Here is a 115,343-nt window from a genome sequence, read left to right on the forward strand (position 1 = left end):
CATCCCCTCCAATCTCCCCATTTAATTGCGGCTAATACAAAAAGAAGCTTAACCGTAATATGTATCATATTTGTTTCCCTCTTTGTAATACATTATTAGGTATGAAACGAAGCTTTACTTGCCACTTGTCATAAAAATATAGAATAAGAAAAGGAAGACAATAACGAATGATAGTTAAGAAATGATTCCACTTATTATAGATAAGCCATCCATTAAAATAAGAAATCAAACCGAATGATACTGATAATATTGCTAAAACACTAAAAGATAGTTTTTTGTACTTTACTGGTATCCTTGGAATAATGAGTCCAACTATGTTAGCTATTACAAGACAAGAACCTAAATCCGTAATTCTGTCATCTACCCAAAAGTCTTGCGCAAGTCCAGGTCTCCAATTATGCATATTGAGTAATACGTCAGGAATGGCTCCAGGTATAACAAGGGTAAAGTAGGCGAAGCATGTAATTGATATATAATATGGAACTTTATAGGGTCTATCGATAAGTTTGTTCGCATATCTCGAAAAAAATGAAAATCCAATTAGGTAAGCCAATACTGAATAATAAAGCTTCCAATTTAGGTATATGAGATACTCAAGTTTAAGATATATCCACTCCAAAAAAGTGTAAACTATCGTGAAAAAAATACTTGTTTTAAAAGGATGACTTTTAACACAATAACAAAATACAATCGCTGTTAAAGGTAAAATTACAGAATCAGCACAAAGTATCCCCAGAAAATTGTCTTTATCAGGATTAGATAAGATATTAGTTGGAAATTTATAAAGATTAAAAATTAAATTAATAAAAATTTCTATTATATCTACAGTTATCAATGCAATAGTGAATATTGTCCAAAACGAATTCCAACTCACTTTTTTTGTTTTTAATAACCACCCCACAATAACTACCATGATGAAAATTTGAATAAAATATAGCATACTATCTCCTTAAATAAATAAGTCTAAATGATTTTCCTTATTTTATCCTAGAACGGAGTGAAGTATTTACAACAGGGATAGCTTTATCCAATTAATCATTTATTAATTAAAATACTTGCTAGTTGAATACTCATAATGTAAACATTATCATGTTCAACTAAACTGTCATATAGTTCAATAAGAAAGTGCATTACCACTTCTTGTAGTAATGCAACCTTTTACTTTAATCAGAAAATCTTCTCTGTGAGACCCATTGTTTCGCTTTATCTGCTAATTCATTTACAAACTGCTGCTTTCCATCTTGATATTTGTGATGCTCGTTAGGAAACTGTTTTGCTAAGTTTATTTTTAGTTCTCCATACTTTTTAGCTTCCGCAGGGTTTTTTATTAAGTATTCTTTAAAATCTATATGAGTTTTTATGTGTTCACTTCCGACTTGAAAGATATGTAGATGATGTGTTCTATAATCCTTTCCTTTTGGAAAATATCTTCTTCCAGCAATCCCATTCTCACCTTTCGGTTCATATCCCAATTCCAACATTTCATTGTTGTATAAATCAACTTTTTCAATATTCTTTACAACAATTAAAATATCTATTATCGGCTTTGCGTAACCTATTGTTGGTATAGAGGTACTTCCAATATGAAAAATATCAACTATTTCATCTCTAAATACTTCTTTCAATATTTTCTCTTCTTGACTGTATGATTTTGCCCATTCTTCGGTCCAAGCAAGTATTTTGGTTTTTCTCAAAAGAATCCCCCATTTTTACATTATTCATTAAACATTACAATTACCTTATTTGCTTTTCCTGTTCAAATCCTGCCTCGTTAGTCGAATAAGTATAAGAAAAAGCGACCCTTCCTAATTGAAGTATCGCTACCCTTTACTTTAAGTACAACATTTCACAATCATATTTAATAATGGCTCTGTTAAATAATTATGTTGATTTTTTGTCCAACCAGGTTGCATGTTTGACTGTGTTAATAAGTTTATTTGCTGATGATTCAACTAAAACAAATTTTCTATTTATGTTGGGCAAGCTAATCATGTGAAAAAACACTATATTTAGGAGTAATATAAAAATAATGTACGTCAGATAACATACAAATATTTTTTATCTGTTTTCTTTTAATCAGAGGCAGTTTTTAATCACAGAAAGGTGAGATACATATGAGTTCTTCAATAAATGCACTGGTATTCGATGTTTATGGAACATTATTTGATGTTTATTCAGTAAAAGAAAAGTGTGATGAACTTTTTGATGGGAAAGGGGAAGAAATCAGTATTTTATGGCGGCAAAAGCAACTCGAATATTCTTTTTTGCGTCAATTGATGGGGCAATATGAACCATTCATCGACATAACAAGGGATTCTTTAAAGTATGCAATCAATAAACTAAATCTGGAATACAACCAAGAAAAAGAACTGGTACTTCTAGAAGAGTATAAAAATCTGTCCCATTATCCCGAAGTGGAGACTGTGTTAAAAGAAATGAAGCCTAAAAAACTGGCTGTTTTTTCAAATGGTTCACGTGATATGCTAGAACCTCTTATACAAAATTCTGGTTTATCCAGTCTGTTTGATGAAATTATTAGTGTAGATGACATAAAACAGTATAAACCAACACCTGCCTCATACAGTTACTGTTTGAAAGTATTAGGACTTGAACGGGAAGAGATTTTGTTTATGTCTTCTAACGGTTGGGATATTTCAGGAGCTAAAAATTTCGGGTTCAAAACGGCATGGATTAATCGTAACAAGCTGCCAATTGAGGAATTAAATCAAAAACCTCATACTATTTATAAGGATTTAAATGGAATAATGGAATGGAAATGATCCAAACTCTTTTCCTAAACAAATTTGAGTGAAATGATAACCCCAGTATCTCTTACGGGGTTTTTATCGACTGAAGAATATGATATAACATAACAAAATCTAGTCTATTTTCCTTAACCATCCTTATTGGGTGGTTTTGTATTAAATGCTTGCTTCAAAGCGAATATAATTTCGACCTGTTCTTCAGCTAAACTGCCCGTTAGCACAATAAATAAGAGGTTGCCGCGGCAACCCTCATTATTAACCTCTTGCACCCATTAGTTTAAGTACAATTCTTCACAATCTCTATTTTCAGACCACGTACTATCTTTGAAACCAAAATGGATTTATTGTCGCTGCCAGGACCCCTTCACACCAGTTTAAATAAGTGAAACAAATGCTTTTGTCTTACTGATGGGTAAAACTATTAATGTAAGTACCGAAATTTACGCCCCAAAAGGTAGTATAAAAGGTTGCCGTTACTAAGAAAAACCCTTTTGGTTGAAGTAGTCATCAGATAAAAAAATCTTACGAGTTAAATAAATAAATAAATGCCTCTAAAGGAGGAGTCATCCATTTATCTTTATGCTAAGCAATTTGAGTAAAAAGTGAAGATGTGGAATCCTTCCATGGTATATCCTTCATTCTCCCCTCCTTAATATCTTTTTTCACTACCATCTCTGGTAATAGTGCTATTCCTAGTCCTGCTATTACACATTGTTTGATTGCCTCGATACTACTAAATTCTATTTTATCCAGTGGGTATACTCCTGCCGATTTAAGGGAGTCTTCGAACATCAATCTGTAAGAACATCCCATTTCTGTAAGCAAAAGAGTCTTATCCTTAAGGTCATCTATCGAGAGCACTGGTTTGGGGTGATTTGGTGCGATGACCATTTTGAACTCCTCTTTGATAAGTTGTTCCACTCTTAATGATCCCTCAGGCTTACTTATATCCATAATAAAGGCAACATCTACTAAACCCTCCATAAGATGATTTCTCGCCATTTCGTCAGAATGTGCAGGCTTAAAGATGAGTTTAACTTTGGGAAATGTAGCCTTGAATTCTTTAAGAATTGGAGGTAAACGATAGGTACACTGGCTCTCTTGGGCACCAATTATTAAGGTGCCGGTTGGTTCTTCTTCTCCGTTCACAGCCGTGATCGCTTCTTCGTTTAGTCTTATCATCTTTTCAGCATATAGTTTAAACTTGTGTCCAGCCTCTGTTAAAATCAATCGTTTTCCTAGACGCTCAAATAAGGGTTTACCAATTTCATCTTCGAGAGCTTTAATTTGGGCAGTTACACTTGATTGTGCAAAATTTAAAATTTTTGCAGTCTGGGTAAAGTTCAAATTTTCTGCGGCATTTTTAAAAGTTATCAATTGTTTAATATCCATATTTCCCGCCTCTTTATAATCGTTTTTTTCGATTGAATCAATCAAAATAATCATCTGTATCTATTTTTAAATTAAATATAAGATATAAGTAATAAAGAAACAACTAGAAAACCGCTTAATATAGCTGGAAGGAGAAATGATGAATGAAAATAGCAGTCATATATGGGGGGACCCGTCCCAATGGCAATACGGAGATGCTGACAGAACACGTAATTCAAGGTATGGTTACAGAAAAGATTTACTTAAGAGATTATAATATCAAGCCAATTATAGACATGCGTCATTCAAAAGATGGCTTTCAGGACAGAAATGATAATTATAATTCCATAATCGAACGGATTCTTCTAATGACATTCTCGTATTCTCTACTCCGATTTATTGGTATAGCATGTCAGGAACAATGAAAAACTTTATCGACCGATGGTCACAAACCTTAAGTGACCCAAAATATCCAGATTTCAAGAATGAAATGGATTCTAAAAAAGCATTTGTTATTGCTTGTTGGAGGAGACGATCCTCACATTAAAGGGCTGCCTATGATTCAGCAATTTAATTACATATTTGATTTTATAGGAATTGAATTTGCGGGATATATTCTTGGAAATGGAAACAAACCTGAAGAAGTAATTCAAGACAAAGATGCACTTTTCGCAGCTACTCAATTTTGAAATAAATTAACTGAAAAGAAATGGAAATAAACAACAAAATGGGTTTGCATTGTAATTCGAATGCAGACCTAATTTTTTTGATTGCTCAAACTATAGTGTTAGGTGTTCTTTTATTCTTGTTCAACTAACCTTCAACGTTAGTCAAATAGAAAAAAGGATTGCCGAAGCAACCCCCTACTCTTTAAATCAATCACCCGTCAGTTCAACATGAAACCTAAAAAGCTGGTGGCGTCACCGAAAAAAGTATGACAGCATTTTTATTAAAATTGTTTTCCCACTTATGCTTCATATAGCCTGGTATTTTGACACTATCACCTGTTTCTAATATGTATTCTTCATTATCTAAAAACACTTTAATATTCCCCTCTAATACAAAAGCAACTTCTTCTCCTCGGTGTGCCAATAGTTTCTCAGACGATGATGTGTTAGGAGGAACATTCATAATAGCAGTTGCCAGTGTTCCAGTAAAATCTGGTGACAATAACTCATAAGATAGGTTTTCAACAACCATTTTTTTTCGCTCATTTGACCTAACAACTAAATCTTCGGTTTTTGTTTCTTCAAGTAAAAAACTAAAAGTAGGAACCTCAAGGGCTTTAGCTAAAACCTTTAGAGTTTGGATTGAAGGATTTGCCAAACCACGTTCAATTTGACTTAACATTGAAGGGGTTATTTCAGCTAATTTTGCTAATTCTCTACTGCTCAAACCTTTGGCTGTTCGGTATTTCTCAACTTTTTTACCAATATTTATGTTTTCCATCACAAAACTCCTTAAAGATAAAATTAAAAATAATTTAATTTTATTAAATATAAATAAACAATTAATCAATCTTATATGTTAAACTCTATTTAACAATTGTTAAATTATATTTTATCATATGGTATTTTACAAGTCAGTAAGGAGTGGAGAAAGTGAATGATTTCTTTACATTTTTAGTCCTTTCATTATTTATTGTAATTAGCCCAGGTATCGATACAGCACTAATTACAAAAAGGACCATTTCAGATGGAAGAAAAGATGGATATAAAATGGCTCTAGGTTTGTCAACTGGTTCTTTAGTTCATACATTTGCTGCTGCTTTTGGGATTTCAGCTATCTTGATGCAATCTGCTGTTGCTTTTGAAATCGTTAAATATGTTGGTGCTATCTACTTGATATACCTCGGATTATCTTCTTTTATCACAAGGTCAAAGAAGGAATTTACTAATTTTGAAAATCTAAATAATTCTGTAATGAAAAAGTCAGCATTTAAACAAGGACTCTTCTCTAATGTACTAAATCCCAAGGTTGCAATGTTTTTCTTAACATTTTTACCCCAATTTGTGAAAACAGGAGAAAACGCAACTCAACAACTTATTATGATGGGCGTGATTTATACAGTGCTATCCATCGCTTGGTTTTTTGTTTATGTCTTATTAATTAACTATTTGCGTGTATGGCTTATGTCTCCGAAAGTGCAAAGGATAATGGATAAAGCAACAGGTCTTGTCTTAATTGGGTTTGGATTAAAGTTAGCCTTAGATAAGCAACATTAAGATAATAAAAAAACATTGGGATTATAGCCCAATGTTTTTTTGTCTTGTTGAAACTGCCACATTAGTGAAAATGTTAAGCCTCTTCAGTTGAAGTATTGGAAGCATCAGAATGTATTTTGACACTGATTTTGAAATAGAAGATTTTTTAATTGAAATAGTAGCCCTTGAGGAATATAACATACCTCTGAACGATACGCCTCTACGATTTAACTTATTTCAGATCAACATCTTCTTGTCCAAATGACTTAAACACTTTCCAAGTCTTTAGTACATAATTTGTGTTTCCGTCAATTCTTTTTTTTTTTGAGGTGAATTTCAGCATTAGCAATTGTAATCCCCCGTTAGTGGAATATGAAAAGTATTACTTCTTTATTTGAAGCAATTCTTATCATTATGGAAAATCATCTAAAAATTAGATTGTTTATTAATTCAATCAATATAGTTTAAGTTATTATCTTGGCACCATTTAATCGCAATTTCTTTAAAACGCTCATCACGATATGAATACCAATGATCCTCAATTTCAAAATCTATTATTTGGTCTTTAAATCTTCTAAAGGCACCTTTTCCCTTAATTGATCTTAATAATATATCCTGCTTTCTCTGGTCACTGATGGTTAGGCAAAAGTCCTCCATAATTTCATATTCATTGACTTCATATTTTGTTGGTAACTCTATGTAATTCTCAAAATTTTCAACAACATCATTTGCGACCATTAAATTTTCTTGTTGCCAATCAGGTAAATGATCGAACGATTCTACATTTTCAGCAGCTCTTAAGTCATCTGAAGTTACTACAATTATTTCACCAGTTTTACTATTTAGTAATGTCTGAGACTCTTCAAACTGTATTTCCATTTCTTCTATAATAGCTTGAAGCTTTACTTGAATACTCATAGTTATTGAATCTCCTCTATAATTTTTTACTATTGCACCCTTTAGTTTAATAAAGCAAAATTGATTATTTGTTTATCTTATAACCTTCATATACAGTTTCCCAATTAAGAGGTCTAGCCATTCTGTTTTCAATTTGCCCTAATGGTTTAAAACCATATTGTGCATATAACGAATGGGCATCTTTTGTAGCAAGCTGAAAACTCGTTCCTTTTAATTTAGGGTGTTCTGTGATTACAGTCATTAACCATTTGCTAAGTCCACGTCCTCTATATTCAGGAAGTATAAAAACATCACCTAACCAAGAAAACCTTACAATATCTGACACAATGCGTGCAAAACCAACCTGTTTAGCAGAACCATCATTAGGATTACCTTCATAGATACCATAACAAAGAATTGAATTTTCAATTGATGATATTACTAATTCCTTCGTAATACCGTTAACCCAATATGAATCCTTACTAAGAAAATTATGTATTAATTCTATATCCAAAAAACATTTATTGGTGCTTATAATAAATCCAACATTGTTTGTCAGAAGTGTTTCTTCAATCTCTTCCAATTTTAATCCCCCTCCATTTCAGATTGTGAATATGTATTTTTATACCACTAGGTGATAATTCATTCAATCATTTCAGCTATTGTTATTCAACTATTCTGCGTTTTAGTGAAAAAGCGACTGTTCTTACTGAACAATCGCACCATTTAGCTCAATAACAATTTTAGTTTTTATTTAAATAATTTACGACAATTTCAATTCGCTCCTGGACTGTATAATCTCCTTCAATCCTCAATACTGGACAATTTAAGTCTGTCATCCAATGTTCGTGCAATGTTTTACTTCTAACTTCCATCCCTGCCTCATCATATAAGGAAGCCCACTCTAAAAAGGCCTTTGATTGCTCGTATTTACTACCACCAGCTAATATATCATTACCATATCTTTGAAACTCTCTTTGTTGTAACCTTTCAAGTCTTATATTTTTAGGTATCCATAAAAATATAACCAAGTCAAAATAGGATTTAAAGCTGTCACCCCAACCGCATAAAGCTCCCGAAAGAATCAAATTATTATACATTAACAAATCTTCCCTTAGTAATTTCCTTTTTTCATTTACTTCTCTTTGCTCTGAGAATTTTTTTATCCAGAAATAGTCATCCGTATCAAGATGGATATAAGGAAGTACATTTGATAACGATGTACCAAGTGTCGATGTTCCTGAGCCAGAAGCACCGAAAATATGTATTTTTTTATTCATTTCTCTCCTCCAATAAGGAACTCATTCTAGATATATTGTTCTTTTAGGCTTCTTTATAGGGTAAAGAATTCCACTTAATAATATAAATTCCTTCTTCAACAAAAATGTCAATTAGTCGAATAAGAAAAACAAAAAAATGCTGCCGAAGCAACATCCTTTTTTGAACTCAAGCACCTGATAGTTTAAGTACATTTTTTCACAATGAAAGGTTATCAGATAAATGTTCTGCCATCGTGAAGTATTAATTCCTTGGTTCCTTCAGTGTTTGTAGTATCTACTGATTTTTCAACTATTTCTTAGAGGGTATTTCCATTGCAAACTAATGTTCTTGTGTTCTTCAATTAGTGGAACTAATGAATAATCTCCTTTAATGTCTGACTACTCCAATAGACATCAAAATCTTGGTGAGTATTTTCCTCAATAATAAAAACATTTTTCTTAATAACCGTAAGAATAAAAGCTTTTTAATTGGTGAACTGATCCAAGCCCTATATAATAAATTCTATATTCCCATAAAAAGTTCCTGTATCATATAAATCTATCTTCATTTTCTGTTTGAAAATCCCAATGCTAGTTACAAGGTTAGTGGAAGTGAAAAAAGAGATTACAAGGGCTGTAAAAAGAACCAATGAAGAAGTAGCGTAACTATTCAAAATCATCTACAATATAGTCAGGCACCTATTGTAGACACATCGCTGAAAAAATATTCGTATTAAGAGAGGCGGTAAATGAAATGGAAACAACTAAAAAAATTACAGTAGAAACAACAGTCCACGCACCAGTAGAAAAGGTATGGAAATATTGGACAGAGCCAACTCATATCAAAAAATGGAACAATGCTTCAGATGATTGGCACACACCAGTTGCTGAGAATGATTTGAGAGCAGGTGGGAAATTCCTTTCAAGAATGGAAGCCAAAGATGGCAGTTTTGGTTTCGATTTTGGTGGAATTTATGATGAAGTGAAATTACATGAAGTTATTGCTTATACAATGGGTGATGGAAGAAAAGTTAAAATTACTTTTAAAGGTCAAGAAAACGAAACCGAAGTAATAGAAACTTTTGATGCTGAAACTACGAATCCAATTGAGTTACAACAACAAGGATGGCAGGCAATTCTAGATAATTTCAAAAAATATGCAGAGCAAACAACCATATAATAAGGCACAAAAATAAATAAATGGCGTGTGTCTGTGGCTATGATTATTCAATAACCACGGATACTGCCATTTTTTATGATTGTCGTAAGAAGTCGTGATGTCAGGCACCCTTCAAGATAGAGGGAATCTGACATATTTCTGAACGCCAAAACCTAATATAATATTATTTTGTTCGGCAATTACAAGATATACTTCTTTCTTTTCATACTGCTGTAAATAGCCAATAAATAAGTCCTGATTATTCCTAATATTAAACAGTCCATCTAAATCGTTTTCATTCGCCAATCTTATATTAAAATCCATTTGGTATCCCTACCTACCTTTAAAATTACTCTCATAATCATTTCTTTCCTTCTCTATCTAACCCGACAAGTTAGCACAATAAGGAAACAAAGCTGCAATCCGCTCAATTACTACATTCAACACTAGCACCTGTTACTTGAAGAAGATTGATACAATAATAAAGCCAATTATGATTACAAGAATAAGAATTCCTGTACCTTTCCAACCTAAGCTGCCAACTAAATCAGAAAGGTTTCCTCTGTTTGCTCTATTAAAAGCATCGTTCATGTTACCCGTTGGATTGCTTCTCAATTCTTCTTGTCTTAATCTCTCTCTTATTTGTTCAGGTGTTTCTTTGTTATCCTGCATTTAAACACCCCCTGTAAATTAAACAATCAATCATTTTAAACTTTACCACAAAAATCCATATCTTTGTCGAACTATTCTACCCCGTTAGCGGAACAAGAAAAGCCTTACTCCTTGTTGAAGTAAAGCACCCGTTTTCTGAATTGACACACATATTAGATATTGCTAATATGATAATAACAAAACATATTAGTTTTTTCTAATGTGTTGGGAGGTATATATATGCAAAATATTGATATCGATATGAAAGTTAAACTAATTCATGGATTTTCTAATAAAACAAGGATTCAAATTATCGAAAGTATAAAAAATCAGGAAAAAACGGTATCTCAAATTGTAGAAGAAATTAAAGGAAATCAGTCGAATATTTCACAGCACCTTGCGTGTTTAAAAGGTTGCGGAATTATCGTGGGTAGGAATGAAGGGAAATACTGCTATTACAGTTTGCGTAATCAACATATACGAGATTTATTAACAATGTTCGATGTTGTTCTTGAAGATGTTCAAAATGATGTTGCATGTTGTGAGCGTCATATAGAGATTAGGGGTGATTAAATTGGCTGACGAATGTTGTGGCTCAAATAAAATGACTGAAAATGAAGGAGAAAATTGTTGCAGCTCTTCTGATAAATCAAATGCAAAACAAGAGAATTCAAGTTGTTGTTCAAATAACAACAATTCAGTAAATAGCTTTAAATCAATACCAATTTTAATTCAAGAAAAGACTAGTTGTTGTAGCAGTAATTCATCGAAGGAAACAGTTAATGAACATGAAAAAACAAGCTGTTGTAGTAGTAATGAACAACATACATTAGAGAAAACAGAGACACTCACGAATCCTCTTCCTTCTGGAGAGAAAATGGCATACAGAGTTCACGGAATGGATTGTCCTGCTTGTGCAAAAACCATTGAAAAAGGTTTAAGCACATTAAAGGATATAGCTGAGGTAAACGTTAATTACAGCACAGCGAAAATGCAGGTAGCTGCAAGTAACTCTGATGCCTTTATTCCGATTGAGAGTGAAATTGAAAAACTTGGATATTCTATTGAACCTTTAAATCAAAAAGGTAATATAAAAACGTTTAATATTGAAGGAATGGACTGTGGTAGTTGTGCTAAGAGCATAGAAAACCACTTAAATACTCTTCCATCTGTTAAAAATGTCAGCGTTAATTTCTCAACCGGAAAAATGAAAATTGAACATTCGGGTAGTGTCGAAGATATTATGACTGAGGTTTCTAAAATCGGTTATAAAGCTTTATTACAATCAAATAAGAAATCGATACAGACGGTCAAAAATAAAAACGAAAATGGTTTAGTCATCCTATCTGGTGTACTAATAGCACTAGGATTTATTGGTTCATTTAATGGGATTTCTACATTGATGTCCGTAATACTCTACGCAATTGCAATGGTGATAAGTGGGTATAAGCCAGTTAAGAGTGCATTCTATGCACTAAAAAGTCGTTCACTGGATATGAATGTTCTAATGTCTGCTGCGGCTATTGGAGCTGCTCTAATCGGTGAATGGCTTGAAGGTGCTACCGTTGTTTGGTTATTTGCAATCGGTAACTACCTTCAAACAAAATCAATTGAAAGAACAAGGAATTCAATACGTAATCTAATGGATTTAGCTCCTCCAGAAGCTTGGGTCCAAGTTGGTTCAGAGATAATTAAAAAACCAGTCGAAGAAATAACAGTTGGTAACATTATCATTGTTAAACCGGGTGATAAAATCCCATTAGATGGCGTAATCATTCAAGGAGAATCAAGTGTCAATCAAGCTCCTATTACAGGAGAATCCATTCCTGTAGATAAGGAAATTGGTGATAAAGTATACGCAGGGACTATAAATGAACATGGTTCCCTTGAGATTAAGGTCACAAAGCTAGTTGAAGATACGACCATATCAAAAATTATTCACTTAGTTGAAGAAGCACAAGAACAAAAAGCACCAACAGAAGCATTTGTAGATAAATTCGCAAGTATCTATACACCTGTTGTGTTTATTCTAGCATTGGCAATTATGGTGTTGCCTCCAATATTTGGATTTGGTACTTGGGGAGATTGGTTTTATAAAGGGCTCGAACTACTTGTTGTAGCTTGTCCTTGTGCTTTAGTCATTTCTACTCCTGTTGCGATAGTATCAGCTATAGGGAACGCTGCTAAGAATGGCGTGTTAATTAAAGGTGGAACATTCTTAGAAAAAACAGGTGCCATCACTGCTATTGCATTTGATAAAACAGGAACTTTGACTGAAGGAAAACCCAAAGTATCAGAAATCAAGTCGTTAACGGTATCAGAAGAAGAATTGCTTTCAATAGCTTTTACATTAGAAGATTACTCAACACATCCTATTGCCAAATCAATTGTTGGTTACGCCAACGAAATAGGAATTCAACCTAAAAATGGTGAGATGTTCAAGAGTATCGTTGGAAAAGGCGTACAAGCAACAATTGAAGGAAATATTTTTTATGCTGGTAATCTAAAACTATTCGAAGAAATGAATGTATCTTTAGAGGATGTAAAAAAACATGTTCAAGATATACAAAACAAAGGGAAAACTGTCGTTATAATAGGGACACAAATTCAAATTATCGGGATTATTGCGGTTTCTGATACAATACGAGAAACTTCAGCATCAGCTTTAAAAGAATTAAAACTAAGTGGAGTTAATCAAACTGTCATGTTGACTGGAGATAATAAAGGAACTGCAAATACGATTGCTTCAGAAGCAAATGTTAATCGTTATTTCGCAGAATTATTGCCTGAGGATAAAGTAGATGCCATTAAGAAATTACAAAATGAAGGTCATAAGGTGGCTATGGTTGGAGACGGGATTAATGATGCTCCAGCACTTGCAACAGCAGATTTAGGTATTGCTATGGGTGGTGCAGGAACTGACACTGCAATGGAGACAGCAGATATTGTTTTAATGGCTGATAATCTTGATAAACTTCCTCATACAATGAAGTTAAGCAGAAAAGCTTTAACTATTATTAAACAAAATATTTGGTTCTCCATCATTATTAAAGTCATTGCATTAGTCTTAATCTTTCCTGGTTTGCTTACACTTTGGATGGCTGTATTAAGTGATACAGGTGCTGCATTAATCGTTATTCTAAATGCAATAAGATTGTTAAAATTTAAAGAATAGTTATTAATGAGATGTTTCAAGATAAGAAACATCTCATTTTTTACAAAAAGAATTTTTATTCAACTAACCTACTTCAATAATTGAATAGTGTTGAAATATTTAAATTTTCAGGAAAAGTAGACTCCCCTTAATCCGCCAAGAAGATTCCGAACTAATACATTTAGTTACAATTTTCATCTATTCCTTCAATATCATATTGTATTTCATATAATCTTTTTACCAATTGCATGTCTTGGCGAGATTGTATATATACACATCCAATCTCCTAACAATTCACTGTTTAGTTTTTTGTATAATTATCTTTATAGTTGTTTCTTACATTTTACAATTATAAAATTTATTGGAGGTTTACCTTTTATGTTCTTATTGGGCTCATCAATTTCTGAAAACTCTATCAGTCCATATTTTCCAAATTCTTGTTTTATCGAGTCAGAATCATAAAAAAACATTTTTACGCCTTCCATTATCTCAAAATAGTCTTTATCCAATTGTTTTCCCTTTCCAAACATTGGGGCTTTCTTTGAAACAGTTGTAAAAATCATATATCCATTTGGCTTTAACTGATTATAGCAATCTTTAATAAACTTATCTCTCTCACGTTTATTCAATAAGTGAATAAGTGCATAGCAAAATATACCGTCATAGAGTCTGTTATCAAAAGGCATGTCAGTTACTGAACCATGAAAAATACTAATATCAAGCCTGTTTTGCCTCGCCAAATCAATCGCTGTTTTTGAAATCTCAATACCTGTTACATTTATTCCATTGTCAATAAAAACCTTTGCATTTCTGCCATATCCAATACCTGGTACCAGTATATCTTTAATATTCCTTTCAAGAAAAAAATCCTTTGTTAAGATTGCGGAGTCTGTAGGATCAAATCCCCACATCGTTTGTTTTTCTGTAAAACTTGATTCCCAGAATTCCATTATATATCTATCTCCTTTAATTAAAGATACAATGACTCTTTAATAACTATAATTAATTTTCATCTTTTTGTAAATAGTAATTCCTTTACAATTAATGTAATGTATTCTCATTTTTTCATATCATTCTTGTTTAGCTAAACTGTTTCTTTAGTTCAATAAAAAGAGCATTACCTCTTCTTTAGTAATGCCCCCGTAAGTTCAACAAGAAACTAATCATCTAAAAGGTTTAAGTCCAAAGAAATGCATACATATTTCTGTATTAGTAAAAAATACTTAAGAGGTGAGAAAAAATGGAATATGATAATTTAAAACTTACATCTTCCGAAATAGGAACACTATGGGGGGAATATGTAAACGGAACAATGGCCGAGATAGTAAATAGGTATATGATTTCTATTTTAGAAGACGAATCAATAAAAAAAGTTTTTGAAATAGCCATTAAGACATGGGAAAAGCAAAAGAAGCAGCTTGTTTCCTTCATTGAGAAAGATGGATTTCCAGTTCCCATTGGATTTACTGAGTCCGACCTTAATAAAAGTGCAGAGAGATTGTTTTCTGACACATTCTGCTTAAATTATTTACATATTATGACTATCCATGGTTTGTTGGGTCATACAACTGCTTTTAGTGTTTCTGTCAGAAAGGACATGCGGGAATTTTACAATTCATGTGATAATGATGCAAAAAGTATGTACAATTTAACCATTGAGTTATTGCTTAAAAAAGGAAAATTCCAAAGAGACCCCTATTTCTATCCTAACGAGAGCCCTGAATTTATTTCTACCAAAGATTTTACTGATGGATTCTTCGGAAAAGGGAGACTTTTATCTGCTTCAGAAATAATCAGTATTTCTCTTAACATTAAAAAGGGCATTATGGCAAAAGCTCTTTCAATCGGATTCAGTCAAGTCACAGAATCGAAAGATGTAAGAAAGTTTTTTGAGGAATTAGAAAAAACCGCAGATGAAAACCTACAAGCCCTTTCAAAAATTATGCAAAAGGATAATTTGCCAGTTCCAATGTCGTTGGAATCAGAGGTTACAACGTCAAAAGACTCTCCTTTTTCAGATAAATTAATGTTGTATCATATGGGATTCTTGGCTCAAACTGCACAAGTATATTACGGGACAGGTCTAGCAGGAGCCATGCGAACAGACCTGGCTGTAGCTTATGAAAAAGCAATTCTAAAAACATTAGGAATAACCAAAAACTGGTTTGATATTATGGTGAAAAACAAGTGGTTAGAACAACCACCACTTGCTCCCAATAGAAAAGAACTTGCACAAGATAAATAGGATATACCCCTCATTAGTGAGGGGTGTATTTTTAATTAGCTTCTTATATTTAATGGATAATTCCAACATAAAGTAGTTATTCCTTCTTCAAACAACCTGACCCTTACTTGAAGAATCGCACCTGTTAATACAATAAGAAAAATCAGTTCCCCAACACTAATCCCAATACGTTAATTCAAAAAAATCGCTGTCTTTACGTCGCGTGAGCTTAATTAACTCCTACTTCATTACTCCTTCTTTCTAACAAGATAGTGTCACGCCATACACCACCCATTTTACCAATTCGTTCTCGCCGTCCTACTTCACGAAAACCCAATTTGTAATGCAATTTGAGGCTTGAGACATTTTCAGGGAAAACTCCAGATTGTAACGTCCAAAATCCCTTCTGTTCACTTATTTCAATTAAGGACTTTAAAAGTAAACTACCAATTCCTTTCCCCTTGTTAGTTTGACTAACGTAAACACTTACTTCTGCAACCCCTGAATAGACACATCGACTTGAAACAGGGCTTAAAGCAGCCCAACCTAAAACTTTCCCATTTGAACTTGCAACAATTCGACAATCTAATATATGACCGTTATCCCATTCTTCCCAAGAAGGAGCTTCTTTTTGAAATGTTGCATTTCCAGTAGCAATTCCTTCAAGATAGATTTCTCTTACCTGGTCCCAATCATTTGGGAGCATCTTATCAATATGTATTTTACTTTCCATTCGCTCACCTACCTCCCCATTGTAATGTAAAGCAAGTTCAGGCATATTACTTGGACTAAAATATTGAAGTTCATCCGTTTCATTATCTATTGGACTTAGTTCACCACTTTGAATAATGCAATCAAACATAAAGACGTTATACTCCACTTGATGACCATTAGGATATTGGTAACGAAAGTCTTTCCTACCAAATACGCCTAATAACTTCTTTGGTACAACATATAATTCTGTCTCTTCCCATACTTCATGAACAACTGCTTCGGCAGGTGCTTCTCCAAGTTCAATTGCACCAGCATTAGTAAGGAAGTATACTTTATTTTTCAAATATAACTAATGTTTTTTCAGGTATTTCAATTTGGTCAATATCAAAGTTATTCATTTGAAGGGTTATCTCACCCTCTCGCTCTTCTGCTTCTTCTCCTACCCAACAACTATACAGTTCAAAGAAATCACCTTTTTCAAGGTAACTGTCCATAATTTTACATAGTTCTATTAGCTTCTTTTTCGATTCGGCACAAATTTCTGGAGTGGTATATTCAGAAATCTTAATACCCCAATGACTTGATACTTCATAAACATAAGGAGTAGTAAACTGATATTTTTTTACATTTAACAGGTCATGCTTATCCGCAAAACAACTGCCGATATAAAAAGAATCGTCTGAATAATCATCATCATTAATCGATATTTCTATATTACAGCCAATGTAGGAAGCTAAACTCATTTCCACTCACTCCTTGTTATTCGTTCTCACCTATTCTGCTCTTTGCTTTGATAAGAAAAAGGTCAATCCCACTTATTGATGGATTGCACCCGTTAGTGAAATAACAAGATACCTATTTCTCGAAATTTAATTTCTCCTGCCTTTCTGCAAACCAAAGAAGTGCTTGCTGTTCCATTTCTTTCACAAATGTCTTTTTTGCTGGGCTATACTCACTTGTATCATGGAAATTTTCGGCTAATTCTTCTTTAAATCTAGTGTACCTTGCTACTTCTTCAGGATTAGACCGCAGATAATCTCTAAATATTAGATGTCGTTCAATTTGTTGGTTATCAAATTGATAAAAATGTATATGATGAGTTCTGTTTTCTCCGCCTTTTCGAAATAACCTTCTACCTGTAATACCCCATTCTCCAGCAACATCATATCCAAGGTTAGCCATCTTTTCATTGAATTTATCTACCTTCTCGATATCTTTTACAATACACATCATATCGATTACAGGCTTTGCCTTCATACCGCGAACTGCTGTACTTCCAAAATGTTCAAATTTTATGATATCATTCTCAAATATTGTTTTTAGAAATTGAGCCTCATTTTGAAACATTTGACCCCAGTTTTCACTAAATTCAGTAAGCCGCACTTTCATTTTGGATACCCCCTTTGCGAAACTTATTATGGTGAATTATTCTATAATACATTTCAACTCCCTGTTACTTAAAAATAAAAAAGTTAGGTGATAAAATGCACCTCTTACATAAATAAAAAAGTAAGTTCTTATTATATTAAACTGCCACTTTAGCTGAGTTACTTGTATTTTAACTTCACCATAAGACGGAGAAAGCTTAACAATAAAATCTTCCTCTCCATTGGAGGACAGGTATGTTGCTTCATTATAATAAAATAGCAAGTCTTTTGAAGAGGTATCTAATAACGTTGGTTCACATTCAATAAAGAAAGAAAGTCGTTTTCTTCTGGAAATGTAGGCATTTTCCCATCTCCTTTTATATCACTATTTTAACAGTTTCCTGTTCAACTCCCTACCTTTAGTTGAACAAGCAAAAAAAGCTGCCGAAGCAGCTACAGTTGTTCAATTCTAGCACCCGATAGTCAAATAAGAGTTATTACCTATTTGTCTTTAAGTATAATTATTTTCTTATATAAAATATATGTCCCACCTAAGGATAGAAGGGGGATTAATGTGACTTTACTCCAAGAAATCATAGGATAATAAGGATCAGTTGTTGAGTGATTTGGATAATAAATAGACCTCCATTCACTTGGTTCAGAATAAAAATGGGAAAGTACAACCCAAATAAAAAAGAATAGTGATGTTAAAATCCAATAAATGGATATGCGTTTCGTATTTAACCCTCCTTTAAATATTAGATGGTTAATTTTAATTAAAGTTTCCTCTAGTCGTCTCTGTGTGTTGGTTTTTCATATTTCGTTCTTCAACAATCCTGCACCGTTAGTTCAATAATAAAAAGAGTTGTCGATCCAAACATTGATCTTCAACCTGCACCCGTTAACTTAAGTACACTCTTTCACAAAGTCACATATTTTTGGTTGTACCTGGGAACAAGAAAAAGTGTTGCAGTAACAACTCTAAAAACTCATTGTTTAAGAAATATTCAACAATTTTAGTTAACTTGGATATTAACGTTGATGTCTTTTTGATTTTTTCCTTTGATACAAATAAATTGTTTGAAGTAATAAAATGATAATAAAAGCTAAATCAAAATAATCTGCATAATCCTTATATAAAAATCTGCCAATAACTATAATACCAAGTATTAATAAAAAATAAGGGTAAAGATTAGGTATCCTCCGCAAGATTAACACCATCCCAAAATCCTTAAAATATCTTACAATGGAACTCTGACTTTATGTTTGCTAATTATTTTTTTCTTCCCAAACTTTCATTAAATTATTGTGAAATTCCTTTGGCTTTTCGATTAAAATCCAATCAATTGAATGTGCAGGCGTTGGCAGTAACTTCTTACGACGCATTCTTATTTTTTCGTGATTTGTATAGTGAGGGTAAACTACAGTAGCCTTTGAAAAGCTGGTGGTACTACTTTTGAAAAATTGAATGTCTTCAATTTCATCCCAATAAACCTTATTTCCTTTTAAGTCGATTACAATTCCTTCATCATCCCAATAAAATCCTTTACCTTCAATTCTTTTTCTCCAAAGATAAATTGAAGAACCTATCGTGAAAGTTGAAAAAATAATCATCAAAATTGACACAATGGGGGCAGCCCTTAAAGCCATAATGGACAGTATAAACAATAATATTCCTGCAACCATAAAAACCAATATTAATAGCAGAGATATTCTGTACAATCTTACTTGTCCCACAAAATAACAACACCTTTTTAAATTTGATTTATAGATATTTTATCAGTTGTTCCTCTTCAATTAAACTGCCATTTAGTGCAATAAAAAAAGCTCTACTCCTTGTTGAAGTAAAGCTACCCTAAAGTTTAAGTACATTATTTCACAAACTTAATATTATTGTTTATTTATGATTCAAGAGATTCTTCAATTCTATCTAGCCATTCATTTACTAATGTGTTAAAAATTTTGGGTTGTTCAATTTGTAAATTTAATTACTTTTAAGAAGTAAAAGAAGCCAAGAATTACTGGATTGATAAGTCCATACCGGTATTTAAACGTATTTAACGAACGTAAACTGGATTAATGATCCTTCACATAATTTGTTCCCCTCTGGTAAATATTATATATGTTGTTAATCAAAGAAGGAGGAAGCTATATTATGGACTCAAAAAAGGCACAAGAAATATCGTCTTCATCGGTAATGGCCAATGTAACTTATAATGGAAAACAAATCTACATAGAACATGTGGATCAACAAAAAGGGATGGCCACAATTCATCCCCTTGATGAACCTAGTAAAAAGGAAACTGTTTCTGTAACCAATTTAATTGAACAATAAAATACTACAATAAAGAATAGAAGGATAACCTAGTAATGTTGTCCTTCTATTCTTTATTAGAAAAGACTTCTACATTAAATGATCATACTTTTATCAGATGTTAGTTTCCTCTATCTGTTGCACATGGTGGCTTTTCAAACCAGCCTTTCTCAATCATAATTTTTGCTGCATCTTGAACAAAACCCGAATTTTTAATTAAGGCATCAGCAAAGATTAGTGCCATATCATGTCTTCCATTTACGGCCATTGCATTTCCAAATGTTCTAATTTTCATTGTAAACATTTCCATCTTATGAAATAGCAGTAACTTATCAGAAAAAGGTGAAAAAGTAGATGATGATACTAAATCATCAAGAAAAGATGGTGTAGGCAAATTTACCTTATGTAGCTTCTTTAAGTAATCATCAGTATTTTTTGTTATAATCTTTTTTCCTTTTTCAAACAATTTTCGAATCTCTTCATCCTTTACTACTTGAGCAAATGCATTTATTAGTGCCCTACTCGTTGCATTATTTTCTAAAATATCGTAAAGATGTGTAATTTCTAATGCATGCAATGGTCGTACATGTCCAAAGAATCCGTTTAAAAAATCCTGATGAACAAATTCTACGTTTTCAGGAGTTGGAATTAACGGTGGTTTATTGATAAGTCCTTTATTCATTAATATTTCATTGATTTGTTCCATTAAATCCATAGTAGAATCCATACAATATCTAAAGAACTCTTTTACGTCCTTCCTATATACAAGAGGTATAGCTATATTATAAATACTCATTCCTGCTTTAGATGTATACTTTAAGTAATGAACATAGAATTCATCTTGAAATAATCGAGGAGCGTCTATATTTACGTCCTTTTCTGTTAATCCTTTTGGAATAGGGAAATTTTCTTTTGTGAAAATTCCTTCAATTGTGTTTATAATTTCTACACATAAATTTAATGCATTTTCTAATAAACTTTTAATTTCCTCGTCCTCAACGTTTTGAAGATAATAACTTAAAATGCATTTTCCCATACTGTTTCCCATATAGGTTGCCCAAAGTTTACCCATTTCTACTGATGTTAGTTTTTCTGTAGAGTTTGTTTTTTTTGAACCTAATTTTATTGGTTTAATCGTTTGCATGTTATCATCCTTTATTTCATTTTTTGCTTAGTTTCTTCCTCATTCGAAGTTATATTCTGAATTTAAATTTTATGATTTACACCACCCCGCGTGAAGGCTTTCGTCAGCCGAACTGATACGGTAAATTCTTACGACTTTTACTGAGCTTTTAACACAACTATTATTCTTACTATATTAAGTGCTATTCGACGCAGATAGATCCCTACAAGACGTTACTCTTTCATTTGACACTTCGATATAATCCTTCAATTCATGAGGGAATTGTCTAACTTTTATCTGAGTAATGTGACCAATCCCAAGTTAGGTTAGAAACGTTTCACACCATTAAATGGCTCTTTTCATGAAGAAAGACGCTTTCCTTATTTCAGAAAAGCGCCTGTTTGCGAAAAACTTTTTTGTTTATCATCTTTTGACTGAATATAAACAAAAACTATTTTGTTGAGCAGATTTTATAAAGATAGAATACATAATCAGTAGGTACACTTGAGTAACCCTGTTGACGTATCATCACCGTAAGATTTCCGCGATGATACGTTCCTTGGTTGATTATATGCTGAACCAATTTGGAAAGATGAGTATCTAAAAGTCCGATTTTAGGATGTTCAGGGAAAATCTCTTTATCCAAATCACTTTCATTGTTAAGAAATTCTTGATACTACTGTGACAAATGATGAAACAACATTTCCATTTCCTCAAAACCCTTATTCTTTGTTTTCTCTTGTGCCTAAGCGATGGAAGCTTGAATCTCATCCAGACTTTTTTTATGCATGCAGCAGATTTGATTATTTTACTGTTCTTTTCTTGAAAGATGAGATTCAAATAAATCTATAATTTCCAAAAATCTTTCAGCTTCTCTAAACGTATGATCTGCCAGAAGTGGATGAATATTGCTCTTAATACGACAAGCCTCTATTAAATCTCTTGCTGTTTTCTTAAAATCCCTTAACGAAGCTACTGAAACTCTGTTTTGATCCAAGAACTGATCCAGAATTGGTACAGTTTCAGATTGTGGGCGCATAGAATCCAAATCAACTGCCTGAAAAACCAATTGATCAAAATCATGGCTAAATTCTCTCGCCTGTTCCACTAACTTTCTTTCAGAAGGATCTAAAAGGTGTCCGATAAATTTGGCATGATCAGCCATAATCCGAAGAAAAAATAGATTTTCTTGAATAATTGTGTCAGGTTGGGGTGCAAGTTTTCCTTCATTGAGGTCTTTTAATCTGTTAGCAAAATAAGCTGCTTCTCTGCTGATATGGTCAACTAATAAAGGAAAGTTATTTGTACGGATTTCACAGCGTAAAGTTAAACCTAATACTTTTCTCTTATAACTCCAGATAGCAACAGCTGCTTGATAAACTTCAGTGTTAAAAGCTTGTATTTGGCGTATATCCGAGTTTACATTAAATCTTGCCAACTTTTCCTCTATTCGTTCGAAAAGAGTAATGAACTGTTTGGCTTCTGCAATCAATTGCGTCTGTTCATGAGTAAATCCTAAGCTTAAAAATAAAGCATGTTCCTTCATGATCCTAGACCAAAAACGAATTTCGTCCAATGATCGCATGACAATTGGATTAGCCATAATACCCACTCCTTATTACACTCTTTCCTCCCATATATATGCCAAATTATTTACAGTAATTCATACTATTATTGAACTAACCTGCTTCGTTACAGGAATAAGAAAAAGCGTCTCCACCTTATTGTAGAAACGCAGCCTATAGCTATCCAGTTAAACAAGATTTTTAGAAAATCCTACACTTTTATCCTTATACCCCATAATTAGATAAAATTGATGTGCCCCTTCTTATTAAAGAAAAGCCCCCGATTTTGGAATAAGAATATCAAATTTCTCTTTTAAGTTCGGTAGGAGTTTTTATTGAATTTTTTCCGAATAAATGCGATAAAAAATAATAATATCGGTATGATAATTTGTAATGGTATATGTTGATAAGGTTGAATAAATTTTAAACCCACTCCCCGTGCTTCCACATAATTATTTGAATATAAGAATGATAAGGGAACAATAATAGTACTGATTGCAAGCAGTATTGAACGTTGATCCTTTATATTAAATAATTGTGTGATACCAACAGAAGCTCCATACATCCACCCTCCAACCTTAAAAAACACACCTGCCACCATCATTAAAATAACCAATGCATCGAATCGTTCAAGAAAATCAGCGATAGAAACCAATCGTGTTGAAGACATAAGAGGATAAGGGTCCCTACTATAAATTTCTGGTCCTAAAACTGCAATGTTGATCATTGTATTAATGATTAACAAAATACCGCCAATCAAAATGACAGCCATGCCTACCTTTCTGGCATGGTGTTTTTTATTTAGAATTGGCAAAAACATTGTAATTATGATTGTTTCGCCAAATGGAAACGTAATAGCAACCGGAAAAACTTCCTTTAATACCGGTTTTACACCGTTACCTAATATAGGGGTAAGGTTAGATATGCTGAAGTCTTTAACAGTAAATAAAAGGATCCAAATCACGATAAGTGAGATAATATAAACCGGAAACACTGTTTCTCCCATACGGGCAAATACTTCCATACCTCCCCTAAGACAATAAATCATTAATATCATAAAGCTTACGGTTACAACCGGCATAGGGGTTTCAGTTAAAATGGTTGTGTAAATTAAATCACTGAAATCCCTGCATGCAGTTGAAGCAAGAAAAATAAAATAAAGGAGATAATACAAAATGATTGGGTATGCAAGATACTTCCCAATGATTTTTGGGATCATTTGAATTAATGTGTCACCTGGGTAATAATCAGATAATTTTACATAGATTAACATTAAAATTAATCCAAATAACATACCTAATAAAATTGTTATCCAGGCGTCCTGTTTTGCAGGTTGGCCTCCTCCAAAAATTAATTTATTTCCTATTTCAAATCCAATTATGACATAGAAAAGTTGAAGGGCACTTATTCTTTGCTGATTCATTTTACCTCCTAATAACAAGCTAATATTCTTCTTATAACAAGGAAAAGTCCATTTTTTAATTATTTCCCAATTTAAATATGTTATGTGAGTTATCATACCTTTCTAAGAATTTACGATTTTTATGCCAATCAATTGATTCATCTAATTTATAAGGATATTTTTGTAATGAATTTAGAATGTTCAACTTGATATTTAATAACTCTTATTCCATTAACTGGCCCTATTGTTGAACATAAGTTTAAGACCATTCTTCAATTAAACTGCTTCGTTACTTAAATAAGAAAAGCGATCCTCCATTATTGAAGCATCGCACCCATTACTTTAAGTGTAATACTTCACAATCTTTTAATTAGAACCATCTATAGAGCATCGTCCGAAGTAAGATCAAACTACTTAGTTGACTAATGCTACTTTATAACTTCCGACGAAGAAGGCACTTGAATTCAAATGCCTTCTTTTATTTATGGATTAGATAACTTTGTTTTGATGCATCCCTACCACCATTTTAAACGAACTTCTTTTTCAACTATCCTACCCGTTAGTCGAATAAAAAAAGGCTGCATTTTTAGCAGCCAGATCTTTAATGAAAGCATCCGTTAGCTGAAAAGAAGAACAGCTAATACATTTAATTTGGAGAATTAAGGTTCACCTTTCTATCTTTAACTGTTACCCTCTTTCTGTATTTTAATAATTTTTAAAACTAACCCTCTAGAGAAAACTCCCATTAAGAAAAAACCGAAAAACGAATAAACATGGCTCCATTTAAGTGATTTATAAAGGTTCAGCATTTCTGCAAGAGGTTCCCAGACGAAAGCAAAAATGAAAGACAAAATTAGAAGAACTATAGAAAAGGATTTCCAGCTTGAAAAATATTGATAAACTAACATATAAAGTATTGGGAGTAACGTATAATCTATCGGTACTAAAGGAGTACAAAGTGGAAGTAGGGTATCGGGATAAACCCACATTGAAAAATTCCAACCCAGGACATCAAGAAGAGTTGAAATAGAGATGATAAAAAATCCATATAATAAAATTTCTAAAATACGGCTTTTATCAACTATTTTCCACCAAAAAAACCACGGAACAATTGTCAAAGCAAGTAGAATCCACCATTTTAATGAAAGTACAAAATTATGTATCCAATAATCCATCATCATTTTATTTAACTCAATGGTATGTTGTTGTATTTCAATAGGTGTTGGAATTTTCTGCAAATATTGCACCTCCTATTTACTGCAGTTAGTTTTAACCCAAATTTTTGTCATTAAACATACTTTCATCGTACGAATTTCTACCTTCGTTTATATAAATATTCTATAGCTATTAGTGTAATCCTTCTTCAACTAAACTGCCCCGTTAGCTTAAGTGAATTACTTCACAAACTCTAAAAAAGGAAAAGCTTTATGTTAAAAGCTCCCCTTACACTTTTTTACTGAATCACAAACTCTCGATCTAGAATATTCACTTACCAGTTCATTTCTGACACTAATGGTTCAAAAAACTTACCGGATATATCTTGTTTAGAATACAAAAGCCAAGTATATATTCGTTTGGCTGCATCTTCTGGACTCATATCTGCATCATAAGCTCCGGAGGATGTCTGTAACTTACCCGGATGAATAGCTGTAACTGAAATAGGTATATCCTCTAACTCTTGGTCTAAACAAAGCGTAAGCATATTTTGTGCTGCTTTTGCAATCCGATATGAATACGAAAACTTACCTTTTGCAAATTCACCACCTGCCATCTTAGATAAAGAACCTAATCGTGATGAAAGATTAATAATACGAGGATTTGTAGATTTACGTAAATAAGTTAATGTTGCTTGTACAGTCCTAACTACTCCTAAGCAATGGACATTGTATAAATCCATCAACTCTTTTGTGCTTACTTTCTCAATTTCATATGTTTTTCCTGGTATACCAGCATTATTAATAATAATATCAAGATGATTAACATACGTTTTTATTTGAGATGTTATTTCTGCAATACTCTCATCTTTACTTAAATCTGCTAATATTGGGTGACATCTGTTAGGGAAGTTTTTGTTTAGGAAATCTAGTGATTCTTTCCTTTTAACAACTGGAAATACGATATGACCCTTTTCGAAAAATACCCGTACTAATTCTAAACCTAATCCTCGATTTCCTCCTGTGATCAATACATTCATTAAAATTCACCCTCCACTACAATTATCTATTTTTAATGGGCTATAATAAATAAATATATAAAGACTTTTGCTTTTGAATTACTTTTTCATACTTAAACTAAACTGCCCTTTAGTGCAATAGTACAATAAGAAAGTGCATTACTCCTTCTTGAAGTAATGCACCCGTTACTTTAAGTACTATACTTCACAATCTGCTTCGTTAATAAAACCAAAAAAGGCGATACCTTTAAAGAATCGCACTCATTTAGACTAGTTAAAATATATACTTGATTAAACGAATCATCATTCTTGGTATAAACATTAAGATGTTCCAAACTAATTCAAATAAGATTGAATCTCGAATTTCAATAAGTATGTCTTTAAAGGTGCCACCCTGACCATTCTTTTTTTTTGATTTTCATCCTCTATCTCCTAATAACTCAATATTTACTATTATGACCCGATTTTCTAAAAAACTATTTCGATTATCCTTTCTGTTAGTACAACAAGAGCTGTCAAAATAACAGTTCTGATCTTCAGTATGCACCCGTTAGTTCAGTAAGGAAATGATTTCAATACTCAACAATATTGAGCCATTGACCATCAGGACCAATAGTTATGTGAGGGATTTGATTCGATTCAAATATCTTGTAAATATCAATGTTTTTCTTGTTTATGTTACTTAAATGTTGAGATACATCGAACTCTGAAAAAACTAAATAATCCATTGTTGTAGACCGTAAATAAAACTCGTAAATATATTGTTTTGTACTATCCTTTACATACCCTAAAAAACTTATGGTTCTTGGGAAAATACGTATTAAAGGGAATGGAATCTTATTTACTAATAAAAAATCATTCGAAAGTTCATTTAATAGTTCCTCTTCATATTCAGGAATAATAGCATAAATATAACATTCCTGCTTATAAATGCCATTGATAATCTCAACAAACTCCTGTTCATCAATTTCCTCATCAAGCAATATTTCCCTTACCTTTGGAACGCTTTCCAATCAAATCACCCCTTTGTTACAATTATTCAATTAAATTGGAGGTGATTCTTTCTTAAACTAAACTGAACCGTTAGTTAAATAACAAATTCAATTTCTAAAAAGAATTGAACCTAGCTACGATAGACTTCTCCTTTACTAGTCTAATTGAGTGTTTATTTATTTTATAAATCATAACAATTAAATAAATGACATAAAACTGGATGTACGATCTGGTCTTGCTTTATATTTTTTATTTAATGTTAGGGAGTATTTTACTTGCTATAAATTGCGAATCATTTCCTTTATTTCATCACGTTTTTGAATGGTTGTATCGTTTTCATTTGGGAAAATCGCTATAGCACCACCGTCATTTTCAATATCAACTAGTAAATCGTCTAAAAAATTCGAAAGTGGTATGTTGAAAGCTTCGTATGACTCATTTAGATTGGCAGCCTCCATTTCAGCAAAGCTTCGACTTGGCCAAACAGGGAGTAAAAAGGGATAGTCTCCATCATCATCTTCTAATAGTAATAAGTCGCCATTTTCGTCCCGTAGTAACCACACCTGTTCATCCGTTGCAACCATACCATAAAAATATGCAAGTCGCTTTTCAGCAGGACGGTTTAAAATAAATCGTTTAATTAATTTCATATATGTCATTCCTTTACGATAATTATTAAAAAATATACTAAGTAAAATGAAAGTTGTTATATTTTCAAGGAGAATTATACCATTTCTTCTTCAACTAAACTGCCTTCTTTACTTCAATAAGAAAGTGCATTAGCCATTCATGCAGTAATAATTCGTCGCTGCACCACAGAGAATGAAAATATGTTGAATTGTCTATACTGATTCTTAATCTAGTCAACCCAATCCATAGATTATTAATTTTAAGCTATCTCCATCTTTTTTAACGATTGAGATGGGTTTTCTTTTGTATTGTCATTTTTCGGAGTTATAGAAGTAAAGTTTATTTTCAGGATAGTTGAATATTGTTCATCATAATTTTAACATAAATATCCAATATACCTGCTATTTAATCAAATGACATATCACTTTTAACAAAACAACTAGCAAGCGTTTTAAAATACCAATTAGTAAGGTGACAACAACTATAGGCAACGTATGAATTAGTATGATAATAGATATGCTATTTACATCGATGTACATTGTATCTATTTAATAAAAATAAACCCCTTATATCTGTTTGTTTTGTATCGTAGCCAGTACAAATACTATACTACCTTCATAGAATATATTATCTACTAGAAGAAGGAGGGATATTTTATATGAATGACAATGATTATAACCATAGTGATAAAAACAAGAAGAAGTGCAATTGTAAGTCCATCTTAAAAAAACTTCTACTACAAAGTATCAAAAACTCATTAGATTCGTACTCTAACTCAAACTCCAACCCAAACTCTGATAGTCAATCAAGTTCACACAAACAAAGCCAAAAGAAAAAGAAATGTTGCTGCTGTTAATGTTTCCACGCTAATGAAGATCCTTTAACATGTGACAGATCATGACGATTACCTCTGGTAGAATGATAGAGTATATTTCCGGAGCTGAAAACTCTCAGGTTCAGCTCTAGTGTTTTTTTATACCAATATGTATAAATTACATGTAGTTTTGAAAAATATTATGTAAAACGAAAAGTATTAATCCATCTTGAATTAAAGGAATCCGTAAGTTGAATAGATGTGTTGAACTCTTTTGTGTAGTCAATCGAAAAAGGCAGGTTCTTGAGGATTATTCTTATGTTTAAATGCTAACTCAATTTGTGATTTCGTATTACGTTCAATTGATAGTCTTGGTAGTTCATTTTCGGCAAAAAAGGCAACTTCACTTGTTTCTATTCCTCCCTTTGGTTCTCCGCCAATTATTTCACAAAGGATAAATATTTTATAAACGTGATTAGGGGAAGGAGGATGCGGGTGACATTTCTTATCGAGTACACCCAACAACTTGATTGGTTTCACATCAAATCCTGATTCTTCCTTTACTTCTTTAACTGCTACTTCACTGGGGGTTAATCCTATGTCAGCCCAACCACCAGGTAAAGCCCAATTACCATCAGTTTTTTCTTTTACCATTAATATTTTATTGTCCCTAAAGATAACAGACCTAATATCTACTTTAGGTGTTGCATAACCAGTTTCATTGGCAAACAAACCTCTTATTACTGATTTATCCATATCAGTGTGTTGTGACAATATTTCAATGCTTATATTCCTTATTTCTTCAAATCTTTCTAAGTCATAAACATCTTTTGAATAAGTTAATCCTGCCTGTGCAATAGATTGAAGTTGTTTTGCCCATTCAAGCCATTTCGTTTCCATATATCATCACCACCACCAGTACATAATAACTAATATTACCAAACAATTCTAAAAACCAATAGTACAATCTGCAACTAATCTTCCACTGTAATTTTCTAGACGTCTAGAACTTTATTTACACCAAAACTCATGAATACATCTCCTTTATTGTTCTCACAAATTAAAGTTTATTTATTACTATTACTGTATTCTATTTCCACTACTTTTTTCATTCATCCTATGTTTTGCATCTTATTAAAAAAGCGTATCTGCTTATTTGTGCTCTCTATTTTTTAAAAGAATAAGAAGGTTTTTCTTTGTTATTCTCCTTTTTCGGAGTTACAGAAGTTTATTTTAATGGCAGTTGGTGCACAAATAAATCAACACTCTCTTTCTTTATCATTAATTGATTTAAATAAACTTGAAAACATGTAAGTCCTTAGAACCTAAGTTTTTGTTCTAATACACACTTCTGACGCAAGTGATGACGGAAATGCATGTTTACTAGATCGTACCACTCTCTCGCGTTAAGCCAGCCAAAGCCCTCATGTTTAACTTTGTAATTTGTATTTATAGTATCTACTTTAGATTCCCATAGTATCAACCTCTGAAGTACCTGATCTAGTCTACCTATAAGGATTTCTTTACTATCCGAATTGCTTGGTGGGGTATTTAATTCGTCCGGTAACTTGATTTTTATTGGCGGGAATCCTCCAATACTATATAATTGCTCACCAAACTCCGTTTTCCCAAGCTTTTGCTCTACCTCTGCTGCTGCACAAGTTTCCACATTGTCAAGGTACTCATGAGCAACGAGGATCAAATGATCGTACATTTGACCGATAGACCAAACTCCTTCATCTGTTATAAATCTTAGTTGCTCCAAAGAATAGTTTTGCAGATAGCTTTTGTATGTTTCAATCACTTTTAAATTACACAATTCCATCACTCCCTTATCACTTTAATACATATTAATGTCTCTTGATGTGTAAGCATTGTTTCTAATCTATTAGTTCTCTATTAATAGTTAAATCCCTTTCCTTTATAACCTGTCTATCCCTCCTAATTGTCTGGTATCCATCTGGTTATCAACCATTAGAATATTTACATTTCTTTTTCTTTGAATTACGTATAAATTCCTTCTTTTTCAGCTAACCTTGCTTCGTTATAAAGAAAAATGTTCTAATAAGAGAAACTATTTATTTAATAAAGACGTTAGCCCATTTTGCTCCTTCTCTTATCTTTAGAGTACACTCTGATAAAGAACTACCCCTAAAAATATCCACCCATAAAATTCATCATAAAAAAGAAGCCTCTCTCAAAGGCTAACGGGTTCTGTTTCCTATCACAAAACGTTAATTTACAGTTGAAAAATATAAAGTATAATGTATATCAAAATGCACCGCAATCTGTGGTGTTTTTTGTTTTCAAAAATAAAATAACCCAGATCGATATGATATGAACTGAGCTATTCTCTGTATTTAAATTTGTTGCTTCTTCAACTAACGCACCCGTTAGTTGAAGAAGGACTAAAGAATAATTCATTTACTACATATTATTTCTCTTGTAGCAAATATTAAACTTATAACTAATTATAAGGACAATTTGATTATGACTGGTAAGATAGAAGCTATTCTGTGGAGTATAGCTCTCCCAGGCTTTGCTCAATTTTTAAACAAAAAATTTGTTAAAGGTATTGTTTTTATTTTTTTGGAGTTCCTCGTTAATGTTAATAGTCATTTTAACATAGTGATTTTGTATAGCTTTCAAGGAAATACTGGAGAAGCTATCGAATCAACAAATTTTCAATGGCTAATGTTCTATCCCTGTCTATATATGTTTGCTATGTGGGATGCATATAAAGATGCAGAAGGAGAAACTCCTCCTTATTCATATCTTCCTTTTGTATTTGGTACTTATTTTGTAACAATTGGGCTTATGTACTCTTCTTCACTAAAATTCGGACAAATATTACTTGGACCTGTTTGGCTTCCAATTTTGTTTTTAATCCCAGGTTTATTGTTTGGAAATTTTATAAAGTGTATGTTAATGCGAATTAAGGGTCTAAGAAAGTAGTTATTGTTTGTAGAAAATACAATAAATGGAGGCTTATAATATGACTCAAAAAAAGTCTTTAAGTTCAAGTGAATTAGGAACATTGTGGATGACCTATCAACAAAAAACAATGACACAGAGAATACTTGAATATTTTATAGAACAAGCGGATGACAATCGAGCTAAAGAGATTATGCAAGATACTCATACGAAAATTATTAACTATCTTGAAACTATAAAAAACATCTTCAAAAATGAAGGTGCTGTTATTCCTGTGGGATACATAGAGAAAGATGTTAATATTGGTGTGCCTAAGCTGTATGACAATATGTTTGATATTATGTTTCTTCGTCTACTCAAAGAAATAAGTATGGGATTACATACTCTCCATTTAAATATGGCATATCGCAAAGATATAGTTCTTCTTTATAAGGAATTAACATCATTTACCCAAAGTGTTTACGATGAATGTGTGGACTATTTGCAAGAGAAAGATGTTTTACCACGACCTCCTGCTGTAACTATGCCAAAGACTGTGGAGTTTGCAAAAGGAACCAATTATATGAGTGGCTTTAACTTGTTTTCTGAAAAGCGAGCATTGAATACAGTTGAAATAGCACATTTATACCAATCAATTGAAGCAAATATTATTGGAATGCAAATGATTACGGGGTTTGCACAAGTAGCAAATGAACCTGAAGTAAAAAAATACTTCATAAAAGGAAAAGAATTGGCGAAAAAAATTGTAACTGACAATACGCAATTATTACTTCAGAGTGATATTCAACCACCTTCAACGTGGGGCGCAAATGCAACAGACTCAAAGGTAGCTCCTTTTTCAGATAAATTAATGATGTACTGTACGAGTCTGTTTTGTAGTTTTGGTTTAGGAAGCAGTGCTATAGGAACAGCATTTAGTTTACGAAGTGACCTCCCATTAAAATTAATTAGTGAAGCAAAAGACATATTAACTTATGGGCAGGATGGTGGAAAAATTATGGCGAAAAATGGTTGGCTCGAAGAGCCACCTCAAATGCAGGATAGGAACAATTTAACTAAATAATAAAGCTGAAATCACTGAAATAATACAAGAACTCCTAACTATTCAGGAGTTCTTATGTATTATTGAACCTAGAAAAAAACGTTTGTATATATTTAAATAATCTTAATCTTTGCTTTCTTCTACTCCTTCTTCAACTAGTCGAGTAGAAGAGAACCTCTCCACCTTACGGTGAATGTGTTCTCCCCCCTCACAGAACCGTGCTTGCGCTACTCACGCACACGGCTCCTCCTAGTTACCATTCACAAATTATAGCTAACTTTTTAATATTTAATATTGCTATTTCTGCTATCCTTACTAGTCCTGTTTCCATTTATAGTTCCTACCTCTGTGTGTAGGTCTACCTCTGAGTGTAGTAAATGTGTCCCTAGCAAGGGAGGTAACTGGTAGCTAGCCTTTCCTCCATCGGCATTACCCAACTTCATTGGTACTACGCTGCTATCCGACTCCCTACCTGGCATTTGGTTTCCTTACTTTTTATCGCTTGTACACCATACTCTTCTAAACTAGAAAAGACCGATAGGGTCTCCCGAGTTGCCGTATCATATCAATGTGTTACGTGCCAAGGTCTCTGACCCCAGAGAGGTTTCATTCTTCTTGCCATTACGAAGAATGAAATGTTGCTTTCTGTCGCAGTTAAAACATCAGCCCTCTCGATTTACTAACATTATGGGGCTCAATCCCTTCAACCATTTGGCTTTCGGCCCGCAACCTAACTGTCTACGCTTAAAGACTAAAGTTACCTTTAGCCCTCCAAGACTCGCTACGAGTGAATGGCTAGTTCTTGCTCGACGGGAATCCCACCCGCTATATGATACGACCTAGGCTCGGCCGCACAACTGCCCGTTACTTGAAGAAGGAAAAAGCCACTTTGATGGCAGCTGATCTGTAACTCTTGCACCCGTTACTTGAATAAGAACTATTTTACATAAGACAAATATTGTGCATCAAGAAGTATGTAGTTTCAACAAAAAAATCCAGTTTTAATCTCTGGATTTTGGACTTGTTATGAATAATTGGTATCCATAGATTATAAATGCATAACAAATAGAAGTATAAAAAATGTGTTTTGGCTTAAAATTGACTAATTTGTAAATCTTTAATTTTTGAAACACCCAATTGGCAGGAAAAGCAAGAAAGGAATCCATCAAAATATTAGTCAAAGCATAGAGCCAAAATTTCCCGAAAGTGAAACGAAAAATCCAAATCGTACCTACAAAAAATGGTCCAAATATAAAACTTAATTCAGTAAAAGCTTTATTTAGCAATCCACCTTTTACTGTCCACCATTTAAATGGGTAAGATAAAATACTTTCAACTAATACCAATAATGAAGCAAAACTTGCAACAGGCGTATACTTTTTAAACTCATTTTTTGGAATAAAGAAAACGGTTAACCAAGGAATCAAAAAAAGTCCAATTCTAATTATTGCAGCTAACATTTGTCTTACTCCTTACTCGTTTTTTTTATCTTGCTATAAACTGGTAAAGAATATGTATTTGCTTCTTTATTCTTCGAAAATATTGTGCCTATTCAAGTAAACTGCCCGTTACTTGAATAAGAAAAAAGCTTTACTGCTTGTTTAAGTAAAGCACCCGTTAGTTCAACAAAACCTATCCTTAAATCCACTCTTTTCCATGTTCACGAATGAATTTAATATCGTTTTGGTAATGTTCAAGATGTCCTTCATCTATCATTTTTTGAAAAGCAATATCGACTTCGTTGGTTTTTCTTTTAATTGTTTTACATAACCCTTCTAATCGTAGCAAAACCATTTCCAAATAATCTTCTTCTATTCCTTCACCGTAAGATTCAAAAAACAATCTTACTCTTTGTTTTATACGGTTGGCGTGTTGTAATGAATTATAATAAACTTTCTCACCTGTTTCAGAAAGATAAAATCTACTTAAAGGGACGCAAGTATAAAGAGTATAAGCTATGTCCCAAAGTCTTGGACCAGGTCCAGTAACATTAAAATCAATAATACCTGAATCAAACTCTTGAGTAAAGGAACCTATAACTCGCGTAAGATAATATTTTCCTGGATTTTGACTTATCCAATATTCTTCATTTAGATATGTAAAACTGTATTCTTCTCCGATTGCTATGCCTTCTTGGAACTCAATAAACTCTTTTAAAGTCATCTTCCCACCACCTGTATCGTTTTTAAAAAATTATACTTTTTCTTCAACTATCCTGCCCTTTAGTTCAATAAGAAAGAGCATTTCCCCTTCTTAATTAATGCACCTGTTAGCTTAATAGCGTCTAAAGGTATCCAATCCAATTATGTCCATCTGCAAATTGTGTTTTTAAAGATGACTTAAGCCACTCTCTTTCCTCCAAAACTAAATGTGGTAGTATATTTTGAAAGTCTTTAAAGTCCTTTTCTCTGATTTCTGAAGAGCCTGCTTTATAAAGGAGTTGGACTTCTGGTTTTATATACGGTATGCCATCGTTTGTCCTTAGAAAAAGCTTGTTTTTGGCTCCTTTAATTGATTTTTCTCTTCTGTATATCCATTCATTATTTTCACTATTAACTATCATAATTTGAAATGACCAAGGTGCATCTGTATTTCTACTAACCCAAACATCATTTATAGACGTTAAAAACTCTCCAGCTTCCCAAGGTATCAGCTTTCCATTTTGTGCTTTGTATAACACCCAGTTTTCCTTTAGAGATTGGTATAAAACTTGTTGTTCATACCTATAAATAACCACGTCTATATCACTATGTTCTCTAGTTTGTTTTCCAAGATGTAAATCTAACGCCCAACCTCCAGCAATACACCACGAAATTGGGATTTCAGCGAATATATTATTTATTTCAGTAACCGAAATTGGCATCCAATTATCTAAATCTGTTCTCACACATATTCCCCCTACTTTCCTATTCCGCTTAGTTCACTATACTGCCCCTTTAGCACATTAAGGCGAGTTTAAAATTTAAACCGAAGGCTCAGTTTTGGTCCCTTGATGAAAAACCATTTTCCATACACCCTCATTTAGCTTCCATATAGAACTACGTAAGGAATTTTGGTTACTAATTTCATTGAAAATTCGGTATGTGGCTAACACAATATCAGCCGATAAAGGGTGAACCTCAAAATCACTCAATTTCATTTTAACAATTCCTATTCCGTCATCAGTAATATCTTCATCCTTATACAAAACCTTACCTGAACTTCCAAATTCAAAGAAATCATCAGACAATAATTTTTTTAGCTCAGCTCTTGATGAACGTACTTCTGGATTTAATAGATTCTCCTCTAACTGTCTTATATGGTCTTTTAGATTATTATCTGTTTTCATTTGGAATGTCTCCTTTACAACGATTAGTAAACTAATTCAACAAAAAAGAGCACTAATCCTCTTTAGATTATGCTCCAATTGTTATTAAGCTAATGCACCCGTTAGTTTAACAAGAAAAGAATACATTCCATAGTAACCCGTCTTTTTGTAACAAAAGAAAAAGAACCACTCCTTCATATTAGGAATAGTTCCCTTCAATTTATTTTTACTTAACAATAAGAACCGGGCATTTAACTCTTTTAACTACTTTATGACTTACACTTCCTAGTACCATTTCTTGTAAAGAATTTAGACCTCGACTACCTATAATCACTAAATCAAAATTTTCTTTGTTTGCATAGACTACTATTGCTGGACCTGATTCTCCGTGTAACAATTTAAGATTATAAGACAAATTACTTGATTTCAGCTGTTCTTCAATAGGTAAGAGTTTCTTTCGTCGTGACAGTTCTAATTCTTCTTTTCCTTGAGAATGAAGAACTTCATCCTTTGATTTTGAATAATCAACGACATAAACTATTTCAATAGTACAATCATTGACCAAAGCAGCAATCTTAATTGCTTCTTTCGTTGCTCGTAAAGAATGTTCCGAGCCATCTACTGCTAATAAAATGTTTTTGTACATTATTTCCACTCCTGATAAAGATTAATGTCCAGATACTTTTGGGTTTGGTTGATTATATACAGCTAGTTTTTCAACTAGTCTTTTACTAGCAGAATTTAACCCTTTTATGTTAACTGTATTATGATTTTCACGGTATTTTAAAACTACTTTATCAATAGCTCCAACGGCTGAGTCGTCCCAAATATGTGCCTCAGAAAAATCAATAATGATATTTTTGCCTTTAACGGTAAAATCAAATGATTCTACAAACCCTTCAACAGATGCAAAAAATAATTGGCCTTCTGCATCAAAAGTTATATTTGTATGATTATTTTGTTCTTTTACTTTTATAGTTGAGATTTTAGCAACAAAGAAAATAGCACTTAAGATAACCCCTGCTATAACTCCTTTTGATAAGTCGTGTGTTGCAACAACGATAACAACTGTTACTAACATTACTAATGCATCTGTCTTTGGAGCCTTAGCTAAATATTGGAACGATGACCAATCGAAAGTTCCAATAGAAACCATAATCATAATACCTACGAGAACAGGCATTGGTATTTGTACAACTAAATCCCCTAAAACAATAATTAAAAAAATTAGAAATAGACCTGCAATTAAAGTAGAGAGTCTTCCTCGACCACCTGATTTCACATTAATTACAGATTGCCCAATCATTGCACAACCTGCCATACCACCAAAGAAACCTGCAACAATATTGGCAACACCTTGTCCCCTAGATTCTTTATTTTTATTACTTTCAGTTCCTGTCATATCATCTACGATTGATGCAGTTAATAGAGATTCCAATAAACCTACAATCGCTAATGAAAGCGAATAAGGAAAGATAATTTTAAATGTTTCGAATGAAAATGGTACAACTGGAATCAAAAAGCTTGGTAAAGATTGTGTTATAGAACCTAAATCTCCGACTGTTCGTAAGTCTGCCCCCGTAAATATTGCAACAGCCGTTAAAACAACAATTGCTATTAATGGTGCTGGGATTGATTTAATAAATCTAGGTACAACATAAACAATGACCAACGTAATTCCAACAAAAAAGTAAGTTAAAGAGGAAATACCGAGAAAATGTGGTACCTGAGCCATAAAAATAAGAATCGCTAATGCATTAACAAATCCAATCATTACAGCTCTTGGAATAAACTTCATTAACTTTGCTATTTTAAAAACACCAAAAAGTACTTGTATAACACCGGTTAAAATAGTAGCTGCTAAAAGATAATTCAGTCCGTGTTCTTTTACTAAAGGAACCATTAATAAAGCCATAGCACCGGTTGCAGCTGAGATCATCCCTGGGCGACCACCTACAAATGCAATAATTACTGCAATACAAAAAGAAGCATATAATCCAACCATTGGGTCTACACCAGCAATGATGGAAAAGGCAATTGCTTCTGGAATTAAAGCTAGAGCTACTACAATACCAGCAAGCACATCTCCTCGAATATTGGAGAACCATTCTTGTTTTATTTTTTCAACCACTTTGTACACCTCAATCCTTTATTTTTAACTTGTGCTTTACAAGTCAATTCGATTTCAATAAAAGTAGTCTAACACCATTTATCCCAAAATGGAACCATTTTGGAACTTTTTATTTTAGTGAAAATTATGGTATGATGATGTTAATATGCAACAGTAAGGGAGAGTCTAAATGTTAATTGGGTATGTTAGACCGAATGAAGATGACCTTAATTGTGAAAATCAACTAAAAAAATTAAAAGAAATTAATTGTGAAACAATTATCTCTGAAGCACACTCATCAGCTAAAAATAGAACACAACTTAACAACATAATGAACAATCTCAACAAAGGCGATAAAGTAGTTGTAACAAAGCTATTCACTTTTGCTGACTCTACACGTCATCTTGTGGATCTATTAGAAATATTAGAAGCTAATAAAGCTTATCTTCAATCTCTTTATGAGGGTATTGATACAAGTAATAAATCTGGATATCAGTTCAATGAAATAGTTAAACACCTTGTAGAATTCCAGTCTGATATGATAAGTGAAAAAACAAAAAAGGGATTGTCTGAAGCAAAACAGAAAGGGATCACTACGGGTCGCCCTAGAAAACCTGATGAAAATGTACAACGTGCTATTATTATGTATCAAAGTAAAAATTATAGTCTAGCTGAAATTAAAGAACAAACAGGAATCAGTAAATCCACTTTATATAGATATTTAGAACATTAATCACGTTTTTCTAAAAAAGCATCTAAAATAATCTTATAAAAAAACAGGATCCATCTAGGACCCTGTTTTTATTTTAACAAAACTTGTAAAATAGCATCTCTTCTTGTCAAAGAAACAAACCCGTTTGTTGAAGAATTGTAAATAAATAGGTAATTTTGGGACATCGCTGCTATTCTTGTAGAAATAAACTGCTCCTTTAGCTCAATAAGAAAAGGCTGCTTTTTGTGCAGCCAGATTTTTAACGAAAGCACCGTTAGCTTAATAAGGAGTGAAATGCTTCATCGTTTAAAGAAGTTGTCCGTGTAAGATACGGGATAAGATAAAAACAATTCCCCCAACAATCAGTAACTTTATATATTTTGATTTACTTTTCTTTTCTTTACTTTTCTTATTTTTCGTGTCTATAATCCACATATTTATGACGCTAATAAACATCAGTAAAACACCTAAAAATGCCAGTAAATAAAATAAAAACCCCTGCATCAAATCACCTCTACTGCTAGATTACCCAAACTCATCTATTCAACTAAACTGCCCTTTAGTACAATAAGAAAGTGCATTCCCTCTTCTTGAAGTAATGCACCGTTAGCTTAATAATTATATTGTCTTTTTTGATAGTAATTACCGATAAAATAGCTATAAATTATCCCGATAAAAAAGGAATTACTGATCCTCCTGCTTCGAACCTTGTTGAAGTTTCTTCGTAAAAACTATACATGAACAATTTAATATTAAACAAATATCCAATAAATAAAAGTAAACTGCTTACAATGATAAATGATATTAAACCTACAAATAATGTTTTTATCAAAACTACACCTTCACTCTCATCATTAGAATTTTGGGACTATAAAAGTCTCCAATTTTTACATATTTTTCATTATCTGAGAAAAGAATAAGAACACTTAACAATTACGTATATATTGGAGGATGAACCTTGGAGACGAATAACCCAATTCGATTAACTGCTCCAGAAATTGCGAGCCTTTGGACTCAATACATTTTTGATACAATGTCCATTTGTTTTTTTCGTTATGCACTTGAGCATATCGAAGATCACGATATCAAATCGATCTACCAAACTGCCTTTGGATTATCAAAAAAGCATGTTCAAGAAATTACAGAATTCATGTTAAAAGAAAATTACCCGATTCCACATGGGTTTACAGAAAAAGAAGACTTAAACATTAACGCACCTCGTCTTTTTCAAGACCCTTTCTACCTAAATTATCTGTATATCATGACTTTGCAAGGGTTAACTGGATACTCTTTGTCAGTTAGTACATCTATTCGATCTGACTTACGGAAGTATTACATAACCTGCATGACCGAAACGATGATGCTTTTCGATCAATCCATTGATGTAATGCTTACGAAAGGACTTTTCACACGACCTCCTATTATTTCACCACCCGATTCTATCGATTTTGTTAAACACCAAAGTTTTTTAACTGGATGGTTGGGAGAACGTCGACCGCTGAATGTTATGGAAATTGGAGATATTACTTTCAACATGGTTAAAATGCATTTACATGCTGCTTTAAAGGTGGGATTTACCCAAGTAGTTCAATCAAAAGAGGTTCGTCAATATATTAAGAGAGGACTAGACATTTCCAATAAACATATAGAAATATTTGAATCGGTATTTCATGAAGAGAAATTAAATTCACCTATTTCTTGGCAATCGATGATTACTAACTCTACTTCTCCGCCATTTTCAGATAAATATATAATGTACCAAATTCAATTATCTACACAATTATCCATTGCATATTATGGTTCTGCTTTGAGTGTCAATTCAAGGAGAGATCTAGGTGCTCATTACATTCGACTAACTATAGAACTTATACATTTTGCAGAAGACGGTGCAAACCTGATGATAAAAAATGGATGGTTAGAGCAGCCTCCAACAGCGAGTGACCGCGATTCGCTTGCAAAGGAAAAGGGCGATAAATAAATAATATTTCAGAAATTTATGTTAATAATTAATTCAATAGAGTTATAACTATCATACTAAGGGAGTTGAAGGAGCAAATTCAAAGTTAAACAACTTTATTAGTTTTTAAAAGACTTTATGTAAATGAAACAACTATTGTCATTGAACAGATTGCTAGAATAACAAAGAGGCTGACTCAAAAGGTCGTTTAATAACGACTTATTCGAGTTAGCCTCTTTTTTTGCCGATAATTAGCTTATGTTAACTGGCAATGTATATTGAATCTATCTTATTACACTAAAGCACCCTTTAGTTTAAGTGTACCACTTCACAAAGTTTTTTACAGTACGTTTAGTTAGTTAAAATTCTATAAATATCTAGTTGATTTTTAATATATAATCAGTTATTCTGATTATATGTTGAGCTGATTAATATTTGGAGGTGTCATAAATTATTGGAAAAATGGAATCAATCTTATGGTTTTTTATTTGGAAAAATCCTTCAGCAAATGGAAGCTAAATTTGCTGAAGAACTTGTCCCTTATGACATTAATGCTAGACAATATGGGGTTCTCTTATTTATTGAAGGAAATCCTTACTCTTCACAAAAAGATATTTCTGACAATCTGCAAATCGATCGAACAACAATGGTAAGTCATATCGACCACTTAGAAGACTTAGGGTTTGTGGAGAGAACAAGGAATCCTAATGATAGAAGGTCCTATAGCCTTTTAATTACAACCAAAGGAAAAGATGTATTGGATTCACGTTGGGAATCTTTAATCCATACGGAATTAGAAGTCTTATTCCCTTTAAGCGACCAAGAAAGACACTTATTGAAGGAGTTTCTTGTTAAAATTTGGAGTACACTATAAAACTGGAGGTAACAAATTATGAATGCACTTGATTATTTTAATGCACGTCTAGAAGCAACAATTAGCCCTATGGATTATTTAAAATTGGCACAAGTCGATCCAGATAAGCACTTTTTAATTGATGTAAGAAATGGTCCTAATCACGTAAGAAATTTAACAATTAAGGATGCCCATGTCATTCCCCAACAAGAGCTACATAATCGTTTACATGAAATACCGAAAGATAAGGAAATTATTGTTTACTGTTGGGATGTCTGGTGTAACACAGCTGCCAAAGTAGCAAAATTCTTGTTAGAACGTGGCTATAAAGTGAAAGAGTTAACCGGGGGTATTGCGGCATGGAAAGAAATGAACTTTCCTTGTTCGGATTTGTCTCAAAATGTTAACATGTCTGATAACTGTGGGTGTTGACTCTGGTGCAATTGAATAGGTATTGGATTGGCGTTGCTTCACGAGACCATGTTGAGAGTGGAGTTCAAGATGGGTTTGCACAACTTTGTCATGGCAAACCAGAACCTTTAAAAAATATGAGTAACGGAGATTGGATTATTTATTATTCTCCCAAGGTCAACTATAAAGAAAATACGCCACACCAGAAATTTACCGCTATCGGAAGAGTTATCGATGATATTATCTTTCAGGTTGACTCTGGAAATAATTTCTTTCCTTTCCGAAGAAATATAGACTTTATTTCTTGTAACGAAACACCTATTCAACCATTAATTCCTCAACTATCTTTTATTAAAAGTGCAAAATATTGGGGCTATTCTTTTCGATTTGGGCATTTGGAGATAAATGAAAAAGATTTCACACTAATTGCAGAAAGAATGATTAATGAAAGAGGAGGTTAGAATATTCTAACCTTTTTCTGCTATATTCACAAATACCATATATCTTATTAAGCTAACCTGCTCCTTTAATTGAAGAAAAAGCGATACCTCTATATAGAGGAGTAACTTCAGTAAAACAAATAAGAAAACCAAAATACACCTTCAAATTAGTGTTTCTAAATATCAACAACCATATTTAAAATTCCTTTTACCCATTCGGAATTTTCTTCTACTCCATATTTTTCACAAAGATTCTTATGTGTTTTAATAAATTCAGGGACAATACTTTTCATTACTTTTAGTATGTCATTTGGTTCTCTACTACTATGCCATTGTGCTAAAAGTAATAATTGCTTGGCATTTAGTTTACTTCTTTTCCCTTCTAGTTTTGCCCAATCTCCATGTGAATTAGGTTGTATTCCTATTTCCATATACCAAGCTGTAGTCATAGACAATCTTAAATTATCTACACAGTGTAGAGCATAGTAAATTTCGTTTCTCATTACCCTTCGATAGGCTTCATGAATATGAGCAAAAAATTTGGTTCTCCAAATCTCTACTTCTTCAACAGTAGGAATGTAGGATAAAGCCATTGATTCGTTCAATATTTCTTTTATCAATCCTGTAGAATCATGTACTATTTTAATATTTTGATACCATACTGACGGTTTAATATCATTGAGTTTATAATAAAAGCTATCCACTTTTATAAAAGTAGAATAATGAGCAATACTATGAGTTGCCCAAGGGAAATCTTCAAAAAATAGAACATTACCCCAATTTTTCGCTCTCTGCTTCTTGTTTATTCTATATTCCTCAAACACTTCATCCTTAACTACAATACGAAGGTCTATATCCGAATATAAGTCAGTGTTTTGATTTCCGATTGAACCACCATAAAATACAGCTAATACGTTTCTATCATTTTTCAAATCTAATTCAATTGCTGCTATTAAGTCTTTACGATGTTTTGGAATATCCAAGTCTCTTGCTTTGTATTTAGCTTCTAATCCCACACATAACAAACCAGCTCCTTATTTTGGAAGTATTTCTATAATTCGTTGAGTGGGTTTATAATTCCTTCTTGAACTAAACTGCCACGATAGTTGAAGAATAAAAACATATTAATTAACCTTTTTTCCTTCCAATGTAAAGTAAGTGAGAGGATATTCCAAGGATATAAGGGAATAGCGATGATTCAATTACCTTTTATTTCATTACGTCCTATCTTATGCAGAAGGTATCCTGTTGTAATTGTTAAAAACATTATGATAAAAGCACTTGCAATATGATTGAGTCCATAATACTGCTCAAAACCATCCAAAATACCAGAATAAATCCCTGCCATAATTCCGGTTAAAATAAGTTTATCTATCCTTACGTAAAATTTCTTCTCCTTTCTAATCTCTTAAATAAAGGTAACTATTAATAATAACTGTATATTAACATAAAGCCATAATTATATGGATTATTTTTCCTCCACCTTATTAAACTAACCTGCCACTTTAGTTGAAAAACGATAAAGATAATGGCTGCCGCAGCAACCTCTATCCTAAACTCAAGCAACCGAAAGTTGAAGAAGGTAAACAATCAATCTTTTATTCTTAACTGTGTCTTAAGTTCTTTAAATGGTGTAGCATTCGATTCTTGATAATTCTTCAAATGTTGGGTTAAAACAGACCAATTACTTTCAAGATATGGATGTATTTGAGTGGTGTCAGCAATACTATACAGTTCAATTAAGAAGTAAATAGTTTCCCATATTAAAAAGTCATCGTCTAATTCCAACAATAGATCTATAACACTTGGAATGTAGTTATAGGCTTCTTCAGAAGACATACCTTTGGTTATTGATTCGAAAGAATTACTAAAATACCACTCGTCCTTATCTAATTTATCTTCCCATTCGTCATATATCTCCAATAACCTTTTATCCGTTTTAATCACGTCCCAAAGTGCAATTTAGCTACACATATATTATCATTTCTTGTTCTACTATTCTGCCCCGTTAGTAGAACAAGAAAAGGGGCTACCACAGCAACCCAATCTTCAACTCTAGCACCCGTTAGTTCAACAAGAAATTCATTGCTTAAGTAGTAAATTCTTGTGCTTTTTTGTTAGTTTCATCAAATCAAATTTGTTAGCCTTTATTAGTTCTTTAAGGTTATTATTTTCTATCCAGGCAATATTGTATAAAGCTTCGTCTATAATTCCTTGATTTAATGCGTCTTCAAGTTCATCTGTATCTTTTTGTATTACATCTCCTGTTGGTAGCACAACAATATCAAGAAATAAGTCATCCATCCAAGGAACATTATTTTCAATTCCATTTTGTTTGCAAATGTCGATGTACCACTGAACAACCTCTCCTTTGGGGTTGAACATAGTTGTTACTGAATAGCGTTGTTCACTCGGAAAATGTTGTAACCAAATATAGTTATCATCAACTATACAAAACCTCTTCTCACCATACTGGACATACAAAGGTTCCAAAACTGAGTTAATTTTTATTAAAGAGATATATCCTTTAAAACCCTCTGTATCAAGAAATAATTGTCTATACTCTTTTTTTATAACACGTTTCCAATCTGGACGGTCCCCATATTTCCTTTTTAACATCTACAATCCCTCAAATCCTAAATTTAAATTACTATTAATTAGAATATTATAAAGATTCGATTAAATCACTAAATAAATTACTCTGTTCAACTATCCACCCAATTAGCACAATAAGAAAGTAGCGATTATTCTGCTTGAACAATCTACCGTTAGTCAAATATGTAATTACTTGAACTCTGGCATAAATCGTAATTATATTTTTAAAACAATGTTTTGGTATTTTATTGTTATCCCTCCACATACCTTTTTATGGGAGGTGTTTTAAAGAAAGCGAGGAGCCTATTTGCAACCATCGGAATCTCTTTAGTTACATTTGCCGTTTTAGCTTTTAACGATGAATCACAGGTCTTTCACAATATTATTTGTTCGTTTTCAGGTCTTTTAATTTTAAGTTTGAGTCACAGATTTTTAAAATAAAAAGTGGAAAATCAAAACCTTAGACTAATGATGCAGTTATTAAAATTAGTTTACATACAAGAACTGCTTATGTCGCTTTTCAAATGGAAAAAAGGCTTACTTCTAATTGAAGTAAAGCACCAGAAAGTTGAATAACTTAATCTTTATTTCCTTTGTTTTTTTTTGTCAATAATATATAAAACTAAGGCTATAAATAAAGAGATGAAAAAATAGCGTAAATCAATTTTCACACATCCGATACATTCCGTTAAGTAATCATAAATAGCGAATAAAAGAAGAAATATTGATACTGCAAAGAAAAGTTTAGAAGCACTTTTGTTTCTTGTTTTCATAAAAAATCTCCCAACTGAAATTCACTTCATATGATAAATCATTCCACAACATAACCCCGTGTTATTCAACTATCCTGCCATTTAGTTCAATAAGAAAGTGCATTACCCCTTCTTGAAGTAATGCACCCTTTAGTTTAACATGCATGCTATTCTAGTTTACAAACCTCTTGTAATAAACCAATAAAATAACAAGCAAGATAGGATTAATAATTGCTGAATATCCTAAATTCCACCATCCGTAATGAAAATATCCCCAAGGTTCGGGCAATAGGGTGATGGATTCATAGGTTAACAAACATACTTCCCAATAGATAAAATAACGTATTTGTATAATTAAGGAACTTTTAAAAGGATACCAATTCAAAAACATCATATTTACAGGTGGAAGTAACATAGTATTGGCTGGTAATGCTGCCCAATCCACATTTTTTGTAAAATACCAGTATGCATGATATTTCAAATCTATGTAAGCATCAAAAGACATTTGAAATGCAGTTGTAAATGACCAGATATGGACAATTTGTTTTGCCGAAATCCATTTCCATTTAACCTCTCGAAACCATCTCCACTTTTCAAGTTCTTTCTGATGTTCATGCTCAGAATATTTAAACAAGACATAAAGGAAGAATGCAACTCCTGGGATGAAAAATAATAATCCGACTATAAGGGCACTCATTTTAACCATTTCCTTTTTATTTTGTTTCTTTCTATAATTTCCCCTAGGTATTGGTTATATCCTCACTTCACTAAATCTGCCCCTTTAGCACATAAGAAAAGCGATGCCTAATTAGACTATCGCACCCGTTAGTTGAAGAAGCAAGATTAGTATACAAACCATTCACCCTTAGCAATTTTTTCTACTCTACCTCCTACATTAACGCTGATTTTCCCGTTATCATCACCTGCTTTTAAAAACAATAAAGAAGGTCTTTTGATTTCGTACCCTTGTTCTACTCTTATGTTTATTTTACTTGTTCCAAAATATCGGTATTTAACTAAGTAAGCAGCCAAACATCCATTTGAACTACCAGTAGCTGCATCTTCTGGAATGCCATAATAATCTGCAAAGTCTCGAACATTTAAATCATTGTTCGAATTATACGTATCTGGAGAAAAAATTATAATTGCTTTTGCATCAGTATGTTCAATTAACTCAAAATATTTTTCTCTATTTATCTTTACTTTTTTTACTGCTTCTAATGATTTTAATGGGACAACAATCACTGGAAGTCCAGTTGAAACTTCTTGAATAGGAAATCTATCGTCTATGTATTCTTTATCTATATTTAAAACACAAGAAACCCTATTTTTATCTAAAACCCAACCAAAAGTTGGTTCATTTTGTTTCATCCATAGAATTTCTTCTTGATTATTGAACGAAACGAGAATTTGTCCAGCTTTTAAATTTAAAATAAGTTTCTCCAAGGGTTTTTCTAATATTTCATTTTGAATGATATATGCAGTTCCTAAAGTCGGATGTCCAGCAAAAGGAACTTCTTCATTAGGTGTAAAAATTCGAACGTCATAACCATCATCAGTTTTTTTATCTGATAAGATAAAAGTAGTCTCAGAAAAATTAATTTCCTTGGCTATTTGTTGCATTTCATTATCAGAAATGTTTTCAGTATTTTTAAAAACAGCAAGTTGATTTCCTGTATATCTCCCTTGTGAAAAAACATCAACAATAGAATAATTAATTTTCCCCATAAGTCTCTCCCCGTTTATGTTTGTATTATTTTGAATAATACCCATTCATTCGCATTTTCTTGTTCAACTAACCTGCTCAGTTAATTCCATAAGTAAAGCGATCCTTCCTTTTTGAAGCATCGCACCCGATAGTTGTATAACTATTTATTTTCAAAAGAAAAAGAAATACAGTGCTAATAAATATATACAAATGTATACCCAAGAACCCATTATCCAGAAAAAATTAAAACATCCTTTATTTTTTCTATTTAGTATTACATTTAAAATAGCCAATATTACCACTAAAATATATAAAGGTGCTACCGCTAATTTTGAGATAAGTTCTGGAAAGGGCATTTCCATTAATTTGTCTTCCACATTATCTCCCCCTAACTTAAGTCTAATATTAGCATAATTATCTAATTCCTTGTTCAACTAAACTGCCGAAGCAGGTGGTGATCTTTAACAATTGCAGTTTTTGTGTTTCTAATATAAAAAAAGACAGAAAATGAACAATATTTCCTGCCTTAATCATCAGTTTATTTATTGTTTATTTAAAGATCTTCTGTATTGGTACTGTTTCCAATGAAATCTTATATAGCAACCAACACAAAAACCTAAAATTGCAATAAATGCGGCTGCAGCAACCATAATGGTGAAGACATAACCAAAAGTCGTCCAATTCATTAGAAAACTTATTAATCCCCCTGCTAGACAAATGACCGCAATTATCTGATTGAATTGTTGCTGATCCCATTCCTCAGGAATATATTGTGAAGGGTGCTTTCTAAAAAACAGCTTTGCTAAACGCATTACAGGATTAAATCCAAAAAATAAGCCCATTAAACCTGCTAAGATAGGAATAGCAAGGATCCATTCTTGCTTAGTTATCCAGGTAAACAATACAGACACCACTATAAACCACTGATTTGTTCGTACAAGCGGACGAGGAACTGAACGTACTTGACTTCCCATCAAATCCAACCTTCCTTATCGTTATTATATAATTTACTTTGATTTTTCTCCTTTTTTCTATTTTATTATAAAAAAAGATAAAATGATTGAACTCAAACTGGTTTCTTCATTTTTAAAACCTCCAACAAGGAAAAATTTAACCTTATTTTAGCATTACTTCTTCCTCTAAGTCGCCATGTTAGTGCAACAAAAGGATTGCCGCAGTAACCCTCTCCTTAAACTTACGCCCCGTTAGTAAAAATTGCTTATGGATGATTAGTTTTTGTTCGTGCATATTTATAAAAATAATGACATACCTGTGGCAGCCGAATCTCTTTCTACAAAGCCAAGTTTCTTATAAAAGTTTTGTTTTCCTTTTGCACAAGATAATTGAATCCACTTAATACCTAGTTCCTTACATTTTTTTAGTAAAGCATTCATCACTTTCTTTCCAATACCTTTACCCCTTTTCCGGTTCCATAATGTGGATTTGCATCTGCATGTAATGATGAAACACCTAGCTGCATTCTCATTCCATCTGACGAGGACGTCGTGCCGTCTCCCCATTAAGAAACAATTGTAATTTGTGATGAAAATTTACTAAAATGGCTTGGGCTTTATTCATTGCGTCTTCATACATGCGCCATTGAGAAACATTGGCTAGTTGCTTATATGTAAGTCCGGGTGTGGCTTCAGCCATCTTACTCAATCCAATATTCATTCCCATACCTAAAAGAGCAGCCATAATAATGATTGTTTCTTCTTTATCTGGTTTTCGGTTGTTAGAAGCATGAGTAAATTGCTCATGAAATCCTGTTATATGGGCAACATCCATAAGTAGATCGGTTAATTTAATTCTTGGTAGCATTTGATAAAGGCTTGCACTAAACTTTTTTGCTTCTTCTGGAACAACTTTTTCTAAGCGTGCAAGTGACAGCTTTCCTTTTTCAAGAGAAACCCCATCTAACTTGTTGGAATTGGCATCTAACCACTTTAACCTTTCGTTAAGGCTGCTGGTTCTCTCCGTCATATAATCTTCGAATGATAAACTAACTGATAATCTCGTATTCTCCTTCGTTTGGTTCCATCTATCTTCTGAAAACAAATATTCCTCAAAATCTCTATATTGTCTGCTGCCAACAATGGAAACATCTCCTGCCCGAACATGCTCCCGAAGTTCTGTTAAAACAGCCATTTCATAGTAATGACGATTGATTGTTGTACCATCTTCCTCGTACAAATGCTTTTTCCAACGTTTTGAAATAAAATCCACAGGCGAGTCATCAGGCACTTTTCGCTTTCCGGATTCGTTCATTCCTCGGATAATATCAACAGCTTGTAAAAGTGGCTCATTTGCCTTTGTAGAATGAAATTCCAATACCCTTAATAGCGTTGGCGAATATTTTCTAAGTGAATAAAATAGTTTTTGCAGTAAGTCTAAATAATCATAGTCAGCTGGGCGTGCAAGTTCTTGGGCTTCTTCCACGGAAGAAACAAAAGAGTTCCATTCAATAACAGATTCCAAAACCTCAAAAACGTCTAATTTCTCTTCTTTAGCTTTGATTAATGCTTGTCCGATGTTCTTAAAGTGTATGACTTTTTCATTCAGCTTTTTTCCGTTTTGTTTCTGAATTTCCTCTTGAGCCTTACGACCTTTTGATAACAGACTTAGTATTTGTCTGTCATGAATTTCAAACGCTTTATCTGTTAACTCCTGAGTAAGTTGTAATAAATAGACGGTTAATATTGAATATCGTTTATTTTCTTGAAAGTCACGGAATGCATAAGGCTCATATCGTGAACCTAAGCGAGATAGCTGTAACAGGCGATTGCGATGCAAATGACTAATTTGTACCGTTTCTATTTCCATCCTTCGTATGTATTCGAGTCGTTCTATTACTTTTAGAAATGTTTCGGGTGAAGGATGACCCGGTGGCTCTTTTAACCAACCCAATATCGTTTTATTGGATTCGGATGGATGTTGTGAGGTAATAATCTCTTCAAGTTTTTCTTTTTGCTCAATTGTTAGAGATTGATTAACCGTGTTGAATAACTTCTTTTCAGCCATTGCCCTTGCTTCCCACACCATTCTTTCAAGTGTAGTGATAGCAGGCAGTATGATTTTGTTTTTTCTTAGAAAATCTATACATTCATGTAGTAGATGAATGGCATCACCATTTTCCAAAGCTAATTGATGAAGGTGCTTAAATGTCATTCGATATTCTTTTAGAGTAAAAGTTACAAAGTCGTATTCATTTCGAATTTCTTTCAAATGATCCCAAAGTGTATTTTCTCTTTGAGGATAAAGACTAAGCGAAGATGGAGTAGAACCGATTTGTTTCGATATATAATGTATGACTGAATCTGGGATGCTTTTGATATGAGTGTATGGCCAACCGGGATACCGAAGAATGGCCAATTGAACGGCGAACCCTAAACGGTTTTCTTCTCTCCTTCGCTTATTTATAATTTCTAAATCTCGTTTGGAAAAAGTGTAGTAGCTTCCTAGCACCCACTCATCTTCAGAAATTTGTATAAAGGCTTGTCGCTGTTCCGGTGTAAGTAATTCTCTACCTCTCGCCATTTTCATACAGTATCATCTCATTTCTGTGATTATTCAGTTAATTAGTTCATATATATATCAATAGAGTGTACTCTATTGATACAAGTGTAGGAGACTGATAAAATCAAAGTTAAGAGCGTCTCATAAGACTTGTCTCAAAAATGAGGTGATATTTTGCGAAAAATTGGTTATATACGTGTCAGTTCAACTAGCCAGAATCCTTCAAGGCAATTTCAGCAACTGAACGAAATCGGAATGGATATTATTTTTGAAGAAAAAGTTTCCGGAGCAACAAAAGATCGTGAGCAACTTCAAAAAATGTTAGAGGATATACAAGAAGGTGACATCATTTATGTTACAGACTTAACTAGGATTACTCGTAGTACACAAGATTTATTTGAACTAATCGATAACATACGGAGTAAAAATGCAAATTTAAAATCCTTAAAAGATACATGGCTAGATTTATCAGAAGATAATCCCTACAGCCAATTCTTAATTACAGTTATGGCGGGTGTAAACCAATTAGAACGTGATCTTATCCGTATGCGGCAGCGTGAAGGGATTGAACTGGCTAAGAAAGAAGGAAAGTTTAAAGGTCGGTTAAAGAAGTACCATAAAAATCATGCAGGAATGAATTATGCAGTAAAGCTTTATAAAGAGGGAGATATGACTGTAAATCAAATTTGTGAAATCACAAATGTGTCTAGGGCCTCATTGTATAGAAAGCTATCTGAAAGGAACAGTTAATGAGTTATACCAAAAATCGGAAATGTATAATAGAAAATAAATTTCATATAGAGGTGGAATTATATGCCTAAAATTGACAATATGTTAGCAATTCTATGGATGCTTCGTTCAGGTGAAAAAATTACTGCAAAACAAATTTCAGAAAAGTTAGAAATTAATATAAGGACTGTGTATCGTTATATTGATACAATTTCAACAAGTGGCGTACCTATAATTTCAGAACCAGGACATAACGGTGGATACACTTTATTGAACAATTTTATTGAGGCTCCTCTTTTTTTTGATTTTGAGGAGCAAACTTCACTATTTCACGCTGCTGTTTTTGCAGAAGAAGCCGGATATTATGGAGGTGAAGCACTAAATAGGGCCATTTCAAAACTAAGTAAATACTCAAATCAAGAGCAGGAAACAAAGATAAACCAACATTTAACTAGTCTTGAAGTAATAAGTCGATTAAGTTCTCTCTCTATGGAATCTTTTTTGAAGGAGTTGGAGCAGGCCTTAGCTGACGGGTACTCAGTAAAAATTCTTTACCATAAAAGTGGCGAAAAGCAATTAAATTATAGATTGGTCGATCCGTACAGAATTATCTATTGGAATAATAAGTGGTATGTGATTGGATTTTGTCATCTTAGGAATGATATCCGTAGTTTTAGAGTAGATCGAATTGAAAGTCTAAAGCTAACCGAAAATAAGTTTAACCGGCCAGAAAATTTTTCAGCACGTGACTTTTTTATAAAAAATCTTCTTCCAACTATAGAAGATAAGGAAGGGATTATTTCTTTGGTTATTAATGGGGATAAAAGTGTATTGGCTGATATTTGCCAACATTGGTTTTTAGGACATTATTTACAAGAACGGACTTCAAATCAAGCAGTTTTTCTTCTTGAAAAAGATATGATACATACATATGTACCTTATTTACTTTTACCGTACAATAAATCTATTAAAGTTATTGAGCCAATAAGTCTTAAGAAAAGACTTATTGAAGTTCTGTCGGAATTAATAAAATTTCATCAAGTATGATAACTTCCCTGACGTTAACTGTCAGGGAAGTTATATTATAATAGCTATATCAATTGTGATTGGAGTGTTATTGGATGCAAACAAAAAAAGTTTTTCTATATGTATTTAATACAATGTCGGACTGGGAATATGGATATTTAATTGCTGAACTAAACTCAGGAAGATATTTCAAAAAAGATTTAGTACGTTTAAAAGTAATTACAGTAGGAGCTAATAAAGAAATGATTACTACTATGGGAGGACTGAGCATAAAACCAGATATTTCCCTTGATGAATGTACTCTTGAGAGTAAAGATCTTTTAATTTTACCAGGAGGGACTACTTGGAATGAAGAAATTCATCAACCTATCTTGGAAAGAATTGGCCAAGCTTTAAAGCTTGGCACTATTGTTGCTGCAATTTGTGGTGCAACTGAGGCCCTTGCGAATATGGGATACTTAGATACTAGAAAGCATACAAGTAATAATTTAGAATACACTAAAATGGTATGTCCTAACTATAAAGGAGAAAAGTTTTATGAGGTGGGATCTGCGGTATCTGATGCGAATTTAGTTACTGCATCAGGAATAGCTCCTCTGGAATTTGCGATGGAAGTACTGAAAAAATTAGATGTATTTGCACCAGATACATTACATTCATGGTATAACCTAAATAAGACTCATAAACCTGAATACTTCTTCCAGTTAATGAATTCAATAAATAGCTGAGCTAAAAAATCAACTTAGCAGTTTTATATTAGTTCAAATAAAAATAATGAAGTAACTGAAAAGCTCACTTTCTCTATTTTGTTTTGCAGAGAAGTTGGGCTTTTTAATTTGGAATTTCCTTATCGTTGTAAATCCGCATTTTCCTGACGCTACCCCATAAATATCTTGTAGCTATTCAAATCATTAATAAATCCCTTAATTTCTTTATTCCAATAGATATTGGGAGCATAATAATCCAGAATTTTTTTAAATATTGGTAACTTCCCCAGTTCTTCGTTTCATAAAAAATAGCATCGTGGAACTATTTTTCAACTTCAAACATACATAACTCATTATCATCACTATCAAATAGTTGAACATCTAATCCCATTATTTCCACCCCGCATTCCAAAGTTAAAAAGAAAAAGAACGCTATCTGTTTTTCTTTAATTTATTCATTTTACCCTCTTCATCTAAACTGTTTCCTTAGTGCAATAACTTTAAAAAAATGCTGAAAAATATCCCTAAAAGCCATTTATATTTACTGCTTTATCATTCACCATTTTTTCCAAATGACCAAAAGCTTTCTTTTCGCCAATTCCAACATTAAACGTTTATCATATTTGTCCATATAATGGAGCCTGAAATTCGTTATAACTTCTTTCTCATTCCAAGGGTATGTTTTGTGATGTCCAGAGTCCAATCGGTCGGTATACCTTGAGGAGCAAGGACCTTAAAATCAATTTTCTTCTTCAACTCTGGAATAGTGATTGTATTGTGATTATATTTAATAGCTTTTATCTTCTTTTTCTATATACAAATCCAAAAAAGTCCCATATGAGTATTCGTAACTCCAAATCCTTATATATCCTATTCTTTCCAATCTCTTCAATCAGTATATACAATTATGAATAATTGTTATCCTGATGCACCGACTGAATGAGGGTTATTTTTTCCTTTGACCGATTAATGATTAGAAGTACGACCATTAATAGAAATGCGGTACCAACCAGTACACTTGGAATGATGAAGATACGAGGTTGGTAGCCAGAAATTAGAAATGGCAGCAAATAGCCAATCAAAGCAGCGGTCTGGGATAAGAAAACGTATAAACTTGATCCAAATCCAATGCGTGTATTAAACATACGCTGTACATACCCCATTGCAACCCCATACAAAACAGAAACGAAAAAGGAATATAGGGGCTGTACGAGAAAAAATGCCCAAAGTGGCGGATTTATAGAGTACACTAAATAGGTCGTTAGAGCACATAAACTGCTGATAATGATGACAATTTTACTACCGAATTTGTTTGCCCAATAACCTGCAACCGTCATAAACATTAATTCAAAAACGGCCTGAACACTCCACAAGTAGGACATTAACTGAGGTTCTTCGAACAATTGAACAACAACGAGAGGCAAATAAAGCCCCCTTAATGCGTCGGCACATGCAAGCAAAAGTAGAGCAAAGAGCATAACAAGAGAGAAAGCTTCACTTTTATCACTTGATAAGGATGCTGGTGCCTCATGCTCTTTGTAAAGTAAAAGAACAACAAACAATGTAGCGTATCCTAAAAAATTCCCCCAAAGAACACTTTTGAAATCACCGAATATAAATAAATTCGCTCCTATTAGCAATCCAGTAAAAAAACCTACACTTAACATAGCACGAAGCCAGATTTGAGCCATTTCATAAATTTCAGGAGCAAGGGTCTTAAAATGATTACGAGCCATTGCAAAAAACTGGCCCATTATTAGTCCAGAAGGTGCAACAGCAAAAACCATACCAATAAGCGTTACCATATAGGTTGACGCATTTATATAAATAAGTAGTCCTGTCATACAAAGAATGCAGGCAAAAATGGGTAGAGGTTTCTTCCGCTTGATTTTGTCACTGATAATACCTATCGCAATGGTTGTAATCATGTTTAGCAATAACGAAATTGAAAAAATTGAAGCGATCTCGAATTTGGATAAACCTATTCCATTACGCATGTAGACTGCGTTCATCGGGGCCAATATTCCCGTCCCGATGCCATACAAAAACATACCTACTAGGAGAATCGACGCACCTTTGATTTTTAGAAATTGTTTAAAATCAGTTATTAATACCATATTATTTAGCACCTCCTTATTAAATTTGGAATACCGTGTATATTAATTTCAATGTTAAGATGGGAAATACCTTTAAGAATATTCATCGAAAAAAAATGACTAGGAAACTGATTTCCTAATCATTCATAACCCTCCCCCTCCCCAAGTCTTCTTAAATATTGTCATTTTTTAATCTTCAAGAAACTTATTTTCATGGTAGTTTAATTACAAAATATTGCATTTTTATATTTAGTTTAACATAAATACCCAATAACCTTTCATTCTTAAAAACCAGTCCATACTTTTTTGTATGTTAATTTTCATATACATTTTTATTTACAATTTTCAGTGAAAAAACGTATAGAAATCACTATATACCAACAAAAAACGCCTATCAAATTATCGTACAATTCGATAGGCACTTTACCCCACATTTTCTTTGTTTGTGATAGGGAGCGGAATCCGTTACTCTATGGCTCATTCTCTTCTCACAAAACTCATTTTTGAACTCTTATCAAATGTCCCTCTTCAAAATAACTCTACACCTAAGCTCATTTAAAAAACGGAACATCCCGGATCGTCTTCTTCTTTCCGTATCCAAACGCACCGAAGCGTTTACATGTGTTGGCTGCGGCTGCGGCAGCCAGCGCCATCGCTTGTTTAGGATCAGGATTTAGTAAATACTCTTTCAGGAAAATTGCGACAAATGTATCTCCAGCACCTAATGTATCGAGTACTTCTGTCTCAACAATTGCTTGTTCATATAAATTGTGAGTATCAGAAAATAAGGCACCTTCTTCTCCTCTCGTGTCGAGAACATTACGTGTACCCAAGTTGTGAGCCTTTGTGATTAGTTCCTCACATTCCTTTCCCGATAAATCACCGCCTGAGAAAATGGCAAATGTTATATACGGGCATACTTGAGCTAAATAATCACAAGGTTGTGTTCCAGACTTTAGATCCATTTTCGAATTCCCTCTTTTATTAGTTACTTCTAGATATTCACCTAAGTTCTACATTCTCCTTCAATTCTTAGGTAAAAACAGAAAAAAAAAGAAGGGACCATTTAGATTCCACCTTTCTATTAGTTTTTATTTTTTGTCCAGCTAATAAATGCCCAAATTCAGACTTTCTTAGCCCGGAGATATAAACATCTTGGTACTGATAATTTATGACCTTTAGCCATGCCTGGCTGTGTTTTCCAATCTCATATGGTGAATCCTTAAGTTTTAACACTAAGCCTTCTAACCCTTGTTTTTGTACTGAATCAAAATTCATAGCTCCGTGTCCCTCTGATTGTTTCCTAACATTACTTTTTCACCAATCGTACAAAATAATGTATGCAGAGCTTCCGGGTCCTCACGTATATCATAATGAAATTTTCATCAGTTTCATTATTAATATGCTTGTATTCCGAATTTAAGCAACTTCTTAGGTAATACATCATCCAAGTTTTTTATATCGTCATCATTTAACTCTATTAAATTAAATCCATATTTCTGGTAAACTCTTATCTTTTCTTGTTTTCTCTCTTTATATTTTTTGTCATTTTCTAAACCCCAAAACTCAATATAAACTTTTCCAACCGGTAAGTAAAAGTCACAGTATACATCTTCTTCCACTGGAAGTTTTCTCTCAAAGGCATGCACTATTTCAGACATATACAGCCAATTGTCAATTAACATCTCAGCTCTTGAACGTACATAATGTCCATCTGCAGTTCTGTGCTTTGCTTCAAACTTTTCTCTAAACCCAATAGTAGATTGATTATTCTCAGTTTTCTCTTCAATAGAATAGTCACCCTGTATCTCTTTCATTGAATTGATGATACTTCTTTTAGATAAAATACTTGGATTCCAGCAAACATATGGAACTCCTGTCTTATCATACTCAAATTGCTCTCCACCCATTAGTTTACCAAGTGGAGTAACTAACCAACCCTTTACGCCTTTTTGGACTAACCCAAGTTCAGATAAAATTGGATTAGTTCTAAACTTTGAAATTCCAAAGTGATTCCCTAAAGCAGTTGACGTGAGTAGTTTTGCATTATTATCTCCCGATTTAAAAATGAGATCGTTTTTGAAATCTTCACACCAAGCAATATAAGTCCCAAATCTTGGATGAGATTTTACAATACCACCCTTTTCTTTACCCTTATCTGTTAGAATCCAGTTGTCCTCTTCTCTTGTTACTAATCCACTCTCTGACAACATTTTAAAAACTTCCTTTGTAGGTCGTTGTATTTCCTTAGAGAGTGCTGTTGTTGATAAATATACCTTTGTCATTTCAAGCTCCCCATATATAAAATTCTTGCTATTTATACTATCGGTAATATTTCCAATTTACTTAAGTTTTGTTAATTAGATCTAATAAATAAAAAATTAAAAGATAATAGTCTTTTCCATAATTATTTAAAGCAGGTGTAATTAAATTCGAATTACGATTCTAGTACTTTGGTACCCATATTGAATCAAAACCATTTTTAATTGAAAAATCATACAGCATAATAATCTTCTTTGACTTATAATTTTTCATAAGAGTAATAATCGTAGCATCCTCGTTTTCATCGCTTAACTTATGATTTCTTTCAATGATGTCTTCAAGATAGCCTCTAGTAGGTAACCTATCACTTTTAGAACTGTTACATTTATTACAAGATAAAACAAGATTCCATATATTATCTGATTGAACAAACGACCAAGGAATAAAATGATCCACGTGAGTTTCTCTTTCGTTATCGGATAATTTCTTACTACAATAGAAGCATTCCGCTTTAAAATATGTTAATAGAATTTTTTCAAAAGGTTTTAATGAGGATCTTTTTGCAATGCTTTCTACTTTTCCTAAAAGATAATTAATACTTGGTACTTCATTTAGTTGTTCAATCATTGCTGCCATATGGTAATTTGTAAGGTTAACAATTAACCTTTGATAGTTCAACATAAAACTATGTACAACAGGGTTAAGTTTTACTATCTCTTTTTTATGGTCAAATGCATAGAAGCTCCCTCTTGTATCTCCATAGAGTGCACCGTAGACATTTTCTTTCATTGTTGTTTTAACTTTACTAACTAGCCTTATTTGTAATGTGTCATCGACTTTATCAAATACCATTTTTCATTTGTTCATCTTTAATGATTGAAACTACTTTAGCTGTTTTCCCTCTGTTTTGATTTAACAAGTTATGATGTACAATTAAATTCCAATAGATCTTAGTAAATGAGTAAGCAAGTTGATCGTAAGTTAACTAAAAATCTTCATTAATTTGATACATATTTTCTATCAAAGCTTTAATGAGTGCATACTTATAAGTAGAGGATTTAACAGACTTGCTGGATAAAACGATAGTGTATATTCTCCAAATATCTTCATCCGTTAAATATGTCTCTTTTAACTCACCTATTTTTAATTTATGACTCAACTACTTTCCTCCTGATTATTAATCTTCAGCATCAATCAAGAAAATCTTCTCCTGAAATCCTCCACGCTTTATGTATTTATCCTGACGAATGTCATCGACACTTTCAAAATTAGAACCGTGAACAACGGCAAGACTATGTATGATTTCCAATATATCAGCTAGTTCCTCTAAAGCTTGACCGTCTGTATCTGCTTCTATATATTCGTTAATTTCTTCTTTTAATTTTGTTCTCAACTCTTTAATATACCCAACTCCATTTAATTGCTTTGTTCGGAATTCTTTCCCTGAAGACTTTATGATCTCAGGAATTTTATCTCTTACAAGTTTGTTATAAACTGGCATAGACCCCTTCCTTTCTGGTGGTACAACTTCTTGATTCCAAAACTATTCAATAAATTATAAAGTTAAAAGATTTTTTCTAACCATTCCTTAAAAAGCTCGTTAGTTTCCCCCGGCGAAAAAGAATAAGCCCCCATTCGATATCTTTCATGATACCCAACATCATAGAAATTCTTATCACTGGTCATATAACATTCGATCGGAGTCAAAATATAAACTTCTTTTACGACCGTCATATCACCATCTCTTGCTAAAATCCCATCCCTGTATTTATGCATCTCTCCAAGTGCCATTGGGATATTAGCAGGAATACGGTACTTAGGGTCCATGACAAACAGCTGACCATGGTAATCAATGACGATATCAGGAATCATTCTTTGCGTGTATGAGTAGTATGGATTTGTATTAAATTGAATAATCTTTTGGTAGATTAACTTACCACCATTATTAAGCTTTATCACACTTTCTTTGTTTTCAGCTAACCGTAAAAAATAATAACCGTCCCTTTTTGTGAACAACTCTGCTGTATCATTTAGTTGTCCAAGTTCACGTAGGGTCCGAATGATCTGAATGAAGCACCACATTTCATACAACAAATATGTGTCTTTTAAACCTAATTTTTGTTCAATATCAAAGGTGATGTTTTTAAACTGATGAAGTGACAGAAACCATTGATACCATAGCCTGTATACTGGGTGCTTCCGAAACACTTGAGTAATTTTCACAGGACCTGAAAGAGGTCTTAGTCCTTGTAGGAATTCTGCTTTTTTCCATAGACTGATCCAGTCAAGATATTGTGTAGCCTTCTTTTGAATATCAACATCGTTTATAAGTGTGTAAGTTTTTAATAAAGATCCTAATTCATTAAGCTGTAAGAGAATAACACGATTTTCATATACATTAAATGTTTCTTCTACTTTTGTTGTTTGGATGTGACTTGGTAGCTTTTTTGGGGTTCCTCCAAAGCTTTCACCGTAACGTTCCATCCATGCGATGCTTCTTGGTGTAACAGACTTCACACGTTCGCGTCTCATTAATACTTCTTCTTTGTGCAGATTTCTTAACGGATGTGCTAAGATCTTTTGAAAGGTATTTCTTAGTTTGTATATAGATGATTCGATATACATCCACTGTAACATGGAGCATTCTCTTGTATATCCACTCGCAGATATGTTCGTATCTAATCCAGATTGTTGAAAACAAATACTTGCTTCTTTTAATAACTCATCTAAAAGTAATTGGTATTGCTGCTCGGTTAGCTTACGATGATCGGTATAAACATAGTTTTCAATCTTTTCTTCGGCTTCTTTAGTGGTAATCGTAAATGAAGTAATCCCACTTTGAAAGGGAGTTTCAAAGACACCTTCCCAACCGTCTTGAGATTTGGTCATTGGTAATGAAAGGTGCTGCATTCTAAATTGAAATGATTCTTTTGATCGTGTTCTCCATCTATAAATTTTTGCTTCTTCTAGATAGATCTTATTTAGTGACACCCAGTTTTTTTGATTATCATCCCATACTGTAATTTTAACGCCAGAATTGAGTGGAGCCATATCGCTCTAAATCCTCTCTCATGCGCTTTATATGTTTATAGACTTGAGATTTCTCGCCAAATTGTTGGGAAAATAAGTTTGCTAGTACTTCCAACAATTCTGAAATTCGTTCATCTCCTCTAATTTTTGGGATTACCTTTTCAGCTACCACACCATCTAGTGCTACTAAAGGCTCCATTCGTAAATCCTCTGGCAACATACTATTCTTATATAATTTCCGGATCATTTCATTCATTGTTCGATAACCGAAGTGTAGGTCGTATGTTGTAAGATTTCTATGTATCGTTAATAATAAATCCCATTCATTTTGAACAGTTTTCTTGAATTTTTCTTCTAAACGGTCCCAGAAACTTGAAAAATCAACATCTGAAAGAGTCATAACAAATGAGCGATCAAGTACTTTATCAGATATACTATGCGTTGTTTCATCGACATTAATCGTACCAATTACATAGAAGTTGTGCGGGATTTCAATCGTTTTTGGCACATCCTTAAGATCATCGATATTATGTAGTTGGATCGGATTTCTTGATTCAACCGCACTTAAATAGTCGCTTAAATAATACTCCACACGAGCCAGGTTCATCTCATCTAGGACAATGAAATGAGGCTTGTCTTTTTCTTCATTCGCCTGCAGCAACATATCTAAAAACTCTGTTTTCATATATCGTTTTTCAAATGAACTGTAGTATCCAAATAGTGATGTAGCATCCATCCAATCTGGTCGGACTGGAACTACTTTTAGGTAGGGGTTTTCCTCGCTATAATCAAGCCCGTACACCGCATTGGCAAATACGCGGCATAGTTGTGTTTTCCCTGTTCCAGAAATACCGCTTAAAATGACAAAATGCTTATCATCAAGACTTGTTAAGTTTAAGTAGAAATCTCTAATAATATCAAGTGAAAACGTGAACCCACTTTGTTCGACTAGATCTAGGATGTTGGAGAAGTCGAAGGAACTAGAGTAGTCTTCTACTTCGCTTTCTATATCCTCATCTTCTTCAGGAATCTCAATAGATTTGACGCCTTTTGGGAAAGTTAGAGAGCCTCTGACATCTGCAAAGATTGCCGCTGCTGTTATTAGTCTTTCCTTAATTTTTGTCATTGGCTCTGTAAAGGATTTAGTCGTTTCTTCAAATGTCCCAACATAAAAAGCATTCGATTCATTTAATCTGAAATCATGGTTTTTTAATTCCTCAATCGTTTGTTCTTGATATTGCTGATTTTCATTATGTCTTCCTCGTTCACGATAGGATTTTCTAATATACCAATTGTAGCTTTCTCTAGAAAATAATTTTCGTGTTTGAGAGAAAATGAATCCGCGATTATTAATAATTATGCCGATTGATTCATGCGGATCTCTGGTATAAAAGCCGATATGTCCTTCCGTAATTAACTGATCCTGATCATAAATATAGAATATCTGCTTGTATTCATTTGTTTTCACTTTCTTAACTTCTTCCTCTACCTTCACTTCATAAGTTTTCGAGAAAAGATTAATGTGAAAGGGTTGAACATCCTTTTGAATATCCTTAATTAACATTAGCGATTGACTATGTTCGATAGCTTCTTTTTCTAACAGGCTGCGAATTGGCGATAACTTTTGGTACGTATCCCACAGCTGCTCAATAAGCTGCTCTTCTTCAATTTCTCCTTCTAAAGGAAGGATCTTACCGAAGTAGATGGTTGGCTTCCTTCTATTTCTTATATAATTCGATATTGTATCTATAAACTCATTTTTATCTACAAAGTTCTTTTTCTCTTCAATCGTAAATATTTTCAGATCATCATGTAGTTCAACTACCATTCTCTCAAGTTCGTGAACCTGTGTTCTTTTTGACAAAACCCAAAATGGGTAAAAATCAGAGCTCATCATCATACGGATTTCTCGTGATGCTAAATGGAACTCAAGTTTCAGGATAAATAATGGACTTTCATATAACTTTTCATCGATAAATTCTACAAAGCCCTTGTTACCGTAATTCTGTTTTTTTTCTGCGTATTTAGGATTCTTTGAATCTGCAATCGTTGTTTTAATAGTTTGTTCATGTGTATGTATTTTTAACTGAAGTAAATAAGAATCACGTTTACTGTATTTTGCGATAAATGAGTCCATGATTTTTCTTGCTAATGGCTGGACTTCATCAAGGATTCTTTGGTTCCTTAATGTTGTATCTTCTATGTTCATTATATCAACTAAATTGTTTGCTTGGATCATGAGTGTCACTTCCTTACGTTTGTGTAAATAGCCCTATTACTATATTAATACAAATCACTACCAATTTTAACAATTCGATAATTTTTGTTTAGTAAACCACTCTCCAAGCTTCAAGGGTATGGGTTATTTACTGCTCTAAAAAATCATGAAAATTCTACAATTTAGACTAATAACAGAAGATTAAAACAAATTACTTTACTCTGTATTACTTTTAGAAGATGTTGTGTAAAATGAATTCAAATCCTACCGCTTTTCAACCTTTTCCAGCAAACAAAAACAACACTCACAAACGTTGATTTAACAACATTCGTGAGTGTTTTAAAGTTTTTAAAATGAACTCGTTTTGTTCTTAAGATACCGGTGGTCGGGGTCTAACGATCTATGGGTGTAAGAATTTCCGAGTCGTTTTGTCATCTTTCTTGATATGCAATAACCCAACGATTAACTGTATCACGGTGTAAATTCAAACCGTCCGCAATTTCTCAACTTATTTCTTTCCATCTAAAACCTGACGTACTGCTTCTAGCTTAACTTCGACACTTGTATGATTTTGCCATTCTTGTTGTTCCCCTAAAATGTAGATATGTCGTGTTTTCATCTGTACTATATGTTCATTATAAGGGAATCAATCGCTGTAACTACTCGAAATTTGTCATATTCGCCAAGTGACAGACACTCTTTTTAATGTTTATGTATTCTAGCAACAAGATTAATTACAATTCTACTAGCTGATCTAACGTTCTACCCTATAAGGTACATTTTACATTTAGTCCTTAACCCTTCTTTTTATCTTTTATAAAGAAATATGCACTACCTGATCTGTATACTCTATCAGATTTAATCTCTTATTATTAGGTTGATTCATGTTTACTCTATCCGTGAACAACATCCCTCTTACCTTTATTTCATCATTTTGATCCATGTAGTTACTATTTCTATCCTTAATAAATGTTACATAATCTACAAGTTCACGGAGCCCGGTGACGGCATATTCCAATCGAGTAGTATGCTTTACTTCTCCTATAACGACGTTTTTTAATACATTCGTATCTTTTTCATAAATTTCAACAATAATATCCGGTCTACCACTCCAATAGATCGAGGTATCGATACACTGACTAAACAGGTCCTTTGCTAGTTTTTCTGCTTTAGACATCGAGTTTAATTTACGGTTGATAAACGGGTGTTCATGTAGACTCACTTCGTTAGTAAAGACATTAAATTTGATTTGGTTTGATCCTGTTGAATCATGAAACACTTTGTAAATATACTTTTCATCGTTCCAATTAGCAACGAGATTATTTCGCCCGTCCATTATTTGCAGCTGAGCATTATTCGTATTATGTTCGATTAATTGGACTACCCAGTATAATTCAAACAACACGTCTTCTTCCTGCGGAAACACAAACGTTTCTCGTAGGAGCTGCTGTACCTCTTTTTGGTCTATTTCACCTGCGAGTACTTTTCGATATTGCTGTAGTATGGAAGCAGCTTTTCGATAGAGTGGATTACGATGCTTTAATGTGTCTAGAATCATACGGTCTGTTACCTTTTTTTGTTCAGTTTGTACACGTGACAAGTATATATTTTTCGTAAGCATGTGATGGACAGTATGCTTTAGTTCGTTCCATTCTTGAAACCAGGTATACTTCTTGTAATAGTCACTGTCTATGTTTTTAAATAAGATCATGTACAAGGTTTGTATTACCTCTAACAAGACTAGATTTTCTTTAACTGCATATTCCCGGTTTTTTTCGTTAACAGAGAAGATCGTGCTGTCCTTTGCATTTCTTGTTAGACGACTATTGATCGTCTTTGGCCAGTTGATCTGTCCTTTTATATACCCATGATACGTATCCTGTCTAACTGTTGTTGATGTTTTAAACCTTCTTATTAACATGGGCAGTTCTTTGACAAATAGTATTACTTCTTCCTTTAATAAGAAATGAATCTGTAATAGCTGCTCTAATTGGGATATTTGCAGGTCTGTTTTTTTTATAAATGAATTGAGCTCCACTTTTCCAGACTTTAAATATATAACAAGGAAATCACTGATTTCCTCAATTAGTTCTTCTGCACTCCGTTTCATAGGCTACCCCTTCATATGAAAGAAATCTTCAGCAAACTGTGTTATCTGATCGACTTTAACTTCTTGCAACTGACTTACCTGTTCGATAAACTCAAGAATATCTTTATCCAATAACCCCTCGAATTGTGGTAAAACATACAAGATAATTGCGGATGTAAAGTCACCATCTATCGCAGTATATTTCGCGATATCCTCAACAATCGCTGGACCTATTTGTCGATAGTTATTAATTTGCTGCCAAGTAAAAGCTAATGCTTTAGAATAGTTATAGTTGCTAATATTCCATGTAACAAGGAACTCATTAACAAGAGCCTCATCAATTAGCTTAGGAACACCGACCGGTATAAATGCAAACCGTCTCATAAAGGCATAGCTCATTTCGTAAAGAGAAGCCTTATCTAATGTGTTCATTGTCCCGATTAAACGCCAGTCTTTCGGTATAATATATTCATAATCATTTGGGATAACGGTCGTCTCACTACCCTGTGGGCGTAACAATAGTGCTTGACCACTTTCTGATTGAAAATTTAACGTAATAAGATCACCGGTCAATGCAGAAAACAGTGAACCAAAAGCTTTATCAATATCAGCTCGATTCATTTCATCAATAATTAACCATTTGTTAATTGGTTTATTGGTATTGGCATCCTTAAAGCAATCGAGGAACAGTCCTGGCTTGAAGGATAATGTCCCATCAATCCTCGGTTTATATCCTCCAATTGTTTCGTATGTTGACCAATCAGAAGTAGCCGTAGACATCTTATAATCTGCTTCAAACATGCGACAAATCTGTTTCGCTAATTTAGACTTACCTGTTCCCGGAGGACCCGTAAGAATAACGTTTTTGCCATTTCGCAAAGCCGTTTTTATTTGTTTAAGAAGTAATTCTTTATCTTCAAAGTATAAGTTATCGAGGTCCAATGTCTTATCAAATGATAAACTTGGGATTGCCACCTTATTACTTACTATTTGAGATGGTTCTAAGGCTAAAATCGTCTCAAACTCTGCCTTTGTTATTTCAAATAAACTTCCCTGGGCACCATTTTTAATCGGCGAACAATGTTGTAGTTCCTCCACTTGGGAAATTGTTTCCCAGCTAATTGGTGTTATATCTTCAACATAACGAAAAGAAACACCCTGGGTTGGGGCCTCAAACCCTTCCTCTTCTACTATATGTAACCCTTCTACCACTTCTCCTTGAGCAACAACTTCTTTTCTTGGGGTAGATTCATAAAAGATTATTTTATCTCCTGGTTTAGCATTTTCAAAAGCTGAAAAAATTCTTCTTTTGTTCCCTTTTTCATTAAAAGCAGTATAATTAACAGCTCCTCCATCTTTTATATTTTCGACACTCCAAATCGTTGGATTTGCTGTTAACCAGAAATATCTCACTCCATCTACTTCTGGAAGAGTTGGTGGAGTACTAATTTCCTTTGTTAATACTTCAAGTCTTTGTTCTGGTATAAAAATGGCTTGTTCCAGAACTTCTATATTAGACTTTCTATAAGGAGATTTAGAATATCCTTCAAATCGCTCGTTAACCATTGACAATGATTTATCGAATGCTGCTTGCAAGTATGGACTCGTTTTATATTCCTCAGCTGGAATAGAAGTAAGTGCAACTGGGCTTTCACCATCTTTAGTAACAAACAGCTGTCGATAATAATTCTTATCTCTAATATCATCCTCAGCTAGCGCAAGTCTTACCATTAATTCACCATCTTCTTGATAAAAACCAAGAATCAACCAGTTACAAAAATCAATGTGCATTTTTTTCGAAGGTAATGTGACTGCAACTCGAGGATTACCTGGGTCTGTAACTCCTAGTTTTGCTAATGTCATTTGAGCAAAGTCAAATGCCCACTCTGCTTCTTCAAAGTTATTGAAGATTGCAGAAAATTTGCTAGAAAATTTGCTAATTTCCACTTCATTTCCCTCCACGAAAATTGGAAACACTTCTCTAAACTTCGTTTTCATACGTTCATACTTAAAGTCATTAATATTCGTTAAAGTGATAATGCTTTCTTTTCCTCTATTTGGGTGTTCAGAACCATAGAGTAGACCGAATCGTATACCCTTTTCATCAATAGAAACAAATAGTTGTGCCGCTACCTTATGCGATTTTTTATTGGTAGGATAAACGGCTAACCAGCTTTCAGAATCACCAAAGTTTTGCTTCCAATTAAAGCCATTAATTACTTTGTTTTCTTCCAACTCGACTGATGCGACATCATCTATATTCCTGATTGCTTGATGAATAGTTGAAAGTTCATGGTGCACTTTTTCTTTAATAGAATCATAATAAATTTGAAACAAGATAGTAAAATTAGTCCAGGCTTGTAATATATTCTTCTCATTTTCATCGTTCACTTCTCGTTTGATTTTCTCCATTTCGGCTGTATATAGCTGATTTTTCTCAAGAATTTGATCAAGAAGTCTAAACCTAATTTTATTTACTTTTGTTGCTCTACGATATATTTCTCTACTTTTTAATAGATCTTCTCGATTAAGCTGCTTTATTGTGTCAAGAAATTCTTGATCATTTTTGGAGAAGCGATCAAGTTTTTTTGCTATCGTATGGATATACTCTACTGCACTTTCTACCTTCGGCTGGTCATATTGAGTGAGACAAAAGAAAAAGTCTTGCACGTCCATCATTGAAATGGAAAAACCCTTCCCTGATAGGTAACTATATGTAACTTCACAGATATCATAGTAAAATTGATAGTTATCACTAACATTGCTTAACTTTTTGTTTATCCCAAACACTTTTTTAATGTCTTTAAACACCTCTTCTTTATACAACGGGTACCTTCTATAGTCGTATGCTGCTAGAAGATATCCGAATAAAGGTGCACCAAGGCTTATGTCATTTTTATATTCTTTACCTTTGTTGCGAAATTGTTCAATTCTATTAGAAATGCTTTCATCGCTGTTGTAATAAAGGTTATTCAACAGGGTTGCAACTAGCGTTGGCTCCGATTTAGCAAATTTATATAGGTCATCAGTATTACTCCAGTAAACAAAACTACCTTCTGGAGGGTTACTGCTTTTTAATTTCCCAATCACTTCTATTATATTTTCTTCACTTATCTTTATAGTTGATACATAAGAATTTAATTCTGATAAAATCTCTAACTTATACCCTTCATCATATGTATCCGACTTTTTAAATTCAAAATAACGCTGAAACGAAATATCTATGTATTCATCCTTCAGCAAATGATTCTCAATATTAGTTCGATCCATATTCATTCACCTCTTAACATCAATCGTAGACGACAAGATTCTCTCCTTAATCTCATCGATTATATTTGCGGCGTAACTTCTTTTTCCCCATTGTTTTAACTATTTATAAACACCATTGACACTTTTAAATTTGTTTATTTCAGGTTACAAACTGTAGAAAGAATGATAGTATGAATATTCTTCCTCTTATATGGTCAGGTATTCGGATTGAATTTTTATTTATTGAAAGCATCATTACCTACTCTTTGTCATTTGAAGATCGATCTCAATATAATCCCCCTTCATTTGCTCACCTAATTCGTAGGCAGCAATCGTATGCTCGGGAGCATGTCCAGATGCACCACGGTGGGCAACATTTAAAACTTTTGTTTCAGGTGATGGAAAGCTTGATTTTTCAGCTGCATCCGCACCAGGTAAAGAAGCCTGAAGGGTAAATCCTAATGTCAAACTAGTAATGCTGTCTTTCTTAAACTATTCTTCAATTCTATTTCACTCCTTTATGTAAGTCCATTACTCACATTACAGGAGAAATGTAAATCTTAGATTGATAGATCGTATAAAATAGATTTACCAAATAGAATCAGGAAATAGAAATCCTATTTTATTAAAATACCTTTCACATAGTAAATAACGAAATGATAGGTTTATCTACTTAAGTAATTTCTATTAACATCATTCAAAAGTCTCGTTTTGAATGGATTAGTTATCCACTCTTAAAATATGCCAAGCTATAGTTGCTTTTTCAAAAACTGTTTTTGGCTCGATATCTAATTCTTTTAATACATCATTTATTTTATCTTTAACTTGATATTGAATTCTTGTAAATCCTTTTGCCTTTATATTTAGTTTATTCGCAATTTTCCTTAAATCGGTTGTATTAGAAATAGTCGTCATAATATCAATAAAAATTAACACCATTAACCTATTAACATACAATATCGGTTTAGCTCCACTTTCAAAATGAAATCTTTCTAAATGCTCATGTAAACCTACTTCATCTAGTTTATTTAAAGCAGTGTGATTAAGGTTTGATTCTTTTCTAATCATAAATAACTGTTTAAGTTTTTTTTGCGTTATCGGGTCATTAATAAATATCCTTAAATTTGGCTGTGCAACCTTAGCCATTCCTTGTCCAGACACACAATCAGCACCATTACCAACTATAAAATCCCATATAAAATCAATTGGTTCATTCTCTTGCCATCTTTCAATCTTATCATGGAATGAAATAATATGTTCTAATCCAACTACGTTAAAGTTTGATTTGTCTTTTTCTTGTTTTATAGATTTTTGAAGATCTTCATAAGCAAGTAAAACTAATTTATTTATATCCATATCAATACTCCTTTGTTTATATTTGACAATTTTAACTATTAAATATAATAAAAATGTAAGACTTTTTAAATAGTTTTCCGGAACATTTTATCCAATTTGTCTGTACTTAGCTTAACCTTTTGATCTTGGATAGCATAATGTACCTCCACTTTGTAAATAATGTGGTAAATAAATTTATTAACTAATGTTATTGCAGCCTCAATTCATATACCTTATTTAAAACTATGATATTTCTATTATGTAAAATTTACGTTGCTCGTCCAAGCTTTCCCATCTAAAATCATGTCTTTTCGACAGCGATACATATTCAGCGTTTTTATTAATCCCTGTCGGTTTGAACACATCTCCATACAAAGCAAACTCATTTCTAAAATGTTTATAAATGCCTTCTGTAAGTTTTCCATCATAAAATAACTTATCTGATACGAACACAACAGCTGCTGTTTTCGTGAATCCTCTTTCTTTAACTTCTTCCATGAACTTCACATCTTTTACAAAGGAGTACATTTGTTCAGGATACTGGCCATTGGTTGGAAATTTAAGTTCGATCGCATAATACATCTTCAAAGCGATCGTAAATGGAACGAACTAAAGTCCGTTCTTCTTCTATCGTAGCTAATTTTTCACGTTTTCCTTTATAAGGCATTCGCAATGCATCTACATATTGCTGAATGATCAGTTTAGCGTAAAAACTTAGATCAGGGTTCTCCAGGCATGGCATGAGAACAATATCTACTAATTGTTGATAATCGATACCGATCCATTTTGAACTGCCAAATGTTGCTTCATTTGATTCTTTCATTTGGCTTTTTGGCACTAAAGCGACTAGGAGAAATGTTTCGTCTTTAAATTTCTCCTCGAACTTTCTTAAGTATTTATTGCATTGATTCACGTCAACTCTTGCATACACCTTTTGCTCAACAGCCAAAATTAATCTTTTTTCCTCTTGAAAGTCTTTGTCATTGACGACATTTACTTTAAAAAAGACATCTAGTCTTCCTTTGTCATCATTTTTTTCTGTTTCATCGATCGTTTCCTGTTCAGTAATATCCAGTTTGTTAATATCCTTTTCAGCTATTACCTCAGGATTTTTGAATTGGTTTACATTCAGCATGGCGATATCGGTTATATCGTCAATATTTCCTTCAGCTGATTCGGCAACGGCCATTAAAAACCTCTGAAAAGGATAATACCCCAGCATATGTCTTTCCGTTGGGTCCAAAAGCCACGATAAAAACCTTGAATGCCATGTTTCTAAATGGGTAGCCCCAACAACATGGAAAACATTTGGACGATCGATCAGGAATTTCAATGCAACAAAGTCTTTATCCATTGTTAATTCATAAAGCATTCTTTTTAGTGATTTCATTATTTGTTCCCTCCATTTTTTCGGTTATTAAGAGATATGTAGTTTACATAATACTTTTCTTGTTAACTTTAAATATAGTATTAGAAGGTTAGTCTATTAAACCAATTATCCTTGACTCCAATAAGTAATCATTGGTTTATCCTTATACATCAATTCTTAAGTAGCGGAATCCACTGTCCTGTGTTGGAAACTTCGAATAGTTCTTCCACCTTAATTCGTATGTACCTTTTAATTCAATTTCGTTTTCCCGGCCTGATTTTGTCCCATTTGATGCCTCTTCTTTCCACTGAAGAATTCCAGCAACTTTTCTTCCATCGTATAACTGAAAATCCTTGTCTACAGAGTCATGTTTTATTGGCTTTTCCCAGTAACGATGATCATTGGTTAATAGAATCGAAAATCCAGTTCGATGGTTTTTGTCTATACATAGGGGTTCCAAACTCTTAACGTCTTTTAGAAAGTCATATCTACCTTGATCTTGAGCTCCGTGATTTTTCAAATCAAATTGGGAACCGTCAATATGAACAGATAGTTTTTTAGTTTTATGTTTTAGTTGGATTAAAATCTCTTTGTCCCCGTCTTCAATCCAAAGATCTACTTTTGTCCCATTTATTATACTGTTTGCTTCACACTTCATATCCATGCTTCGCATGATCTGTAAAAGTGATTCTTGAAAGTCTTTTTCCGATCTGAAAAGTGGTCTTTTTCTAGATAGTGTTTCTAATATGTATTCAATATTAAACAATATTTTCTACCTCCTAGTTGGTCCTATTGTTGATCGAAATTTCAAATGTGCATTTGTAAGTTACCTTATTATAAACAACAGGCTATACCATTTTTGACACACCCTACTCTTTATACGCTGCAGCCATTTTCTCAATTTCTTGATTTATTTCTTCCACTAATTGTGGTGGTGATAATACTTTCACATAGCTTCCCCAGCCAAGAATCCAGCCTTTTAATCCGATGCTTTGTTTTGCTTTTGCCTTTAAAATGAATGTGCTGTTATCAGCTTTTCGGATATCGGCATCGATTCCAAATTTATCGATAACACCATTTAAGACCGCTTGATTCAAAGTGAATTGTAAGGTAATCCATTGATCTTCTCCACCGAACATGTGAAAAGAATTATGGACATATGTGCTAATGTCTTGCTGTTTTTTAACAAAGCGATTTTCGGTAATGATGACGTTCCGCATTCGATCCAGTCGGTAATTTCGAGGGTTACTTTCAGCACTTTGATCGATATCTTCACCGATTAAATAATAAAAATCCGACTCCCAAATTAATGCAAAGGGTTTAATATGATAGTTTTTAGCGTTATGACGCAGTAGAAATTGTTTATGTATATCAAAGTCACCATATTGAAACGTAATCATTTTGTTTTCAGAAATGGCTTCATGAATTTTATCAATATGTAGTTTAATTAATTGGTAGTCCTGGTTAATGGATTGCTGGTACACAATCGGGTCTGGGAGTGTTTTGGACATATGCTTACTTGTTAATTTCTTCACATTCTTTACTATATTCTTTTTCTCTTCTTCTGTAATAAAACGTGCTGATAAAATCGGGTCAATAAGCAATCGAAGTTGGTAGCTTTCAAATAAGCGCTCTTGATGACTATAAAATATTTCACCATATTTTTCGACGTTTTCGATGATGTCAAAGCCGGTTGCTCGCAATGTTTGGATATATCTTTTTACTGTTTTCCCATCAGCTGTGCATTCTGGTATTTCTATTTTTAGCTTTTCAACTAATTCTTTAATGGATAATTGGTTGTTTTCGTCTGTATCACGAAGAAAGATTTCTTTTAAGGCTAGTAATCTCCTGCCTGTTTTTGCTTCACTCACACACTATCACTCCATAAATTTACTAATTATTTTCGATAAGGAAATCCTTACATGCTGATTAAATGTTCCATACAAATTATTCAAATGTGTACCTGCAGACAACAGGTACACACTTTTTATAACGCTGATTTCAGCTGCTCATTAATAAAGAAAAGTTCAATATGTTTCACTTTTTCACCTGTCATCTCTTCCCAGGCATTTTTATAAAATAAGAGCTGATCACGGTAGTAGTTCCGCAACTGAGTGAAGTCTGCTTGTTCGACTGGATTGTCTGTTTTGTAGTCAACGATGACCCATTCTCCATTTATCTTATAGATAAGGTCAATGACTCCTTTGACTTTATAAGGATGCTTTTCTGCATGTGGTAATTGAATAAGCTTGTATAACGGGTTTTCACATTCCACTTGAAGCAAGAAAGGAACCTCTGCCAGTACATTTTCAGCGATTTGTAAGTCAGCCCAGATTGGAGAGCGTTTAAAAACGTCTATGATTTGTTGTATTTCCTCTCCTTTTTCAGCTGGTACTTTATACGTTTGTAATAAAGAGGATATATAATTTGTTACGTCATGACCTTTGACTACTTTTTCAAGAACATGATGGACAATGGTTCCCCAGTCCTTCCCTCCTCCAGCCACTCTTTCGATTGAAACAACGTTTGAATAGTCTTTGTCTTTCGTTGGTGACCAATAGTCAAATGTTTTTTGTTTACGATGTTCAAGCCATCTTGACATGGCCACTGTTTTCGCTTGGTATTCTTGTAACGTAATTTCTGTTATTTCGTCTTTTTGATTTTCGACCATCTCTTCATGACTCACAAATTCCTCAATATTGCTTATTTCAAATAATGTATGCCAAGGATTTTTCTTGTCATTTTTAGCACTTGAACTAATAATTATTGCTTTTTCAGCACGTGTTGCTGCCACATAAAGAATGCGAAGCTCTTCTTCAACTAAATAGAGCAGTTCCTCTTGTTTTAAGGTATCCCAATTGTTTGGTAAAGCAAGCTCCTTTGTTTGAAAGCCATTGCGAATAGTAAACGAAAAATAACCTTTCGATACATCATCTTCGCGTTTAATATGTTGCGATAAAAACGATTCTGGTGAAACGAGTTTTGCCGGATGTGCTAAAAACACGATCGGAGCTTCCAACCCTTTTGCTTTATGGACATTCATGACTCTTACACTATCAGCATCTTCTTCGATATTAAGTACTGTTGTTTTTTTATGAATGCTTTCAATTAGAAGCTGACATACTTGTTTATATGTTGATGTCCCTGCTGATTCATGATGACGAATATGTTCAATCACTTGAACTAAACTTCTGTACGCACGTTTATTTCGACCATTTTCAATTAACAATGGATAAAATCCAGCATCTTCAATTATTTTTTCGATAGCTATTGTTGGTGAAAAAGTACGAACCCATTTTTGATAAGTTGATAACTTGGCTAAGGCACCTGTAAACTTTTCCTTTATTGTTTCTGATAAGGGTTCAGGTACCTCACTATAAATAGAGAAAACTCCACCAGCTTTTTTCCATTGATATAATTCATTGTCACTAAATCCAAAGAAGATTCCACGTAAAGTTGCGACAAGAGCAACTTTATCCGTTGGATCAATGAAGGTTTGTAGTAAGATACTGAGTTCTTGAAACTCTCTAGTTTCTCCAATGATGACCTCACCACTAATGCTTACGGATATTCCTTTGTCTTCGAGTGTTTGTGCATATGTCGCAATTCCGTCATTGTATCGTGTTAACACCATGAAATCTCTAGGGTTATATCCTTGTTGAAGTAATGACGCGATTGCTTGGGTGATGTTACGAGCATCTTCTTCAATGACTTCATCTTTCTTCGAGAATTCAGCTGAAACTGTTAACGATTTAATACCTGATAGCCCTTTGCCCTCATCTTCGTGAAACGAATTCAACGGGCGGTATCCTGCTTGATAAACGGTTTCTTGTTCAGGTAAGTGCTGAACAAATACACCGTTCAATTTATTCGTTACAGAGTCTACCGTTCGAAAATTCATCGTTAATTGCAATATTTCACCGTTATGTTCTTCTATTAACTGCTTCACTCGATTGTATGTATCAATATCGGCACGACGGAAACGATAAATCGCCTGCTTAGGATCGCCCACGACGAACAATGACCCTTTTTTAGGTGTACATTTTGTCCATACTTTTTCCTCTAACTCTGTACTTGTTAAATAAAACATCATTTCCGCTTGAATGGGATCTGTGTCTTGAAATTCATCTACTAAAAGATGGGTATATTTTTCTTGAAAATAACCCCTTACTTCTGCGTTTTCTTTTAATAGTTTTGTTGTATGTATTAACAAATCTTGAAAATTTAATAAAGATCTTTCCTTTTTCAAGTTAGTATAAACGTTGATAGCCTCTTGTAAAAACGATACTACTTTGGGATGACAATACTCTTTCCATTGTTGTAAAAGAGGTGAAATAGTTGTTTCTACAAAATCTGTTAGTTTTTCTTTATAAAATTTCGCATCTTCTTTCGAATGCCAACGATTAAGTGTTACATTTAGCTTTTTATTAAATAGTTCAAATTGTGAAATGATGTCACGATCTTTTGAAGAATCAATAAAACGCTGCTTTTGTAAGGCGAGTATGATGATTTTCTGTAATGTATCATAGCCATTAGACGGTTCTTCTTCAGGTACTGATCGGATCGCCTCTTTTACTAAATTCATTAACGAAAGATAAGCAGAATGTAAATCAGGTTTTTCTGTTTCTTCTGACACCCAATCCACATCTGTATACTGTCTCATTTGATAGAGACTCTCGTATAAGTCATCCACTTTTATACCAAGTTCGTTTATTTCAGCCAGTAACGGAGATTGGTCTGTTTGAGCTTTTTGAAGAAATAACTGCCAAGCCTCTTCTAGTAAATGTAAATCATCAGTATCTTCCAGCTCTTTGAATGAAAGGTCTAAGGAAGCTTCGATTGGTCGTTCGCGTAATAGCTTTGCACAGAAGGAATGAACCGTTCCTAAAAAACACCGATCGATATTCTGTAGTGCTGCTTCTAGTCGTTCTTTAAGGACTTCATCTTTCTCGATTTTCCAAACAGCTTCAAGCTTTGATTGAAAGCGCATTTTTAACTCATCTGCTGCTTTTCGCGTGAATGTTATCGCGACAATATGTTCGATTTTACATGTATCCGTAAAAATGAGCTGCACCATTCGTTCAACAAGACTTGTTGTCTTTCCTGAACCAGCTCCTGCCTCGACAAGAAAGTTTGTATTCAGCTCATGTTTAATTTTATCCCGAGCATTCTGATCAATTACGTTATTAGACATGTGCGCGTACCCCCAAAAATTGACGTAAAGGTTCATATGTTTTATCACTTTGCTTAGCACTTAGTGTTTCTTTGTCATAGAAATGTCTTTGACAAACAGATTTAAAGTCACAAAATTTGCAGTCATTTTCATCATCTGTCATTGTGAAAATACCTTGTGATACTAACTCAATTAAATTTTCTAGTAGAGTTAATCCTTGAGTTCGTACTCTGTCATCTTGTTTACGTACAAAACGTTGAGCTAGTCCCTTAACCGTTGGAAAATAGTAAGAACTTTCCTCAACTGCACCTGTTTCCAGCTGGAGATGCTGTTCAATCGCTAACGCATAAATAAAATGCTGAAGCTGTCGACCACCTTTAAACATACCGTTCATGCTATAGCCGTACGTGCTTCCTGTTTTATAATCGACAATATGATATGTACCAGAGCTTGTTTCATCGACACGGTCAATTTTACCGGCAATCTTCATGCTCTGACCAGATGGTAACGTAATTTCAGCCGCATCTATTTCACCAACACCAAATGTGTATTCGAAATGCAGAGGTTTGTACGTTTCACAATGTTGCTCTTCTTCCTTCAAAAAGATCCTGCAGCACTCAAAAATGTCAGCTACCTCAAGCTCGTACACTCTTTCATTCGGTGGTGGAGTGATTTCACGCTGTTCTTGGATGAGTCCTTTTGCAATCGTCAAGATTTTTTCTTCATGATGAACAAATGATGGCTTTTCTTCAGCTGTTTGCAATGATTTATAATACGTTTCAAAAATGCTATGTAGTAAGCTACCACGGGTTGCTGCATCCATCCATTTATTAGGGTTAAAGGTTGTATCTTCGAGCGGTCGAACGCCTAACACTTCACTTAAAAAATAGGAATAAGGGCATTTTGCAAGTGTTTCTAATCGACCTGCTGTCATAGAACGTTCTTTATTTAGACGCGGATCATACATAACTTGTTCAATGTCAATTTCCCCATCAAATTCAGTAAATATCGCTTCATTTCGTGCGTTCATAGCTTTCAATCCTGATTCTAAGTGTTTAAATTGTGATAAAATATCACCTTGCAACTTCACTTTTTCATCAGTTACGACTTTTTGCGCCCAATAATCTTGCTCATTAAAAAGCTCTTCGGTTACATAGGAAGATGGAAGTTTCGTTAAATCTTTAAAATCTGCTTCGTGATGGCCACTTGTCATTCGGTATGATTGTAAAAAAACATGTGCGGGATGGACCACTCGATTTTCGTTAACAGCAAAATTACAATAGCTAAGTGATACATTTCCCTCATGTTGAGCAAGCATTTGAACGAGATTATAATGTTTTTCCTGACTTTTATGTTCGTTAACGTTCAAGCCGTTTCCTAAACGATTCCTCTCCGTATCAAGAAGTAATGGATTTTCGTTTACTCCACCAGGAAATTTACGACTATCAAGGCCAACTATGTAAACGAAATCGCGAGTTTCGTAAATTCCATGGTCGTACGATGTAACATGCAGATGCCCTGGCTTAGCACTTGACTTTAGGACATTTAAACTAAGTAATAAATCCTTCATCTTCTCAAGAACTTGGTATCGTGACAAGGTTTCATCACAATATGGTAATAGTTTTTGAATTTCCTCCAGCAGTTCTGTTTTAGCAACTGAATCAGCGACAGAAGATGTTCGGCAATAGTTGGTAAGCACATGGGCAATTCCTTGTAAACAGTCCCGATAATTGAGCTCATCTTTAAAATCGGGCATTTTTTTGAGCAATGCTGTGAACCATTTTTGCAAGACGATCAATTGATTCATTTTTTCTTGATAATAATCTGCTTTTTTCTCATCTGTTGCTTCACTTCGTTTCATTTCGAGGCGATTTATTTCTTCCGTCAATTGGCTTATGTAGCGTTTTTTGTCCCAATCAATACTTGCCTCGCGGAGAATTCTCGTCATTTTTACACCTGATGGCATCCCTTCCTCTAGGTGTATCAGTCCTTCATGAATGAAATCGAGAAACGCATTGACACTATAGTTAGATGATATCCACTGTATGATTCCTGCTATTAGTCGTCCTGGACGAGTCGTTAATACTGGTAAACCTTCGCCAAATGTGATTGGAAGTTCTGCTTTTTGTGATAAATGATAAAAATGTGTCACATATGGTTCATGATTCGTGTAATAGACAACATGCTTGTCCAGTTTAGCTTGGGATTCTTTTATTTTATAGAGAATGTGCTTTATTTCTACTTCCTCGGTTTTAGCTGTAAAAAGAGTGACATGTTCTGTATCTGCTTTGTGATCTAAGTCATAAAGATAGCTTAATGAGGTAGGTTCTCCCCACATAATGGACTGAAGATTTGACCTTTCTGGAATTTTCACTCCAAATACTTGCTGTAAAGGCAATTTATATGTTTGTTCGAGTAATATCTTATAGAGAAATTCTTCTTCTAAATGAGATAACGATAAATTCGATTGAAGAATATAAATAGGATTTGCGTTTTCGGTTGCATATTGTTTTGCAAGACGAAGATTTTCAGCATGATCTGTCATTCGATACGCAAGTAACATTTCTTCATATTGAGATAAGATTAGTTTTATATCTACCCCTTTATCTTCTGTTAAAAAATCATCGGTGTTTATAGTGGCACCTGTATATCCTGCCATTCGAAGTGTATGCAGAATTTGATACATAGCTCGACTAAATGATGCTGTTATTTCCATATTTCCAAAATAGGTTAATGCATGATTATCTTTTAATTGAGAAAGAATGGTGTACACGAATTGAGATCCGATCGTTTCATTCACTACTTCTTTTTGGTCAGGATGGTGAAGTTCGATAAACTCCTCGGCGAGATTGTTTACTGTTTTATAAGTTAAATTAATAGCCTTTTTTCCGTGATCGGTAAATGCCTCTAAAATTTGTGAACCTACTGTATAAGAATCAACAAGAATTATTTTTTCTTGATAAGGAAAATTCGTATTGATGTTAACTAATTCTTTCATCAGTGATTTCATTCTGTTTCCTCCTTTTACAAGTTACCCTATTATTTTACACTTTTTCCATCCCTTTATGGTAGGTTTGTCTCATGATAAATGATCTATCATTTTATTAGAATTCGAATTTTATGTTATTTCTTAGGTTTTTATTCCTGAATTTAGTATAAACAAAAGGGTGTACCACTTTTGACACACCCTTTTGTCGGGGGCAAGGGGACAGAAAACAAAGGGACGGTTCTAACAAGGGTCAATCGGAAGGTTTGCACGCATAAAGGCACAACTAGTGGATGAATACTAGTTGTGCCTTAGTTTGTTTTTTTCAGAGTACTTGCTCTGAGCCTTTAGCTTTTAAGACTAATTCAATTAAAGCGCCTGATTTTTAGAATATCCTAATCTTGAACAGTATCCTTGTACTGTGCATTAATATTCTGAGCTGAATATTTTATTTCCACATTTTTTGCATTCAATTGATACAAAGTTTTTCTCAGCATTAACAAGTGCGTCTTCGTTAGTATCAACTGCTATATCCCCACTTCCTTTGAAAAATCTATTTTCTAATTCACTAATATGTTCGCATTTTAAACATTTAATACTAAATAATTTACTCTCACTCTCGTCTAAAATCTCTGCTAGTATTCTAAAAGTAAAAGCTGCTGCTGATTTAAAAAACGGTTTCATCACTTCACCCCTACGTCGCTTTTTGATTCTAGTGAAATTCACTCTTAACGAATTAGAAATCTTTTATGCTTTTATTTAATAAAAATTAATTCAAGAGAACTTTTAAACTTTTTGAATATATCTACATATTCTTGAACTCTTTCATCTAGTGTGAGTTCAGAATCTTGATAATCTAGTCTAATCATTAGTCGAAGTAAAAATGGATTTCTCGAACCCGGAACTAAGTGCAATTTATGGCCGACGAGTAATTCAATATTGTCTTTATACAAATCAAAAACAGATTGTATTTTATCTGCAAATTCCTTTTGATAGGATTCAATAAATAGTTCTGCATGGTGATGTTTTTTATAAACAAAGACAAATCTCCAATTCATTTTTAAAAATTGATACCCCACAAAGTAGTCCCTACTACCACCATAACTTGCTGTATAATCTGTTTCAGAGTTAATTTTATTTGATACCGCTTGTAAAAATAGTTGTTCATAATTTGCCGCTTGCAATATTATCATCCTTTTATTTTACATTTATTGTATATATTTTTTTATTTTCTGATCAAGCCATTCATTTGAGTCTTTTAATAATAAAATTATATCATGACATCTTCCATCCATAACAAGCTGTTTACGATAACAGGTGGTTTAACAAACAGACTCTTATTGCACAGAAAGAGTCTTATACGAAAAAAGATCACCCTAAAAGAGTGATCGCAAAATGATTTTATAATTACAAGTATCGTTGTACTGCGCAGCATTGAGTAATTTACTTATTAGTCTTCTTATTACACATAGTACTCTTAATCTAAGTACAATCTATTTTTTATATAACATAGTTAATTAGAAAATGTGGTTGCTACTTTACTTTAATTATTTTCATTGTCGTCAAGAAGACCTATAATATAATTAAGATTGTCACTACTTATTACGGTGTTCTCCCTTAACACATTAATTATCTCAGTCCCAAAGCTTCCTGTTTCACTTATAATTTCTGAAGCTACCTCATTTGCCTCTCTTTCCCAAGGGTTTTCAGTATAATCAATTTGCTTGTATTGTTCGAATGTAAGTCCATTCTTGAATTGTTTTATGTGTACTAATTCATGAATAATGGCAAACCGGATTAATATTTTTGCAGCTTCCATAAAAGCTGGTTGTTTATTATAAATCTTCGAATAATATCTATTGATTTTATCCGTAATACTAGCCGAAAAAAATATAATTTTCTCCACACCTGTACCTTCAGAATTTGGTACACTACTCGCTAAAGTATTTTCTTCAGGATAACCATTACATACTTTAAATGTACCAATTTCCAAAGAGTATGTTATATCGTCTATCCCCAATCTTTCTTTAATTGAGGAATGGAAAACATTAAGTTCTTCAAGTAATATGTTTGATACTTCTTCTACCTCTATCTTACTGGGGATTATCGCCATAATTGAATGCTCCTTTTTTTCTTTAAAGTCTGTTTTTGTATTTTGACTTCCTAATTAAAGTATAGTTTTTTAATCATTTTATTCAATTTTCTCAAAGAAAAAAGACCAGAGTATCTCTTCTGGTCCTCTCTTAGTTCACTAATTACCAGCCAAACATAAGTGAAAATATAATTCTGATATTTAACTAACGTTTAATTCTATTAAAAAATCATCTATTTCTTTAATAACTTCTTTCCATCCTTCTTCATTCTCTTTTTTCATTAGTCGATTAAGATAACTTAACTCTGTATCTAGTTCGCTAGGAGTATTACTATACTCTTCTTTAAGCAACTCGACTATATTTTTTATTAATTCATGTTTGTTTATCTTATCAAGCATTTCTAATACATATAATTCCCCAAAAGCAAGCTTATCTATAAACTCTTTATATTTCAAATAATCTTTAGTTATGTATTCAATAAAACTATCTAGATAACTCCTATATTCCGAAAACATTCCTTCCCATAACTTTCTGGCCTCATCAGCTCCTCTTCCTGGTCCATGTGACTGTCTGATGATGGAAAGAAAAAGTTCGAATAATTGATTAGCATTCATTCTATCTAACAGTTCTTTTTCAAGATCATTAAATAATAGTATTGCCTCATTTACTACATTGTAATCATTATCTTTAATTAACCTTATGAGTGTGTCAAAAAAGGCATTATCAATTTGTAAGATGTTCATTACCTTAACTTTTCCAACCCACTTTTTTAGTTCAGCTACTGACGAACGATCAGTACTATCTGATATTACCTTTCTAGATTTCGTTATTTTTTCAGTGAAGATTTCTAATAATACACTTATTTCATCTTCTGTTAAGCCCTCTTCAGTATATAGCTGATGTAATATCTTTACATTTTTCAAGTTTAAATCTGAGGTAATTAAAGATTTTAAGTGAGCTAAAAAACGTTGCCGATCCGTTGGGTTTAAGTAATTAACTAAGTTTGGGGAAAACCAACAAAAAATTAGTACACTATCAAATAACTGTTTATGTTCTATTATTCGACTTAGTTTATTTGATATGCTTTCTAACAGTTCTTCATTTTCTATTTTGTTAAGTAACCCCGCAAAAAAATATGCTGCGTTTTTCCATCTAGTAGATCCGTATAAAGATTCATTTTCTATGACATTTAACAGTTTTTTAGCTAACGGTGTGATCGTGTTTTTATGTAGAGTATTAATCTCTTCTTGAACTACAATTTTAACATTTTCTCTTTCATAATCAGGAAATAATCGTTCATTATCAAGTCGATCCACTATAATCCGTATATAAGCTGGCCCTAATAGTGACGGTTTAGATATAATGTTATCAAAAAAGCCTGAGAACACCATCCTAGCCTCTTCTGCTGTTGCGACAAACTCATTGGGGTGTGCGGATCGGTTCCTAAGATTCATATAGGACTTAATTGATTCCAATTCAGAAGGGGATAATATTAATTTACTTGCAGCTTGTTCGACCATATAGTTCTCATAGTTTTCTTCATTGCTAATTCTTCTCTCAATTTCGTCATCCAAATCTCGAACTTCTCTTATTGAACTAGAGAGATCCTTGATCTTTTCACGTAAGTCATGCATTCCAGCTATGGTAGATAATATAATTGCCGCTCTATATGATCCAACATTATAACAGTTTAATGCCTCTGTCATAAAATCTTTAATATGTTGTTTCTTAATTGATAACACAAGTTCTTCTAAATCTCTTAGCATTAATTATTTCACTTCCTTCCCACCTTTTGAAATTATACCAAATATTTGAAATCAGAAAAACATATTTAATAAATCTAGTAAGGTCTAACCTCTATTTCAATCCACTTTCCCCTAACAACTTTATATTCAAACCAATAAAACCCGCGCCTCTCTCCAAAAAAATTGCTGCGCAGGATTTAGTCTACTACGTAATAAAAGTTACTACACAATCTAGCTTATTTGCTTATCAAATATCAATAGTTAATAATACGTAACCGTAAAATGTGTTTTACTCTTCAAGTCTAAATATGAACACATACAAAACCATTATTAATAAAGAATTTAAGGGAAGTTCTTGTGTAAAAAATGTGTAAAATGATTTCAAAGCCCACCTTTTTCATCCTTTTCCCTACAAAATAAAAAAAACACACAAACATTGATAAAATCAAATGTGTGTGTAATCGTTTCTTAATTTAACTCGTTTTTACTTAATGATACGGATTGTCAGTGTCGAAACTTATGTTTAATATTATATATTGCCCGGTTTCTTCCTGTAATGCCTTCAAATACTTTTTCATTACAAAAGGGTTGTTTCTAGTGCATCACTCAACATTGAGTCGAAGCTATCAAATAACTGAATTAAGGTTCCTGAGGGTTTATCAAGTTCTACATATACACCATCTTTTAAGTCATAACTATACCATGCTGTATCAGAGTCCCCAAAAAATATATATTGCTTTTGCCAATCATTTTCATTCCAAAGCTCGTTTGTCTCGATAAACCCATGGATGTCTTCATCTACTTCCTTATCAAGTAGAACTTCATCAACACCGTAGATAACTAATCCATTAAAGTCTAATCCATTTACTTTTTTTAGAAATTCAATATATGACTCAGGTAATACAATATTTCCTAATTTCTGTTGAATAGTATGCTTCATTTTTATAAGTTCCGTATCTAATGCTGGATTTCTAAGCAAACTTCCATATTTCGCTTCAATTTTTTCTATTTCTATCAAAAAGTCTTTCCACTGGGACATATCTACTCTTCCCTTCTTTTTAGAGGTTTTGGTGGGTAAACCTCATCCTCAAATATTGGCCAATTAATATTTTACTTTGTCTAGAGGCTAATCTTTTGTTAGAGAGTTTTGTTCATTGGTAACCGCTTTATGATAAGGGTCATTCTTTATCAATACCAAGTTAGTGAAATCGTTTGTACCACCATCATCTAAAGGTAAATTATAATGCACTTGCCATCCTTAGGGTTAGATCCATCTTTCATTCTAGCAATATCATCTTCACCTAAACTAGCTTTTCTAAGATATTCAAAATATAGTCTCAATCTATCTAATATCATTTTTCTGTTATACTCGTCTAGAAATACTTCGTTCAACACTATTTACTTATAACTGCATACAATGACAAAATTAACATGATCTTTTGTCTCAATAGTTAGTACATGAGCTTTATCAAAGGACTTGTCAAGAACCAAGTTCCGATTCTGTATAATCGGTGTTTTTAGCGCACGAACAATTGGCTTTGCTCCACTTGCTAGAATTCTAGCTCATGAGTTCTCGATTCTCAAACATACTATTTTTTGTTTAATCCCACTCCAAAATCCTTATTCTTTTTATTTACTCTTACTTCTCGTGTGCAAATATAAATCAAGTAGTTGTTTTATTAAACGTCACTTAACCCTTCTTGTATGTTTGTTTATTACCAAAGTTTAAAACATAAAAACCCTTGAAAGGCATATTACCAATCAAGGGTTATAGAGAATTTAACTTACCAGATTGCACTAATAGTTCATTATTATTTACTGTTGTTTTACCAGACAACATTTCCTTTTGGTTTCAATTTGAACAGACGAAAGGTGGGCCAACATTTCTTGTAAGCCCATCTTTTCAATTTCTAACAAGCCTGTTTAATTTCGTAAGTTATTGGCTTGTTACCAATAATAGTACTTCGTATGTTAAAAATGTCATCTCACCTAATTATCATACTTATTTTCATAACAACATATTGTTATACGACCCCATGCTGTTAAGACCTACATGAGTATTTGATTCGTTAATCCAAGTTATCAATTGCCTCTTGAAAGCTATCTTGTAAATATTCATCAAAAGTTGTATATCTAGTTACTTCTCTTTTGCTTATATCATCCCACCGAACAACATTAGAATCCCCTACTGTGTTTAAGCAGTAAACAAACTCATTTCTGTGGGGCAGTTCAGTTATTATCCCTAAGGTTAAAAACTAAGCCTGTGTTAGGGTTGTAATAAAACAATTATCTATTGAAACTCTTTTAAAAAAATCCAATGCATCTTGAGTTACAACTAACTCACCTTTTGGAGATAAGCAAAAATGATTTCCTGACCAATTTTTGAAGTTATCTCCTTCTACTTCAATTTTACCAAGTGGAATAAATCTACTGAATTCAGGAATATTTTTATTTGGATACATTTCTTTAAAATCATCAGACGTTGTAATCAAACACTTTTCTAATTTGTAATCACTAAAATCACTATTCTCTAACTCTGTTCCAAGATTACTTGACACAATAAAGGCTGGTGTTGACTCTAAAAGGTCATCTCCTAGCCACCCTTCAAACTCATAGTGTAAGTATTTTACCTTTCCTGATATACCCTCTATTGCAATATCTTCTTCTGTTCCATAAATGGTATGTTCACCATGACCACCTGATACTTCAGGTTCTAAAAAATATAATTTCATTAGTTACTTCCTCCCTACTACAAACTTACCTTTTCACTGGTGGATTAAAATTATCACCATATTTCTTATCTAACTCAATCATATAATATATTACTTCTTCTTTTGTAGGATTTTGGTTATTTCTATAAAATCTATTCCAATCTCTTCTTATTTTGGATAAATGTATATCACTGTTTATTTCTTTTGGTATCCCTCTCAGATTTTCTAAAGCATGAATTTCCTCAAGTGAGAATAACTCTGGGTGTCTTTTTAAAATTTGTTGCTCTATAGCATGATGAACTACGACACTCCCTTTAAGGTCAGGATATTCATTAAAGAATGTCTTTTTATAGTCCTTAATATTTTTGCCTTTTTCTATCCCCTTATCAACACCACTAAAAGAAAACTTCGACAAAACCCTATCCAAGACCTTCTTAACCGCTTCAGTATCGAACACATTAAACGGGATCTTTAAGCCTGCACCATTTAAACTATAAGCCAATTTGTTACTATCATTCATTTCATTCAACAATACGTGAATGCCACCTCTTACCTCACCAATAACATAATTCACATATGTTTTTGTCTTCGTCGTAGTTAGTTCATGTGCTTTATCAACTGTCTTCTCAAGTACAAGATTCCTATCTTGTAAACTCGGGGTTTTAGGTCCACGAACAATCGGCTTCGCTCCACCTGCTAGAATACTAGCTAACCCTATACTACTCAACCAGTGCTCTTTTGAAAAGCTTTCTTCTGGGTTTATCGCTCCATTTCCTAGGTCAAGAGTTCCCATGCTTATGTAATTCACAAAGTCATAGGGGGAATTCATCGCGACATGGGCTCTGTCTTCCATCCCTTGATACATAGATTTAGCTGTGTCGAAAGATCCTATAGTTAGGTAATTTCCAAAGTCGTATACTGAATCAAATTTCTTTTCGTTCCGAGCTTCTAGGCCATCCCAAAAGTCGTTTCTAATTTCTTTGAAGCTATGTATCGTTTTTTCAATCGGGTTTAATTTTGCAAATTCTGCTTTTTCCCTTTCTCTAGCTTCGATCTCAGCTTCTATTTCTGCTTGTTGTTTTCGGACCTCTTCTTGGTTCTTTTTGTATGCTAGATAATTGATTGTTTGTCGTTCAGCTTGCGCTTTTAATTGATACACATCACTTGCTTTATATGCTGCTGAATTGAAATGAATCGGTGAGATCGTATTACCTTGACGAGATGCTTCAATTAATTGCTGAAAAAGAGTGATGACGTATTGCTCTTCACCTTCTGATAACTTGTATTCTGATGTTAAATCTTGATCAAGCTGATTAACAGCATCAATGGTGTCTTTTCTGTCTTTATCTGCTTTTTCAATATGGTCCTCAAAGCTATTTGTTGAAAAGGCATTAAGGGGTATGAGGTCATCAATCCGGTTGAAAATCCTTTGCAGCTCATCCTGCTGGCTTGCGACCATTTCCTTTTGGTTTCTTATGTGATGTACCAGTTCATTCTCAAGAAATGGAAGGTGGATAACTGTATTCCCCGATAGATCCTTCTCGTCTGTACTTCCTTGAATCCCTTTTAAAAAAGCAATGTGTCGATCTATAAGACGAAGCCAGGCTTCTACCACATCGATTTGTCCTTGGTAAAATCCCTTGATGGCATCAGCTCCCTTGCCTTGGAACTGTTCATCTAAATTGACGATGTCATTGCATTTCCTTTTTACCTGATCAAGCTGCTGTCTTAAAAGATTATATTCTTGTAGTCTAACTTCCATTGTATGTATAAATGTTCTTGAATCTAGTACCTTCACAATTGTATTCTTCACCTCCATGTTCTCTACTTCCTTAGATGCACCAATGAAGTATAGAAACATTTTTATGTAATAAATAGTAGGATACATTTTTTCTACTATTTACCAATATCATAGATTGTAAATTTAGTACATAAATTAAACAATTTTATTAACGAAAACAGGAATATTCACCTAAGAAATGTATTTCCTACCATACAAAATTCCTATTTTGTGAAGTAACTTAGAAATTCATCCTCTATTAAAAAAAATTAAATTTAAAAAACTACATGTTTAATTCCTTTCAAGTAAATTATTGAAATCATATTAAAAAAGGTACACCATTATCGGTATACCTTGATTAAATATATTTTTGAATTAGAAGCTAACTTCCTTCTTAATATTCTCTTCTCTAACCAATTTGTTTACCAATTGATCAATTTTTCAATTTCCGGAAGCAAAGGGACGGTTCATAACCCATACTTCCTCATTTTAAGATACAGCGTATTGCGACTAATCTTCAATATCCTCGCAGCTTTGCTTATATTCCATCCAGCAGATGTTAGTGCTTGGGTGATGGCCTCTTTTTCCGTCTGTCCGAGTGAAGACGGTTTTTTTTCTACAATTGCCAATTGCTGAGTTTGCTGTTCATACACATCTTCAAAGTGTAAATCATCCGCCTTAATCTCGTTTCCTACGGCAAAAAAGGAGGCTTGGATGAGGACACTTTTAAGTTCTCTGATGTTTCCTGGCCAATGATAGGCGAGGATTTTTTGCTTTGCTTTATCCGATAACGAGACTGATGAATGGTCTAATGTATTAATGAAATGCTCGGTTAATTCAAGGATGTCGGTTCTGTCTTTCAGCGGCGGGAGGGTAATGAAAATCCCTTTAAGGCGGTAGTACAAGTCCTCTCGAAAGCGTCCTGCTTTAATTTCTTCACGTAAGTTTTTGTTTGTAGCCGCAATAACCCTTGTGTTAATCTTGATGACTTTGACACCGCCGACTCGTGTAACAATACTTTCTTGTAAGACACGGAGTAAAGCCGCTTGGGCCTTTAAGGACATATCGCCAATTTCGTCGAGAAAGATGGTTCCACCGTTTGCTGCTTCAAATTTACCTGGAGATCCTTTGTAATTCGCCCCTGTAAATGCCCCCTTTTCGTAGCCAAATAATTCACTTTCGATAAGATTTTCTGGGATCGCGCTACAATTCACAGCGACAAATGGTTTCCCGAATCGTGAGCCATGGCTATGTAATGATTGTGCAATAAGTTCCTTTCCTGTTCCACTTTTCCCATAAATAATGACAGGGTAATCAAAAACAGCCGCCTTTGTTATTATGTTTCGAACCTTTTCTATTTTGGGACAAGAGCCAATGATATCTGAGGTGCTGTATAGTTTTTTTGCCGTCTCGTCCTTCTTGTTCACTTTGCTTAAAGAAACAACGGAGCTGTATACTTTTTGTGATTGATCAGAGATGACCTCAACCGAATAACCTTTTGCGACATGAAACTCATCCCCGATACAATCTTCTCCTAAGATAAAGCGGGCTGTTTGATTGGCACGAATAATCGTATTTTCACGGTCAAGGGTAAGAAGCGGAACGGTTGATAAGTTTGATGTTAGCTCAAGTTCTTTTAATGCTAACACCTTTTCTTGCTTAGTCTGATCAAGAAGTAGTCGGGTCTGTAAACTTTCGGCCATCATCGTTGTTAAGGAAATCGTAAAAGGGTGATACATCTCTTTTTTTGCACTAATATTAATCGCACCAATTAACTCGCCAGTTGGAGAATAAATAGGACTTGCTGCACAGGTAAGAAAGTGATTTTTCACGTAGAAATGGTGCTCAGCGTGCGTAATGATTGGTTTCTTTTCGTAGATGGCGAGTCCCATCGCATTGGTGCCTTTTCTTTTTTCAGACCAATTGGAACCAATTGGCAAATAATCGATTGCCTCATTACTATCCAAATGGCCTACTTTGTGAATAATGGTTCCATTCCGATCTACAATCACCGTGACGAGTCCTTGGGAGTGTATGGCAGGATAAAGGTTTTCTAAAATTAATGTTGCGTGCCGAATCATCGACTGATTTTCAGTTAATACCTCCTGTAAGGCACTACCAGTTAAAATTGAGTCATCCATAGGGTCGGAGGGTGAAAGTCCAAAGCGTTGACAGCGCTCCCAAGAACGGTCGATTATATCAACCCGCTCGACAAGGTTCTCCAGTGGCATTTGCTTGTCCCCCTTTAAATAGTAACGTTTACTCTAAGTCTATTATACTACTTGGATAAATATTTCCAAGTTTAAATGAACAACTGTCCTAAAATAGGACATTTGTTGTTCAGAAAATAAGCAGGTTTAATAACCACTCATCATAAAAATGGGCTTAAAACAAAAGTTTGGATCTTGGCACACTTCTTGCAATATGTAAAGTGTACAACCTAACATTTAACTTAAGGGGGAATTGCAAAATGAGTGGAAACAGAGCAGTCGCGTATATGAAACCAGGTAAGGTGGAAATACAGGACATAGGTTATCCTGATTTAGTGTTAAGAGATGGCCCAGGTGTTAATCCACTGAATGTTGGTCGTAAATGTAACCATGGTGTGATTTTAAAAGTTGTCACAACGAACATTTGTGGAAGCGATCAACATATGGTGCGCGGAAGAACGACAGCTCCAACCGGACTTGTTCTTGGACATGAAATTACAGGTGAAGTCATTGAAGTTGGAAGTGATGTTGAGTTCATTAAAAAAGGCGATCTCGTATCTGTGCCATTTAATATTGCTTGTGGGCGCTGTCGTAGTTGTAAAGAGCGTGACACTCATATTTGTGAAAATGTAAATCCTGATCGTCCGGGTTCAGCGTATGGCTATGTTGATATGGGCGGATGGGTCGGAGGTCAGTCTGAATATGTTATGGTTCCGTATGCTGATTTCCAGTTATTAAAATTCCCAGATAAAGATCAGGCAATGGAAAAAATAAAAGATTTAACAATGCTCTCAGATATTTTTCCAACAGGTTATCACGGTGCAGTCAGTGCAGGGGTCAAACCAGGTTCGACGGTTTATATTGCTGGAGCAGGTCCAGTTGGGTTAGCAGCAGCGCACTCAGCTCAATTACTCGGTGCGGCTGTTGTCATTGTCGGTGACCTGAACGGGGAACGGCTTCAACAAGCAAAAAGCTTTGGATGTGAAACCGTAAACCTTCGTGAATATCCGGATCTTGGTGAGCAAATCGAACAAATTTTAGGGGTTCCTGAAGTCGACTGCGCCGTTGACTGCGTGGGATTTGAAGCGTCAGGACATGGAGCAAATGCAGGGGAAGCGCCGGCAACCGTACTTAATTCAATTATGACCGTAACACGTGCTGGCGGGAGACTTGGTATTCCAGGGCTTTATGTAACAGGGGATCCTGGTGGAATTGATGAAGATGCACGAATCGGGACATTAAAGGTGCGTCTTGGCCTTGGTTGGGCAAAAGCACATACCTTTGTAACCGGGCAAACACCTGTGATGAAATACCACCGTGACTTAATGGCAGCTATTTTAAGTGGAAGAGCACAAATTGCGAAAGCCGTAAATGCAACAGTTATTTCTTTAGAAGATGCGCCAAGAGGGTACCAAGAGTTTGATCAAGGTGCAGCGAGAAAGTATGTCATTGACCCTCATGGACTTGTAAAATAGAGGAGGTCTGTCATGGAACCCCCAGTTCTGTTCAAACGATGTGTGGCTGAAAGTATTGGAACTGCCTTACTCGTACTCATTGGTGCTGGAACAGCGGCGTTTAATGGGGTCATTACAACAAGTAATAATGCGGCGACGACTCTTGCGGATATCGGCGTGATAAGTGTTGCCTTTGCGATTGTCGTCATGGCGATGATTTTTACAATTGGAAGAATCTCTGGTTGTCATATTAATCCTGCCGTTACAATTGGTTTAGCAGTCACCGGTCACTTTGCTTGGAAAGAGGTTCCCGCGTACCTCATCGCTCAGTGCGTTGGCGGTATCATCGGTGCAATGGCGATTGTTGCTGTTCTTGGAATGGAGGGTCTTCACCTTGGAGGGTTAGGTGCAACATCACTTGGTTCAAGTACAGGCTATGTACAAGGGATGGTTGTGGAAGCGATCGCAGCATTTGTACTTATGTTTGTGATTATGGGGATTGCTGTTGATCCGGACGCCCCGGGAAACTGGGCAGGGCTTGTGATTGGATTGACGGTAGGAGGACTTATCATGTTAACAGCTGGGGCAACTGGAGCTTCGTTTAACCCCGCTCGAACATTTGGTCCCTATGTGATTAATAGTTTAGCAGGTGGTAATATTAGCTGGGCACAGTTTCCCGTTTATGTGATTGGACCGATTATCGGAGCTATAGGGGGAGCCGTTGCTTATAAAGGGTTAACACCAACAAAGCAGCAGGTGGTGGGTTCTGACCCCCACTCTGTTAAAGGGTGAAGCGTTAAAGTGTTTGAGAAGTGTGAGACGGTTCGAGACTAGTGAAAAAGTACCGTTTATAATTAGTCAATTTTAGTTAAGGACAAAATTTCAAGTTCAAAACTTAAATCTAATGAATGCTATCACTTAAGGGGGAAAACCTTTGCAGTTTTCTCCTATTTATTACGATACTAAAGCTGCAATTCTTTTAATATTGACTGCTATTACAGCTAATTTTGATTGCTTAGACACACCTAATAGGCCATACTCCCTCGCACGAGATAGACCATAACCTTTTGAGCTCCGCATTTTCCCGTTCAATAGAAGCTCTTTTTTTATACTTTTCTACGAACTCCTCAGTTTTTTGGTACTTAGAAATTTCATGAATTTGTTTCGTGTTTAAGGTATTTTCTTGTGTAAAAATTGTGTAAAATGCATTAAAACCCTAACTTTTTCAGCTTTTTTCTCCCAAACCAAAAAACACTCACCAACATTGATATGCCAACATTTGTGAGTGTTTTATCTTTTTAAAATTAAATCGTTTTCATCTAAAGTTACCGTTGGTTAGAGTCTAACGATCTATGGGTGTAATAATTTCCGAGCCGTTTTGTCATCTTTCTTGATATGCAATAAGCATGGGGACGGTCTTAACGGTTTCCAAGGAAGAGCGTGAACCGTCCCCGTGCTCCTTCAGTTATAAATCTTAAGTACCTATTAGATTTATGTTTTGAACAATCTTCTGCTAAGATTTTCACTCCAACTTCACAGCTTCCCCAATCTGCATTAAAAACTAGCAAATTGCCACCCTCACCTAACCGTTACTTTAATTCTATCTCACCAAGTAATGTATCTATTACCTGATTTTTCTTTTATGTATTTATTAATTTTGCTCTCAAGTACATTATTATTCTCCAATATCTACTCCCCCTTGAAACAAATCACGGAAAGGTCCTCCATAAAATCTCTACTAAATATAATTACATCCGAGAAATTCCTTCATTCCTCATAATCAATAATGTTTGGATTAGTCTTTTGATCATTTAATGCTTGTATCCTAATACTTTTTTCAAATAAAAAACGTTTATGGTAAATTAAATTGGCACCGTATAATATTTTATTCATTGTATATGTATCAGCCAATGCACCGATGATTGCTCCAACAAAAGGAACAGCCTTTTTACCAGTTTCTTGTGTCATTTTTTTACCAAGTTGTTCTAGAAGTTTTTGAAATACCCCAGCTTCTAAACCTTCTTTTCCTGCTTCTTTAAGAGCTTTTTTGGCAGCTGCATGGGCAACTGCACGTATTTGTACATAGAGTAGCTCTGCTCCACCCTTTTGAGCCATCTGTGTATATGTTAGTTTTGATAAAGATTCCTTTAAAGACGATACATTTGCTGCTAGCATCATTTTACTAATAATGGACCCTAAATTTTTCACTTCTGAATCAAGATGTGGTGAAAGACACGTTACAGTTACACTCGACGCAAATTCTAATTCTCTAGGGTCATCCACAATATCATATCCATAGTACAGCCCAATCGCTTGTACAGATCGAAAATATATAAAAAAGGTATAGGCAAGGTTGAATGGTACACCCGCTAGACCAAAGAAACCTGTTGCTCCCCCACCTACCATTGCTGAAGGTAAATCTATAACTTTTCTTCTATTTAGGGCAACCTTCTCTATATGATAACTCCTTAACGTACATATTTCAGGATATTCCTCTATATGAAATTGTCCCTTATTTAATGATTCTACTATTTTTCTTTTGTTAAAAGTCAGTCTTGAGGAGTTTTCCTGAACAACATAAAAACCATCACCTGCTTTTTCCAATACTTTTTTTATGACTGTCAAATCACTAGCTTTCTTAATGGTATCAGCAGTAATTGTTTTCCACTTCTCAGGTGTAATTTCTGATACTTTTCCTTGAGCCTTAATTAGTTGTTTTTGTATAGGACCTGGTTCAATAAACTTTTCATAGTCCTTCGTAAGAATTTCCAACAATTTTTCTTCCTTTTTATCCAAATAAGTTATAATACCATCTTCCATAATGAATCCCCCTTTGCTAATTTTATCATTTCTTGAGTATTTTCAATACCTTGCAAAATTAATAGAATTCTTATTATATCTTTATTTCAATAAATAGATTTATTAATTTTATCAACATAATATTAGGAATATCTAGGTAGTGATCAGTCCAAGCCTCTGTTTGAAAAATGTGTAAAACAAATTCATATCCTAATTTCCCCATCCGTTTTCCACCAAAACAAAAAATACTCACAAACATTGATATACCAACATTTGTGAGTGCTTTATAATTTTTAATATTAACTCGTTTTTACTTAAAGATACCGGTGGTCGTGGTCGAACCTCATAAAGTAAAAATGTATATAATTACTCACTATTTTCCATTATTGCATTCATATACTCTTCACGAATTTTAGATAAGGACTTCCCACTATCTTTATGTATTGCAAAAACATATGTTTGAATGCTGGACCAACCGTACAGTTCTTTTAGCCATTTTTGCATGGATAGTTCAACACCATTAATAAGTACATTACCATTTTTTAATAGCTTTGCCTCTTCACTACGGTCTTTTGCAAGGATGGTGTCACCAGCTTTGACCACACCCCACTCAAGCATCGAATCAATTTTTGGTAGGTTTCTGCGTGATAGTTTTTTTCCTGTTTTCTTTAATGCAGTAGTTTTCTCTAAGAAATCAACATAATAATCATGGTAGTCATTTAACGGTAATAACTTTTCGACGTTTATATAAACATCACCATTTATTTTATAGGGAATTAGTTTATAGCAACTTATATTAACGCCATTACTATTTAACCATGCGACCGCAGAAAGTGTTTGTTCATCGAATTCAGAGGCCACTAAGATAACCTTTTGGTTCTTATTAAAATTAGCTTCGGCTCCATTTACATGTAAAAACTCTGTTAGCTTTCGATTTCCTAATTCCGTACTTGTCAAAGATTTATTTTCGAATTCAGTACGGTATTTTTCTATATAAGGTGCATAGATTTTGTTTACAAGATCTTCAGGATCTTCAATCGTTGCATAACTGGCTGCATATCGTATAGCTTGAAATTCAAATGCTTCTTTACGTGATTCGATATTTTTACGGTCTCTTTTGATTTCAATTAAAACGATATTCCCGTTGTTATCGACTGCAGTAAGATCACTTCTACCATGGTGGGCATTTCTAACCTGTCGACCTACAATTAACATTGATTCTTCTTCATCACATACCATGTCGATATTGCATCTTAATAATTCTTCAATATCGTTTTCCAGCATTTGTAGTTCTGAAAAAGTGACTGCATCAACTTTTATGGCTTTGTTTTCTTGAATGTTGTACATGATATAGAAACCTCGCATTTAGATAATAAGTAATCATAAATAACCATGAATAAATAAAATGAAAAGTTGTGTAACGAAAAGTAATATCTAATTGTTACGAAACAGGGCAATAGAGTTTATGATGATTGTTTTTCCACGATTTTTAAACATAGCTTGATTGCTTTTGCAACAGTGTTCTTTTTTCTCCTTTCATTCATTCTCTCTTCGGTTATCTATCTTTATACTCCTTTAAAAAGGGATCAATAAATTCAATTTAATATATTGCTTTAGAATAAAATTAGATATACTTATATGGATTACAAACAATGGTGGACTTTAAATACATCATGGAAATCAGTAAAGTTTCATTCATATCGTCCAAAGCTTAAATATCTCATAAAAAAACACCAGTTGCCTAAAAGATATCATGTGCTTAATTATATTTTTAAACCATCAAGCCTGTTTAATTCGTAAGTTATTGGCGTGTTATCAGTAATAAATTGGAAATCTCATTCACTCATTCCCCTACTTGTCTAGATACTCGAATATATCCGATAACTTTCATGATATTACCCCCTTCGTTACGACAGGGCTTCGTCCAAATACAATAAGCCATTTTTGTTCAGAAAATGTGGACAGGGTTTAACGTACTATATAATTTGTTAAAACATCATATAGGGCATATAATAAGGTTTATCGTAAATAATAAGTGGCACTAGGTAGTAGGTAGCCCCTCAAAAAAAACCTTGGAAGGCACTTTGCCAATCAAGGTTTTAACACAATCACATTATATTTTAGGAATATCAACATCTTCGCCTAGGGATTTACTAATAAGAATATCATGAAGGTTTGGGTTATTCTTTTTCAACTTATACTTTTGAATTTTTGTTAATTCTGGGTCAAAGGAAATACACTGAGATTTAAATTCTAAGTTTATAAGTTTATTATAAATCTTACTCAAAAAATCTTCCCATTCCTCTAATGAAGAACTTGAAAATTCATCTGAATTTTCTAACAAACGATAGCCGTCTGCATAATAAAACATTAGTAAACCCGTCCCTAAATCACAAGCCTCATTTTCTAAAATAACTGTTGGTACATCAAATCCACTATTCCAATTATAATTTGCTGCAAAAAATGGAGTATTAGTGGGTTGTCTACATTACTCAACTGACTGATTATACTATTTTTATTATAAAGCAACTCTTCCAGAAAACTAATCTCTGTGTTATCCATCAACTAAAGCTATTCTCCATACTTATCAAGCGTATTCTTACTCATAATTTGTAGCAGTAATAAAATCAAAAGCGCCAGCTGAAGTAATCTCTTTTATATATTCAAAGTTATATATTAGAATTACTGCATTATATGATTTATTTAAATCTATATTTTTCTTAATTTTTGGGATGATAATTTCTTCATACGAACACTCATCTAATAATGTGGAAATATCACTACTACTATTCTTATAGACCGCTTTTTCTATAGTATCTTCATCTGTTTCATCCATATCAATATTAAAATCTATAAAAAATTTGGAAGGGACAGACTCGCCATCCTCATCATACATTAAATCTACATACTCTCCTATAGAGTCCTCTTCTTTAATATTACCTAACCAAATAGAAACCCATCCTTGTTTTTCCATTATAGTATCCTCCTACTTTAATCTAAGACCTTCTGGTAAAGACGAAACATAATTCATTTGCTAGAAAACTAATTTATTTAGCTAATAAATGAATGCATCCCTTGTAAAAGTATCTGCATAATCTTCAATTGTCATTTCTTGCAATGACTCAATTGGGAATCGCTGAATAAATTGTTGGCGTTTTTCTTCGGAGCTTCTTATGTATTCTTCATCCAGTGTGTATTTTTTTGCTGCTTCTATGTTTCTAATGACATTTTAACACCGTCCATTCTTCTTAGTTTACATAATAATACTCTAGTAAACTAGTTTGAGATTTATATAATTGCTTTAGTTATCTTCTTTTTTATTATGCAAATAAGCTATACAAAATTGGTACACCTTAGTTTTTGTATAGATTCCCCATGTTATTTGCAATATGTTTTTTCGACTAATGATTTGATAGTAATTCACTACGTTTATTAATCCAGTTATTCAATAGGGAATACCTCAAGGCTTTTTTTGCTGGTGACCAAGTGATACGAATATGTTGTTTGGAATAATCATTAGAAAAGCTAACCTATTTAGAAGTGTCAGTCCATTAATCCTTCATCAACATAAACCTCCATACCTTCCTCTTCCAGACAATCACCAAAGTACTTAACTTCTTTCTTATAATCCCAATTGATAATATTTAAATCTTTTTCATTAGCTTCATACACTGCAATTACAGATCCATTAGCATAAAGCTTTATAAAGTCCTCATCATCTCCACTTTCACCATTAAATTGAGCTTCAACACTGAATAGTTTCCCTTTTACTAGTTCTTTGTTAGCTTTTAATGCCTTAGTTAGTAAGTCTTTTATTTCATTCAATTGAATAACCCCCATAACTTTATAATTTGTTATACTTTTTCATTTAATTTGTACCATATTTAACTTATTAATACATATTTTATAATTTATTTGATAACCCTTTGATGTTCATAACAGTATATTTCACCGTTGAACCTCTTCTTATTTGTTAAGCAATATTCATTTACTTTTTTACTAACAACAGTTCCACATACTTTGCATTTTTCTTTTTCTTGCTCTTTCTTTTCATCATTGGAGTTTCCATTACTTGTACTTCCTTTAAGAATTTGAACATGCCTCTCTCTGACCTCTTGATCTACTAAGTTAACTTGATTTATCAGTAAGTACATCTTCTCTATTTCATTTTCAGAATAAACTGGTGATCCTTTTAGAAGCTTAAGGACGTTCAGCTTTCTAGTAATGAACTCAGATAATTCAATATCATAAACAATTAAGTCATTTGATTGGATATTTCTTAGTTCAAAATCTACTTTGAATGTGCATCGTTTAGTGAAAGATACGCTGGATACAATATTAGAACTTTCTATAGGTACTATAGCTTTTAATAATGAGATATGACCATAGTTCTGATGAAATGGATTAAGCATACTAAACTTACCATTAACAGACCATGTCTTTCTATCTCTTCCACCATAGATTGTTTCTTGAAAGTTCTTTGTTTCAATAACAAAAACAGCAAATGGTGTTCATACAACATGATCTATTTGAGTGTAACCCGATTTTGATTTTGGATTGGAGATTAATAAAATTTAAATTGTTTTTTCATTTAATCCATTAATCTAGTATCCGTTGTAAATGAAAATATCAAATAAAAACACAAAAAAGACAGATGAATCATCTGCCCTTCTGGGAAAGAAACTGAAGAAATATGTAATTTACTTCTTCGTAATCTCTAAAAAGGCTTTTATATATTTTCTTGTCTGATAATAAACTTTTGTTTATGTATAACAACTCTTTAATTTTACCTTCGTATGCTTCTTTCACAATTTGTGACTTAGCCTTTACATCAGCTTTTGATTCACATTAGTTGTTTAGCAGAAACTAAAAAAGACTGTTCGGTGCTGGCACACCAAACAGTCACACAATAGCTAAGTTCCCTTCAAAGGGATCAGATTTGTTGATAAAAAATTTACCCTATTCCGCTGCAATACTCAAGGCTGGGTGATTATTGTATCTAAACGATATGATGCACAACAACAAACTTGAAATACGATCATAAGTATTAACGTTTGAAAAACTGTCATTATAAGCATCACCCCTTTCTTACTGGGGTAACGCTGAAAACCTTACCTATTTTCGAATAAAATTATACCACGATTCAGAACTGGTGTTCTGTTTCAATTTCATTTTTAAAAAAATAGTGAAAAAGTCTTTATTCTACATCCTTGTTCATGACCTCTTGCTCGACACTCACTTCTTCCATGTTCTCTAAGATCCGCTTTGCCATAAGTTTATATCCTGTAGTGTTTGGGTGGAAATAATCATCAGCTAATAACTCTATGTCAGAATCACTAAATAAATCAGAAGTTGGAATATATTCCACATTTTCAAATTCTTCAGTAACGAGTTTACTCGATTCATTCCAATCTTCAACAATCGTTTGTAATTCTTCAAGATCAGCAAAATAACGATCGAATGGTTGGAAGAAGTGTATCCCTCATTAAAAAGAACCTTGAAAAGCATTAGCTAATCATGGTAAATACATACTTAAAGAACAGAGTTTCTTCTTATATCAAATATATCTATTTCCTTTTGCTCGAACAAATCTTCAAGTGCTTTTCTACCTTCTTTCTCAGCATACAAGAACTCTTTTGTTGAAATAGGAACTGCAAGTAACCATGTAACTTTTTTATTAGGGAAATCTATGGTCTTAAGTTTTTCCCATAAAAAAGGTGACGTAAATAGTACATGTTCCATCTCACTTTCTGGATAGTACATTTTCACTACTCCCTTGAATATTTCACCATGAGAAATAGATAACTTTGTATTTATTATATTGAAGGCACATGTAGATAGTATATTAGGAAAAAATTCAAATCTTGTTGCACTAGCTCCTACAATTTCTATTCTTAAAGGCTTTTCATCGACTGAGTATCCAATTGAATAATCAGATAACCCAATAGTAGAGTAAGATGTAACACCATCATAAGGTCTATCCGTTGTCGCTAATATATCAATATTACTAACATTATTATTGTCCCAATACTTAGATACATTAGGCTTTCCTCCGAATACTTCTAAAGCTGTTCTTGCTATAATTTTATTCTCTTTCGTAATTGTCATAGTAAACCTCCCAAAATGATAACCGATTTTTAATCTCCAAAATAATCATCTGTTAAATCTTCTCCTTTATGACTCCTATTGGAGGATGGTAATTCTGGGATATAATGGTCTGGATTATTATGTTCATCCAAAAATTCTCTCCTCGTGATACCTCTTTCCATAGCACTTTGTTGGTGCTTTCTAAATTCATAACCTGGTTTGTGTCCCATATCCCAAGGCTCATCTTTATTCATAATTGTCTCTGTAAGTGGGTCTCTGACATTTCCATCTATATTTTTAGCTTTTTCCCAGACTTCATCTCTAACACCTTTTCTAAATCCAGTAGGTCTACTATACGTCTTATCAACTTTACCTTTACCCTTACCAACACCACTCCAAGAAAACTTCGACAAAACCCTATCCAAAACCTTCTTAACCGCTTCGGTATCCAACACATTAAACGGGATCTTTAAGCCTTCACCATTTAAACTATAAGCCAATTTGTTATTATCATTCATTTCATTCAACAATACGTGAATGCCGCCTTTTACTTCACCAATGACATAATTGACATGTGATTTTGTCTTTGTAGTAAGTTCATGTGCTTTATCAACTGTCTTCTCAAGAACCAAGTTCCGATCCTGTAAACTCGGTGTTTTAGACGCACGCACAATTGGCTTCGCTCCACCTGCTAGAATACTAGCTAACCCTATACTACTCAACCAGTGCTCTTTTGAAAAGCTTTCTTCTGGGTTTATCGCTCCATTTCCTAGGTCAAGCGTTCCCATGCTTATGTAATTCACAAAATCATACGGGGAATTCATCGCGACATGGGCTCTGTCTTCCATCCCTTGATACATTGTTTTAGCTGTGTCGAAAGATCTTATAGTTAGGTAATTTCCGAAGTCGTATACTGAATCAAATTTCTTTTCGTTCCGATCTTCTAGGCCATCCCAAAAGTCGTTTCCGATTTCTTTGAAGCTATGTACCGTTTTTTCAATGGGGTTTAATTTCGCAAATTCTGCTTTTTCCCTATTTCTAGCTGCGATCTCTGCTGCGATCTCTGCTTCGATTTCAGCTTGTTGTTTTCGAACCTCTTCTTGATTTTGTTTGTATGCTAGATAATCGATTGTTTGTTGTTCAGTCTGTGCTTTTAATTGATAGACATCACTAGCTTTATAGGCTGCTGAGTTGAAATGGATCGGTGAGATTGTATTGCCTTGGCGTGATACTTCGATTAATTGTTGAAAAAGTGCGACCACATATTGCTCATCACCTTCTGATAAAGTGTATTCTGATTTTAATTCTTGATCAAACTGATTGACGGCATCGATGGTATCTTTTCGGTCTATATCTGCTTTTTCAATATGGTTCTCAAAACTATCCGTTGAAAAAGCGTTAAGGGAAATGAGGTCATCAATTCTGTTGAAAATCCTTTGCAACTCATCCTGCTGGCTTGCAACCATTTCCTTTTGGTTTCGTATGTGATGTACTAGTTCATCCTCAAGTAATGGAAGATGAATAACTGTATTGTCCGATAGATCCTTCTCTTCCGTACTTCCTTGAATTCCATTTAAAAAAGCGATTTGTCTATCGATCAGGCGAAGCCATGCTTCTACAACATCGATTTGCGCTTGGTAAAAGCTCTTGATCGCATCAGCTCCTTTGCCTTTGAACTGATCATCTAGATTTACGATGGCATTGCATTTTCGTTTTACCTGTTCAAGCTGTTCTCTTAAATAATTGTATTCTTGTAATCTACCTTCCATTGTATGTATGAATGGTTTTGTATCCAATACCTTCAAATCGTCCTCTGCACCTCCTTATTTTTCCTACCGGCAAGTAATGAGACGATATCATGCAATAATGAAGTTACTATTAATCGTTGCGCATCTCCCACTATTTACCAATATCATAGTTTGTGAATTTAGTACATCATTTTAATGAAACATTTTACAAAAACGGGAATATTAACCTACCGCAAAGCAATTCCAATGGGATAAAAACACTGTTTTATTATTAAAACAAAAAAGTCAGTAGCTCTCAATATTATATGCGTTCTACCTTAGATTGTTTTTACGGACCTTTAAATGCCTCATCTTTACAAGGATTTATTAATAATCACTAGATTTGAATTACAATCGGATGTATTTGTTGAAGTTTAAAGCCTTATACGAAGTGGCATAGATATAAGAAGTCTAATTTTTAATAAAAAGCATATCTAACGAAAAGTCTTCATAAGTAAATATAAGTGCATTTAAACAAGGAGTGGTTATACATGAGGAAGTTCGAAAAAGATCCACCTGAAGCTAAAGAAGAAGATTATATAAATCTCATGCTGAAGCATGATAAAAAAATAGAAAAAGCAGTAAAAAAATTGAATGAATCTTTCAAAGCAGCAGAAAATAAATTTAAATAAAAAGCAGTTAGATAACTACTTAAAATGCTCAGATTGTTTAGAAAATACGTGTTTTTCAAACAACTTAATTTACCTTATGAGGATTTCTAAAAAAAGATCGCCCATTCACCTAATCTAACTTGGCTAGGTGAGTGGCGATCTTTTTCATATTCTGAACAGCCTGAGCAGTTATTTAACTACTAACTGCTTTTTTTGCTATATTTTCAGCTTTTTCTAAAGCTTCATTCAAACCTTTAAAGCCATCTTTTAGTAACTCTTCACTTTCAGAAAAAACTCGCTCATAGTAGTTTTTCGGGGACGATTTAACTTCAATGACTGTTCCATCATAAGTTTTAATATCATACTTACCCATTATTAACTTCCCCCTTTTTGGATTGTAGCAGTACTCCATTTACATACAGCATATTAAGATATTGCCTTAACAGAAAATGCATCTCTTTTAATTTAATTTTAGCATTTTCGTTGTTTAATTCCAATTGTTTCATCAATTCAGCATCCAAAACAACAGCTATTATAAATTCCCTGGTGTCTACCGTTAAACGAAAAGAAGCAAATTTCTTACCACTATGAAAATACCTATTAGGATCATAGGCAGCTATTAACCTAGAATCTTTACATTTATCAATATTTAAAGATTGCGGCTTATGTACCGTCTTTTCATAAGATACTTGCACATTGTACGAATCTACATATTCTAAATACTTACTGTGAACTTCATAAATAATATGCCCTTCTGGGAAAGAAACTGAAGAAATATGTAATCTACTTTCTTCGTAATCCTTAAAAAGGTTTTTGTATATTTTCAAGTCTGATAATAAACTTTTGTTTATGTATAACAACTCTTTAATTTTACCATCGTATGCATCTTTCACAATTTGTGACTTAGCCTTTACATCAGCTATTGATTCACGATACTCTTCATCATTTTTATCTTTTTCACCTCTAACCTTATCCAATTTTTCGCTTAAGGCAAGAATGTCTTTCATACTAGTTTGCTCGATTATATCTTCTAACTCTTTAAATAAAAACTTATCAGCATCTTCTACAATATCTTTTAAAGCAAGATATTCTCTTGGCTTATCCGATTTATAACCATGAATGTTGTGGTAGTCCTTCTTCTCTATATCCGCTAGATCTTTAGATAATGATAGTTTAAACCAGTAATTATAAATAATAATAAGTAATAATAGTAAACTCAAAACCCCCACCAATTTCCAATGATTAAACGAAGTAATTAAATTGGAAATCTCACCACTCATTCCCCTACCAGTTATAAAATCAATTACACCAAATACTGCAATTATTAGTAATGCGTAACCTCTCCATTTTGTACCCTTATCTAGAAGCTCAAAAAACTTTTTCCACTTCTTTTTTTTTCATGCGATCTTTTAATGACACGTCCTCCGTCGTTTCTTTTAATCTCCTTAATTCTTTAATTAATTCATCTAGACCTTCTGACATCTTTACAATTTGCTTAATTGTCTTCATTAAATTTTGATCCAAACTGGGTATCTCTCCTTAAAATTGATGTCTAAGTCTATTATAGAGAATTTCACCGCTAATGTTTATCCATTTTTGACAAATTTAAACAGAGATATTAGGCCTATTAATCTTTATTACTGGGTATAAACTTATAAGTTATACTATGAGAAAGGGAAACCAAGTTAGTTGTAATTAGTAGAAACTAAAAAAGACTGTTCTTGAACACCAAACAGTAATACATTAGCATGTTTTTCAGAAGTAAGAGATGCTGGTGCAGCTCAAAATAGAAAGGGAGAGCCTGGCTATAGTAGTAAATAGGATCGTGATGGAGATGGTATTGCTTATGATCTATAAAAAATGACAGGATTTGGGTTGCATTCATACAAAAATAGGTATACCTATAACAGTTTTATGCCATAACCTCCTCCTTAATACTCTCTTCTCTAACCAATTTTTTTACCAATTGTTCAATCTTTTCAATTTCCGGACTTGAGTTCTTCCACCAATTTCTACTCTAAATTCGAGTGATCTTCCACCCATTTGTTTCTAAAAATTTTTGTCTATATACGTCCCTTTCTTTGGCTGAAGGTAAACTATGGTACATAGCACCATCACATTCAATTCCAAGAATATACTTCTCAGGATGATTAGGGTGTAAAATAGCTTGATCGTGAGGTAATAAATTTACGTCACTGTGACGCTATATTAATACCTCTCTTAACTGTACTACAAAAAATTAAGGAAAATTAAGAAAGGTACGATTGCGAAGTCATACTTTCTTCCTTATAAATTAGTAACAAAAGAAAATGTAGATTATTATTTAAAGAAGAGAAATATACAATACGAGTTTTGAAAGCAGAGAAGGGTTACTTTCTCTGCTTTTATGTCAGTATTTACTTGAAGATCAATTGAATCATTTTACGATTTTTCTTTTCTTTCTTACTGGGGTAACGCTGACCACCCTTGAGTTTACCTATTTTTAATAAAATTATACCAAAACTCAGAACGGGTGTTCTATTTTAATTTCATTTTAAAAAAAGTAGTGAAAAAGTCTTTATTCTACATCTTCGTTCATGGCCTCTTGCTCGACACTCACTTCTTCCATGTTCTCTAAGATCCGCTTTGCCATAAGTTTATATCCTGTAGTGTTTGGGTGGAAATAATCATCAGCTAATAACTCTATTTCGGAATCACTAAATAAATCAGAAGTTGGAATATATTCCACATTTTCAAATTCTTCAGTAACGAGTTTACTCGATTCATTCCAATCTTCAACAATCGTTTGTAATTCTTCAAGATCAGCAAAATAACGATCGAATGGATTATAAAAACCAATCAAATAAATTTTTGTGTCTGGATTTAATTCATTGATCTTATTCAAAATTACTCTTAATCTCTCAAGATATTCTGGTTTTTCTTGATTAAAAAGCTCTATATTGAGGTTCATAAAATTGTTTCGAACAATTTTCATAATGTCGTTGGCGCCAATTGTGATGAAAACAACATCAGCCTTTTGAATGGATGCTGCAATCTCTTTCTTTTCTAGACGTTTTACTAATTGGTCTGTCCGGTTTCCTCTTTTACCATAGTTTTTAATGGTAACATTGATGTTATTATCTTGAAACGTGTTATTTAAAATCCCGACATAACCGCCATTTTTTGTTTCGTCTCCTACACCTTGAGTGAGAGAATCACCGATTGCCACGACTTCTAGATCCTTCTTGAATAATTTGATGACACCTTCTACGACTTCCCTAACCTTTTCCTTTATACCATCAGATATTGTGGTAGTTTTATCATTCTCGCCACTTACGACTTCTTCCTCTTCTTTTTCTGCCATATCAATAGAAATATCTTCAACCTTTACCTCTTTTTCAGGAACAGTATTTTCAGAAACCTTCTTATCTTCAGTTATAGATTGATCTGTCAGTTCATCAGAATCTGCCGCTCCATTCTTAACAGATGTTTCTACATTTAACTGTTTTGTTTGATTAGAATTAGAAAGAAATAAGTATAGGCTAAAGCACACTACTAGTAAACTAGCAAGAATGAGCGTTAGTTTCCTTCTTCGCATGTTTAACCACACCAATCGATTTGTTTTATTGTTTGATTATTATAAACAATTTTCTTATTTTAACATGAATGTTACCTTACATAAAATAAGTTTATATCTTAGATTTAAAAAAGAACATCCAGATAATCCACAAAAGTATTCGTCATGATATAAAGCAAGAACCTACATTGTTTGTATATTTTGTTGCAGAAGCGATTGAACGAAGTAAAGGTAACAGCACTTGGGTTTCCCCTACAACTGGTGATTTTGGGATTGATTTTGAGCATCGAACAAACGAAGGCATTTATTTAGGGCAAGTTAAATGTTTTCAAGGTGACCCAGGTTTTGATCTAATTGCGTTGGTACATTCAACAAAGTGAAAAATGATGCAAAAGGTGGTTATGTCGATTTCACTGGATCACTTACAAAAGCTCTAAGTAATATGCTGAGGGATTAGACATAGAAGAATTAATAGATGGTGTTAATATAGCATCTTATTTGCTTTGTTTTTCAATCATTGAATCTTTGGTTATGATAATAATAGAGAAAACATAAACTAAAAAAGACTGTTCGGTGCTCGAACACCAAACAGTCATACAATAGCTAATTCCCTTCAAGGGGGGATCAGCTATTTAGGTAAATAATTCACCCTATCGCCGTGCAAAGCTCAAGGGTGGGTTAATTTTTGTCTCTAAACGATATGATTGACAACACCAAACTTGCAAATGCGATTATCAGCATTAACGTTTGAAATACTCTCATCATAAAGCATCCCCCCTTTCTTGCAGGTGAACGCTGACCAACCCTTGAGTTTACTAACTAATACAATTCTTTTATACCACAAAAGGGAATATTTGTTCTCTTTTGGTTAAATCGCTTACATTGAATTAATAGATGGTGATAATCTTGTCGAGTTATGGCTTGAGGTCTTAGAAAAATCTGAAGGGGAAATAAAGGATCTAATTCCTAATCAAATATAATAAAGTAAAAAGTCAGGTAAAATACCTGACTTTTTATGTGGAACTATTACACGACAGAAATAGCTAGAAACTCCTATTGATCCACAATCGATCCATCAATATGTAATCTAGTATTTACAATTCGACGCTCGTAAGGGAATCTTTCCTCTATATCTTCAACCAAGTCAATTCCAATTCCAACCCTCTCCTCAACTTCAATAAATCCGTCCTTCACTGTAGGTACCCAGGTTACCATATCACTTTGTTTAAATTTGCTTCCATCAACGTTATTAGAACTTGTAAACCTTTCTGTTGCAGAAACAGTTTCATGATCTGGCAACTCTTGTATCGCAACGTTTTCAGTTGAAATCGCAATTTGCATACAAGCAGCTGTACTAACTGGACTCAAGGGGTTATGTGGTACAACCTGTACACCGTGAGCTTCTGCAATTGCTGCAATTTTTTTCGCACCTGTGATTCCACCACATAAACAAACACTTGCACGTGCATAGGACATTGCATTTCTTGATAGTAGCATTGCAAATTCTTGAATCGTATGGATTCGTTCACCGGTTGCAATTGGAACGTTTGATTTACTTGCAATTAATCCCATGGAATCAAAATTATCTGGTGTTGTCGGATCCTCTAAAAAGAATGGATGATATTGTTCAACAGCTTGTGCAAAGGCTACTGCTTCACCCGGCTTCATACGACGATGTAGCTCTAAACATAAGTCTACGTCATCTCCAACCGCATCCCGAATCATGCCGACACGATCTACTGCCTCATTGATCATCCTCGCATATGTGAGAAAATAAGGTTTATTTCGTGGTTCATCGAGAAAAGGTGACAGGTGGCCAATAGCGTTGAAGCCCATTTCCTTCGCCTTTACACAGTTGGCAACAAGTTCTTCAGTCGTCTCACCTGCTACGTGGTAATATGTTCTAACTTTTTCTCTTGTTTTTCCACCTAGAAGCATATAAGTAGGGACATTAAACCGTTTGCCCGCAATGTCCCAAAGGGCAATATCAATTGCACTAATGGCTCCCATAATCGCTGCTCCCCTAAAATGGAAGGAGCGGTACATATATTGCCAGTGATGCTCAATTTGTAAAGGATCCCTACCGATTAAATAAGATTTAAACGTGTTAATAGCTTCGGCAGAAGCATCTAAAAATCCCCATGCACCCGACTCTCCTAAACCTGTTAATCCTTCATCGGTAAATACTTTAACATACAAAAAACGATTTGCTCGTATGACTTGAACATCGGTAATTTTCATTTCATTCCCTCCTCTTTCATATCTGTTCTAAAAACATCAAACAAATATAATTGATTATTATCACTGCTTCTTCTATATGTAGTAAAGATAAAAACTAAAGGAAAACACAACAGATATTGGCTACCCGTCATATTTCCCTCCATTTTCCATTATTTAATAGTGTACAAGATTACCCTACATTAGAAATGGTGCTATTATAGATAGAATCACTAACATGATAGCTCCACCAATTCGTGATGAAATTTGCAAGAATGGCATTAAGCCCATACGTTCTGCAGCACTTAATACCGCAACGTCTCCGGAACCACCCATGTCTGCCATACCAAGACCTGCAGCAATAGAAGATTCTACAAAATAGAAGCCTACTAATAATCCCAAGAAACCAGCTGCTAATACAGCGATAACAACAGTTAATACGACTAATGTGATATAGCTTGGGTTGGTCGCAATTTCAATAACACTTTTAAAGTCAACCATACCCGCACTGATCGCAACTAAGATTGCAGGTACCCATGCTTTTGTGATTAGGTCATACCAATCTTCTGCTGCTTTTTCAATATATTCAGGTAGAACATTAAAGATTTTTAAAGCAGCTGCTGCAAGAATAATGTACACGTAAGCGTGGAATGTAGGGAAAATAGTAGCTACAATTTTTCCGAAAGCAAAAACAGTTGTTGCAACAATGATCCCTATAATGAGACTATTGATCGAAAATTCAAATTTAGAAGACTCACCGCCACTAAGGTCAATTCTTTTCTGACCATCTTTCAATCTGATCATTTCTCCATCACCGGAGAAGTTTTTGGAACGATTCTTTCTTTTTCCTAACCCGTTAAGAGCACCAGCAAATAGGATACAGACCATGTTCCCAACCATAACGGCAGGAGCAATTTTGGCAAGTATATCACCGGCGTCCCCACCGCTACTTGCAGCAAATATCTCAGACATTGGAACAGCACCTGCGGCCATACCTCCACCCATAATTGGGCCTACTACAAAGAATATCGTTTCAGCAAAACCAAATCCGATTAACTCTCCAACAAGTCCTCCAATAAGTAAAGTTGAAATAACACCACCAAGAAGAGGAATAAAAAAGCGACTTCCAATTTTCATGAGCATTTTTCGATCCATACTTAGGATACTCCCTACGATAATCCCTGTTACTGCAAAATCAGAAAATCCAATTTCGTTGTAAAAATGGTCTGTGAGTGTTCCTACACTATCAGGTAAAACACCCCAATATAAGAATAAAGCCGGTATTAAGATACATAAAATTGGACCCCCACCAAAGGTATTAAAGACAGGAATCTGATCTCCAATCCACATAAAGAGAATACCTAACACCATTGATACAATTAGTCCACTAGCTAGGTTTTGCGGAAGAGCTTCCATATAAATTCCAATTAATAACACAACGACAATGACGAAAAAAATGGGTGCATCGATTCCTACAATTTTCAACCTAGCTTTTGATTCAATACCCATACTTTCAACATTAGGATCATTTTGCAGATTACTCATTGTAAACACTCCTTTTTTAGTAAGTAAGCGCTTGCAGTTTGTTGGAAAAGCTGAATCTATTCCTAGCCAATAGATTCAGTAGGTTCGTCTCTTACGCTTTTTCTTTCAATCGTTTAATAATCTCCTCTGTTACTTCCTCGGTGGAATGCTTTCCACCAATATCTGGAGTCATAATACCATCAGCAGTCGTGCATTCAACAACATCTAATAATACGTTGCCAATTTCATTTTCACCGTGGTGGTCTAACATCATTTTAGCCGTCCAGATTTGGCCAATTGGATTAGCAATTCCCTTTCCATAAATATCTGGTGCGGATCCATGAACAGGCTCAAACATAGATGGATACTTCCCATTACAATTGATATTTCCAGCTGGTGCAATTCCGATGCTTCCCATAATTGCTGCACCAAGGTCAGTTAAAATATCACCAAATAGATTACTAGCAACGATGACATCAAACTTATCCGGATGTGTGACAAAGAATGCGGATAACGCATCGATATGCTGTGAATCCGTTTCAATCTCTGGGTAATTCTTTGCAACATCTTTAAATACTTCATCCCAAAATGGCATAGAATGAACGATTCCATTTGACTTTGTCGCACTTGTCACATGCTTATTACGCTTAGCAGCTAGGTCAAAGGCATAATGCATGGCACGTTCCGTTCCTTTTCGTGAGAAGATGTTGTTTTGGATGGCAATTTCATCTTCTTCACGAAAGATCCGACCGCCGACTTCACTGTATTCCCCTTCACTATTCTCGCGAACTACAATGAGATCAAAGTCTTTCGGGTTCACTAGTGGTGAACGAACGCCGTTAAGTAGCTTTGCAGGGCGAATGTTTATTTGTTGTTCAAACTCACGTCGAAGTTTAATCAACAACCCCCATAATGATATATGGTCTGGTACGAGCTTAGCATTTCCAACAGCTCCCAAAAAGATAGAATCAAAATCTTTTAATCTCTTGAGTCCATCTTCTGGCATCATCGATCCATGTTCTAAGTAATATTCACAGCTATATGGGAAATCCATAAACTCAAATGATAACCCTCCGTGAATTTCAGATACCGCTTTCAAAACATCGATTGCTGCAGGAACAACCTCCTTCCCGATACCATCTCCTGGAATGGAAGCGATCTTCAACTTTTTCATGTTTTAGCCCCCTTAAACCAAGTCAGTCGTCAGTCGACTGTAGTGTATTTATAATCAAATAATAAGGAATATTCTAAAAATAGTCAAGGTTTACTTATAAGTTTTTTTATAAATATTTAGAAAATAAAAAGTTATGTCCAGTGGAATAAGTAGTTCCAATAACGTGGGGAAAATCCAAAATCACAGGTTAATAACATAGAAATTAGCAACATAAATAACAACGTAATCAGCACAAAAAAAGCTTGAGGTAAATAAAAAACTCAAGCTTTTTGATTTGAAGCGTTTATAGCTTATTAAATGCCACGTTAGTTGAATAACAGGTAACAACTGTCGCCAAGCTTTCTTTAATACCTATAAGCACTTTCGCATGTATTAGCCTGTGGCTCATAATAACAATGTTGTTTATATTGTCCTGCAAATGGTTGATTATACCATGTAGGTGGACAAGGACCATACGGATTAAAATACCAAAGAGCATACTTAGAAGGTTGTTGTCTCCAAAACTTTACTACATTTCGTGCCAATCTTCTCTCTACATCTCTGGCTGGACTATAAAATAAACTACCTTTTTGTACTGCTTCAAAAGAGTAATTTCCACCTTGAACATGAAAAATTACATCCCTTATGGTTCTTAAATCCTTAAAATCTAAACAATCAACTACTGCTCGATTTACAATGACGTTCCCAACCATAAGCATCCCTAGTCGCCCTTCACCCACTGCCTCTGCCCGCATCATCCGTGCAATTAAATCAATGTCACTATCTCTATATTTTACTCTCGTCACTTTTCATCACCTCTACTAAGATTTGTATTAAAAACAGCCTACAAAAATGCCAAGTGGTGAAATTCATTGGGGAATTAGGAAAGGCCCTCAGTATGGGTACCTTATACCGTTAGTGTCATTTACTTTTTAAAATAGCTCCTAATTATCATTGAAATTAGCATCCAAAAAAGCATCCTGACAATAGGTATTGTCAGGATGCTTTTTTGGGTGCTATTTACTATACTATTTTTCTGTATTATTTCTTCATAAAAGTTGATGTACTAACGAAAAAGAGCATACCAATTACTGTGCTAATTGATATGCTCATGCAATGTTTCTCCACAAAAACAGAACTACTTACCAGTCGAAGACACAGCTTTTCATACGTTATATATTTTTTTTGAGTTCAATTTTAGAACCTTCATCTGGTGTAGAAAGTACTTCTATTAAATGTTCTACATCAAGTTGAAGATGTTTAATCATTTCTTCTGCGGCTAATTTTTCATCTCTTTTTTTCATATAGTTAAAAATAGTACGGTGCTGTTTTATTATGGCTTCTGCTCTACTTTCACCTTTAAAATTTAATATGCGAAAGTAGTAAATTAATCCTTTTAAATCAGCTACCTGCTTTTGAAGACGTGAATTCCGAGTAAAGCTGATAATTAGGTTATGGAATTGTTCGTTGAGTATAATGATTGTGTCGGGGTCTTCATTAGCTTGAATCGCTTGTTCTGTTTTTTCTAACAAATCTTCAATTTCTCCAAGCTCCTCATCACTCGCCATTTGGGTGGTCAGGCTCACCGCGAAGGACTCCAAAGCTTTCCGACAAAAATAAATATCCTTAACATCCTTTAATGTCGGCTCGTACACAACGACTTTTAATTTTTCTACGACTAAAAGACCCTCTTTTTCTAAAATTCGGATTGCCTCTCGTATTGGGCTCTTACTTACATTAAACTCTTTTGCTAATTGTGTTTCGTTAATCCGTTCTCCAGGCTGAAACTTCCCTTCATAGATCATCTTTTTAATCATATGGTAAAACTGTTCGTAATAGGGCTGTGGTTTTTCTAATGATAAATCACCCATCATATCACCTCATTCATATGGGGATTGAATCTATTTTTTAGGATTAAGATTATGAATCTATTCATATCTAATTAAATTTATTCTAATTATTGGGAATTGTTCTTTTCTTACTATTATAGCACATCTACAATTTAGAGCCGTATAAATAATTTGAGAAAAACATTGTGAGAAAAATGTGTAAAATGAATAAATATCCTAGCTTATTCAGCCTTTTCCCCAATAAACAAAACTCCCACAAATATTGATTATAATGGTATTAAGGTAATTTAAAACACCTACCCGAAGGTTAAGAATTTATAATTTTCTGTTGAACAACAAAAAAACGATACGTAAGTACCGTTTTCCCTTGATATTACTAAACAATCATCACTTTCATTTGCTGTTGTTTTAGGAACCTGCCATTATGTACAAAATTTTGTTAAAGCGCCTTTTATTCGCCAAACTAGCTCATTAACTGTCCGCCATTAACCTCTATTATTTCTCCAGTTATATAATTAGCATGTTTTGATGCTAAAAATAAAATAGAACCTACAGTCTCTTCAGGGGTTCCTTCTCTTCCCATTGGAATCTGTTCCACCATTTTTGCCCTTTGTTCTAATGTAGAATACTTGTCATGGAATGGGGTTGTAATTACTCCCGGAGCAATTGCATTAACCAAAATATTATATTCAATTAAATCTTTAGCTAAACCTTTAGTTAATGTGCTGACTCCACCTTTTGATGCTGCATATGCAATACTACCTACTCCCCCTCCATTTTTTGCCGCGATAGAAGTAATATTAATAATTCTACCTTTCCCTTGCTTTTTCATAAGAGGAAGCACTGCTTTCGTTACGAGATATACAGATTTTAAATTAACATCCATAATTTGATCCCACAACTCTTCGTCTAAATCTTCTAATCTTGCTCTTTGGATCAATGCACCCGCATTATTTACTAGTACATTAATTTTCCCAAATTCTTGATTAATTTGTTGAACCATTGATTCCACGTGTTCTTTATTTGAAACATCACCATGTACTAAAAAAGCTCTTCTGCCTTTTGATTGAATCTCGTCAATTAAAGATTGTGCCTTATCAATGTTATGGTTTGCATGAACAATAACATCAGCTCCGTTTTCAGAAAATTCTATAGCTGCAGCTCTTCCGATACCTGTGCTGCTTCCAGTAATCCATACAACTTGACCTTTAAATGAATCCACAGTAACACCTCTTTTTTCTTTTTATTTAAAAGTAGTTGGTAGCCAAAGAGAAATACTAGGAACAAACGCAATTAACAATGCTGCGATGATTAAAATAATTAAGAAAGGTATACTACTTTTAATAAAATCTTCAATTTTAGTTCCTGTAATCGAACAGGTAGTGAACATGATCGTACCAAGTGGTGGTGTCATTGTTCCTATACTAATACAAATGATAAAGAAAATACCAAAATGTACTGGATCAATTCCGTATTGCGCAAGCATTGGCATGAATAACGGGGTTAGGATAATAATCGATACATTTCCTTCAATAAACATCCCGACTACTAATAGAAAAACAATAACAACTAGGAAAAACAGGATCGGTGATGATACATTTGTCACCATAAACTCTGTCATTTTTTGTGGTACTTTCTCTAACGTTAAGACCCAAGCAAAAGCAGAGCCCGCAGCTATAATGATGATAATGGAAGCTGATGTATAAACCGTCTCAACAAGTGCACGTACCAGTTGTTTTAGTTTCATTTCACGATAGATGGCTAAACCTAGGAATAATGCATAGAATACAGCAATCGCTCCTGCCTCTGTTGCACTAAATACCCCTAATCGAATTCCACCAATAATAATAACTGGTAACAATAGGGCAAAAAAAGCATCTTTAAAAGATAGTAATAGGTCTTTTGCTGTAAAATGTTCTTTATTGTCCGTTTCAAGCTTATGTTTTTTTGAATAAAAATGAACATAGATCATGAAAATGATACATAAAACAATTCCTGGTAAAACTCCTGCTAGAAATAATGAACCAATTGAAATATTACCAACATACCCATACATAATTAAGGCAATTCCTGGTGGGATAATCGGTGTTATTAATGAGGTTGCAGCTGTTAAGACAGTTGCAAACGAACGACTATATCCTTTTTTCTCCATTTCAGGTACTAAGATCTTTGATTGCATGGCAGCATCTGCTATATTTGAGCCGGATAATCCACCCATAAGCGTACTTAAAACTACATTTACCTGTGCTAATGAACCTGGTAATCGACTCGTTAAAATTTGAGCAAATCTTAACATTCTAGTTGTAATTCCGGTGTAATTCATTAAAATACCCGCAGTAATAAAGAAAATAATCGCTAAAAGAGGAACAGATTCAATTCCC

Annotated in this window: 106 protein-coding genes and 10 pseudogenes (2 of these 116 cut by a window edge); 22 read left to right on the plus strand and 94 right to left on the minus strand. The window is 33.7% G+C overall.

Annotated elements, in window-relative coordinates; all coding sequences use genetic code 11:
* The 3 genes from I7822_RS05125 to I7822_RS05135 all read right to left on the minus strand — a co-directional run.
* On the minus strand, positions 1-68 hold the 5' end (the start) of the coding sequence (locus I7822_RS05125) for a CBO0543 family protein (RefSeq protein WP_207975750.1). The gene continues 448 nt to the left of window position 1, outside the view; 68 of the gene's 516 nt are visible here — the first part of the coding sequence; the start codon lies at positions 66-68; the stop codon falls past the left edge of the window.
* Complete coding sequence (locus I7822_RS05130) at positions 65-940, minus strand: hypothetical protein (protein WP_207975752.1); 876 nt, start codon at positions 938-940, stop codon at positions 65-67. Before I7822_RS05130 ends, I7822_RS05125 begins: the two co-directional genes overlap by 4 nt.
* Positions 941-1,163: 223 nt before the next feature.
* The gene (locus tag I7822_RS05135; RefSeq protein ID WP_207975754.1) at positions 1,164-1,694 is read right to left on the minus strand and encodes a GrpB family protein; all 531 of its coding nucleotides are present in this window, start codon (positions 1,692-1,694) and stop codon (positions 1,164-1,166) included.
* Positions 1,695-2,114: 420 nt separating this feature from the next.
* Between I7822_RS05135 and I7822_RS05140 the strand changes: the two genes are divergently transcribed.
* Complete coding sequence (locus I7822_RS05140; protein ID WP_207975756.1) at positions 2,115-2,780, plus strand: haloacid dehalogenase type II; 666 nt, start codon at positions 2,115-2,117, stop codon at positions 2,778-2,780.
* A 567-nt stretch (positions 2,781-3,347) separates the two neighbouring features.
* Here I7822_RS05140 and I7822_RS05145 read toward each other — a convergent pair.
* A complete protein-coding gene (locus I7822_RS05145; protein ID WP_207975758.1) occupies positions 3,348-4,157 on the minus strand; it encodes a LysR family transcriptional regulator in 810 nt (269 codons plus the stop codon).
* A gap of 143 nt (positions 4,158-4,300) precedes the next feature.
* Between I7822_RS05145 and I7822_RS05150 the strand changes: the two are divergent.
* A pseudogene (locus I7822_RS05150) lies at positions 4,301-4,825 on the plus strand (flavodoxin family protein).
* A 214-nt stretch (positions 4,826-5,039) separates the two neighbouring features.
* Here I7822_RS05150 and I7822_RS05155 read toward each other — a convergent pair.
* The gene (locus tag I7822_RS05155; RefSeq protein WP_207975760.1) at positions 5,040-5,585 is read right to left on the minus strand and encodes a cupin domain-containing protein; all 546 of its coding nucleotides are present in this window, start codon (positions 5,583-5,585) and stop codon (positions 5,040-5,042) included.
* A gap of 152 nt (positions 5,586-5,737) precedes the next feature.
* Here I7822_RS05155 and I7822_RS05160 point away from each other — a divergent pair, with 152 nt between their 5' ends.
* Positions 5,738-6,361, plus strand: a complete 624-nt coding sequence (locus I7822_RS05160; RefSeq protein WP_207975762.1) for a LysE family translocator — start codon at positions 5,738-5,740, stop codon at positions 6,359-6,361.
* A gap of 429 nt (positions 6,362-6,790) precedes the next feature.
* Here I7822_RS05160 and I7822_RS05165 read toward each other — a convergent pair whose 3' ends face one another.
* The 3 genes from I7822_RS05165 to I7822_RS05175 all read right to left on the minus strand — a co-directional run bounded on the left by I7822_RS05165 (position 6,791) and on the right by I7822_RS05175 (position 8,517).
* Positions 6,791-7,258: a UPF0158 family protein gene (locus I7822_RS05165; protein ID WP_207975764.1), complete on the minus strand. Its 468-nt coding sequence runs from the start codon at positions 7,256-7,258 to the stop codon at positions 6,791-6,793.
* A 64-nt stretch (positions 7,259-7,322) separates the two neighbouring features.
* Complete coding sequence (locus I7822_RS05170; RefSeq protein WP_243459275.1) at positions 7,323-7,820, minus strand: GNAT family N-acetyltransferase; 498 nt, start codon at positions 7,818-7,820, stop codon at positions 7,323-7,325.
* A gap of 160 nt (positions 7,821-7,980) precedes the next feature.
* Positions 7,981-8,517, minus strand: coding sequence for an ATP-binding protein (locus I7822_RS05175; RefSeq protein WP_207975766.1), 537 nt, complete (start codon positions 8,515-8,517; stop codon positions 7,981-7,983).
* Positions 8,518-9,250: 733 nt separating this feature from the next.
* On the opposite strand from I7822_RS05175, the gene I7822_RS05180 reads away from it, so the two are divergent.
* Entirely contained in the window at positions 9,251-9,676 is a 426-nt protein-coding gene (locus tag I7822_RS05180) for an SRPBCC family protein (RefSeq protein WP_207975767.1), read from the plus strand.
* A 111-nt stretch (positions 9,677-9,787) separates the two neighbouring features.
* Here I7822_RS05180 and I7822_RS05185 read toward each other — a convergent pair whose 3' ends face one another.
* Together I7822_RS05185 and I7822_RS05190 are read right to left on the minus strand one after the other, a co-directional pair.
* Positions 9,788-9,979: a hypothetical protein gene (locus I7822_RS05185; protein WP_207975769.1), complete on the minus strand. Its 192-nt coding sequence runs from the start codon at positions 9,977-9,979 to the stop codon at positions 9,788-9,790.
* A gap of 132 nt (positions 9,980-10,111) precedes the next feature.
* A complete protein-coding gene (locus I7822_RS05190; protein ID WP_207975771.1) occupies positions 10,112-10,327 on the minus strand; it encodes a DUF6366 family protein in 216 nt (71 codons plus the stop codon).
* A 219-nt stretch (positions 10,328-10,546) separates the two neighbouring features.
* On the opposite strand from I7822_RS05190, the gene I7822_RS05195 reads away from it, so the two are divergent.
* Positions 10,547-10,879: an ArsR/SmtB family transcription factor gene (locus I7822_RS05195; protein WP_207975773.1), complete on the plus strand. Its 333-nt coding sequence runs from the start codon at positions 10,547-10,549 to the stop codon at positions 10,877-10,879.
* A gap of 31 nt (positions 10,880-10,910) precedes the next feature.
* Entirely contained in the window at positions 10,911-13,481 is a 2,571-nt protein-coding gene (locus tag I7822_RS05200; protein ID WP_207976303.1) for a heavy metal translocating P-type ATPase, read from the plus strand.
* Between the two features lie 302 nt (positions 13,482-13,783).
* Here the strand turns inward: I7822_RS05200 and I7822_RS05205 are convergent, their stop codons facing one another.
* A complete protein-coding gene (locus I7822_RS05205) occupies positions 13,784-14,410 on the minus strand; it encodes a class I SAM-dependent methyltransferase (RefSeq protein WP_207975775.1) in 627 nt (208 codons plus the stop codon).
* A gap of 290 nt (positions 14,411-14,700) precedes the next feature.
* On the opposite strand from I7822_RS05205, the gene I7822_RS05210 reads away from it, so the two are divergent.
* A complete protein-coding gene (locus tag I7822_RS05210) occupies positions 14,701-15,705 on the plus strand; it encodes a DUF3231 family protein (RefSeq protein WP_207975778.1) in 1,005 nt (334 codons plus the stop codon).
* A 208-nt stretch (positions 15,706-15,913) separates the two neighbouring features.
* Here the strand turns inward: I7822_RS05210 and I7822_RS30400 are convergent, their stop codons facing one another.
* The 4 genes from I7822_RS30400 to I7822_RS29725 form a co-directional block, all read right to left on the minus strand.
* Positions 15,914-16,741 (minus strand): GNAT family N-acetyltransferase, encoded by an 828-nt coding sequence (locus tag I7822_RS30400; protein WP_307847681.1) that lies wholly within the window; start codon positions 16,739-16,741, stop codon positions 15,914-15,916.
* The gene (locus tag I7822_RS05225) at positions 16,731-17,141 is read right to left on the minus strand and encodes a hypothetical protein (RefSeq protein WP_207975780.1); all 411 of its coding nucleotides are present in this window, start codon (positions 17,139-17,141) and stop codon (positions 16,731-16,733) included. Before I7822_RS05225 ends, I7822_RS30400 begins: the two co-directional genes overlap by 11 nt.
* Positions 17,142-17,253: 112 nt before the next feature.
* Positions 17,254-17,787: a GrpB family protein gene (locus I7822_RS05230; protein WP_207975782.1), complete on the minus strand. Its 534-nt coding sequence runs from the start codon at positions 17,785-17,787 to the stop codon at positions 17,254-17,256.
* A gap of 1,247 nt (positions 17,788-19,034) precedes the next feature.
* A complete protein-coding gene (locus I7822_RS29725; protein ID WP_307847682.1) occupies positions 19,035-19,502 on the minus strand; it encodes a hypothetical protein in 468 nt (155 codons plus the stop codon).
* A 418-nt stretch (positions 19,503-19,920) separates the two neighbouring features.
* Here I7822_RS29725 and I7822_RS05240 point away from each other — a divergent pair, with 418 nt between their 5' ends.
* Positions 19,921-20,100 (plus strand): small acid-soluble spore protein H, encoded by a 180-nt coding sequence (locus I7822_RS05240; RefSeq protein ID WP_207975784.1) that lies wholly within the window; start codon positions 19,921-19,923, stop codon positions 20,098-20,100.
* Positions 20,101-20,200: 100 nt separating this feature from the next.
* Here I7822_RS05240 and I7822_RS05245 read toward each other — a convergent pair whose 3' ends face one another.
* From I7822_RS05245 to I7822_RS05290, 10 genes and pseudogenes are all read right to left on the minus strand, one after another.
* Entirely contained in the window at positions 20,201-21,223 is a 1,023-nt protein-coding gene (locus I7822_RS05245) for a DUF3231 family protein (RefSeq protein WP_207975786.1), read from the minus strand.
* 430 nt (positions 21,224-21,653) lie between these two features.
* A pseudogene (locus I7822_RS29730) lies at positions 21,654-21,866 on the minus strand (DinB family protein); the annotation flags it as partial.
* A 144-nt stretch (positions 21,867-22,010) separates the two neighbouring features.
* Complete coding sequence (locus I7822_RS05255) at positions 22,011-22,805, minus strand: DUF2935 domain-containing protein (protein ID WP_207975788.1); 795 nt, start codon at positions 22,803-22,805, stop codon at positions 22,011-22,013.
* Positions 22,806-23,080: 275 nt separating this feature from the next.
* Complete coding sequence (locus I7822_RS05260) at positions 23,081-24,190, minus strand: GerAB/ArcD/ProY family transporter (protein ID WP_207975790.1); 1,110 nt, start codon at positions 24,188-24,190, stop codon at positions 23,081-23,083.
* A 659-nt stretch (positions 24,191-24,849) separates the two neighbouring features.
* Positions 24,850-25,407 carry a CBO0543 family protein gene (locus I7822_RS05265; protein ID WP_207975792.1) on the minus strand — a complete coding sequence of 186 codons (558 nt, stop codon included), beginning with the start codon at positions 25,405-25,407 and terminating at the stop codon, positions 24,850-24,852.
* A 251-nt stretch (positions 25,408-25,658) separates the two neighbouring features.
* A complete protein-coding gene (locus I7822_RS05270; protein WP_207975794.1) occupies positions 25,659-26,363 on the minus strand; it encodes an SDR family NAD(P)-dependent oxidoreductase in 705 nt (234 codons plus the stop codon).
* Between the two features lie 551 nt (positions 26,364-26,914).
* A complete protein-coding gene (locus tag I7822_RS05275; protein WP_207975796.1) occupies positions 26,915-27,355 on the minus strand; it encodes a hypothetical protein in 441 nt (146 codons plus the stop codon).
* A gap of 258 nt (positions 27,356-27,613) precedes the next feature.
* The gene (locus I7822_RS05280; protein ID WP_207975797.1) at positions 27,614-27,985 is read right to left on the minus strand and encodes a DUF2750 domain-containing protein; all 372 of its coding nucleotides are present in this window, start codon (positions 27,983-27,985) and stop codon (positions 27,614-27,616) included.
* A 1,076-nt stretch (positions 27,986-29,061) separates the two neighbouring features.
* Entirely contained in the window at positions 29,062-29,679 is a 618-nt protein-coding gene (locus tag I7822_RS05285; RefSeq protein ID WP_207975799.1) for an NUDIX hydrolase, read from the minus strand.
* A 418-nt stretch (positions 29,680-30,097) separates the two neighbouring features.
* The gene (locus I7822_RS05290) at positions 30,098-30,604 is read right to left on the minus strand and encodes a DinB family protein (RefSeq protein WP_307847683.1); all 507 of its coding nucleotides are present in this window, start codon (positions 30,602-30,604) and stop codon (positions 30,098-30,100) included.
* Positions 30,605-31,269: 665 nt separating this feature from the next.
* Here I7822_RS05290 and I7822_RS05295 point away from each other — a divergent pair.
* Positions 31,270-31,734, plus strand: coding sequence for a hypothetical protein (locus I7822_RS05295; protein WP_207976309.1), 465 nt, complete (start codon positions 31,270-31,272; stop codon positions 31,732-31,734).
* Between the two features lie 40 nt (positions 31,735-31,774).
* The gene (locus I7822_RS05300) at positions 31,775-32,776 is read left to right on the plus strand and encodes a DUF3231 family protein (protein WP_207975803.1); all 1,002 of its coding nucleotides are present in this window, start codon (positions 31,775-31,777) and stop codon (positions 32,774-32,776) included.
* Between the two features lie 980 nt (positions 32,777-33,756).
* Here I7822_RS05300 and I7822_RS05305 read toward each other — a convergent pair.
* From I7822_RS05305 to I7822_RS05330, 6 genes and pseudogenes are all read right to left on the minus strand, one after another.
* Entirely contained in the window at positions 33,757-34,215 is a 459-nt protein-coding gene (locus I7822_RS05305; RefSeq protein ID WP_207975806.1) for a hypothetical protein, read from the minus strand.
* A 178-nt stretch (positions 34,216-34,393) separates the two neighbouring features.
* Positions 34,394-34,768 (minus strand): annotated as a pseudogene (locus I7822_RS05310) (aminoglycoside phosphotransferase); the annotation flags it as partial.
* 271 nt (positions 34,769-35,039) lie between these two features.
* Positions 35,040-35,642, minus strand: a complete 603-nt coding sequence (locus tag I7822_RS05315) for a nucleotidyltransferase domain-containing protein (protein WP_207975808.1) — start codon at positions 35,640-35,642, stop codon at positions 35,040-35,042.
* 75 nt (positions 35,643-35,717) lie between these two features.
* Entirely contained in the window at positions 35,718-36,083 is a 366-nt protein-coding gene (locus I7822_RS05320) for a nuclear transport factor 2 family protein (protein ID WP_207975809.1), read from the minus strand.
* Positions 36,084-36,288: 205 nt separating this feature from the next.
* Positions 36,289-36,708 carry a universal stress protein gene (locus tag I7822_RS05325; RefSeq protein ID WP_207975811.1) on the minus strand — a complete coding sequence of 140 codons (420 nt, stop codon included), beginning with the start codon at positions 36,706-36,708 and terminating at the stop codon, positions 36,289-36,291.
* A 21-nt stretch (positions 36,709-36,729) separates the two neighbouring features.
* Entirely contained in the window at positions 36,730-38,193 is a 1,464-nt protein-coding gene (locus tag I7822_RS05330; RefSeq protein ID WP_207975813.1) for a SulP family inorganic anion transporter, read from the minus strand.
* A 169-nt stretch (positions 38,194-38,362) separates the two neighbouring features.
* Here I7822_RS05330 and I7822_RS05335 point away from each other — a divergent pair, with 169 nt between their 5' ends.
* Positions 38,363-38,905 (plus strand): recombinase family protein, encoded by a 543-nt coding sequence (locus I7822_RS05335; protein ID WP_207975815.1) that lies wholly within the window; start codon positions 38,363-38,365, stop codon positions 38,903-38,905.
* 285 nt (positions 38,906-39,190) lie between these two features.
* On the opposite strand, the gene I7822_RS05340 is transcribed toward I7822_RS05335, so the two are convergent.
* A complete protein-coding gene (locus I7822_RS05340; RefSeq protein WP_207975817.1) occupies positions 39,191-39,388 on the minus strand; it encodes a hypothetical protein in 198 nt (65 codons plus the stop codon).
* A gap of 454 nt (positions 39,389-39,842) precedes the next feature.
* On the opposite strand from I7822_RS05340, the gene I7822_RS05345 reads away from it, so the two are divergent.
* From I7822_RS05345 to I7822_RS05360, 4 genes are all read left to right on the plus strand, one after another.
* Positions 39,843-40,862: a DUF3231 family protein gene (locus I7822_RS05345; RefSeq protein WP_207975819.1), complete on the plus strand. Its 1,020-nt coding sequence runs from the start codon at positions 39,843-39,845 to the stop codon at positions 40,860-40,862.
* A gap of 433 nt (positions 40,863-41,295) precedes the next feature.
* Positions 41,296-41,715 (plus strand): MarR family winged helix-turn-helix transcriptional regulator, encoded by a 420-nt coding sequence (locus I7822_RS05350; protein WP_207975821.1) that lies wholly within the window; start codon positions 41,296-41,298, stop codon positions 41,713-41,715.
* 18 nt (positions 41,716-41,733) lie between these two features.
* On the plus strand, positions 41,734-42,126 hold the full coding sequence (locus I7822_RS05355; protein ID WP_207975823.1) for a rhodanese-like domain-containing protein: 393 nt from the start codon (positions 41,734-41,736) through the stop codon (positions 42,124-42,126).
* Between the two features lie 5 nt (positions 42,127-42,131).
* On the plus strand, positions 42,132-42,566 hold the full coding sequence (locus tag I7822_RS05360; protein WP_207975825.1) for an EVE domain-containing protein: 435 nt from the start codon (positions 42,132-42,134) through the stop codon (positions 42,564-42,566).
* A 155-nt stretch (positions 42,567-42,721) separates the two neighbouring features.
* Here I7822_RS05360 and I7822_RS05365 read toward each other — a convergent pair whose 3' ends face one another.
* From I7822_RS05365 to I7822_RS05405, 9 genes and pseudogenes are all read right to left on the minus strand, one after another.
* Complete coding sequence (locus I7822_RS05365; RefSeq protein ID WP_207975827.1) at positions 42,722-43,561, minus strand: aminoglycoside 6-adenylyltransferase; 840 nt, start codon at positions 43,559-43,561, stop codon at positions 42,722-42,724.
* A gap of 574 nt (positions 43,562-44,135) precedes the next feature.
* Entirely contained in the window at positions 44,136-44,468 is a 333-nt protein-coding gene (locus I7822_RS05370; protein ID WP_243459277.1) for an ABC transporter, read from the minus strand.
* Between the two features lie 159 nt (positions 44,469-44,627).
* On the minus strand, positions 44,628-45,164 hold the full coding sequence (locus I7822_RS05375) for a ribonuclease FAU-1 family protein (RefSeq protein WP_207975832.1): 537 nt from the start codon (positions 45,162-45,164) through the stop codon (positions 44,628-44,630).
* A 900-nt stretch (positions 45,165-46,064) separates the two neighbouring features.
* On the minus strand, positions 46,065-46,589 hold the full coding sequence (locus I7822_RS05380) for a hypothetical protein (protein WP_243459278.1): 525 nt from the start codon (positions 46,587-46,589) through the stop codon (positions 46,065-46,067).
* A 146-nt stretch (positions 46,590-46,735) separates the two neighbouring features.
* Complete coding sequence (locus I7822_RS05385) at positions 46,736-47,620, minus strand: PhzF family phenazine biosynthesis protein (protein ID WP_207975833.1); 885 nt, start codon at positions 47,618-47,620, stop codon at positions 46,736-46,738.
* Between the two features lie 150 nt (positions 47,621-47,770).
* A complete protein-coding gene (locus I7822_RS05390; RefSeq protein ID WP_207975835.1) occupies positions 47,771-47,977 on the minus strand; it encodes a hypothetical protein in 207 nt (68 codons plus the stop codon).
* A gap of 165 nt (positions 47,978-48,142) precedes the next feature.
* Complete coding sequence (locus tag I7822_RS05395) at positions 48,143-48,574, minus strand: DUF4395 domain-containing protein (RefSeq protein WP_207975838.1); 432 nt, start codon at positions 48,572-48,574, stop codon at positions 48,143-48,145.
* Between the two features lie 276 nt (positions 48,575-48,850).
* Positions 48,851-48,994: a GNAT family N-acetyltransferase gene (locus I7822_RS29735; RefSeq protein WP_243459279.1), complete on the minus strand. Its 144-nt coding sequence runs from the start codon at positions 48,992-48,994 to the stop codon at positions 48,851-48,853.
* A 14-nt stretch (positions 48,995-49,008) separates the two neighbouring features.
* Positions 49,009-51,143 (minus strand): annotated as a pseudogene (locus tag I7822_RS05405) (Tn3 family transposase); the annotation flags it as partial.
* A gap of 147 nt (positions 51,144-51,290) precedes the next feature.
* Here I7822_RS05405 and I7822_RS05410 point away from each other — a divergent pair.
* The 3 genes from I7822_RS05410 to I7822_RS05420 all read left to right on the plus strand — a co-directional run bounded on the left by I7822_RS05410 (position 51,291) and on the right by I7822_RS05420 (position 53,599).
* Positions 51,291-51,866, plus strand: a complete 576-nt coding sequence (locus tag I7822_RS05410; RefSeq protein WP_207975844.1) for a recombinase family protein — start codon at positions 51,291-51,293, stop codon at positions 51,864-51,866.
* 63 nt (positions 51,867-51,929) lie between these two features.
* Positions 51,930-52,892 (plus strand): helix-turn-helix transcriptional regulator, encoded by a 963-nt coding sequence (locus I7822_RS05415; RefSeq protein WP_207975846.1) that lies wholly within the window; start codon positions 51,930-51,932, stop codon positions 52,890-52,892.
* 74 nt (positions 52,893-52,966) lie between these two features.
* Complete coding sequence (locus tag I7822_RS05420) at positions 52,967-53,599, plus strand: type 1 glutamine amidotransferase family protein (RefSeq protein ID WP_207975847.1); 633 nt, start codon at positions 52,967-52,969, stop codon at positions 53,597-53,599.
* An 884-nt stretch (positions 53,600-54,483) separates the two neighbouring features.
* Here I7822_RS05420 and I7822_RS05425 read toward each other — a convergent pair.
* From I7822_RS05425 to I7822_RS05550, 28 genes and pseudogenes are all read right to left on the minus strand, one after another.
* Positions 54,484-55,695 (minus strand): MFS transporter, encoded by a 1,212-nt coding sequence (locus I7822_RS05425; RefSeq protein WP_207975850.1) that lies wholly within the window; start codon positions 55,693-55,695, stop codon positions 54,484-54,486.
* A 530-nt stretch (positions 55,696-56,225) separates the two neighbouring features.
* Complete coding sequence (locus I7822_RS05430) at positions 56,226-56,639, minus strand: PfkB family carbohydrate kinase (protein WP_207975851.1); 414 nt, start codon at positions 56,637-56,639, stop codon at positions 56,226-56,228.
* Positions 56,640-56,706: 67 nt separating this feature from the next.
* A complete protein-coding gene (locus I7822_RS05435) occupies positions 56,707-56,952 on the minus strand; it encodes an ATP-dependent DNA ligase (protein ID WP_207975853.1) in 246 nt (81 codons plus the stop codon).
* A gap of 119 nt (positions 56,953-57,071) precedes the next feature.
* Entirely contained in the window at positions 57,072-57,959 is an 888-nt protein-coding gene (locus tag I7822_RS05440; RefSeq protein ID WP_207975855.1) for a glycerol kinase, read from the minus strand.
* A gap of 160 nt (positions 57,960-58,119) precedes the next feature.
* A complete protein-coding gene (locus tag I7822_RS05445) occupies positions 58,120-58,788 on the minus strand; it encodes an HNH endonuclease domain-containing protein (RefSeq protein WP_243459280.1) in 669 nt (222 codons plus the stop codon).
* Between the two features lie 133 nt (positions 58,789-58,921).
* Positions 58,922-59,095, minus strand: coding sequence for a hypothetical protein (locus I7822_RS29740; RefSeq protein ID WP_243459281.1), 174 nt, complete (start codon positions 59,093-59,095; stop codon positions 58,922-58,924).
* An 18-nt stretch (positions 59,096-59,113) separates the two neighbouring features.
* Positions 59,114-59,437, minus strand: coding sequence for a nucleoside triphosphate pyrophosphohydrolase (locus I7822_RS05450; RefSeq protein ID WP_207975857.1), 324 nt, complete (start codon positions 59,435-59,437; stop codon positions 59,114-59,116).
* Positions 59,438-59,499: 62 nt separating this feature from the next.
* Positions 59,500-60,987, minus strand: coding sequence for a DUF2357 domain-containing protein (locus I7822_RS05455; RefSeq protein WP_207975859.1), 1,488 nt, complete (start codon positions 60,985-60,987; stop codon positions 59,500-59,502).
* Positions 60,962-63,205, minus strand: coding sequence for an McrB family protein (locus tag I7822_RS05460; RefSeq protein WP_207975861.1), 2,244 nt, complete (start codon positions 63,203-63,205; stop codon positions 60,962-60,964). The genes I7822_RS05455 and I7822_RS05460 overlap by 26 nt, the downstream gene beginning before the upstream one ends.
* Before the next feature lie 793 nt (positions 63,206-63,998).
* A complete protein-coding gene (locus I7822_RS05465; protein ID WP_207975862.1) occupies positions 63,999-65,294 on the minus strand; it encodes a hypothetical protein in 1,296 nt (431 codons plus the stop codon).
* A 3-nt stretch (positions 65,295-65,297) separates the two neighbouring features.
* Entirely contained in the window at positions 65,298-68,543 is a 3,246-nt protein-coding gene (locus I7822_RS05470) for an AAA family ATPase (RefSeq protein WP_207975864.1), read from the minus strand.
* Between the two features lie 243 nt (positions 68,544-68,786).
* Positions 68,787-68,999, minus strand: a pseudogene (locus I7822_RS30580) (glycerophosphodiester phosphodiesterase family protein); the annotation flags it as partial.
* Between the two features lie 243 nt (positions 69,000-69,242).
* Positions 69,243-69,878, minus strand: coding sequence for a hypothetical protein (locus tag I7822_RS05480; protein ID WP_207975866.1), 636 nt, complete (start codon positions 69,876-69,878; stop codon positions 69,243-69,245).
* A 222-nt stretch (positions 69,879-70,100) separates the two neighbouring features.
* Positions 70,101-70,355: a hypothetical protein gene (locus tag I7822_RS05485; protein ID WP_207975868.1), complete on the minus strand. Its 255-nt coding sequence runs from the start codon at positions 70,353-70,355 to the stop codon at positions 70,101-70,103.
* A 61-nt stretch (positions 70,356-70,416) separates the two neighbouring features.
* Positions 70,417-71,247, minus strand: coding sequence for a PD-(D/E)XK nuclease family protein (locus tag I7822_RS05490; RefSeq protein WP_207975870.1), 831 nt, complete (start codon positions 71,245-71,247; stop codon positions 70,417-70,419).
* A gap of 142 nt (positions 71,248-71,389) precedes the next feature.
* The gene (locus I7822_RS05495; RefSeq protein WP_207975872.1) at positions 71,390-71,992 is read right to left on the minus strand and encodes a hypothetical protein; all 603 of its coding nucleotides are present in this window, start codon (positions 71,990-71,992) and stop codon (positions 71,390-71,392) included.
* Between the two features lie 103 nt (positions 71,993-72,095).
* A complete protein-coding gene (locus tag I7822_RS30405; protein WP_207975874.1) occupies positions 72,096-73,097 on the minus strand; it encodes a helix-turn-helix transcriptional regulator in 1,002 nt (333 codons plus the stop codon).
* A gap of 116 nt (positions 73,098-73,213) precedes the next feature.
* Positions 73,214-76,420, minus strand: coding sequence for a UvrD-helicase domain-containing protein (locus tag I7822_RS05505; protein ID WP_207975876.1), 3,207 nt, complete (start codon positions 76,418-76,420; stop codon positions 73,214-73,216).
* Positions 76,413-79,409: a PD-(D/E)XK nuclease family protein gene (locus I7822_RS05510; RefSeq protein WP_207975878.1), complete on the minus strand. Its 2,997-nt coding sequence runs from the start codon at positions 79,407-79,409 to the stop codon at positions 76,413-76,415. The genes I7822_RS05505 and I7822_RS05510 overlap by 8 nt, the downstream gene beginning before the upstream one ends.
* 402 nt (positions 79,410-79,811) lie before the next feature.
* Positions 79,812-80,069: a hypothetical protein gene (locus I7822_RS05515; protein WP_207975879.1), complete on the minus strand. Its 258-nt coding sequence runs from the start codon at positions 80,067-80,069 to the stop codon at positions 79,812-79,814.
* A 71-nt stretch (positions 80,070-80,140) separates the two neighbouring features.
* On the minus strand, positions 80,141-80,569 hold the full coding sequence (locus I7822_RS05520) for a hypothetical protein (RefSeq protein WP_207975881.1): 429 nt from the start codon (positions 80,567-80,569) through the stop codon (positions 80,141-80,143).
* A 359-nt stretch (positions 80,570-80,928) separates the two neighbouring features.
* On the minus strand, positions 80,929-81,498 hold the full coding sequence (locus tag I7822_RS05525) for a hypothetical protein (protein WP_207975883.1): 570 nt from the start codon (positions 81,496-81,498) through the stop codon (positions 80,929-80,931).
* Positions 81,499-81,678: 180 nt separating this feature from the next.
* Complete coding sequence (locus tag I7822_RS05530; RefSeq protein WP_207975885.1) at positions 81,679-83,244, minus strand: hypothetical protein; 1,566 nt, start codon at positions 83,242-83,244, stop codon at positions 81,679-81,681.
* A gap of 556 nt (positions 83,245-83,800) precedes the next feature.
* Positions 83,801-84,262, minus strand: a complete 462-nt coding sequence (locus tag I7822_RS05535) for a YrhA family protein (protein ID WP_207975887.1) — start codon at positions 84,260-84,262, stop codon at positions 83,801-83,803.
* 1,030 nt (positions 84,263-85,292) lie between these two features.
* Positions 85,293-85,463 carry an SMI1/KNR4 family protein gene (locus tag I7822_RS29755; protein ID WP_307847694.1) on the minus strand — a complete coding sequence of 57 codons (171 nt, stop codon included), beginning with the start codon at positions 85,461-85,463 and terminating at the stop codon, positions 85,293-85,295.
* Positions 85,464-85,478: 15 nt separating this feature from the next.
* Positions 85,479-85,955 carry a hypothetical protein gene (locus I7822_RS05540; protein WP_207975889.1) on the minus strand — a complete coding sequence of 159 codons (477 nt, stop codon included), beginning with the start codon at positions 85,953-85,955 and terminating at the stop codon, positions 85,479-85,481.
* A 25-nt stretch (positions 85,956-85,980) separates the two neighbouring features.
* Complete coding sequence (locus I7822_RS05545; RefSeq protein ID WP_207975890.1) at positions 85,981-87,753, minus strand: ribonuclease YeeF family protein; 1,773 nt, start codon at positions 87,751-87,753, stop codon at positions 85,981-85,983.
* A 428-nt stretch (positions 87,754-88,181) separates the two neighbouring features.
* Positions 88,182-89,726 carry a sigma-54-dependent Fis family transcriptional regulator gene (locus I7822_RS05550; RefSeq protein WP_307847684.1) on the minus strand — a complete coding sequence of 515 codons (1,545 nt, stop codon included), beginning with the start codon at positions 89,724-89,726 and terminating at the stop codon, positions 88,182-88,184.
* Between the two features lie 458 nt (positions 89,727-90,184).
* Here I7822_RS05550 and fdhA point away from each other — a divergent pair, with 458 nt between their 5' ends.
* Both fdhA and I7822_RS05560 read left to right on the plus strand, forming a co-directional pair.
* The gene (fdhA, locus tag I7822_RS05555; protein WP_185653314.1) at positions 90,185-91,399 is read left to right on the plus strand and encodes a formaldehyde dehydrogenase, glutathione-independent; all 1,215 of its coding nucleotides are present in this window, start codon (positions 90,185-90,187) and stop codon (positions 91,397-91,399) included.
* 12 nt (positions 91,400-91,411) lie between these two features.
* Positions 91,412-92,170: an MIP/aquaporin family protein gene (locus tag I7822_RS05560; RefSeq protein ID WP_207975894.1), complete on the plus strand. Its 759-nt coding sequence runs from the start codon at positions 91,412-91,414 to the stop codon at positions 92,168-92,170.
* 165 nt (positions 92,171-92,335) lie between these two features.
* Here I7822_RS05560 and I7822_RS05565 read toward each other — a convergent pair.
* The 12 genes and pseudogenes from I7822_RS05565 to I7822_RS30590 all read right to left on the minus strand — a co-directional run.
* A pseudogene (locus I7822_RS05565) lies at positions 92,336-92,534 on the minus strand (transposase); the annotation flags it as partial.
* A gap of 611 nt (positions 92,535-93,145) precedes the next feature.
* Positions 93,146-94,198, minus strand: coding sequence for an EcsC family protein (locus I7822_RS05570; protein WP_207975896.1), 1,053 nt, complete (start codon positions 94,196-94,198; stop codon positions 93,146-93,148).
* Positions 94,199-94,271: 73 nt separating this feature from the next.
* The gene (locus I7822_RS30160) at positions 94,272-94,400 is read right to left on the minus strand and encodes a hypothetical protein (protein ID WP_279381918.1); all 129 of its coding nucleotides are present in this window, start codon (positions 94,398-94,400) and stop codon (positions 94,272-94,274) included.
* A 143-nt stretch (positions 94,401-94,543) separates the two neighbouring features.
* Positions 94,544-95,524, minus strand: coding sequence for a hypothetical protein (locus tag I7822_RS05575; RefSeq protein WP_207975898.1), 981 nt, complete (start codon positions 95,522-95,524; stop codon positions 94,544-94,546).
* A 766-nt stretch (positions 95,525-96,290) separates the two neighbouring features.
* Positions 96,291-96,739 (minus strand): annotated as a pseudogene (locus I7822_RS30410) (DUF4274 domain-containing protein).
* Between the two features lie 37 nt (positions 96,740-96,776).
* Positions 96,777-97,151, minus strand: a complete 375-nt coding sequence (locus I7822_RS05585) for an immunity 22 family protein (protein WP_207975900.1) — start codon at positions 97,149-97,151, stop codon at positions 96,777-96,779.
* Positions 97,152-97,720: 569 nt separating this feature from the next.
* Complete coding sequence (locus I7822_RS05590; protein ID WP_207975902.1) at positions 97,721-98,002, minus strand: hypothetical protein; 282 nt, start codon at positions 98,000-98,002, stop codon at positions 97,721-97,723.
* An 86-nt stretch (positions 98,003-98,088) separates the two neighbouring features.
* Positions 98,089-98,676: pseudogene (locus I7822_RS05595) on the minus strand (nuclease-related domain-containing protein); the annotation flags it as partial.
* 698 nt (positions 98,677-99,374) lie between these two features.
* Positions 99,375-99,545, minus strand: coding sequence for a hypothetical protein (locus I7822_RS05600; protein WP_207975903.1), 171 nt, complete (start codon positions 99,543-99,545; stop codon positions 99,375-99,377).
* A 164-nt stretch (positions 99,546-99,709) separates the two neighbouring features.
* Positions 99,710-100,285 (minus strand): suppressor of fused domain protein, encoded by a 576-nt coding sequence (locus tag I7822_RS05605; protein ID WP_207975905.1) that lies wholly within the window; start codon positions 100,283-100,285, stop codon positions 99,710-99,712.
* Positions 100,286-100,314: 29 nt separating this feature from the next.
* Positions 100,315-100,641: pseudogene (locus I7822_RS30585) on the minus strand (HNH/ENDO VII family nuclease); the annotation flags it as partial.
* Positions 100,642-101,481: 840 nt separating this feature from the next.
* Positions 101,482-102,069, minus strand: a pseudogene (locus tag I7822_RS30590) (T7SS effector LXG polymorphic toxin); the annotation flags it as partial.
* Between the two features lie 473 nt (positions 102,070-102,542).
* Here I7822_RS30590 and I7822_RS05615 point away from each other — a divergent pair.
* The gene (locus I7822_RS05615; protein ID WP_207975909.1) at positions 102,543-102,683 is read left to right on the plus strand and encodes a hypothetical protein; all 141 of its coding nucleotides are present in this window, start codon (positions 102,543-102,545) and stop codon (positions 102,681-102,683) included.
* Positions 102,684-102,855: 172 nt separating this feature from the next.
* Here I7822_RS05615 and I7822_RS05620 read toward each other — a convergent pair whose 3' ends face one another.
* The 5 genes from I7822_RS05620 to I7822_RS05640 form a co-directional block, all read right to left on the minus strand.
* Complete coding sequence (locus tag I7822_RS05620) at positions 102,856-103,035, minus strand: hypothetical protein (protein WP_207975911.1); 180 nt, start codon at positions 103,033-103,035, stop codon at positions 102,856-102,858.
* Positions 103,028-103,942 (minus strand): BAR domain-containing protein, encoded by a 915-nt coding sequence (locus I7822_RS05625; RefSeq protein ID WP_207975913.1) that lies wholly within the window; start codon positions 103,940-103,942, stop codon positions 103,028-103,030. The genes I7822_RS05620 and I7822_RS05625 overlap by 8 nt, the downstream gene beginning before the upstream one ends.
* Before the next feature lie 88 nt (positions 103,943-104,030).
* Positions 104,031-104,186, minus strand: a complete 156-nt coding sequence (locus tag I7822_RS05630; protein WP_207975915.1) for a hypothetical protein — start codon at positions 104,184-104,186, stop codon at positions 104,031-104,033.
* A gap of 493 nt (positions 104,187-104,679) precedes the next feature.
* Positions 104,680-104,826 carry a PDDEXK-like endonuclease domain-containing protein gene (locus tag I7822_RS05635; RefSeq protein WP_207976315.1) on the minus strand — a complete coding sequence of 49 codons (147 nt, stop codon included), beginning with the start codon at positions 104,824-104,826 and terminating at the stop codon, positions 104,680-104,682.
* Between the two features lie 393 nt (positions 104,827-105,219).
* Positions 105,220-106,239, minus strand: coding sequence for an SGNH/GDSL hydrolase family protein (locus tag I7822_RS05640; protein WP_207975917.1), 1,020 nt, complete (start codon positions 106,237-106,239; stop codon positions 105,220-105,222).
* Positions 106,240-106,406: 167 nt separating this feature from the next.
* On the opposite strand from I7822_RS05640, the gene I7822_RS05645 reads away from it, so the two are divergent.
* On the plus strand, positions 106,407-106,598 hold the full coding sequence (locus tag I7822_RS05645) for a hypothetical protein (protein WP_207975918.1): 192 nt from the start codon (positions 106,407-106,409) through the stop codon (positions 106,596-106,598).
* Positions 106,599-106,896: 298 nt separating this feature from the next.
* Here the strand turns inward: I7822_RS05645 and I7822_RS30595 are convergent, their stop codons facing one another.
* From I7822_RS30595 to I7822_RS05680, 8 genes are all read right to left on the minus strand, one after another.
* The gene (locus tag I7822_RS30595; RefSeq protein WP_372442114.1) at positions 106,897-106,983 is read right to left on the minus strand and encodes a putative holin-like toxin; all 87 of its coding nucleotides are present in this window, start codon (positions 106,981-106,983) and stop codon (positions 106,897-106,899) included.
* A gap of 288 nt (positions 106,984-107,271) precedes the next feature.
* Positions 107,272-108,459, minus strand: a complete 1,188-nt coding sequence (locus I7822_RS05650) for a mandelate racemase/muconate lactonizing enzyme family protein (protein ID WP_207975920.1) — start codon at positions 108,457-108,459, stop codon at positions 107,272-107,274.
* Between the two features lie 174 nt (positions 108,460-108,633).
* Complete coding sequence (locus I7822_RS05655) at positions 108,634-109,980, minus strand: 2-hydroxycarboxylate transporter family protein (protein WP_207975922.1); 1,347 nt, start codon at positions 109,978-109,980, stop codon at positions 108,634-108,636.
* A gap of 91 nt (positions 109,981-110,071) precedes the next feature.
* Positions 110,072-111,133, minus strand: a complete 1,062-nt coding sequence (locus I7822_RS05660; RefSeq protein ID WP_207975925.1) for a tartrate dehydrogenase — start codon at positions 111,131-111,133, stop codon at positions 110,072-110,074.
* Positions 111,134-111,477: 344 nt separating this feature from the next.
* Positions 111,478-111,918: a cell wall hydrolase gene (locus I7822_RS05665; protein ID WP_207975927.1), complete on the minus strand. Its 441-nt coding sequence runs from the start codon at positions 111,916-111,918 to the stop codon at positions 111,478-111,480.
* A 366-nt stretch (positions 111,919-112,284) separates the two neighbouring features.
* Positions 112,285-112,986 carry a GntR family transcriptional regulator gene (locus tag I7822_RS05670; RefSeq protein ID WP_372442108.1) on the minus strand — a complete coding sequence of 234 codons (702 nt, stop codon included), beginning with the start codon at positions 112,984-112,986 and terminating at the stop codon, positions 112,285-112,287.
* 439 nt (positions 112,987-113,425) lie between these two features.
* A complete protein-coding gene (locus I7822_RS05675; RefSeq protein WP_207975929.1) occupies positions 113,426-114,184 on the minus strand; it encodes an SDR family NAD(P)-dependent oxidoreductase in 759 nt (252 codons plus the stop codon).
* 21 nt (positions 114,185-114,205) lie between these two features.
* Positions 114,206-115,343, minus strand: the 3' portion of a protein-coding gene (locus I7822_RS05680) for a TRAP transporter large permease (protein WP_207975931.1). It continues 146 nt past the right edge of the window; the window shows 1,138 of its 1,284 coding nt (coding positions 147-1,284); its start codon lies off the right edge, out of view; the stop codon is at positions 114,206-114,208.

It is taken from the genome of Metabacillus bambusae (assembly GCF_017497975.1).
Taxonomy (GTDB): domain Bacteria; phylum Bacillota; class Bacilli; order Bacillales; family Bacillaceae; genus Metabacillus; species Metabacillus bambusae.

Coding starts and splice junctions, on each gene's coding strand:
- I7822_RS05130 (WP_207975752.1), bottom strand. CDS start 940: ATGCTATATTTTATTCAAATTTTCATCATGGTAGTTATTGTGGGGTGG.
- I7822_RS05140 (WP_207975756.1), top strand. CDS start 2,115: ATGAGTTCTTCAATAAATGCACTGGTATTCGATGTTTATGGAACATTA.
- I7822_RS05145 (WP_207975758.1), bottom strand. CDS start 4,157: ATGGATATTAAACAATTGATAACTTTTAAAAATGCCGCAGAAAATTTG.
- I7822_RS05155 (WP_207975760.1), bottom strand. CDS start 5,585: ATGGAAAACATAAATATTGGTAAAAAAGTTGAGAAATACCGAACAGCC.
- I7822_RS05165 (WP_207975764.1), bottom strand. CDS start 7,258: ATGAGTATTCAAGTAAAGCTTCAAGCTATTATAGAAGAAATGGAAATA.
- I7822_RS05175 (WP_207975766.1), bottom strand. CDS start 8,517: ATGAATAAAAAAATACATATTTTCGGTGCTTCTGGCTCAGGAACATCG.
- I7822_RS05180 (WP_207975767.1), top strand. CDS start 9,251: ATGGAAACAACTAAAAAAATTACAGTAGAAACAACAGTCCACGCACCA.
- I7822_RS05185 (WP_207975769.1), bottom strand. CDS start 9,979: ATGGATTTTAATATAAGATTGGCGAATGAAAACGATTTAGATGGACTG.
- I7822_RS05190 (WP_207975771.1), bottom strand. CDS start 10,327: ATGCAGGATAACAAAGAAACACCTGAACAAATAAGAGAGAGATTAAGA.
- I7822_RS05195 (WP_207975773.1), top strand. CDS start 10,547: ATGCAAAATATTGATATCGATATGAAAGTTAAACTAATTCATGGATTT.
- I7822_RS05200 (WP_207976303.1), top strand. CDS start 10,911: ATGACTGAAAATGAAGGAGAAAATTGTTGCAGCTCTTCTGATAAATCA.
- I7822_RS05205 (WP_207975775.1), bottom strand. CDS start 14,410: ATGGAATTCTGGGAATCAAGTTTTACAGAAAAACAAACGATGTGGGGA.
- I7822_RS05210 (WP_207975778.1), top strand. CDS start 14,701: ATGGAATATGATAATTTAAAACTTACATCTTCCGAAATAGGAACACTA.
- I7822_RS05225 (WP_207975780.1), bottom strand. CDS start 17,141: ATGAGTTTAGCTTCCTACATTGGCTGTAATATAGAAATATCGATTAAT.
- I7822_RS05230 (WP_207975782.1), bottom strand. CDS start 17,787: ATGAAAGTGCGGCTTACTGAATTTAGTGAAAACTGGGGTCAAATGTTT.
- I7822_RS05240 (WP_207975784.1), top strand. CDS start 19,921: ATGGACTCAAAAAAGGCACAAGAAATATCGTCTTCATCGGTAATGGCC.
- I7822_RS05245 (WP_207975786.1), bottom strand. CDS start 21,223: ATGCAAACGATTAAACCAATAAAATTAGGTTCAAAAAAAACAAACTCT.
- I7822_RS05255 (WP_207975788.1), bottom strand. CDS start 22,805: ATGGCTAATCCAATTGTCATGCGATCATTGGACGAAATTCGTTTTTGG.
- I7822_RS05260 (WP_207975790.1), bottom strand. CDS start 24,190: ATGAATCAGCAAAGAATAAGTGCCCTTCAACTTTTCTATGTCATAATT.
- I7822_RS05270 (WP_207975794.1), bottom strand. CDS start 26,363: ATGAATGTATTGATCACAGGAGGAAATCGAGGATTAGGTTTAGAATTA.
- I7822_RS05280 (WP_207975797.1), bottom strand. CDS start 27,985: ATGAAATTAATTAAACGATTTATTTTAAACCGTCCTGCTGAAAAGCGA.
- I7822_RS05285 (WP_207975799.1), bottom strand. CDS start 29,679: ATGGAAACGAAATGGCTTGAATGGGCAAAACAACTTCAATCTATTGCA.
- I7822_RS05290 (WP_307847683.1), bottom strand. CDS start 30,604: ATGGAATTGTGTAATTTAAAAGTGATTGAAACATACAAAAGCTATCTG.
- I7822_RS05295 (WP_207976309.1), top strand. CDS start 31,270: ATGACTGGTAAGATAGAAGCTATTCTGTGGAGTATAGCTCTCCCAGGC.
- I7822_RS05300 (WP_207975803.1), top strand. CDS start 31,775: ATGACTCAAAAAAAGTCTTTAAGTTCAAGTGAATTAGGAACATTGTGG.
- I7822_RS05305 (WP_207975806.1), bottom strand. CDS start 34,215: ATGTTAGCTGCAATAATTAGAATTGGACTTTTTTTGATTCCTTGGTTA.
- I7822_RS05320 (WP_207975809.1), bottom strand. CDS start 36,083: ATGAAAACAGATAATAATCTAAAAGACCATATAAGACAGTTAGAGGAG.
- I7822_RS05325 (WP_207975811.1), bottom strand. CDS start 36,708: ATGTACAAAAACATTTTATTAGCAGTAGATGGCTCGGAACATTCTTTA.
- I7822_RS05335 (WP_207975815.1), top strand. CDS start 38,363: ATGTTAATTGGGTATGTTAGACCGAATGAAGATGACCTTAATTGTGAA.
- I7822_RS05340 (WP_207975817.1), bottom strand. CDS start 39,388: ATGCAGGGGTTTTTATTTTATTTACTGGCATTTTTAGGTGTTTTACTG.
- I7822_RS05355 (WP_207975823.1), top strand. CDS start 41,734: ATGAATGCACTTGATTATTTTAATGCACGTCTAGAAGCAACAATTAGC.
- I7822_RS05375 (WP_207975832.1), bottom strand. CDS start 45,164: ATGTTAAAAAGGAAATATGGGGACCGTCCAGATTGGAAACGTGTTATA.
- I7822_RS05380 (WP_243459278.1), bottom strand. CDS start 46,589: ATGAGTGCCCTTATAGTCGGATTATTATTTTTCATCCCAGGAGTTGCA.
- I7822_RS05385 (WP_207975833.1), bottom strand. CDS start 47,620: ATGGGGAAAATTAATTATTCTATTGTTGATGTTTTTTCACAAGGGAGA.
- I7822_RS05395 (WP_207975838.1), bottom strand. CDS start 48,574: ATGGGAAGTCAAGTACGTTCAGTTCCTCGTCCGCTTGTACGAACAAAT.
- I7822_RS29735 (WP_243459279.1), bottom strand. CDS start 48,994: ATGAATGCTTTACTAAAAAAATGTAAGGAACTAGGTATTAAGTGGATT.
- I7822_RS05415 (WP_207975846.1), top strand. CDS start 51,930: ATGCCTAAAATTGACAATATGTTAGCAATTCTATGGATGCTTCGTTCA.
- I7822_RS05420 (WP_207975847.1), top strand. CDS start 52,967: ATGCAAACAAAAAAAGTTTTTCTATATGTATTTAATACAATGTCGGAC.
- I7822_RS05425 (WP_207975850.1), bottom strand. CDS start 55,695: ATGGTATTAATAACTGATTTTAAACAATTTCTAAAAATCAAAGGTGCG.
- I7822_RS05430 (WP_207975851.1), bottom strand. CDS start 56,639: ATGGATCTAAAGTCTGGAACACAACCTTGTGATTATTTAGCTCAAGTA.
- I7822_RS05435 (WP_207975853.1), bottom strand. CDS start 56,952: ATGAATTTTGATTCAGTACAAAAACAAGGGTTAGAAGGCTTAGTGTTA.
- I7822_RS05440 (WP_207975855.1), bottom strand. CDS start 57,959: ATGACAAAGGTATATTTATCAACAACAGCACTCTCTAAGGAAATACAA.
- I7822_RS05445 (WP_243459280.1), bottom strand. CDS start 58,788: ATGGTATTTGATAAAGTCGATGACACATTACAAATAAGGCTAGTTAGT.
- I7822_RS05450 (WP_207975857.1), bottom strand. CDS start 59,437: ATGCCAGTTTATAACAAACTTGTAAGAGATAAAATTCCTGAGATCATA.
- I7822_RS05455 (WP_207975859.1), bottom strand. CDS start 60,987: ATGGCTCCACTCAATTCTGGCGTTAAAATTACAGTATGGGATGATAAT.
- I7822_RS05460 (WP_207975861.1), bottom strand. CDS start 63,205: ATGATCCAAGCAAACAATTTAGTTGATATAATGAACATAGAAGATACA.
- I7822_RS05465 (WP_207975862.1), bottom strand. CDS start 65,294: ATGAAACGGAGTGCAGAAGAACTAATTGAGGAAATCAGTGATTTCCTT.
- I7822_RS05470 (WP_207975864.1), bottom strand. CDS start 68,543: ATGGATCGAACTAATATTGAGAATCATTTGCTGAAGGATGAATACATA.
- I7822_RS05480 (WP_207975866.1), bottom strand. CDS start 69,878: ATGGATATAAATAAATTAGTTTTACTTGCTTATGAAGATCTTCAAAAA.
- I7822_RS05485 (WP_207975868.1), bottom strand. CDS start 70,355: ATGGAAGAAGTTAAAGAAAGAGGATTCACGAAAACAGCAGCTGTTGTG.
- I7822_RS05490 (WP_207975870.1), bottom strand. CDS start 71,247: ATGAAATCACTAAAAAGAATGCTTTATGAATTAACAATGGATAAAGAC.
- I7822_RS05505 (WP_207975876.1), bottom strand. CDS start 76,420: ATGTCTAATAACGTAATTGATCAGAATGCTCGGGATAAAATTAAACAT.
- I7822_RS05510 (WP_207975878.1), bottom strand. CDS start 79,409: ATGAAATCACTGATGAAAGAATTAGTTAACATCAATACGAATTTTCCT.
- I7822_RS05515 (WP_207975879.1), bottom strand. CDS start 80,069: ATGAAACCGTTTTTTAAATCAGCAGCAGCTTTTACTTTTAGAATACTA.
- I7822_RS05525 (WP_207975883.1), bottom strand. CDS start 81,498: ATGGCGATAATCCCCAGTAAGATAGAGGTAGAAGAAGTATCAAACATA.
- I7822_RS05530 (WP_207975885.1), bottom strand. CDS start 83,244: ATGCTAAGAGATTTAGAAGAACTTGTGTTATCAATTAAGAAACAACAT.
- I7822_RS05535 (WP_207975887.1), bottom strand. CDS start 84,262: ATGTCCCAGTGGAAAGACTTTTTGATAGAAATAGAAAAAATTGAAGCG.
- I7822_RS05540 (WP_207975889.1), bottom strand. CDS start 85,955: ATGAAATTATATTTTTTAGAACCTGAAGTATCAGGTGGTCATGGTGAA.
- I7822_RS05545 (WP_207975890.1), bottom strand. CDS start 87,753: ATGGAGGTGAAGAATACAATTGTGAAGGTACTAGATTCAAGAACATTT.
- fdhA (WP_185653314.1), top strand. CDS start 90,185: ATGAGTGGAAACAGAGCAGTCGCGTATATGAAACCAGGTAAGGTGGAA.
- I7822_RS05560 (WP_207975894.1), top strand. CDS start 91,412: ATGGAACCCCCAGTTCTGTTCAAACGATGTGTGGCTGAAAGTATTGGA.
- I7822_RS05570 (WP_207975896.1), bottom strand. CDS start 94,198: ATGGAAGATGGTATTATAACTTATTTGGATAAAAAGGAAGAAAAATTG.
- I7822_RS30160 (WP_279381918.1), bottom strand. CDS start 94,400: ATGGGGAAATTAGGATATGAATTTGTTTTACACATTTTTCAAACAGAG.
- I7822_RS05575 (WP_207975898.1), bottom strand. CDS start 95,524: ATGTACAACATTCAAGAAAACAAAGCCATAAAAGTTGATGCAGTCACT.
- I7822_RS05585 (WP_207975900.1), bottom strand. CDS start 97,151: ATGGAAAAACAAGGATGGGTTTCTATTTGGTTAGGTAATATTAAAGAA.
- I7822_RS05605 (WP_207975905.1), bottom strand. CDS start 100,285: ATGACAATTACGAAAGAGAATAAAATTATAGCAAGAACAGCTTTAGAA.
- I7822_RS05615 (WP_207975909.1), top strand. CDS start 102,543: ATGAGGAAGTTCGAAAAAGATCCACCTGAAGCTAAAGAAGAAGATTAT.
- I7822_RS05620 (WP_207975911.1), bottom strand. CDS start 103,035: ATGGGTAAGTATGATATTAAAACTTATGATGGAACAGTCATTGAAGTT.
- I7822_RS05625 (WP_207975913.1), bottom strand. CDS start 103,942: ATGAGTGGTGAGATTTCCAATTTAATTACTTCGTTTAATCATTGGAAA.
- I7822_RS05640 (WP_207975917.1), bottom strand. CDS start 106,239: ATGCGAAGAAGGAAACTAACGCTCATTCTTGCTAGTTTACTAGTAGTG.
- I7822_RS30595 (WP_372442114.1), bottom strand. CDS start 106,983: ATGATGAGAGTATTTCAAACGTTAATGCTGATAATCGCATTTGCAAGT.
- I7822_RS05650 (WP_207975920.1), bottom strand. CDS start 108,459: ATGAAAATTACCGATGTTCAAGTCATACGAGCAAATCGTTTTTTGTAT.
- I7822_RS05655 (WP_207975922.1), bottom strand. CDS start 109,980: ATGAGTAATCTGCAAAATGATCCTAATGTTGAAAGTATGGGTATTGAA.
- I7822_RS05660 (WP_207975925.1), bottom strand. CDS start 111,133: ATGAAAAAGTTGAAGATCGCTTCCATTCCAGGAGATGGTATCGGGAAG.
- I7822_RS05670 (WP_372442108.1), bottom strand. CDS start 112,986: ATGATGGGTGATTTATCATTAGAAAAACCACAGCCCTATTACGAACAG.